The sequence below is a fragment of the Stutzerimonas stutzeri genome (assembly GCF_051028275.1).
Lineage (GTDB): Bacteria > Pseudomonadota > Gammaproteobacteria > Pseudomonadales > Pseudomonadaceae > Stutzerimonas > Stutzerimonas stutzeri_AS.
In genome coordinates this window covers 3353636-3468978 of record NZ_CP069269.1, presented here as the reverse complement: position 1 = coordinate 3468978, position 115343 = coordinate 3353636, and the positions used below count along the sequence as shown (strand labels likewise).

At 60.4% G+C, this 115343-nt stretch carries 105 protein-coding genes, 1 other RNA gene and 1 pseudogene (2 of these 107 running past the window's edge); 66 read left to right on the top strand and 41 right to left on the bottom strand.

The window, feature by feature from the left end; all coding sequences use genetic code 11:
• The 6 genes from JQR87_RS16095 to JQR87_RS16070 form a co-directional block, all read left to right on the top strand.
• Positions 1-129 carry the final stretch of a Glu/Leu/Phe/Val dehydrogenase dimerization domain-containing protein gene (locus JQR87_RS16095; protein ID WP_407295207.1) on the top strand. It extends 957 nt beyond the left edge of the window, so the window shows 129 of its 1086 coding nt (coding positions 958-1086); its start codon lies off the left edge, out of view; the stop codon is at positions 127-129.
• A gap of 104 nt (positions 130-233) precedes the next feature.
• The gene (locus JQR87_RS16090; RefSeq protein ID WP_407295209.1) at positions 234-1643 is read left to right on the top strand and encodes a sodium-dependent transporter; all 1410 of its coding nucleotides are present in this window, start codon (positions 234-236) and stop codon (positions 1641-1643) included.
• A gap of 313 nt (positions 1644-1956) precedes the next feature.
• A complete protein-coding gene (gene maiA / locus JQR87_RS16085; RefSeq protein ID WP_407295210.1) occupies positions 1957-2637 on the top strand; it encodes a maleylacetoacetate isomerase in 681 nt (226 codons plus the stop codon).
• Positions 2638-2721: 84 nt separating this feature from the next.
• Entirely contained in the window at positions 2722-4182 is a 1461-nt protein-coding gene (locus tag JQR87_RS16080; RefSeq protein ID WP_407295212.1) for a sodium-dependent transporter, read from the top strand.
• Positions 4183-4687: 505 nt separating this feature from the next.
• Positions 4688-6577, top strand: a complete 1890-nt coding sequence (locus JQR87_RS16075) for a methyl-accepting chemotaxis protein (RefSeq protein ID WP_407295214.1) — start codon at positions 4688-4690, stop codon at positions 6575-6577.
• Positions 6578-6835: 258 nt separating this feature from the next.
• On the top strand, positions 6836-7519 hold the full coding sequence (locus JQR87_RS16070) for a type 1 glutamine amidotransferase domain-containing protein (protein WP_407295215.1): 684 nt from the start codon (positions 6836-6838) through the stop codon (positions 7517-7519).
• 19 nt (positions 7520-7538) lie between these two features.
• Here the strand turns inward: JQR87_RS16070 and JQR87_RS16065 are convergent, their stop codons facing one another.
• The 4 genes from JQR87_RS16065 to phhA form a co-directional block, all read right to left on the bottom strand.
• Positions 7539-8351, bottom strand: a complete 813-nt coding sequence (locus JQR87_RS16065) for an EAL domain-containing protein (protein ID WP_407295216.1) — start codon at positions 8349-8351, stop codon at positions 7539-7541.
• A gap of 422 nt (positions 8352-8773) precedes the next feature.
• On the bottom strand, positions 8774-9970 hold the full coding sequence (locus JQR87_RS16060) for an amino acid aminotransferase (RefSeq protein ID WP_407295219.1): 1197 nt from the start codon (positions 9968-9970) through the stop codon (positions 8774-8776).
• The gene (locus JQR87_RS16055; protein ID WP_045430164.1) at positions 9967-10323 is read right to left on the bottom strand and encodes a 4a-hydroxytetrahydrobiopterin dehydratase; all 357 of its coding nucleotides are present in this window, start codon (positions 10321-10323) and stop codon (positions 9967-9969) included. The genes JQR87_RS16060 and JQR87_RS16055 overlap by 4 nt, the downstream gene beginning before the upstream one ends.
• Positions 10324-10543: 220 nt before the next feature.
• Positions 10544-11329, bottom strand: coding sequence for a phenylalanine 4-monooxygenase (gene phhA, locus JQR87_RS16050; protein WP_407295221.1), 786 nt, complete (start codon positions 11327-11329; stop codon positions 10544-10546).
• A gap of 275 nt (positions 11330-11604) precedes the next feature.
• Here phhA and JQR87_RS16045 point away from each other — a divergent pair, with 275 nt between their 5' ends.
• Entirely contained in the window at positions 11605-13161 is a 1557-nt protein-coding gene (locus JQR87_RS16045) for a sigma-54-dependent transcriptional regulator (RefSeq protein WP_407295224.1), read from the top strand.
• Between the two features lie 1210 nt (positions 13162-14371).
• Here the strand turns inward: JQR87_RS16045 and JQR87_RS16040 are convergent.
• The 3 genes from JQR87_RS16040 to JQR87_RS16030 all read right to left on the bottom strand — a co-directional run bounded on the left by JQR87_RS16040 (position 14372) and on the right by JQR87_RS16030 (position 21123).
• Entirely contained in the window at positions 14372-18544 is a 4173-nt protein-coding gene (locus tag JQR87_RS16040) for a CheR family methyltransferase (protein WP_407295226.1), read from the bottom strand.
• A gap of 162 nt (positions 18545-18706) precedes the next feature.
• Entirely contained in the window at positions 18707-20083 is a 1377-nt protein-coding gene (locus JQR87_RS16035; protein WP_407295228.1) for an L-serine ammonia-lyase, read from the bottom strand.
• Between the two features lie 89 nt (positions 20084-20172).
• On the bottom strand, positions 20173-21123 hold the full coding sequence (locus tag JQR87_RS16030) for an NAD(P)/FAD-dependent oxidoreductase (RefSeq protein ID WP_407295230.1): 951 nt from the start codon (positions 21121-21123) through the stop codon (positions 20173-20175).
• A gap of 357 nt (positions 21124-21480) precedes the next feature.
• Between JQR87_RS16030 and JQR87_RS16025 the strand changes: the two genes are divergently transcribed.
• From JQR87_RS16025 to JQR87_RS16010, 4 genes are all read left to right on the top strand, one after another.
• Positions 21481-22476: a TRAP transporter substrate-binding protein gene (locus JQR87_RS16025; protein ID WP_407295233.1), complete on the top strand. Its 996-nt coding sequence runs from the start codon at positions 21481-21483 to the stop codon at positions 22474-22476.
• Between the two features lie 344 nt (positions 22477-22820).
• A complete protein-coding gene (locus JQR87_RS16020; RefSeq protein ID WP_407295235.1) occupies positions 22821-23819 on the top strand; it encodes a TRAP transporter substrate-binding protein in 999 nt (332 codons plus the stop codon).
• 398 nt (positions 23820-24217) lie between these two features.
• Entirely contained in the window at positions 24218-24658 is a 441-nt protein-coding gene (locus JQR87_RS16015; protein ID WP_407295237.1) for a CopD family copper resistance protein, read from the top strand.
• Positions 24659-24844: 186 nt separating this feature from the next.
• Positions 24845-26107: an acyl-CoA dehydrogenase family protein gene (locus tag JQR87_RS16010; RefSeq protein WP_407295238.1), complete on the top strand. Its 1263-nt coding sequence runs from the start codon at positions 24845-24847 to the stop codon at positions 26105-26107.
• 148 nt (positions 26108-26255) lie between these two features.
• Here the strand turns inward: JQR87_RS16010 and JQR87_RS16005 are convergent, their stop codons facing one another.
• Entirely contained in the window at positions 26256-26444 is a 189-nt protein-coding gene (locus tag JQR87_RS16005) for a hypothetical protein (RefSeq protein ID WP_407295239.1), read from the bottom strand.
• A 147-nt stretch (positions 26445-26591) separates the two neighbouring features.
• On the opposite strand from JQR87_RS16005, the gene nosR reads away from it, so the two are divergent.
• From nosR to JQR87_RS15955, 10 genes are all read left to right on the top strand, one after another.
• A complete protein-coding gene (gene nosR, locus JQR87_RS16000; RefSeq protein ID WP_407295241.1) occupies positions 26592-28808 on the top strand; it encodes a transcriptional regulator NosR in 2217 nt (738 codons plus the stop codon).
• A gap of 30 nt (positions 28809-28838) precedes the next feature.
• Positions 28839-30752 (top strand): TAT-dependent nitrous-oxide reductase, encoded by a 1914-nt coding sequence (nosZ, locus tag JQR87_RS15995; protein ID WP_407295244.1) that lies wholly within the window; start codon positions 28839-28841, stop codon positions 30750-30752.
• Between the two features lie 71 nt (positions 30753-30823).
• Positions 30824-32134 carry a nitrous oxide reductase family maturation protein NosD gene (locus JQR87_RS15990; protein WP_407295247.1) on the top strand — a complete coding sequence of 437 codons (1311 nt, stop codon included), beginning with the start codon at positions 30824-30826 and terminating at the stop codon, positions 32132-32134.
• On the top strand, positions 32131-33057 hold the full coding sequence (locus JQR87_RS15985; protein ID WP_407295250.1) for an ABC transporter ATP-binding protein: 927 nt from the start codon (positions 32131-32133) through the stop codon (positions 33055-33057). Before JQR87_RS15990 ends, JQR87_RS15985 begins: the two co-directional genes overlap by 4 nt.
• Entirely contained in the window at positions 33054-33881 is an 828-nt protein-coding gene (locus JQR87_RS15980) for an ABC transporter permease (protein ID WP_407295253.1), read from the top strand. Before JQR87_RS15985 ends, JQR87_RS15980 begins: the two co-directional genes overlap by 4 nt.
• 24 nt (positions 33882-33905) lie before the next feature.
• Positions 33906-34460, top strand: coding sequence for a nitrous oxide reductase accessory protein NosL (locus JQR87_RS15975; RefSeq protein WP_407295255.1), 555 nt, complete (start codon positions 33906-33908; stop codon positions 34458-34460).
• Between the two features lie 33 nt (positions 34461-34493).
• Positions 34494-34676, top strand: a complete 183-nt coding sequence (gene tatA, locus JQR87_RS15970; protein ID WP_407295257.1) for a twin-arginine translocase TatA/TatE family subunit — start codon at positions 34494-34496, stop codon at positions 34674-34676.
• A 516-nt stretch (positions 34677-35192) separates the two neighbouring features.
• Entirely contained in the window at positions 35193-36383 is a 1191-nt protein-coding gene (locus tag JQR87_RS15965; RefSeq protein WP_407295258.1) for an NnrS family protein, read from the top strand.
• A gap of 324 nt (positions 36384-36707) precedes the next feature.
• Entirely contained in the window at positions 36708-37847 is a 1140-nt protein-coding gene (locus JQR87_RS15960) for an HPP family protein (RefSeq protein WP_407295260.1), read from the top strand.
• Positions 37848-37973: 126 nt separating this feature from the next.
• Positions 37974-39107, top strand: a complete 1134-nt coding sequence (locus JQR87_RS15955) for an HPP family protein (RefSeq protein ID WP_407295262.1) — start codon at positions 37974-37976, stop codon at positions 39105-39107.
• Positions 39108-39141: 34 nt separating this feature from the next.
• On the opposite strand, the gene JQR87_RS15950 is transcribed toward JQR87_RS15955, so the two are convergent.
• From JQR87_RS15950 to nirJ, 4 genes are all read right to left on the bottom strand, one after another.
• Positions 39142-40002 carry a LysR family transcriptional regulator gene (locus tag JQR87_RS15950; RefSeq protein ID WP_407295264.1) on the bottom strand — a complete coding sequence of 287 codons (861 nt, stop codon included), beginning with the start codon at positions 40000-40002 and terminating at the stop codon, positions 39142-39144.
• A 243-nt stretch (positions 40003-40245) separates the two neighbouring features.
• Positions 40246-41739, bottom strand: coding sequence for a cytochrome D1 domain-containing protein (locus tag JQR87_RS15945; protein WP_407295267.1), 1494 nt, complete (start codon positions 41737-41739; stop codon positions 40246-40248).
• On the bottom strand, positions 41730-42575 hold the full coding sequence (gene cobA / locus JQR87_RS15940; protein WP_407295269.1) for a uroporphyrinogen-III C-methyltransferase: 846 nt from the start codon (positions 42573-42575) through the stop codon (positions 41730-41732). Before cobA ends, JQR87_RS15945 begins: the two co-directional genes overlap by 10 nt.
• A gap of 63 nt (positions 42576-42638) precedes the next feature.
• Positions 42639-43820 carry a heme d1 biosynthesis radical SAM protein NirJ gene (nirJ, locus tag JQR87_RS15935; protein WP_407295272.1) on the bottom strand — a complete coding sequence of 394 codons (1182 nt, stop codon included), beginning with the start codon at positions 43818-43820 and terminating at the stop codon, positions 42639-42641.
• A gap of 341 nt (positions 43821-44161) precedes the next feature.
• Here nirJ and JQR87_RS15930 point away from each other — a divergent pair, with 341 nt between their 5' ends.
• Positions 44162-44392, top strand: a complete 231-nt coding sequence (locus JQR87_RS15930; RefSeq protein ID WP_407295275.1) for a hypothetical protein — start codon at positions 44162-44164, stop codon at positions 44390-44392.
• Here the strand turns inward: JQR87_RS15930 and ahbB (JQR87_RS15925) are convergent.
• From ahbB (JQR87_RS15925) to JQR87_RS15890, 8 genes are read right to left on the bottom strand one after another with little or no spacing between them, the layout of a single operon-like run.
• Positions 44370-44912 (bottom strand): siroheme decarboxylase subunit beta, encoded by a 543-nt coding sequence (gene ahbB, locus JQR87_RS15925; RefSeq protein WP_407295278.1) that lies wholly within the window; start codon positions 44910-44912, stop codon positions 44370-44372. The two genes, JQR87_RS15930 and ahbB (JQR87_RS15925), sit on opposite strands and share 23 nt — an antisense overlap.
• The gene (locus JQR87_RS15920; RefSeq protein WP_407295280.1) at positions 44887-45330 is read right to left on the bottom strand and encodes an Lrp/AsnC family transcriptional regulator; all 444 of its coding nucleotides are present in this window, start codon (positions 45328-45330) and stop codon (positions 44887-44889) included. The genes ahbB (JQR87_RS15925) and JQR87_RS15920 overlap by 26 nt, the downstream gene beginning before the upstream one ends.
• The gene (ahbB, locus tag JQR87_RS15915; protein ID WP_407295283.1) at positions 45323-45838 is read right to left on the bottom strand and encodes a siroheme decarboxylase subunit beta; all 516 of its coding nucleotides are present in this window, start codon (positions 45836-45838) and stop codon (positions 45323-45325) included. Before ahbB (JQR87_RS15915) ends, JQR87_RS15920 begins: the two co-directional genes overlap by 8 nt.
• On the bottom strand, positions 45835-46293 hold the full coding sequence (locus tag JQR87_RS15910; protein ID WP_407295286.1) for an Lrp/AsnC family transcriptional regulator: 459 nt from the start codon (positions 46291-46293) through the stop codon (positions 45835-45837). Before JQR87_RS15910 ends, ahbB (JQR87_RS15915) begins: the two co-directional genes overlap by 4 nt.
• Position 46294: 1 nt before the next feature.
• Positions 46295-47473, bottom strand: coding sequence for a cytochrome D1 domain-containing protein (locus tag JQR87_RS15905; RefSeq protein WP_407295288.1), 1179 nt, complete (start codon positions 47471-47473; stop codon positions 46295-46297).
• Positions 47470-47811: a c-type cytochrome gene (locus tag JQR87_RS15900; RefSeq protein WP_407295289.1), complete on the bottom strand. Its 342-nt coding sequence runs from the start codon at positions 47809-47811 to the stop codon at positions 47470-47472. The genes JQR87_RS15905 and JQR87_RS15900 overlap by 4 nt, the downstream gene beginning before the upstream one ends.
• A gap of 16 nt (positions 47812-47827) precedes the next feature.
• Positions 47828-48142, bottom strand: coding sequence for a c-type cytochrome (locus tag JQR87_RS15895; RefSeq protein WP_407295291.1), 315 nt, complete (start codon positions 48140-48142; stop codon positions 47828-47830).
• Between the two features lie 50 nt (positions 48143-48192).
• Complete coding sequence (locus JQR87_RS15890; protein WP_407295293.1) at positions 48193-49902, bottom strand: cytochrome D1 domain-containing protein; 1710 nt, start codon at positions 49900-49902, stop codon at positions 48193-48195.
• Between the two features lie 353 nt (positions 49903-50255).
• Between JQR87_RS15890 and JQR87_RS15885 the strand changes: the two genes are divergently transcribed.
• From JQR87_RS15885 to JQR87_RS15860, 6 genes are all read left to right on the top strand, one after another.
• On the top strand, positions 50256-51062 hold the full coding sequence (locus JQR87_RS15885) for a CbbQ/NirQ/NorQ/GpvN family protein (protein ID WP_407295296.1): 807 nt from the start codon (positions 50256-50258) through the stop codon (positions 51060-51062).
• The gene (locus tag JQR87_RS15880; protein ID WP_407295298.1) at positions 51046-51627 is read left to right on the top strand and encodes a cytochrome c oxidase subunit 3; all 582 of its coding nucleotides are present in this window, start codon (positions 51046-51048) and stop codon (positions 51625-51627) included. The genes JQR87_RS15885 and JQR87_RS15880 overlap by 17 nt, the downstream gene beginning before the upstream one ends.
• Before the next feature lie 10 nt (positions 51628-51637).
• Positions 51638-51889 (top strand): cytochrome C oxidase subunit IV family protein, encoded by a 252-nt coding sequence (locus tag JQR87_RS15875; protein WP_407295301.1) that lies wholly within the window; start codon positions 51638-51640, stop codon positions 51887-51889.
• Positions 51890-52436: 547 nt separating this feature from the next.
• On the top strand, positions 52437-52877 hold the full coding sequence (locus JQR87_RS15870) for a c-type cytochrome (protein WP_407295303.1): 441 nt from the start codon (positions 52437-52439) through the stop codon (positions 52875-52877).
• A gap of 3 nt (positions 52878-52880) precedes the next feature.
• Positions 52881-54308 (top strand): cbb3-type cytochrome c oxidase subunit I, encoded by a 1428-nt coding sequence (locus JQR87_RS15865; RefSeq protein WP_407295305.1) that lies wholly within the window; start codon positions 52881-52883, stop codon positions 54306-54308.
• A gap of 81 nt (positions 54309-54389) precedes the next feature.
• Positions 54390-56234: a nitric oxide reductase activation protein NorD gene (locus JQR87_RS15860; RefSeq protein ID WP_407295307.1), complete on the top strand. Its 1845-nt coding sequence runs from the start codon at positions 54390-54392 to the stop codon at positions 56232-56234.
• A gap of 198 nt (positions 56235-56432) precedes the next feature.
• Here the strand turns inward: JQR87_RS15860 and JQR87_RS15855 are convergent, their stop codons facing one another.
• Positions 56433-56615, bottom strand: a complete 183-nt coding sequence (locus JQR87_RS15855) for a DnrP protein (protein ID WP_407295309.1) — start codon at positions 56613-56615, stop codon at positions 56433-56435.
• Positions 56616-56745: 130 nt separating this feature from the next.
• Positions 56746-57429 carry a Crp/Fnr family transcriptional regulator gene (locus JQR87_RS15850; RefSeq protein WP_407295312.1) on the bottom strand — a complete coding sequence of 228 codons (684 nt, stop codon included), beginning with the start codon at positions 57427-57429 and terminating at the stop codon, positions 56746-56748.
• A gap of 491 nt (positions 57430-57920) precedes the next feature.
• On the opposite strand from JQR87_RS15850, the gene JQR87_RS15845 reads away from it, so the two are divergent.
• From JQR87_RS15845 to ubiT, 4 genes are all read left to right on the top strand, one after another.
• Entirely contained in the window at positions 57921-58130 is a 210-nt protein-coding gene (locus JQR87_RS15845; protein ID WP_407295314.1) for a hypothetical protein, read from the top strand.
• A 280-nt stretch (positions 58131-58410) separates the two neighbouring features.
• Complete coding sequence (gene ubiU, locus JQR87_RS15840) at positions 58411-59406, top strand: ubiquinone anaerobic biosynthesis protein UbiU (protein WP_407295317.1); 996 nt, start codon at positions 58411-58413, stop codon at positions 59404-59406.
• A gap of 22 nt (positions 59407-59428) precedes the next feature.
• Positions 59429-60319: a U32 family peptidase gene (locus tag JQR87_RS15835; RefSeq protein WP_407295319.1), complete on the top strand. Its 891-nt coding sequence runs from the start codon at positions 59429-59431 to the stop codon at positions 60317-60319.
• Positions 60313-60810: a ubiquinone anaerobic biosynthesis accessory factor UbiT gene (ubiT, locus tag JQR87_RS15830; protein WP_407295322.1), complete on the top strand. Its 498-nt coding sequence runs from the start codon at positions 60313-60315 to the stop codon at positions 60808-60810. The genes JQR87_RS15835 and ubiT overlap by 7 nt, the downstream gene beginning before the upstream one ends.
• A gap of 41 nt (positions 60811-60851) precedes the next feature.
• Here ubiT and JQR87_RS15825 read toward each other — a convergent pair whose 3' ends face one another.
• Positions 60852-61253, bottom strand: a complete 402-nt coding sequence (locus JQR87_RS15825) for a putative zinc-binding protein (RefSeq protein WP_407295325.1) — start codon at positions 61251-61253, stop codon at positions 60852-60854.
• 97 nt (positions 61254-61350) lie between these two features.
• Positions 61351-62028: a Crp/Fnr family transcriptional regulator gene (locus JQR87_RS15820; RefSeq protein WP_407295328.1), complete on the bottom strand. Its 678-nt coding sequence runs from the start codon at positions 62026-62028 to the stop codon at positions 61351-61353.
• Between the two features lie 236 nt (positions 62029-62264).
• Here JQR87_RS15820 and JQR87_RS15815 point away from each other — a divergent pair, with 236 nt between their 5' ends.
• From JQR87_RS15815 to JQR87_RS15805, 3 genes are all read left to right on the top strand, one after another.
• Positions 62265-64271 (top strand): ribonucleoside triphosphate reductase, encoded by a 2007-nt coding sequence (locus tag JQR87_RS15815; protein WP_407297673.1) that lies wholly within the window; start codon positions 62265-62267, stop codon positions 64269-64271.
• Positions 64272-64374: 103 nt separating this feature from the next.
• Complete coding sequence (gene nrdD, locus JQR87_RS15810; RefSeq protein WP_407295329.1) at positions 64375-64539, top strand: anaerobic ribonucleoside-triphosphate reductase; 165 nt, start codon at positions 64375-64377, stop codon at positions 64537-64539.
• Positions 64540-64541: 2 nt separating this feature from the next.
• The gene (locus tag JQR87_RS15805) at positions 64542-65237 is read left to right on the top strand and encodes an anaerobic ribonucleoside-triphosphate reductase activating protein (protein ID WP_407295332.1); all 696 of its coding nucleotides are present in this window, start codon (positions 64542-64544) and stop codon (positions 65235-65237) included.
• Between the two features lie 159 nt (positions 65238-65396).
• Here JQR87_RS15805 and JQR87_RS15800 read toward each other — a convergent pair whose 3' ends face one another.
• The 5 genes from JQR87_RS15800 to JQR87_RS15780 form a co-directional block, all read right to left on the bottom strand.
• Positions 65397-65855, bottom strand: coding sequence for a GNAT family N-acetyltransferase (locus tag JQR87_RS15800; RefSeq protein ID WP_407295335.1), 459 nt, complete (start codon positions 65853-65855; stop codon positions 65397-65399).
• 223 nt (positions 65856-66078) lie between these two features.
• A complete protein-coding gene (locus tag JQR87_RS15795) occupies positions 66079-67455 on the bottom strand; it encodes a 4Fe-4S binding protein (protein WP_407295338.1) in 1377 nt (458 codons plus the stop codon).
• On the bottom strand, positions 67452-68309 hold the full coding sequence (locus tag JQR87_RS15790; RefSeq protein ID WP_407295340.1) for an FTR1 family iron permease: 858 nt from the start codon (positions 68307-68309) through the stop codon (positions 67452-67454). The genes JQR87_RS15795 and JQR87_RS15790 overlap by 4 nt, the downstream gene beginning before the upstream one ends.
• 21 nt (positions 68310-68330) lie before the next feature.
• Positions 68331-68663, bottom strand: a complete 333-nt coding sequence (locus tag JQR87_RS15785) for a cupredoxin domain-containing protein (protein ID WP_407295343.1) — start codon at positions 68661-68663, stop codon at positions 68331-68333.
• 14 nt (positions 68664-68677) lie between these two features.
• Entirely contained in the window at positions 68678-69208 is a 531-nt protein-coding gene (locus JQR87_RS15780) for an iron transporter (RefSeq protein WP_407295345.1), read from the bottom strand.
• A gap of 312 nt (positions 69209-69520) precedes the next feature.
• Between JQR87_RS15780 and mdtD the strand changes: the two genes are divergently transcribed.
• Positions 69521-70930, top strand: coding sequence for a multidrug transporter subunit MdtD (mdtD, locus tag JQR87_RS15775; protein ID WP_407295348.1), 1410 nt, complete (start codon positions 69521-69523; stop codon positions 70928-70930).
• Between the two features lie 37 nt (positions 70931-70967).
• On the opposite strand, the gene JQR87_RS15770 is transcribed toward mdtD, so the two are convergent.
• Positions 70968-71186, bottom strand: a complete 219-nt coding sequence (locus JQR87_RS15770; RefSeq protein WP_407295351.1) for a hypothetical protein — start codon at positions 71184-71186, stop codon at positions 70968-70970.
• Positions 71187-71608: 422 nt separating this feature from the next.
• Between JQR87_RS15770 and JQR87_RS15765 the strand changes: the two genes are divergently transcribed.
• Both JQR87_RS15765 and JQR87_RS15760 read left to right on the top strand, forming a co-directional pair.
• Positions 71609-71866, top strand: coding sequence for a hypothetical protein (locus tag JQR87_RS15765; protein ID WP_407295354.1), 258 nt, complete (start codon positions 71609-71611; stop codon positions 71864-71866).
• A gap of 225 nt (positions 71867-72091) precedes the next feature.
• The gene (locus tag JQR87_RS15760) at positions 72092-72859 is read left to right on the top strand and encodes a hypothetical protein (protein WP_407295357.1); all 768 of its coding nucleotides are present in this window, start codon (positions 72092-72094) and stop codon (positions 72857-72859) included.
• A 329-nt stretch (positions 72860-73188) separates the two neighbouring features.
• On the opposite strand, the gene JQR87_RS15755 is transcribed toward JQR87_RS15760, so the two are convergent.
• On the bottom strand, positions 73189-73338 hold the full coding sequence (locus JQR87_RS15755) for a hypothetical protein (protein ID WP_407295360.1): 150 nt from the start codon (positions 73336-73338) through the stop codon (positions 73189-73191).
• A gap of 655 nt (positions 73339-73993) precedes the next feature.
• On the opposite strand from JQR87_RS15755, the pseudogene JQR87_RS15750 reads away from it, so the two are divergent.
• From JQR87_RS15750 to JQR87_RS15680, 15 genes and pseudogenes are all read left to right on the top strand, one after another.
• Positions 73994-74254, top strand: a pseudogene (locus tag JQR87_RS15750) (PAS domain-containing protein); the annotation flags it as partial.
• 354 nt (positions 74255-74608) lie between these two features.
• Positions 74609-75886 carry a PAS domain-containing sensor histidine kinase gene (locus tag JQR87_RS15745; protein ID WP_407297674.1) on the top strand — a complete coding sequence of 426 codons (1278 nt, stop codon included), beginning with the start codon at positions 74609-74611 and terminating at the stop codon, positions 75884-75886.
• Positions 75883-76533, top strand: a complete 651-nt coding sequence (locus JQR87_RS15740; RefSeq protein WP_407295362.1) for a response regulator — start codon at positions 75883-75885, stop codon at positions 76531-76533. Before JQR87_RS15745 ends, JQR87_RS15740 begins: the two co-directional genes overlap by 4 nt.
• 81 nt (positions 76534-76614) lie before the next feature.
• Positions 76615-80631, top strand: coding sequence for an EAL domain-containing protein (locus JQR87_RS15735; protein WP_407295365.1), 4017 nt, complete (start codon positions 76615-76617; stop codon positions 80629-80631).
• Between the two features lie 275 nt (positions 80632-80906).
• Entirely contained in the window at positions 80907-82817 is a 1911-nt protein-coding gene (locus JQR87_RS15730) for a methyl-accepting chemotaxis protein (RefSeq protein WP_407295369.1), read from the top strand.
• Positions 82818-82841: 24 nt separating this feature from the next.
• Positions 82842-84383, top strand: a complete 1542-nt coding sequence (locus JQR87_RS15725; RefSeq protein WP_407295372.1) for a chemotaxis protein CheW — start codon at positions 82842-82844, stop codon at positions 84381-84383.
• Between the two features lie 13 nt (positions 84384-84396).
• The gene (gene cheB, locus JQR87_RS15720) at positions 84397-85497 is read left to right on the top strand and encodes a chemotaxis-specific protein-glutamate methyltransferase CheB (RefSeq protein WP_407295375.1); all 1101 of its coding nucleotides are present in this window, start codon (positions 84397-84399) and stop codon (positions 85495-85497) included.
• Positions 85488-86111, top strand: a complete 624-nt coding sequence (locus tag JQR87_RS15715) for a HEAT repeat domain-containing protein (RefSeq protein WP_407295376.1) — start codon at positions 85488-85490, stop codon at positions 86109-86111. Before cheB ends, JQR87_RS15715 begins: the two co-directional genes overlap by 10 nt.
• Complete coding sequence (locus JQR87_RS15710) at positions 86108-86956, top strand: CheR family methyltransferase (protein WP_407295378.1); 849 nt, start codon at positions 86108-86110, stop codon at positions 86954-86956. Before JQR87_RS15715 ends, JQR87_RS15710 begins: the two co-directional genes overlap by 4 nt.
• Positions 86953-87321, top strand: a complete 369-nt coding sequence (locus JQR87_RS15705) for a response regulator (protein WP_407295381.1) — start codon at positions 86953-86955, stop codon at positions 87319-87321. Before JQR87_RS15710 ends, JQR87_RS15705 begins: the two co-directional genes overlap by 4 nt.
• Positions 87318-89726 (top strand): chemotaxis protein CheA, encoded by a 2409-nt coding sequence (locus JQR87_RS15700; RefSeq protein ID WP_407295384.1) that lies wholly within the window; start codon positions 87318-87320, stop codon positions 89724-89726. The genes JQR87_RS15705 and JQR87_RS15700 overlap by 4 nt, the downstream gene beginning before the upstream one ends.
• Positions 89723-89959 (top strand): hypothetical protein, encoded by a 237-nt coding sequence (locus tag JQR87_RS15695; RefSeq protein ID WP_407295386.1) that lies wholly within the window; start codon positions 89723-89725, stop codon positions 89957-89959. The genes JQR87_RS15700 and JQR87_RS15695 overlap by 4 nt, the downstream gene beginning before the upstream one ends.
• Before the next feature lie 10 nt (positions 89960-89969).
• Entirely contained in the window at positions 89970-90344 is a 375-nt protein-coding gene (locus JQR87_RS15690) for a response regulator (RefSeq protein ID WP_407295388.1), read from the top strand.
• An 11-nt stretch (positions 90345-90355) separates the two neighbouring features.
• A complete protein-coding gene (locus JQR87_RS15685) occupies positions 90356-91564 on the top strand; it encodes a methyl-accepting chemotaxis protein (RefSeq protein ID WP_407295391.1) in 1209 nt (402 codons plus the stop codon).
• Between the two features lie 97 nt (positions 91565-91661).
• Positions 91662-93245 carry a GAF domain-containing protein gene (locus tag JQR87_RS15680; RefSeq protein ID WP_407295395.1) on the top strand — a complete coding sequence of 528 codons (1584 nt, stop codon included), beginning with the start codon at positions 91662-91664 and terminating at the stop codon, positions 93243-93245.
• A 1101-nt stretch (positions 93246-94346) separates the two neighbouring features.
• Here the strand turns inward: JQR87_RS15680 and JQR87_RS15675 are convergent.
• Positions 94347-94889 (bottom strand): hypothetical protein, encoded by a 543-nt coding sequence (locus JQR87_RS15675; RefSeq protein ID WP_407295398.1) that lies wholly within the window; start codon positions 94887-94889, stop codon positions 94347-94349.
• Between the two features lie 500 nt (positions 94890-95389).
• Here JQR87_RS15675 and JQR87_RS15670 point away from each other — a divergent pair, with 500 nt between their 5' ends.
• From JQR87_RS15670 to JQR87_RS15645, 6 genes are all read left to right on the top strand, one after another.
• The gene (locus JQR87_RS15670) at positions 95390-95608 is read left to right on the top strand and encodes a DNA-binding protein (RefSeq protein ID WP_407295399.1); all 219 of its coding nucleotides are present in this window, start codon (positions 95390-95392) and stop codon (positions 95606-95608) included.
• Complete coding sequence (locus tag JQR87_RS15665; RefSeq protein ID WP_045666264.1) at positions 95605-95820, top strand: hypothetical protein; 216 nt, start codon at positions 95605-95607, stop codon at positions 95818-95820. The genes JQR87_RS15670 and JQR87_RS15665 overlap by 4 nt, the downstream gene beginning before the upstream one ends.
• The gene (locus JQR87_RS15660; RefSeq protein WP_407295402.1) at positions 95813-96202 is read left to right on the top strand and encodes a hypothetical protein; all 390 of its coding nucleotides are present in this window, start codon (positions 95813-95815) and stop codon (positions 96200-96202) included. Before JQR87_RS15665 ends, JQR87_RS15660 begins: the two co-directional genes overlap by 8 nt.
• A gap of 12 nt (positions 96203-96214) precedes the next feature.
• The gene (locus tag JQR87_RS15655; RefSeq protein ID WP_407295405.1) at positions 96215-96565 is read left to right on the top strand and encodes a hypothetical protein; all 351 of its coding nucleotides are present in this window, start codon (positions 96215-96217) and stop codon (positions 96563-96565) included.
• 68 nt (positions 96566-96633) lie between these two features.
• Positions 96634-97914 (top strand): hypothetical protein, encoded by a 1281-nt coding sequence (locus JQR87_RS15650; RefSeq protein WP_407295406.1) that lies wholly within the window; start codon positions 96634-96636, stop codon positions 97912-97914.
• Positions 97911-98939, top strand: a complete 1029-nt coding sequence (locus JQR87_RS15645; RefSeq protein ID WP_407295407.1) for a phage integrase — start codon at positions 97911-97913, stop codon at positions 98937-98939. The genes JQR87_RS15650 and JQR87_RS15645 overlap by 4 nt, the downstream gene beginning before the upstream one ends.
• Here the strand turns inward: JQR87_RS15645 and JQR87_RS15640 are convergent.
• The 6 genes from JQR87_RS15640 to JQR87_RS15615 all read right to left on the bottom strand — a co-directional run bounded on the left by JQR87_RS15640 (position 98887) and on the right by JQR87_RS15615 (position 106364).
• Complete coding sequence (locus JQR87_RS15640) at positions 98887-99306, bottom strand: hypothetical protein (RefSeq protein ID WP_407295409.1); 420 nt, start codon at positions 99304-99306, stop codon at positions 98887-98889. The two genes, JQR87_RS15645 and JQR87_RS15640, sit on opposite strands and share 53 nt — an antisense overlap.
• Positions 99307-99413: 107 nt before the next feature.
• Positions 99414-99792: a transfer-messenger RNA gene (ssrA, locus tag JQR87_RS15635) on the bottom strand.
• 159 nt (positions 99793-99951) lie between these two features.
• Positions 99952-100260 carry a hypothetical protein gene (locus tag JQR87_RS15630; RefSeq protein WP_407295411.1) on the bottom strand — a complete coding sequence of 103 codons (309 nt, stop codon included), beginning with the start codon at positions 100258-100260 and terminating at the stop codon, positions 99952-99954.
• 162 nt (positions 100261-100422) lie between these two features.
• Positions 100423-103260: an FAD-binding and (Fe-S)-binding domain-containing protein gene (locus JQR87_RS15625; RefSeq protein ID WP_407295412.1), complete on the bottom strand. Its 2838-nt coding sequence runs from the start codon at positions 103258-103260 to the stop codon at positions 100423-100425.
• 72 nt (positions 103261-103332) lie between these two features.
• Entirely contained in the window at positions 103333-104502 is a 1170-nt protein-coding gene (gene lldD / locus JQR87_RS15620; protein WP_407295415.1) for an FMN-dependent L-lactate dehydrogenase LldD, read from the bottom strand.
• Between the two features lie 167 nt (positions 104503-104669).
• Positions 104670-106364: an L-lactate permease gene (locus JQR87_RS15615; protein ID WP_407295417.1), complete on the bottom strand. Its 1695-nt coding sequence runs from the start codon at positions 106362-106364 to the stop codon at positions 104670-104672.
• 276 nt (positions 106365-106640) lie between these two features.
• Between JQR87_RS15615 and JQR87_RS15610 the strand changes: the two genes are divergently transcribed.
• Positions 106641-107429, top strand: a complete 789-nt coding sequence (locus JQR87_RS15610; RefSeq protein ID WP_407295419.1) for a GntR family transcriptional regulator — start codon at positions 106641-106643, stop codon at positions 107427-107429.
• Between the two features lie 71 nt (positions 107430-107500).
• Here the strand turns inward: JQR87_RS15610 and smpB are convergent, their stop codons facing one another.
• Entirely contained in the window at positions 107501-107983 is a 483-nt protein-coding gene (gene smpB, locus JQR87_RS15605; protein WP_313085113.1) for an SsrA-binding protein SmpB, read from the bottom strand.
• A 224-nt stretch (positions 107984-108207) separates the two neighbouring features.
• Between smpB and JQR87_RS15600 the strand changes: the two genes are divergently transcribed.
• Entirely contained in the window at positions 108208-108642 is a 435-nt protein-coding gene (locus JQR87_RS15600) for a type II toxin-antitoxin system RatA family toxin (protein WP_407295421.1), read from the top strand.
• Positions 108635-108964, top strand: coding sequence for an RnfH family protein (locus JQR87_RS15595; protein ID WP_407295424.1), 330 nt, complete (start codon positions 108635-108637; stop codon positions 108962-108964). Before JQR87_RS15600 ends, JQR87_RS15595 begins: the two co-directional genes overlap by 8 nt.
• Before the next feature lie 59 nt (positions 108965-109023).
• On the opposite strand, the gene JQR87_RS15590 is transcribed toward JQR87_RS15595, so the two are convergent.
• Positions 109024-109530: an outer membrane protein assembly factor BamE gene (locus JQR87_RS15590; protein WP_407295426.1), complete on the bottom strand. Its 507-nt coding sequence runs from the start codon at positions 109528-109530 to the stop codon at positions 109024-109026.
• Between the two features lie 93 nt (positions 109531-109623).
• On the opposite strand from JQR87_RS15590, the gene fur reads away from it, so the two are divergent.
• Complete coding sequence (gene fur, locus JQR87_RS15585; RefSeq protein WP_407295428.1) at positions 109624-110031, top strand: ferric iron uptake transcriptional regulator; 408 nt, start codon at positions 109624-109626, stop codon at positions 110029-110031.
• 159 nt (positions 110032-110190) lie between these two features.
• On the opposite strand, the gene recN is transcribed toward fur, so the two are convergent.
• Positions 110191-111864, bottom strand: a complete 1674-nt coding sequence (gene recN, locus JQR87_RS15580; protein WP_407295431.1) for a DNA repair protein RecN — start codon at positions 111862-111864, stop codon at positions 110191-110193.
• 236 nt (positions 111865-112100) lie between these two features.
• Between recN and grpE the strand changes: the two genes are divergently transcribed.
• The 3 genes from grpE to dnaJ all read left to right on the top strand — a co-directional run.
• Positions 112101-112670, top strand: coding sequence for a nucleotide exchange factor GrpE (grpE, locus tag JQR87_RS15575; protein WP_046162839.1), 570 nt, complete (start codon positions 112101-112103; stop codon positions 112668-112670).
• A 95-nt stretch (positions 112671-112765) separates the two neighbouring features.
• Positions 112766-114679: a molecular chaperone DnaK gene (gene dnaK / locus JQR87_RS15570; protein WP_407295434.1), complete on the top strand. Its 1914-nt coding sequence runs from the start codon at positions 112766-112768 to the stop codon at positions 114677-114679.
• 170 nt (positions 114680-114849) lie between these two features.
• Positions 114850-115343, top strand: the beginning of a protein-coding gene (dnaJ, locus tag JQR87_RS15565) for a molecular chaperone DnaJ (RefSeq protein ID WP_407295437.1). Its footprint extends 634 nt past the window's final position; 494 of the gene's 1128 nt are visible here — the first part of the coding sequence; the start codon lies at positions 114850-114852; its stop codon lies off the right edge, out of view.

Genomic DNA, 115343 nt, shown 5'->3' with positions numbered 1-115343 from the left:
GACACCTTGCGTGAGATCTTCGAGCGCGCCGCCAGCAGTGGCGAGTCCACTTCGATCGTCGCCGACCGGCTGGCCCAGGAGCGCCTCGGCGGCCAGCACGCCGTCCAGCCAGAGCGACTGCAGGCGTAACGAGCATAGGGGCGGTCGGGTGCCGCCCTTTTTGTTTTCGGCAGCCCAGTCGTTCTGCCGAGCATGTGTACATCCCTGACAAAAACAACAAGCAGGAATCCGCAATGACTGACAAAAGCAGTATTGCCGCCGGTTCTCTCGGTGGCGCTTCCGTTCGTACTCAGCACAGCGCGGCACGCGGGCTTTGGTCCTCGCGCTGGGTGTTCTTCCTGGCCGCCACCGGCTCGGCGGTCGGCCTGGGCAATATCTGGAAATTCCCTTACATCACGGGCGAGAACGGCGGCGGTGCCTTCGTACTGGTGTATCTCGGCTGCATTCTGGTGATCGGTATTCCCTTACTGATGGCCGAGGTGATGATTGGTCGCCGTGGTCGACAGAACCCCGATGGCGCGGTGGCTCGTCTGGCTCGTGAGGCAGGTGCCAGTACCAAATGGCGTGCGGCAGGTTGGCTCGGCGGGCTGACGGGATTTCTTATTCTCAGCTTCTATCTGGTGGTGGCCGGCTGGGCGTTGTCCTATGTGCCAACCACGCTCAGCGGGGCATTCAACGGCGTGGCCGGCGAGGCCAGTGGTGAGGTGTTCAATGGTTTGCTGGCCAGCCCGATTCGGCTGATCGTCTGCGGCACGCTGGTGCTGTTGGCGACCATGCTGATTGTCGGCTTCGGTGTACGCGGCGGGCTGGAGCGGTCGCTGCGTTTCCTGATGCCCGGCCTGTTCGTGCTGCTGGTGGGCCTGGTCGGTTATGCCGCGGTGACAGGTGAGTTCATGCGGGCGGTGAAATTCCTGTTCGTTCCGGACTTTTCCGCGCTGACCGCCACCAGCGTGCTGATCGCGCTGGGCCACGCCTTTTTCACGCTCAGCCTTGGGGCCGGGGCGATGATGGTCTATGGCTCTTACCTGCCGGAGGGCACCTCGATTGCCAAGACCTCCGTGCTGGTGGCGCTGGCCGATACGGCCGTTGCGCTGCTGGCCGGAATGGCGATCTTCCCGCTGGTGTTCGGCAATGGCCTGGAGCCGGGCGCGGGGCCTGGGCTGATCTTCGTTACGCTGCCGATTGCCTTCGGCCAGATGCCGCTGGGCCAGGTAGTCGGTGGGCTGTTCTTCATCATGCTGGTTATCGCCGCTCTGACCTCCGCCATTTCTCTGAGCGAGCCCAGCATTGCCTGGATGACCGAGCGCTTCCGCATCAGCCGTCTCAAGGCCGTGCTGGTCAGCGGTGCCGTGCTCTGGTTGTTGAGCCTGGGCAGCGTGTTCTCGTTCAACCTGTGGGCGGACTATCAGCTGTTCGGCAAAACCTTCTTCGACAGCCTCGACTACCTGACCACCAACTGGCTGATGCCGCTGGGAGGGCTCTGCACAGTGCTGTTCACCGGCTGGGTGATGAAGGAGCAAACAGTTCGTGACGCCATCGGCATCCAGCAGGGGGGCATGTTCCGAGCATGGTGGTTGCTGCTGCGTTTTGGTACGCCGTTGGCAATCGTGCTGGTGTTCCTCAACCTGAGCGGGCTGATCTAGCCATGCGTCTCGCGGGTGGGCTGAGAGGACTGCCTTCGGCCCGTCCGAGCGCTACGGCAACAGAACGTCGGGCGCTATAGCCCGGATGTGGCACGCTGTCGCATCTTGCTGTCAGCTTTTCGTTACGAGCGAAGCGGTGCGAGCTGGGAATTCTGCGTTTCCGGTGTGCTGTAAATATTTCTTTCCGGTAAGTTCGTGGCTGGCTAGCGAGTGGGTTTGCTGCTGGGGTTGTGTGCCTCGACAAGCTGCTTTGTGATGGGCGCAGCCTAGCCGTGCAGCGGCCCCTAACAACAAGAATCAGGAGGCGACCGCTATGAACGATACCCAGACGAATCAGGCATCCGCGTCACCCACGCTCAAGCTTTACGGCTACTGGCGCTCCAGTGCGGCCTACCGGGTTCGCATCGCGCTGAATCTCAAAGGCCTGGCGTATGAAAACCTGCCCGTACACCTGGTCAAGGACGGCGGTGAGCAGCATTCGACCGAGTACCGGGCACTCAACCCGCAAGGGCTGGTGCCGTTGCTGGTCGACGGGGAACATCGCATCGGTCAGTCGTTGGCGATCTTTGAATACCTGGACGAAATATTCCCTCTGCCGCCGCTGCTGCCCGACGATCCGGTCGACCGCGCGCGGGTGCGATCGATGGCCCTGCATATCGCCTGCGACATTCATCCGCTGAACGTCACACGCGTGCTGCAGTACCTCAGCGTCCCGCTTGGTGTAGCCGATGAGTCGAAGAACGAGTGGGTCCGTCACTGGATCACAACCGGCTTCGCCAGCTTTGAACAGGGGCTGTCGGCATTCGACGGCAAGCTCTCACTCGGCAAGCGGCCGGGCTATCTGGAAGCGTGCCTGGTTCCACAGGTATACAATGCGCGCCGTTTTGCCTGTGACCTCACTGCGTACCCACGCATTCTCGAGATGGTCGCGCGCTGTGAGGATCTGGAGGCGTTTCGCAACGCCGCCCCGGAGGTGCAGCCCGACGCTCAGTAAAGGTGTATCCGCCTTGCCACTCCGCCGCGCCACGAGTGCGGCGGGTTCGATCCCCGTCACAGATAACAACAAAGCAGGTGACGCATGACCCGTGAAACACCCAAGAACCTCTGGCTTTCCCGCTGGGGCTTCATCCTCGCCGCGACCGGCTCCGCAGTGGGCCTCGGCAACATATGGAAATTTCCCTACATCACCGGGCAGTACGGCGGCGGCGCCTTCGTGGTGATGTACCTCGCATGCATCCTCGCCATCGGCATTCCAGTGATGATGACCGAGATTGCCATCGGTCGCCGTGGCCGTGGCAGCCCCATAGACGCGATTGGCCGAGCGGCGCGTGAGAACGGCAGCAGCCCCCTCTGGAAGGGCGTTGGCGGAATGGCCATGGCAGCGGGATTCCTGATTCTCTGTTTTTATGTCGTCGTGGCCGGCTGGGCGTTCGCCTATACCCTGAAGATGCTGGATGGCTCTCTCGCGGCCAGTTCCGTCGACGGCCTCGCTCAAGTCTTCGAGGCGCATAACGCCAACGCGTTGCAGCTTGGCGGCTGGAGCCTGTTGGTTGCGCTGTTGACGCTGTGGATCGTCGCCAAGGGCGTGCAAGCGGGTATCGAGCGTGCGGTGCGCTGGATGATGCCGGGCCTCGCCGTGATGCTGCTGATCCTGGTTGGCTATGCGTTCACCAGTGGCGGCTTCGATCAGGGCTTCGCCTTCCTGTTCAGTTTCGATACCTCCAAGCTCACCGGCGAAGCGCTATTGACGGCGCTCGGCCATGCCTTCTTCACCCTGAGCCTGGCGTCTGGCGCAATCCTGACCTACGGCTCCTATATCCCGGACGGCCAGTCCATCGCCCGCACCACCTTCATGGTCGCAATTGCCGATACCTGCGTTGCGCTGCTGGCTGGGCTGGCGATTTTCCCGATCATCTTCGCCAACGGTATGGACCCGACCGCCGGGCCAGGGCTGATCTTCATGAGCCTTCCGCTGGCCTTCCAGCAGATGCCGTTCGGCACGCTGTTCGGGGTGCTGTTCTTTGCGATGGTGTCGATTGCCGCACTGACCTCTGCCATCTCGATGATCGAGGCCACAGTGGCCTACCTCAACGAGAAACATGGCATCAGCCGCCTCAAGGCGGCCACGGGCGCGGGTGCGGTGCTGCTGGTGATCAGCCTGCTGGCCATGCTCTCGTTCAACCTGATGGCCGGCTGGACACCGCTGGGCAAGAACTTCTTCGATTGGCTCGACTACCTGACCTCGCGCTGGATGATGCCGCTGGGCGGAATTTTCATCGTGCTGTTTGCAGGCTATGCGCTGCGCAGCGAGATCATGCGTGAAGAGCTGGATCTGCCACCGCTGGGTTATGCGCTTTGGCTGTTCATGGTGCGCTACGTCTGCCCGGTGCTGATCACCATGGTCTTCCTGCACGCCCTCGGCTGGCTGGGCTTCGACCCGCTGGTGCGCTGGTACTGGATTGCCGGTGCGGTCGGGGTGCTGACCATTCTTGGCGAGGGTCTGCATCCTCGCGTGTGGCCGGCGCTAGCCGGGCGCTGAGTCCTTCAAGCGCGCTGCTTGGAAACGACCCGCCTGGCCTGTCGCTGCCACTGAACGCTCCTGGTTCCCAGGAGCGTTCCGAGTCGCTCTCGGCCGAGACGTTGCTGGCCGAGTCTGTCGCCTCTAGCGTCTGAGCGTCTGCTCACGTTCACGCCCCCCTCCCTGTACAGGGCTTCGCATTGCATCTGGCATGGCATGGTCGCCGTGACGGCGATATTGCCGTTCAGCATGTGGCGCGTTTGATCGAGTCGGTGCTGAGGCCTGCTTGATCAGCCGGTCAGCGGCTTTCTTTTTTCCGCTGCGCTGAGTCCGCTACACGATGAGCCGGGCTAGACCTCAATGCGGGTGATCCTGGTGCCCGAAGCCTTCGCCTCCCTGTGCTGGCTTTACGACATACGGTACCTCAAGGTCTCGTAAGTAGTGCCGATAGTCCGATTAGCTCAAGGACGCTTAGCCAGAAACGGATTCTTCGTATTGACCCTGATCAATGTTTGGAATCGCGCCTATGCCCAGTCGTCTTAAATTCAGCCACAAGATCTTGTTGGCCGCGTCACTGGTCGTGATCGCGACCTTCGCCCTGTTTACCCTGTTCAACGATTACCTGCAGCGCAACGCCATACAGGCCAAGCTGGAAAGCTACCTGAACGAGATGGGCGACGTGACCGCGCATAACATTCACAATTGGCTTTCGGGCCGTCTCGTGTTACTGGAAAACACAGCGCAGACCATCGCCCGCGACAGTTCCGGCACGGCCGTCGAGGCGCTGGTCCAGCAGCCGGCGCTCAGCTCTACCTTCGCCTTCACCTATCTCGGTCGTAACGATGGTGAGTTCATCGTTTATCCCCGCTTCGAGCTGCCAGCCGGTTACGATCCGCGCCAGCGCCCCTGGTACACGGACGCCATCAATGCCGGCAGGACCACGCTGACCGAGCCCTATCAGGACGCGGCCACCAACGATCTGGTCATCACCGCAGCGACGCCGGCCAAGGCCGGCGGCCAAAATCTGGGCGTTGTGGGTGGCGACCTCAGCCTGAAGGTGCTGGTGGATATCATCAATGCGCTTAACTTCGACGGTATGGGGTATGCATTTCTCGTCAGCGGTGACGGGAAGGTGCTGGTCCACCCAGACAAGGCCAAGGTCATGAAAACCCTGGCTGAAATCTACCCGCAAAACACCCCATCGCTGACCAATGGCTTGAGCGAAGCGGAAATGGACGGCCAGCAACGTATCCTCAGTTTCAGCCCGGTGCCCGGCTTGCCGTCGGTGACCTGGTACGTCGGTATTTCCGTAGACAAGGAAAAGGCCTACGCGGCGCTGACCAGCTTCCGCACCTCGGCCCTGGTTGCTGCTGTGATCGCCGTAGTGTTCATCATGATGCTGCTGGGCATGCTGATTCGTGTGCTGATGCGTCCACTGACCGACATGGGCCGGGCGATGGCCAACATCGCCGAAGGCGAGGGCGATCTGACACGCCGTCTGACCGTACAATCGCAGGACGAGTTTGGTGAGCTGGCGATGGCCTTCAACCGCTTCGTCGAACGTATCCACGGCTCGATTCGGGAAGTGTCCTCCGCGACTCAGCAGGTCAACGAAGTGGCGCAACGCGTACTGGCCGCCTCCAATTCGTCCATGGTCAACTCAGACGAGCAGGCCACCCGCACCAACAGCGTCGCCGCGGCCATCAACCAGCTCGGCGCGGCTGCGCAGGAGATCGCCCGCAACGCGGCCGATGCCTCGCAACAGGCCAGCGGTGCTAGCCACCAGGCCGAAGACGGCCGCAAGGTGGTCGAGCAAAACATTGAGGCGATGAAGCAGCTGTCCAGCAATATCAGCGCGTCCTGCGCGCAGATCGAGGCGCTGAACAACCAGACTGTTGGCATCGGCCAGATTCTCGATGTGATCAAGGGTATCTCCGAACAAACCAACCTGCTGGCACTCAACGCGGCCATCGAAGCAGCGCGTGCCGGTGAAGCGGGACGTGGATTCGCGGTGGTGGCCGATGAGGTCCGCAGCCTGGCCCATCGGACCCAGACGTCCGCGCAGGAAATTCACGGCATGATCGAAAAGCTGCAAGTCGGTGCGCGTGACTCGGTGAGCACCATGACCGAAAGCCAGAAGCGCAGCGAGGCCAGCGTCGGTATCGCCAACCAGGCCGGTGAGCGACTGGGCAGCGTGACCCGCAGCATCGGCGAGATCGACGCGATGAATCAGTCTGTGGCGACAGCCACCGAGGAGCAAACGTCGGTTATCGAGTCGCTGAACATGGACATCACCGAGATCAACACGCTTAATCAGGAAGGCGTCGAGAACCTCCATTCCACCTTGCGTGCCTGTGGGGACCTGGAGCAGCAGGCTGCGCGATTGAAGCAGCTGGTAGGGAGTTTCCGGATCTGATTTCGGAGCTGACGAAAGGGGCGCTTCGGCGCCCTTTTTTGTGGGCGGCTGCACCGGCCGGTTCAAGCAGGAGCGAGCTTGCTCGCGATCAGGTGACTGCCGCTTACTCTATACGGCACTGCTCTGCCGTTGACTCCACCTGGGTCGATCGCGAGCGAACCTGCTCCTACGAAGACCGTGATTGACCCATTCCCCGCTCAGATGGTCGAGATGAACCAAGGCTCGGGTCCGCTGGGCCGTCTGCATACAGGAGATCTCATGAAAGTCCTCATCGTGCTCACATCCCATGACAAGCTTGGCGACACCGGGAAACCCACCGGTTTTTGGCTCGAGGAATTCGCCGCGCCTTACTACGTGTTCAAGGACGCCGGGGCCGAGATCGTGCTGGCGTCACCCAAGGGCGGGAAGCCGCCGTTGGACCCGAAAAGCGACGCGCCCGATGCGCAGACCGCGTTGACCAAACGCTTCAAGGATGATGCTGAGGGCCAATCGCTGTTGGCGAATACCCACAAGCTGGACGAAGTGTCGGCGGAAGACTTCGACACGGTGTTCTACCCCGGCGGCCATGGCCCGCTGTGGGACCTGACCGGTAACGCGACGTCCATCGCCCTGATCGAATCTTTCATCAAGGCGCGCAAGCCGGTCGCGGCGGTCTGCCATGCGCCTGCCGCTCTGGTGCAGGTGCGCGGGGTGGACGGCGAGTTGCTGGTCAAGGGCAAGCGCGTGACAGGCTTTACCAATACTGAAGAGGAGGGGGTGCAGCTCACTGAGGTGGTGCCATTCCTGCTGGAAGACAAGCTCAAGGAAATCGGCGGCGACTACAGTAAAGGACCGGACTGGGCGTCTTATGTGCTGGTCGATGGCCTGCTGGTGACAGGCCAGAACCCGGCGTCTTCGGAGGAAGCAGCCCGTGAGTTGCTGAAATTGCTCAAGCCCAGTTAAGCCTCGGTCAGCTGGCTAGTCAGTTCGGCCAGGTCAGGGCATCGGCCTTGGTGCAGGTTTCGAACAGCGGTTTGCCGAACAGATAACCTTGCATCAGTGTGATCCCCAGGTCTTGCAGCGCGCTGCATTCACTTGGGGTTTCCACGCCTTCGCCGATGATCTTGATATCCAGCTCATCGCATATGCCAACCGTCGCCCTCACGATCGCCTGACGTGCACGGCTCTTGTCAATGTCTCGGATCAGCGCCATGTCCAGCTTGATAATATCCGGCTGGAAATCAGCGAGCAGGTTGAGCCCTGCATACCCAGCGCCGAAATCATCGATAGCCGTGAGGAAGCCGATGCGCTGGTATTCGCGGAAAATCTCTGCGAGCCACTTGGCGTCACTTATTCGTTCGCTTTCGACCGTTTCGAAGATGATTCGCTCGATAGGAAAGTCATGCACGCGCGCCGCTTCTAGCGTCGAGCGTATGCACAGCTCAGGACGATAGATGGCGTTGGGCAGGAAGTTGATCGACAGCATGGATTGCATGTCGAGCTTGGCTGCGGTTTTGATGGCTTTGACCCGGCAGGCCTGGTCAAAGCGGAAACGATTGTCTTCGGTCACGCGCGACAGGACGCTGGGCGCGGGTTCGCCATCAGGGCCCCGTACCAGTGCCTCGTGTGCAAAAATCTCTCGCGAGCCTATATCCACAATCGGCTGGTAGGCATAGGCGAAGCGGAAACCGAGACGCTCTCCGCTGGCACAACTAGGGCAAGCCCCGTGCTCCTTAGCGGAATGGCAGGAATAGCTGTTTGGGGCAGGGTTACCGTCGTTGTTGCTGTCTGTCATGGCGGCGCTCGTATGGAAAACCTTAGCTGGATTTAACGGCCGCTCCACTCGGCGCTGTAGTCCTTTCGTCACTGAACTTACCAGTTACGTCGAGCGAGATGTACAGCATCGAAGTAGACCCGAGCCACCAAGAGCAGATGGCGTTATGCTATCTTATATTCTGAGCGTTCGGAACGACACGTATGCTGCTTGTCTGATACCCGTAGTGCCAGACTGTTACCGAAGTAGCGATTCAACTTTGGGTGTCGGTGCACAGAAGAAGGTAATCGAAGGATAGCCCGGCTTCCGGACTGTGCAGGTATCGCTGGTCGGGCCGGCTGTCGGCTCGACCAATGGATTCGGCAGGCGGTAGGGTCGTCTGCGGCCGGCCTCTAGTGCCCAACGCTAGGCCGGTGCGATACATCAGAGCGGGTCGGAACAAGTCATTCCACGATTCGCGCAATCGCAGCGGCAAGCTGGTCGAGCCGTTCGGCGTCTAGCCCGGCGATATTGGCGCGACCGCTCTCAACCAGATACACCGAGTCCTCAGCACGCAGGCGCAGCACCTGCTCGCCCGTGAGCCCCGTGTAGGAAAACATCCCGCGTTGCTGCGCAATATGAGCAAATCGCTCGGCCAAACCATGAGGTGCAAGCGCCTCCACCAGGCCTTGGCGCAAACCGGAGATGCGCTCGCGTTTGGCGGCGACTTCCTGCTGCCAGAGCTGACGCAGCTCGGGGTTGGCGAGGATCGTCGCCACCACGGCAGCACCGTGAGAGGGCGGATTGGACCAAAGGTTGCGCGCCACCGAGGCAAACTGGCTGCGCACGTCGACCAGCGAATCGACAGTCGCGGCTACGGCGATCAACGCCCCGGTGCGCTCACGATACAGGCCGAAATTCTTCGAGCAAGAACTGGTGATGAGTACTTCCGGCAAGGCTTCGACAAACAGGCGGACGGCCCAGGCATCTTCGTCCAAGCCATCTCCGAAGCCCTGATAGGCGAAATCGAACAGCGGCAACAGTTCGCGGCGACGGACGATATCCAGCACCTGACGCCAGTCGTCCCGGCTCAGGTCATACCCGGTGGGGTTGTGGCAACAGGCATGCAGCAGCACCACGTCGCCGCTGGGTATCTGCTCCAGCGCATCGAGCATCGCCGGCACGTCCAGCCTGTTCTGCGCGTCGACATATGGGTAATGCTCGACCTTCAAACGGGCCGCGGCGAACAAGGTCTCGTGTATCGGCCAGGTCGGGTCGCTGAGCCAGAGGCTACGACCCGGCAGGCATTTGGCGATGAAGTCGCCCACCAGCCGCAGCGCGCCGGTGCCGCCCGGTGTCTGTGTGCAGCCGGCGCGGTTGTCGACCAGCGCGGGCGAGTCCTCGCCAAGGACCAGCCGCAACAGCTGCTCACCAAACAGCGGATCGCCATGACCACCGATGTAGCTCTTGGTCTTTTCGCTTTCGATCAACCGTTGTTCGGCCAGCTTCACCGCTTTGGGTATTGGCGTCAGGCCCAGCGCATCCTTGTAGACGCCGACGCCCAGGTCCAGCTTGGCCGGGTTTGGGTCGGCCCGATAGGCGTCGAGCAGGCCGAGAATCGGGTCTCCCGGCACCCGCGCTACATCGCTGAAGTGTTTCACTTGCGGCCCTCGGCGGTTTTTGCGACCTCGTCGGTGCGGGCGGCCATGATGAAGTCGTTGCGGTGCAGGCCTTTGATCGAATGGCTCCACCAGGTCACGGTGACCTTGCCCCACTCGGTGAGCAAGCCCGGATGATGACCCTCGGCTTCAGCGATCTCACCGACCGCATTGGTAAAGGCCAGGGCGTGGCGGAAGTTCTTGAACAGGAACACCTTCTCCAGCTCCATGTGGCCGTCGCGGGTTTCGATATTCCAGTCCGGAATCTGCTTGATCAGCTCCGCCAGTTCATCATCGGAAACCTTGGGTGCGTCGGCTCGGCAGGCTTCGCAGTGGGCTTGGGTCAAAGCGGTCATGGCTTGGTCCTTGTAGTGAGGTTGATAAGAGCTAAGCAGCGTAGGGTGGACACCGCCGCAGGTTTGTCCACGCGTCGGTTCGGTCCCCGGTGTTGTCCGAGCACTCCAGGGTGATGACGCCAGAGGCTCATCCACCAATTTGGTCGGAGCGATCGGCGCCGCTGCAAGACGTCGTGGTGGGCGAAACGGACACGTGGAAAATGCTTCGCAGTGTTCCACCCTACGCCGCTTTCGGCGGGAATTTCGGCGGGTGCAGGCCCAGCTGCATGGCGGCGCGCACGTGGGCCATGATGTCTTCATGGGCCACCTCGAACAGACGCTTGAGCTCGGGCAGGACGAAATACACCGGCTGCAGGATGTCGATGCGATACGGCGTCCGCATCGCTTCGACCACGTCGAACAGCTGGTGCTCGGGCTCGTCGGACAGGCTGTAGCGCGTCTCTTTGGGTGAGGAGAGGATGCCGCCACCGTAGATGCGACGCCCGGCTGGCGTGTCGACCAGGCCGAACTCGATGGTCATCCAATATAGCCGCGCCAGGTAGACGCGCTCTTCCTTGGTTGCCTTGAGGCCGAGCTGGCCGTACGTGTGGGTGAACTCGGCGAACCAGGGATTAGTCAGTAGCGGGCAGTGGCCGAAGATCTCGTGGAAAATGTCCGGCTCCTGCAGGTAGTCCAGCTCTTCAGGCGTACGGATGAAGGTGGCCACCGGGAAACGCTTGCTCGCCAGCAGCTCGAAGAACGTCTGGAAGGGAATCAGTGCTGGAACTCGCGCGACCTGCCACCCTGTGGTCGCGCCCAGCACCCGGTTGATTTCGCTGAGCTGGGGGATGCGGTCGTTTGGGAGCGCGAGCTGCTCGATGCCATCCAGATATTCCTGACAGGCCCGGCCGTCGAGCAGTTTCAGCTGGCGTTCGATCAAGGTCTGCCAGACCGCATGTTCTGCGTCCGTGTAGTGAATGTGACCATTCGCATCCGGCTCGCGGGCAACGTATTTCGTGGCTTTCATCTGACCTCCTGAGCGGGGCGGCCGCCTGAGTCTTTGTTGTTATGAGATACCTCATCTGATCGTGCGAACGGCCAGCTGCCTAGCGTCTCGGTCGCCTGGATACCCTGATACGGATGGCCGGGGTGTAACGAAAAACTTACTCATTTCACATCCGTCGGGTTTTTCGCCTTGATCGGCCATCGCTGCGTCAAATAATCTTTACGAAAATCCTCGTCCAAGTGCTGAAACCTGTTCAGGGCGTTGATGACAAGAACAACAGGCCTGAAGGCACCGTCATGCGTATCAAGATTCTCTGCCAGAACCGTGTTGGCATCCTCCGCGACATGCTTGAACTGCTCGTCGACTACGGCATCAACGTGGCCCGTGGCGAAGTCGGCGGCGAACACGGCAATGCCGTCTACCTCCATTGCCCCAACCTCATGAACCTGCAACTGCAGGCACTGCGACCGAAGATCGAGGCGCTGCAAGGCGTGTTCGAGGTGCGCAAGGTCGGGTTGATGCCCAGCGAACGGCACTCGCTGGAGCTCAATGCATTGCTCGGCGCGCTGGAGTTTCCTGTGCTGTCCATCGACATGGCGGGGGCCATCGTTGCGGCCAACCGCGCCGCAGCACAGTTGCTCGGGGTGCGTGTGGATGAGGTGCCGGGGATGAGCCTGTCGCGTTACGCCGAGGATTTCGATCTGCCGGAACTGGTGCGTGCGAACAAGGCGCGCATCAACGGTCTACGCGTCACCATCAAGGGCGACGTCTTTCTCGCCGATATCGCGCCGCTGCAATCGGAGCATGACGACAGCGAAGCCCTGGCCGGGGCGGTATTGACGCTGCATCGCGCTGACCGTGTCGGTGAGCGCATCTATAACGTGCGCAAGCAGGAGCTGCGTGGCTTCGACAGCATCTTTCAGAGCTCGAAGGTCATGGCTGCGGTTGTCCGAGAAGCGCGACGTATGGCGCCGCTTGATGCGCCCTTATTGATCGAAGGCGAGACGGGCACCGGCAAGGAGTTGCTGGCGCGTGCTTGTCACCTGTCCAGCCCGCGCGGGCAGTCGCCCTTCATGGCGCTCAATTGCGCTGGCCTGCCGGAATCCATGGCCGAAACCGAGCTGTTCGGCTACGGGCCTGGTGCGTTCGAAGGCGCACGTCCGGAAGGTAAACTCGGCCTGCTGGAGCTGACCACTGGCGGCACGCTGTTCCTCGATGGGGTGGGCGAGATGAGTACTCGCTTGCAGGCCAAGCTTGTGCGCTTCCTGCAGGACGGCTGCTTTCGCCGGGTGGGCAGTGACGAGGAGGTGTATCTGGATGTGCGGGTGATCTGCGCCACGCAGCTGGACCTGTCCGAACTCAGTGCCAAGGGCGAGTTCCGGCAGGACCTGTATCACCGGCTCAATGTCCTGTCGCTGCATATCCCGCCGCTGCGCGAATGCCTGGATGGCCTGGAGCCGCTGGTGCAGCACTTTCTCGACCAGGCCAGCCGGCAAATCGGCTGCGCCTTGCCAAGCCTGTCGCCCAAGGCGCTGGAGCGGCTGGCGGGGTATCACTGGCCGGGCAACGTGCGGCAGCTGGAAAACACCCTGTTCCAGGCGGTTTCGCTGTGCGAGGGCGGTGTGATCAAACCCGAACACATCCGCCTACCGGACTATGGCTCACCGCAGCCACTGGGTGATTTCTCGCTGGACGGCGATCTGGACAGTATCGTCGGTCGCTTCGAAAAGGCCGTGTTGCAAGAGTTGTTTCAGCGCCATCCCAGCAGCCGGTTGCTGGGCAAACGACTCGGCGTCTCACACACAACCGTGGCGAACAAACTGAGGGCGCACGGCATCGGCAAGGATGTCTGAATCCAGTCTTGAGCAGCGTAGCTAGCGATCACAGAGTACGGCCCGCGGCAAACCTGTATGAGCCAGCTTGCTGGCGATCAGTGCTGAACACAGGCGCTGTGTTGCGTTTGATGCCAGGATCGCGAGCAAGCTCGCTCCTACAATGCAAATGAACGAGCCGAGCTCATGTGGCGGGCTCGGCTGCTGCGTCAGTCAACAATGCGAAGTCGCACCGGCCCACGGCAAGCCTGTAGGAGCCAGCTTGCTGGCGATCAGCGCTGAACACAGCCGCTGTGTTGCGTTTGATGCCAGGATCGCGAGCAAGCTCGCTCCTATAATAAAAAATGAACGAGCCGAGCCCACGTGGCGGGCTCGGCTGTTGCGTCAGTCAACAATGCGAAGTCGCACCGGCCCACGGCAAGCCTGCAGGAGCCAGCTTGCTGGCGATCAGCACAACACAGCCGCTGTGTTGCGCTTGATGCCAGGATCGCGAGCAAGCTCGCTCCTACAATGGAAATGAACGAGTCGAGCCCACGTAGCGGGCTCGACTGCCGCGTCAGTCAACAATGCGCAGTCGCACCGGCCCGCGGCAAATCTGTAGGAGCCAGCCTGCTGGCGATCATTGCTGAACACAGCCGCTGTGTCGCGTTTGATGCCAGGATCGCGAGCAAGCTCGCTCCTACAATGGAAATGAACGAGCCGAGCCCACGTAGCGAGCTCGGCTGCTGCGTCAGTCAACAATGCGGAGTCGCACCGGCCACGGCAAGCCTGTAGGAGCCAGCTTGCTGGCGATCAGCGCTGCACACAGCCGCTGTGTTGCGCTTGATGCCAGGATCGCGAGCAAGCTCGCTCCTACAATGGAAATGAACGAGCCGAGCTCATGTGGCGGGCTCCGCTGCCGCGTCAGTCATCAAAGCGCAGTCGCATCGGTCACGGCAAGCCTGTAGGAGCCAGCTTGCTGGCGATCGGTGCTGCACACAGCCGCTGTGTTGCGCTTGATGCCAGGATCGCGAGCAAGCTCGCTCCTACGATAAAAATGAATGAGCCGAGCTCATGTGGCGGGCTCGGCTGCCGCGTCAGTCAACAATGCGCAGTCGCACCGGCCGCGGCAAGCCTGTAGGAGCCAGCTTGCTGGCGATCAGTGCTGAACACAGCCGCTGTGTTGCGTTTGATACCAGAATCGCGAAAAAGCTCGCTCCTGCGAAGAGGAGCGAGCCGTTGCAGGCCGGATCTAGACCACCGCCTGGGTCACGGCATCGATGAGGGCTTGTAGGTCGATGGGTTTGCGCAAGTGCAGAGTGAAACCGGCGTCCTTGGCTTTCTCAACGTCGAGCAGGGTGCCGTAGCCGGTCAGCGCGATACTGGGCGTTTGAGCATTGGTGCGGCCGTTGCGGATTGCCGTCATCATCCTGTGGCCGTCAATCTCCGGCATGCCGATGTCGGAAACAATAACGTCAAATGATTTCTGTTCGGCCAGCTCGATGCCTTTTGCGCCGCCATCGGCTGTGGTGACGTCCGCGCCTTCGCTTTCCAGCAGCTCGCACATGGTTTCGAGGATGTCCGGTGAATCATCGACCAGCAAGATACTGATCCCCGCCAAGCCGCCTACCTCCTCAGCGCTGGCGAGCTCGCTGAGTTGCAGTTCGGTCTGCAAGTGAATGGGCAGCCAGAAGCTGAACTTGGCACCGCGTCCGATGCCTTCCGAGTAGGCTTCGATGCGGCCGCCGTGGGCCTCGACCAGCTGCTTGACCAGCGCCAGGCCGATCCCCAGGCCATGCTTGGAACGCTGGGCATGGTGCATCTCGGCCTGACCGAACATATCGAATACCTTCGGTAGAAATTCCGCCGAGATCCCTTCGCCGGTATCGATCACGTCCAGCCTGGCATGTTCACCGTCGCGCTCGAGTTGAAGGCAGATGCGCTCACCGCCCTTGGTGAATTTCCAGGCGTTATTGAGCAGGTTCCAGATGATCTGGTCCAGCCGGGTCGGGTCGGCGTGGATGTAAATCGGGTGCTCGGGTTTGAAGGTCTCAAACGTCACGTTTTCCGCGTGCGCCAGCGGTGTGAACACCGCTTCGATGCCACGCAGTAGGTCTTGGTAGTTCAAGGTCGTGAATTGCAACTTGAGCTTGCCAGTACGAATCCGCGAGACGTCCATCAAATCGTCGATGATCCGGGACTGGCTACGGACCGCGTTCTGGATCGCCTGGGTCGCCTTGCGCAGACTCGGGAAATTTTTTGCTGCCTGCGAGCGCGCCAACAGATCGGTGTTGAGCTGGATCAGGTTCAGCGGATGCTTGAGCTCATGGGAGAGCACGGCAAAGAACTGGTCCTTCTGCTGGTTGGCCGCCTGGATCGTTGCGAGCTGATTCTGCTGGTCCGAGCTCTGTTTGCGTTCATCGGTAAGGTCGCGGGCGATTTTCGCCAGGCCGATCACCTTGCCGTCGTTATCCACCAGCGGGTTGACCAGCCCGCTGAAGAATCGACGAACGCCGTCGCGTCGGACATGCCAGCGCTCGTCTGCAGCCTGGCCCTGTTCCAGCGCCCGCTTGCGCTCGGCTTCCGGCACGCCGATTTGGCGGTCGCTGTCGAGGTAGAGCATGTTTATGCTCTGGCCGATGGCTTCGTCGGGGCTATAGCCGAACAGGCTCACCGCGCCGCGGTTCCAGGTGGTGATCGTGCCGTCCAGATCCAGCGTGATGATGGCGTAGCCCTTGGTACTCTGGGCCAGCTGCCGCATGTGCGCTTCGCCAGCCTGGAGTTGTTCTTCAGCGCGGCGCCGATCGGTGATGTCGATAAAGGTCAGCACTGCGCCCTGGATGCGATCGTCCAATGTCCTGTAGGGCAGGAAGCGCGCCAGGTACCAGCGATTGTCGTCGCGGCTCTTGATCTCGCGTTCGACCAGGTGAAGTTCCTCGAAGGCTTTCGCAGCGTCCGTATGCAGCTGCGGATAGTCGAGGCGATGAGTGATGTCCAGTAACGAGCGGCCTGCATCATTGCCGATGACGTTAAAGATATCCTGAGCGCGCGGTGTAAACCATTTGATGCGCATCGTGCGGTCAACGAACAGCGTGGCGATATCGGTCGATGAGATCAGGTTTTGCAGGTCGTCGTTGATCTTGCTGGTTTCGTCGACCTTGGTCTTCAGTTCGAAGTTGACGGTGGTCAGCTCTTCGTTGATCGATTGCAGCTCTTCCTTGCTGGTTTCCAGTTCCTCAGTGGCCGAACGCAGCTCCTCGTTGATGGCCTGCAGCTCCTCATTGGAGGCTCGCAGCTCCTCGGTGGAGGTTTCCGAGTACTCCATGGTGATTTGCAGCTGCTCTTTGGTCTGCTGCAGCTCGGCTTCCAGCCGGGTCAGGACGCTGTCCTTCGTCTTGGGATCTTCCAGCGTGCTGGGGTCCATGCAGGCTTCCACTTCGTCGAAGATCACCAGCATGAAATCGCCGGCAGCCTCGTTGTCACGGAATGGTCGCACCACCATGTTGACAAAGAAGCTGCGCCCGTCTCGCTCAAGGCGTACGCGGCGGGCTTCGACGCTCTTGCCGGTGTGGGTGGCCTGATAAAGCGCCGTGCGCAGTTCCAGGCGCAGTTGCGGGTGAACGAGTGTGGTGAGGTTCAACGAGGGCTCGCCGCCGACATAGCGCAGGAAATTCCCTGCGCGGTCGGACATATGCACGATTTCGGCGTCGTGGTTGATGATGACGCTAGGCGGCGCGTACTGCTCAAGCGCGCGCTGATGCACATCGGCAAATGAAAACTTCTTGTTGCGCCTGGAGGGTTCGCTGAACGGTGGCCGGCTCGGGGTGGTCAGGGTGAGTCCGTGATACGGCCCGGTAGGTGCCCGACGAACTGCAGAGCCTACTTCCTTGGCACGGTAGATGCGGTTTTTTTTGTCCACTGGTGCGAACAGCTGACTACAGGCATCGGCTGTTTCCGAACTGCCGAGGAACAGATAGCCGCCGGGGTTGAGGGCGAAGTGGAACATGCGCAGCACTTCGATCTGGATGTCCCGGTCCAGATAGATCATCAGGTTGCGGCAGGAGATCAGATCCAGCCGCGAGAACGGCGGATCGCGCAGGATGTTGTGGCGCGCAAAAAGAATCCGCTCGCGCAGCTCCTTTTGCATGCGGAAATGGTTCTGTTCCTTGTAAAAATACTGTCGTAGCCGCGGGGGGGCCACGTCGGTGATGATGGCTTCTGGGTAAACGCCGGTGCGAGCGGTCTCCAGTGCGCGATCATCGATGTCGGTCGCAAAGATCTGCAACTGAACGTCGCTGCGGGCGCCGCTGATTGCCGCCTGGTCGACCAATAGCATGCCCAGCGAGTAAGCCTCTTCGCCAGTAGAACAGGCGGCTGACCAGACACGCAGCGCCTTGTCTTCGGAGTTCAGCTTCTGCTGGAACATTGCCGGGATGACGTCCCGCTCCAGCGCTTCGAATGCTTCGCGGTCACGAAAGAAGTTGGTTACGCCGATCAGCATGTCGGCTAAAAGTGCCGGCGTTTCTTCCGGATGGCTTTGCAGATGGCGGGCGTAGCTGGGCATGTCGCGCAACGCGTTGACCTGCATGCGTCGCTCGATGCGGCGCAACACCGTTGCTTGCTTGTAGTGACGGAAATCGTGACCGGTGCGGGCGCGCAGCGCCGCGAGAATCTCGCGCAGCGCCAGTTCATTCGGTTTGGATTGGGCGTGCGCCTGCGTGTGTTCCAGCTCACCATCGGCAGCGTCTCGCTGTTCGATCTCACTCAGCGGCGCCAGCGGATCCTTTCTGACGAGCAACTCCTTCAGGTTCTGCGACAGCTCGACCAGTCGCTGCGGCATCTCAACCACAGGAAGTACGATGTCGACCATCCCGGTTTCGATTGCGCTGGCAGGCATCGAATCGTATTCGGCATCTTCTGGTGTTTGCGCCAGTGTGACGCCACCCTGTTCCTTGATACGCGCCAGACCCACCGAGCCGTCCGCACCGGTGCCGGACAGCACGATCCCTACAGCATGGTTGTGATGGACATCCGCCAGCGTACGGAAGAACAGATCGATCGCCACGTGCGGGCCACGTTCCCGCTCAGGTTTCTGCAGCCGCAGGTAGCCGTCGCTCATGGACAGGTCCAGTGCGGGTGGGATCACGTAAATATGGTTGCGCTCGATGGGTACGGGCTGGGTGACCTGTAGCACCGGGATCTTGGTGACGTTCTGGAGGATCTTGTCGATATTGCTTTCGTGCTTAGGCGACAAATGCATGATCACTACGAACGCCATGCCGCAGTCGTTCGGCATGTGCTCAAACAACGTAAGCAGGGCCTGAATCCCACCCGCCGAAGCGCCAATGCCGACCACAGGAAACTCCAGCGTGCTTCGGGTCAGTTGCATGTTCTTGGGCGTGGACGGCTCAGGGCTGTTGCTCATCGATTCCTCGGCATTTTTTGGGACGTTCCCGGTCATCAACAGGGAGACAGCAACCCGGGCGACGAAATCCATCCGTCAAACGTGGCACCGCTTACTGGATGATAAGGGTTTGTGATGGCGATTACTGCCAGCACGAAACGATAGCCGCAGCGCGGAGGGTGGTCAGCATTCAATAATGTTCACTGCCAGCCCGCCGCGAGCAGTTTCCTTGTACTTGCTCTTCATGTCGGCGCCAGTCTGGCGCATGGTACGGATCACCTTGTCCAGGGAGATGAAATGGTGGCCGTCACCGCGAAGGGCCATGCGTGCCGCGTTTATCGCCTTGACCGCGCCCATGGCGTTGCGCTCGATGCAGGGCACCTGGACCAGCCCGCCGACCGGGTCGCACGTCAGTCCGAGGTTATGCTCCATGCCGATCTCGGCAGCATTCTCGACCTGCTGCGGCGTGCCGCCTAACACTTCGCAGAGGGCACCGGCACCCATTGAGCAGGCAACGCCCACTTCACCCTGGCAGCCGACCTCGGCCCCCGAAATCGAAGCGTTCTCCTTATAGAGAATGCCGATGGCTGCGGCCGTCAGGAGAAAACGCACTACACCCTCTTCGTTGGCGCCACGAATGAAGCGCATGTAGTAGTGCAGCAACGCCGGGACGATCCCCGCCGCGCCGTTGGTGGGTGCGGTTACCACCCGGCCGCCGGCGGCGTTCTCCTCGTTCACCGCCAGGGCGTAGAGGTCGACCCAGTCGAGCACCGTGAGTGCGTCACTGAGGTTGGCCTCGGGGTGTTCGCTGAGCTGACGGTAAAGTCCGGCGGCACGGCGCTGGACCTTCAAGCCTCCCGGCATCACGCCTTCGGTGCGGCAGCCTGCGGTCACACATTCCTGCATCACTTGCCAGATGTTCAGCAGGCCGGCCCGTGTTTCGGCTTCTGGACGCCAGGCGGCCTCGTTAGCCAGCATCAGCTGGCTGATCGACAGCTCATGTTCGCTGCACAGTGCCAATAGCTCCGCAGCGCTGCGGAACGGGTAGGGCAGGGCGGTGCGGTCTTCGACAATCCGGTCGTCGCCAGCGGCCTGCTCGTCGACCACGAAGCCACCGCCCACCGAGTAGTATTCACGGCTGCGCAGCTGCAGCCCGGCTGCGTCGAACGCGCGAAAAATCATGCCGTTGGGGTGGAACGCCAGCGGTTTGCGGATCAGCTGCAGGTCGTTACCTACATCGAAAGGGATGAGCTTTTCGCCCAGCAGGCGCAGCTCACCTGATTCGCGCATCGATGCCATGCGTTGAGGAATGCTCGCCGTGTCGACGGTTTCCGGCAGGTCGCCTTCGAGCCCCAGCAGCACGGCCTTGTCACTGCCGTGCCCCTTACCCGTGGCGCCCAACGAGCCATACAGCTCCACCCGCATATGGTCGGTGCCAGCCAGAAGCCCGTCACGCTTGAGCCCCTCGGCAAAGCGCAACGCAGCTCGCATCGGGCCTACGGTGTGTGAGCTGGACGGGCCGATACCGATCTTGAACAGGTCGAACACGCTGAGTGACATGCGGTTGCTCCGAAGCGAACAGGCTTTTTATCTAGCCTAGACTGCCGAGACCGTTCAGCTGTTGCAAAGCACTGTTTCGTTTCCTGTCGTCAGCGAGTCGCTTCCGTTCCGCCCCAGGGGTTGGCTTCGAGGCTATTGTGCACCGCAGTCGCCGCCTGCGCCGCTTGCCCGATGGCGACGCTCATCTGCTTGAGGCCCATGGTCACGTCGCCGATGGCATAAAAGCCGCGCAGGGTGGTTTGCTGGTGGTCATCTACCCGGACGCCGCCGCACTCGTCGCAGTCGAGGCCGAGTTGCAGCGCCAAGTCCGAGCGGTACCGTGCGCCGAGGCTGGGATAGATAATGTCGAAGTGGTGCCGCTCGCCGCTGCAAGTAAGCAGCTCAATGCCCGTTTCACAGGGATGCAGTGACTCGACGCGGTCACTGATCAGGCGGATGTCGTAGTGCTCGGCCAGTGCGATGGCCTGGTCGCATGCATTGGGCTCGCCGTTTACCACAACCGTCACGCGGTCGGTAAAGGTGCGCAGGAATACGGCATGGCTGATGGCGTTTTCAGCCTCGCCGTAGACCGCAACGTTGTGACCGTCCACTTCGTAGCCGTCGCAGATCGCGCAGAGCCTGACCTTGCCTTCGCCGATGGCCTGGTCCACGTCGGGCATGTCCGGCAGCGTATCCTCAATGCCGGTGGCGAGGATGATCCGTCGGGTCACGCAGGTCTTGTCGCCGTAGCGCACGCTGAAGCCGTCGGCGTGGGGTTCGATATGTTCCACCCGGCCATGCTCGAGCTCTGCGCCATAGCTGCGGGCCTGATCGCGCAGGCGAGCCAGCAGGTCGTTACCGTTGATGCCCGGTGGGAATCCGGGATAGTTATGCGACCGTGGTATCCATGAAGCGCGACTGGAGCCCGCATCGACCACCCGGCAGCTGCGGCGAAAACGCGCCAGATAGAGCGCGGCGGTCAGTCCACCCGGCCCACCGCCAACGATGAGGCAGTCGATCAGGTCGGGGGTCGGTGCTGGTTGGGTCGAAACGTCGTTCATGGCAAATCGGGATGGCTGGGTTGTAGCCTGTAGAAATAGCGCGCCGCTTGAAAGTTCGGGTTCTCCGATGAGCGCAATGTCTGGTTTTGAGAGCTGGTTGGCCCTTGAACCCTTGTGCTAGAGCCTCAGATAGCCAACACTGCGGCGCTCGATGACTCGGCGGATTCAATTCGTACTGACTGGTCATCGCCATTCCAATAAAGGTCAGCCTGCGATTCGTTGCGGTGCTCTGATCACCTCGCTGTACCCATTCGGCGTGCCTTACCAGGTATCGGCTGAACACACATCGAACTGCAATACACCACTCGAACGATGCTCAACAGGCGTCGCATCGAGCTTATTTCCCGTGGGGGTCAGATGTTCAAGTCATTCTTAGTTGCGCCATGTGCGGCGCTGTATCTGTTGATTGCACCGGCAATAGCCAGTGCTGCGGAGCCCATCGTGATCAAGTTCGCCCATGTAGTGGCGGACGACACGCCGAAGGGTAAGGGCGCCTTGATGTTCCAGCGGCTGGTTCGAGAGCGACTCGCCGGCGCAGTGGAGGTCGAGGTCTACCCGAACTCGACGCTGGTTGGTGACGCCGATGAGATGCAGGCGCTGCTGGACAACAAGGTGCAGATGCTGGCGCCCTCGCTGTCGAAATTCACCGAATACTCACCGAAGCTCGAAGTCTTTGACCTGCCGTTCCTGTTCGACGATGAAGCGGCTGTAGCGCGCTTTCAGAAGCGGGAGATGAGCCGCGAGCTGCTGCGCTCGATGGCCAACCGTGGGATTTACGGGCTGGCCTACTGGAATAACGGGCTCAAGCAGCTATCCGCCAGCCAGCCCTTGCGCAGCCCAACGGATGCGGCGGGTCTGGCGTTCCGTATTCAGCCATCGCCGGTGCTCGAAGCGCAGTTCGCCGCAGTGGATGCCAAGGCCGTCCGGCTGCCGTTCGCCGATGTGGCGAAAGCCATGCGAAGCGGCACGGTGCAAGGCACCGAAGGCCCCTGGTCGAACATGCGCGGGCAGCATGCGGGCGTTAAAAAGAGCTATGTCACCGAAACCAACCATGGCGTGCTCAATTACATGTTGGTGACCAACTCCAGATTCTGGTCCAGCATTCCGTTCGCGGTACGCTCCGAACTGGAGAACATCCTGCTCGAAGTGACACAGACGGTGAATGCCGAAGCTGCGGCGATCAACCAGCGCGAGCGTGAGCGCATCCTGGCCAGCGGCGACAGCACGCTCGTTACGCTTACACCCGAGCAGCGCCAGGCCTGGCGCGACAAGATGCAGCCGGTGTGGCAATCCTTCGAGTCGCAGATCGGCGCCGATGTCATGCGTGCAGCGCTGACTGTCAACCGGCGCTAATGCCTTCGGGCAGGGGCCGGTTTCGGCTGACTGCCATCGAGCGCGCTTCACCGCGCGCTCAACCAATGTCTCATTTTGAGATCTGGTTGGACTTTCCGGCCTTGTGCCACGTCCGGTGTTCGCGAAGACTTCCGCCCGGTGGGCATAGGCTCTAGCGCCCTGCTTTTGGCCGACCGCATACCCTATAAGGCCAGCTGCCGACCGCAACAGTCGAAGTGATCTGGCCAGTTCTAACTAAAAAACGGACCGACCACACCGTTACGTGAGTCAGGCTTATCGTTGTCGATTAACCACTCGAACGGTGCCCGCAAGGCGTCGATTCGGGCTTTCCCGTTGGGGGGCAGATGTTCAAGTCTTGTGTCGCTGCGCTGGTCGCAGTCGTGTGTGGGTTGGGTGCCTCGGTCATGGCGGCCGAAGGTGAGCCTTACGTCATCAAGTTTGCCCACGTGGTGGCCGACGATACGCCCAAGGGCAAGGGAGCCCTGCTGTTCCAGAAGCTGGTACATGAACGTCTGGCGGGCAAAGTGAAGGTCGAGGTTTACCCCAACTCTACGTTGGTCGGGGATGCCGACGAGATGCAGGCACTGCTGAACAACGAGGTGCAGATCCTCGCACCGTCGCTGTCGAAGTTCGGCAAGTACACGAAAAAGTTGCAGGTGTTCGACCTGCCGTTCCTGTTCGATGACGAGGCTGCCGTCGAGCGCTTCCAGTCCCGCGAAATGAGCCGCGAGCTCCTACGCTCCATGGCCGACTCGGGCATCTATGGTCTGGCTTATTGGAACAACGGTCTGAAGCAGCTATCGGCCACGCAGCCGCTTCGTCTGCCCGGCGACGCCGCCGGGCTGGCGTTCCGCATACAGCCCTCGGCGGTCCTGGACGCACAGTTCAGCGCAGTGGGTGCCAAGCCGGTCGTGCTGCCGTTCGCCGATGTGTACAAGTCGCTGCAGTCGGGTGTCGTTCAGGGCGCGGAAAACCCCTGGTCCAACATCGTTAGCCAGAACATGCACAAGGTTCAGCCGTTCATCACCGAGAGTAATCACGGGGTGCTCAACTACATGCTGATCACCAGCTCGAAGTTCTGGATGAGCATGCCTTTCGCGGTGCGTTCAGAGCTCGATAACATCATTCTCGAAGTCACCCAGGCGGTGAATCGCGAAGCCGCCGCATTGAACCAGCGCGACCGTGCCGCGATTATCGCCAGCGGCAGCAGCAAGCTGATTGCGCTTACCCCCGAGCAGCGTCAAGCCTGGCGAGAAAAGATGATGCCGGTCTGGCAGGCCTACGAGGCGGAAATCGGTGCCGACGTCATCCGCGCCGCACTGACAGTCAACCGCAAGCGTTAATCCGTACATCCGCTCGCCGGCCTGACAGGTCGGCGAGCTGGACACACCCCTTCGCTCCGCGCTTCCTCCAGCCATTCAGCCAGCACCCCGCGCGTTGTTCCGCTGCTCGTCGCGAGCGGCATAGACAAGCGCCAGCGGCCGCGGTGATGCTCGATCTCCGGCAGTGGCGAATGGCCAGCCAGCTCCCTTCGATACGTAAACCGGTACGCTAACAGGGGCCGATGAGATAGTTATGCTCGTCACGACTGGGTTGTAGGTTCGGTGGGTTCAGCGGCTTGATACCGCTAAGCGCCAGACCACCGTGACGACGTCGGCCTGAGCGCGCCGGAATCGTTAGGCCTGTTCGGCTGATGCCGACTGTTTGCTAGGCTGGCTGCGCTTACTTCAGAGGAGCCGTGATGACCTATTCCCTGTTGCATGTCGTCCACCTGTTGGCGGCGATTTTTTTCATTGGCACCTTGTTCGTCGAAGTTTCGCTGCTTGGCCGGGTTCGCCAGAAGATTCAGCCGGAGCTGATGCAGCCCGTGGACAAGGCCATCGGTGCGCAGTCGCGGGTGGTACTGCACTGGGTCGTGCTGTTCGTCTACGGCGCGGGGATTGGTCTGGCCTGGCACCATCGCCATGCGCTGGAGGACCCGTTTGGCAGCAGCTTCGCGACCTTGCTGATACTCAAGATCCTGCTGGCGGTCGGTGTCTTCTTCACCTTTGGCATGGTCGCCATGCTGCTGCGCAGCGGGCGCATGACGCCGGCACGCTATCGGCGCATCCACTGGGTCATCTTTGCTCAGATGGTCGGCATCGTGTTGCTGGCCAAGGGGATGTTCTACCTGCACTGGTAAGGACCGGCCTCGTTCACCCAGTTTCCATACTGCATCGGCGCGTGGCGGACGATGACGTCAGTCAATCCCAACGCGCTATCGGCGAGCGTGATTGGCGGCAGATTCAGCCGCTTTAGGCTCGTTCATATTCGGCTGAACCGCGCCTATGGTGCATGCATTACACCCGTCAGATTGCCGAGGTATCCGATGCATTTCGCCTACAGCCCACGAGTCGAAGCGCTGCGCCAGCAACTGCGCACGTTCATGGATGAGTACATCGTGCCGCGAGTAGGTGCCTGGCATATGGAGGTTGCCGCTGGCGCTTATCCCGTATCCTTCATGGAGGATCTGAAAGCGCTGGCGCGCTTGGAAGGGTTGTGGAACCTGTTCCTGCCCTCGCTCGGTGAGGACGAACCCGGCATGGGCCTGAGTAATCAGGAATATGCGCCGCTGGCCGAGATCATGGGCCGTGTGCATTGGGCATCCGAGGTGTTCAACTGCAACGCGCCAGATACCGGAAACATGGAGCTGTTGCACATGTTCGCCACGTCGGAGCAGCGCCAGCGCTGGTTGTCTCCGCTGCTGGAAGGCGAGATCCGTTCGGCCTTCGCCATGACCGAGCCGGACGTGCCTTCCTCGGATGCCACCAATATCCAGACGTTGATACGCCGTGACGGCGACAGCTATGTGATTAACGGACGCAAATGGTTCATCACCAACGCCTCGCATCCCAATTGCAAGCTCCTCATCGTGATGGGAAAAACCGACCCGGCTGCGGAGACCCATCAGCAGCAGAGCATGGTTCTCGTACCGTTCGATACGCCCGGCGTCGAGCTGGTGCGCAATATCCCGATCATGAATCATCTGGCGCCGGAAGGGCACAGCGAGTTGCTGTTGCGCAATGTCCGGGTGCCGGCGAGCAACCTGTTGGGCAGGGAGGGAGACGGCTTCATGATGGCGCAGGCGCGGTTGGGGCCGGGGCGCATCCATCATTGCATGCGATCGATCGGCATGGCCGAGCTGGCCCTGGAGTTGATGGTCGAGCGTTGCCAGGAGCGCAAAGCGTTCGGCAAGTACCTGCAGCAGTACGCGAACCTTGGCGACTGGATCGCCGAGTCGCGCATCGAGATCGAACAGGCGCGGCTGCTGGTGCTGAAAGCTGCGTGGATGATCGATGAGGTCGGTGCCCAGGCCGCGCGCAAGGAAATATCCATGATCAAGGCGCTGGTACCGCGCATGCTGACCAATGTTGCCGATCGCGCCATGCAGGCCTACGGCGGCATGGGGCTAACGCCTGACACGCCACTGGCCGACATCTGGACCGCTGGTCGCGCCTTGCGCTTCGCGGACGGTCCGGACCAGGTCCACCTGCGCAGCATTGCCAAGATGGAAATCAAGGCCAGCGAGGCCACGCGCGGGGCAACAGCGGCTTACCTGACGCCGCCAGGCCGCCATCGGTCAAGGGCTTGATGTTCCAAGCAAGGTTTCGTGGAAATCAGGTTCCAATGGTCCGTGCTCGCGATCATGAACACCGAGCGGCTGCGGATCGCCCGCAAGCTGGCTCCTACGGCCGGGGCATGGCGGCGCTTTGAGCAAGCCTCACCGGCGAGCGGGTTTGCTATTTGTAGGAGCGAGCGTGCTCGCGATCATGGGCACCGAGCGGCTGCGGATCGCCCGCAAGTTGGCTCCTACGGTCGGGGGCATGGCGGTGCTTGGAGCGAGCTTCGCCGGCGAGCGGGTTTGCTTTTTTTGTAGGAGCGAGCTTGCTCGCGATCATGAACACCGAGCGGCTGCGGATCGCCAGCAAGCTGGCTCCTACGGTCGGGGCATGGCGGCGCTTTGAGCAAAGGCTGCGTTATCAGGCCAGAGCGAAGCAAGCTTGATATTCATCAAGGAGAGCGGCCGGTAGCGCTTCCTACCATGGCACCACATTCAGCCTTGAAGTGGGCCGCACATGAAGCCGCATTGCTCTTTTCTCACCGGCGCCGCACGCGCCCGGGGGCGTGGCTTCGCGCTGTTGCTGGTGCTGCTTGTGTTGATCGTCCCGGCGCAGGCCAAGGACTACGAAGTCGAGCAGCAGCGCATCGAGCGGTTTTTTCCCAGTGCAAGCGTCTCGGCTGCCGAAGGTGAGTACCTGGTTCGCACGATCACCAATGGCGAACAGGTTCTGGGCTACGCCTTCCAGTCGATTAATGTTGTGGACATTCCGGCCTATTCCGGCAAGCCCATCAACATGCACGTGTTGCTTGATCCTAAGGGGATGATCGTCGATGCCTACGTGCTCGAGCACCACGAACCCATTCTGCTGATCGGCATTCCCGAAGAACAACTGCACGCTTTCACCGCCAAGTACCAAGGCATCGGGGTGGATCAGCGGGTCGTGGTTGGCCGCTCTCGGGACGAGAAAGCCGTCACCATCGATGCCGTTACGGGAGCCACCGTCACGGTGATGGTGGTTAACGAGATCGTCATGCGCGCCGCCCGTGATGTTGCGCTGTCTCTGGGGCTGGTTGATGACAAAGCCGGCATTGCGCAGAAGCCGGCTACCATTCGTAACGATTACTACGAGCGCGCCAGCTGGAGCGAGCTGACCGGCAATGGTGCCATTCGCCGCTTGCACCTCACCAAGGGCGACATTGATCAGGCATTCAAAGGCACCGAGGCCGAAGGCATCGATGAGGCTGCGGCCGACGAGGTGCGAGACACCTTCATTGATCTGTACGCCACCCACCTGAATCCGCCAACCATAGGCCGAGCCCTGCTGGGCGACAGCGACTACGCCAGCCTGATGGATCAGCTCAAGCCAGGCGAACATGCCATCGCCGTGATGGGCAGTGGCGAATACTCGTTCAAGGGCTCGGGCTATGTGCGCGGCGGCATCTTCGATCGAGTGCAGCTGCGCCAGTTCGGCAACGTCATCAGTTTCCGCGACATGGACTTCCAACGCCTGGATGACGTGTACGCCGAGGGCATGCCCGAATTTAGGGAAATGGCGGTGTTCATCGTTCGTGAGCACGCGACGTTCGATCCCGGTTCGCCCTGGTCGCTGGAACTGCTGGTGCGCCGTCAGACGGGGCCGGTCAGCGGCATGTTCAGCAGTTTCGAACTGCCGTATCAGATGCCTGAGCAGTACCTCGATCGCCCGCAGCCGACAGCTGAAGAACTGGCCGCCATCGAGGAAGCCAATCGGCCGATGTGGGTCAATATCTGGTACCAGCAGAGCTTTCAGATTGGCGTGATCCTGGCCGCGCTGGCGCTGTTGACTGTCATCCTGTTCATGCAGGACACGCTCACCCAGCACCCCAACCTCCTGAAGAAACTGCGCCACGGCTACCTGATCTTCACCGTGGTGTTCATCGGCTGGTATGCCCTGGGCCAGCTGTCAGTGGTCAATGTGCTGACCTTCGTTCATGCGCTGGTGCAGGATTTCCGCTGGGAGCTGTTCCTCACTGATCCGGTGATTTTCATCCTCTGGGTGTTCACCGCCGCGAGCATCCTGCTCTGGGGCCGCGGGGTCTTCTGCGGCTGGCTGTGTCCCTTCGGTGCGCTGCAGGAGCTGATCAACGAGGCCGCTCGCAAGCTCAAGATTCGTCAGTACGAGGTGCCCTTCGCAGTGCATGAGCGCCTCTGGGCGATCAAGTACATCGTGCTACTGGTGCTGTTCGGCATCTCGCTGGAATCCATGACGATGGCCGAGAAGGCCGCCGAGGTGGAACCGTTCAAAACGGCCATCACGCTCAAATTCGACCGCCAGTGGTGGTTCGTCGCCTACGCCGTGTTTCTGCTGGCGATCAATATCTTCACCCGCAAGGTTTATTGCCGCTACGTCTGCCCATTGGGGGCAGGCCTGGCAATCACTGGCCGCTTCCGCCTGTTCGACTGGCTCAAGCGGCGCAAGGAGTGCGGCAATCCTTGTCAGGCCTGCGCCAACGAATGCGAAGTCCAGGCGATTCACCCAGATGGGCACATCAATCACAACGAGTGCCACTACTGCCTGGATTGCCAAATGACCTACCACAACGAAAACAAATGCCCGCCGCTGATCGTGAAGAACAAGCGCGCCAAGCGCGGCAAGAAGGCGCCGGGCGAGCCGACGCTGATCCCTGTCGTGCAAGTGGTGGGCCCGCAGAGCGATGCGCCAGACCGCGAACGCCCACAACCGATCGTTTGACCTGTCCGTACACGATAAGGAGCAATACCCATGAGCGAGAAGAGCATGCACACACCCGAAGCCCTGGAAAAGAGCGGCTTAAGCCGCCGTGGCTTCCTTGGCGCCAGCGCGCTGACCGGTGCCGCAGTGGCAGCGACCGCATTTGGTGGTGCGGTGATGAGCCGCGAAACCTGGGCGGCAGCGGTCAAGGACGCGCAGCAAAAGATCCACGTCGCACCAGGCGAGCTGGATGATTACTACGGTTTCTGGAGCGGCGGCCATCAGGGCGAAGTGCGGGTAATGGGCGTTCCGTCGATGCGCGAACTGATGCGTATTCCCGTGTTCAACGTCGATTCAGCCACCGGCTGGGGGCTGACCAACGAAAGCCGGCACATCATGGGGGAGAGCGCCAAGTACCAGAACGGCGACTGCCATCACCCGCACATTTCCATGACCGATGGCAAATACGACGGCAAATACCTGTTCATCAATGACAAGGCCAACACCCGCGTCGCGCGTATCCGCCTGGATATCATGAAGTGCGACAAGATGATCACCATCCCCAATGTCCAGGCCATTCACGGTCTGCGTCTGCAGAAGGTGCCGCACACCAAGTATGTGTTCGCCAACGCCGAGTTCATCATTCCGCACCCGAACGACGGCAAGGTCTTCGATCTGCAGCATGAAAACAGCTACACCATGTACAACGTCATCGACGCCGAAAAGATGGAGATGGCCTTCCAGATCATCGTCGACGGCAACCTCGACAACACCGACGCGGACTACACCGGCCGCTTTACCGCCGCCACCTGTTACAACTCGGAGAAGGCCTTCGACCTGGGCGGCATGATGCGCAATGAGCGCGACTGGGTTGTGGTATTCGACATCGAGGCAGCCGAAAAAGCAGTCAAGGCGGGCAAGTTCATCACTCTCGGCGACTCCAATGTGCCGGTGCTCGATGGGCGCAAGCAAAACGAGAAAGACAGCCAGTTCACGCGTTACATTCCGGTGCCGAAAAACCCGCACGGCCTGAACACCTCCAGCGATGGCAAATACTTCATTGCCAACGGCAAGCTTTCGCCGACCGTTTCGATGATCGAGATCGCCAAGCTGCCAGATCTGTTCGCCGACAAGCTACAAGACCCGCGCGACACCATCGTCGCCGAAGTGGAGCTGGGGCTCGGCCCGCTGCACACCACCTTCGACGGCCGCGGCAACGCCTACACCACGCTGTTCATCGACAGCCAGGTGGTGAAGTGGAACATGGCCGATGCGGTACGCGCCTACAACGGCGAGAAGGTCAACTACATCAAGCAGAAGCTGGACGTGCAGTATCAGCCAGGGCACCTGCATGCCTCGCTGACCGAAACCAACGAAGCTGATGGCAAATGGCTGGTGGCGCTGTGCAAGTTCTCCAAGGACCGCTTCCTGCCGACCGGCCCGCTGCACCCGGAGAACGACCAGCTGATCGATATATCCGGTGATGAGATGAAGCTGGTGCACGATGGCCCGACCTACGCCGAGCCGCACGACTGCATCCTGGCCCGCCGCGATCAGATCAAGCCGAAGAAGATCTGGGACCGCAACGATCCGTTCTTTGCGCCGACCGTGGAGATGGCCAAGAAGGACGGCATCAATCTAGAAACCGACAACAAGGTCATCCGCGACGGCAAGAAGGTGCGCGTTTACATGACTTCCATGGCGCCGACCTATGGCTTGACCGAGTTCACCGTCAAACAGGGCGATGAGGTGACGGTGGTCATCACCAACATCGACCAGATTGAGGACGTGTCTCATGGGTTCGTGATGACCAACCACGGGGCGAGCATGGAAATCAGCCCGCAGCAGACCTCGTCCATTACCTTCACCGCCGACAAGCCAGGCCTGCATTGGTACTACTGCAGCTGGTTCTGCCACGCGCTGCATATGGAGATGGTTGGCCGAATGATGGTCGAGCCGGCGTAACGCAACCGGGCGGGAACGGAGCCTCCGGTCCCGCCTTTTCATCTGCCTGGAAGCTGAAGAGGAAAAACGCAGTGCTCAGAGCTCAGGCGATAGGCAGGTTACAACCGCTGGCAGCGCTGCTGCTGGCCTTTTCCTGCGGGGTCGCCCTGGCTGCCCCGCAACCCATCACCCGCCTGCCGTTGCAGGCGGAAGGGGAAAACCGCTGGCGCCTGCCGGCGGGCGATTACCCAGGCCAGTTCAGCCTCGATCAACCGATGGAACTGATCTGCGATTCCGGCGCTGTCTTTCAGGCAGGTGGCGAGGGCAACGGTCTGCTGATCGAGGCCTCTGACGTAACGGTCGATGGCTGTACCGTCGTCGACTGGGGTCGCGACCTCACAGCCATGAACGCGGGCATCTTCATTCAGCCCAAGGCGCAGCGTGTAGTGATCCGCAACAACCGGTTGCGTGGCCCGGGATTCGGCGTGTGGGTCGATAGTTCGCGGGATGTCAGCCTGATCGGCAACCGGATCGAAGGCGACACGAGCATCCGTTCCCAGGACCGTGGCAACGGCATTCATCTCTACGCGGTAAGCGGCGCGCGGATCATCGACAACCAGGTGCGCCATACCCGCGACGGCATTTACATCGACACCTCCAACGGCAACCACATCGAAGGCAACGTGCTGGAGGATCTGCGCTACGGCGTGCACTACATGTTCGCCAACGACAACAGTGTGATCGGCAATATCACTCGCCGTACCCGTACAGGCTACGCCCTAATGCAAAGCCGCAAGCTGACTGTGATCGGCAACCGTTCCGAGCAGGATCAGAACTACGGCATCCTGATGAACTACATCACTTACTCGACCCTCAAGGACAACGTCATCACCGACGTCGAACGGGGCGATACCGGTGGTGACGCCATGATCAGTGGAGGTGAGGGCAAGGCGCTTTTCATCTACAACTCGCTGTTCAACACCATCGAGAACAACCACTTCCGGCGCAGCGACATGGGCATCCATCTCACCGCTGGCTCGGAAGACAACCGCATTTCGGGCAACGCCTTCGTCGGAAATCAACAGCAGGTCAAGTACGTCGCGACCCGCCCCCAGGAATGGTCGCAGGACGGACGTGGCAACTACTGGAGTGACTATCTCGGCTGGGACCGCAACGGTGACGGCCTGGGCGACGTCCCTTACGAGCCCAACGACAACGTGGACCGCCTGCTCTGGATGTACCCGCAGGTGCGGCTGCTGTTGAACAGCCCGAGCATCGAGGTGCTGCGCTGGGTCCAGCGTGCCTTTCCGGTGGTCAAGTCGCCAGGTGTGCAGGACAGCCATCCGCTGATGAAGCCGTCAACCGAACCCTTGATAAGCAAGACGCAGGAGCCAACGCCATGAGCGCTGTAGAAATCCAGGGCGTGAATCAGCGTTACGGCAACATGTCCGTGCTGCATGGTCTGAACCTGGCCCTCGCCGAGGGCGAAGTGCTGGGCCTGTTCGGCCATAACGGCGCGGGCAAGACCACCTGCATGAAGTTGATTCTCGGCCTGCTGACACCAAGCGAAGGGCGGGTGTGGGTACTGGGCCGCGCGCCGAATGATCCGGAGGTCCGACGCCAGCTCGGCTACCTGCCCGAGAACGTGACGTTCTATCCGCAACTCAGTGGCCGCGAGACGTTGCGGCATTTCGCTCGGCTGAAAGATGCACCGCTAAAGCAGGTGGACCAGTTGCTGGAACAGGTCGATCTGGCCCACGCCGCTGAGCGTCGGGTGGAGACCTATTCCAAGGGCATGCGCCAGCGTCTCGGCTTGGCCCAAGCGCTGCTCGGCGAGCCGCGCCTGCTGTTGCTCGACGAGCCCACCGTGGGGCTCGACCCCATCGCTACAAGCGATCTCTATCAACTGATCGACCGGATGCGCCAACGCGGCACCAGCGTTATTCTCTGCTCGCATGTGCTGCCCGGCGTCGAGACGCATATCAATCGCGCGGCGATTCTTGCCAAGGGCCGCCTGCAGGCGGTGGGCACTCTGGCGCAACTGCGCGTCGAGGCTGGGCTGCCCACGCGCATTCGCGCCAGTGGTGTCGGCGACAGTGCCGGCTGGTTGCAGCGTTGGGCGCGCGCGGGCCATAGCGCTCGTTCGCTGGGTGAGCGCAGCGTCGAGGTGTCAGCCATCAACGGCCACAAACTACCGCTGCTGCGCGAGTTGCTCGGCGAAGGGCAGCCGGATGACATCGAGATCTACCAACCATCGCTCGAAGACCTGTATCGCTACTACATGCAGCGCACCGGTGACGTCCGCGCTGCGGAGGGCGCGCTATGAACCCGATCTGGAACATCGCCCGCAAGGAGTTCAGCGATGGGTTGCGCAACCGCTGGTTGCTTGCCATCAGCCTGTTGTTCGCGGTGCTGGCGGTGGGTATCGCCTGGCTCGGCGCTGCCGCGTCCGGGCAGCTGGGCTTCACCTCGATTCCGGCTACCGTTGCCAGTCTGGCGAGTCTGGCGACCTTCCTGATGCCGCTAATTGCGCTGCTGCTGGCTTACGATGCCGTTGTCGGAGAGGACGAGGGCGGCACCCTGATGTTGCTGCTGACCTATCCCTTGGGGCGCGGCCAGATTTTGCTAGGCAAATTTTTGGGCCATGGGCTGATCCTGGCGCTGGCGGTGGTGATTGGCTTTGGCTGCGCCATGCTGGCCATCGCGCTGCTGGTCGAGAATGTTGATATAGGTCTGCTGCTCTGGGCCTTCGGTCGCTTCATGTTGTCCTCGACCCTGCTCGGCTGGGTATTTCTGGCCATGGCCTATGTGCTGAGTAGCAAGGTCAGCGAGAAGTCCAGCGCGGCCGGGTTGGCGCTCGGTGTGTGGTTTCTCTTCGTGCTGGTGTTCGATCTGGTGCTGCTGGCTTTGCTGGTGCTCAGCGAAGGCACCTTCAACCCCGAATTGCTGCCCTGGTTGCTGCTACTCAACCCGGCCGATATCTACCGTTTGATCAATCTGTCTGGCTTCGAGGGCGGCAACGCCATGGGTGTGCTGTCGCTGGGTAGCGAGTTGCCGATGCCGGCCGCCGCGCTCTGGATGTGCCTCGTGCTCTGGGTGGGCGCTGCTCTTTTGTTGGCCTACGGCGTGTTCCGTCGTCGTCTTGTCTGATCAACGAGAAGGAAAACTGTAACCATGAATGCGTTATATAGCCATGCTTCGCGTGTATTGATTGCCGCTGCACTGCTGTTGGGGTTGGCCGGTTGCGGTGAGGCGGAACGGGATGAACAGCCGCTCGAGCCGGTCGCCTTTCACAACAGCGATGAGTGCCACGTTTGCGGCATGTTGATCAGCGACTTCGCCGGGCCTAAGGGTCAGGCAGTGGAAAAGGGCGGGGTGCGGAAATTCTGCTCCGCCGCGGAAATGCTCGGCTGGTGGTTGCAGCCTGAAAATCGCATGCTCAACGCCAAACTCTATGTGCACGACATGGGCCGCAGCACCTGGGAACAACCGGACGATGAATACTTGATCGATGCCACCAGTGCCTACTATGTCACCGGCACCCAGCTGAAGGGTGCAATGGGTGCGGTGCTGGCGACCTTCGCAGAAGAGTCCGCCGCCAAGGGTCTGGCCGCGTTGCACGGCGGCCAGGTGTTGCGCTTCGAGGATATCGACCAATCGGTACTGCAACAGGCGTCCGGCATATCGCACGGTATGTCAGACCAGCAACGGGCTCACGCCGGTCATTAGGCCGCTAACCAACAACTCGATGAGGTATTTGAAATGATGGGCATCAGCATCTGGCAACTTCTGATCGTTCTGCTGATCGTGGTCATGCTGTTCGGCACCAAGCGCCTGCGCGGTCTGGGCTCGGATCTGGGCAGCGCGATCAATGGCTTTCGCAAATCCATGAGCGATGGCGAGGGCGCAGCACAGGGCGAAACGGTGAAGCAGGAGTTGAAGTAAGCGCTTCACTGAAGCCCTCAGCCTGCGGGCCAGGAGCTCAGGCAATCGGTTCGCTTGCCTCAAGACTTGTAGTTCACGTAGCTACTCAAATCGGCTCGCTTGTTGTAGAAGCGAGCGTGCTCGCGATCGTCGTTCAGCATCCGCCTGGTGCCGGTTACCTGTGTGAGCCCGGATCGCCAGCAAGCTGGCTCCTACCGGAAGCGGCGCGTCTTCGCCCGGTGTTCACTAAGCTGACTCAGCATCGGCTCGCTTGTCGTAGAGCGAGCGTGCTCGCGATCATTGTTTGGCATCTGCGTGATGCCGGTTACCTGGGCGAGCCGTTGGCGGAGGCGGGCGCTGGCCTGGGACCGGCCATCACCCAGACTCCCTCTCCTGAGAAAAGCTGATCGCAATCAAGTCTGCGAATGGCTCCTAACCTGTAGAAAGTAACCCTGGCTCTGATAATTTCCGAGCCGCAGTTATTCGGCCTGCAACTATGTATGGCAAGCCGACGCAGAAACTAGTCAGGAGGCCCGCGTGCAAGTCATCGATCGGCGAAAAGCCTTGAGTATCCCGCCGCTGTGGCGGCTTGCATTTCGTCCGTTTTTCTTAGCCGGCAGTCTATTCGCGCTGTTCGCGGTTCCGCTCTGGGTTGCGGTCTGGACAGGCACCTGGCCCGGCTTTCAGCCAACCGGCGGATGGTTGTCCTGGCATCGTCACGAAATGTTGTTCGGCTTCGCCATGGCCATCGTTGCAGGCTTTCTACTGACGGCAGGGCAGACCTGGACGGGCCAGCCAGGTATCTCCGGCAACAGGCTGATGGTGCTTGCGGTGGTCTGGCTGCTGGCGCGGCTCGGCTGGTTGTTCGGTCTGCCGCTGGCGGTGCTGATTCCGCTGGAGCTACTGTTCATGCTTGGTGTGACTGGCCTTATGGCGCGCATGCTCTGGGTGGTCAGGCAGAAGCGAAACTACCCGATCATCGCCGTGCTCAGCCTCATGACGGGTGCCGACGTGCTGGTGCTTTGCGGTGTTGCGCTGGCCGATGACGGTTTGCAGCGCCAGGGTGTACTCGCCGGGCTATGGCTGGTGGCGGCGCTGATGGCAATCATTGGTGGGCGCGTGATTCCGTTCTTCACGCAGCGCGGCCTCGGTCACACCGCAGCGGTCAAGCCTTGGCTCTGGTTGGACGTCGCGCTGCTGGTCGGCACGGGTCTGATCGCTGTACTCCACGCGGCCGGCTTGGCGCTGCAACAGAACCTCTGGCTCGGTGTGTTGTTTTCTGCCATTGCCGCAGGGCATCTGCTGCGGTTGGTGCGCTGGTATGACAGCGGTATCTGGCGCGTGCCGCTGCTGTGGTCGCTGCACCTGGCCATGCTCTGGCTGGTGGTCGCGGCAACCGGCCTGGCAATGTGGAATTTTGGTTTGCTAGCCAGCTCTAGTTCGTCACTGCACGCGCTGTCGGTCGGCTCCATGAGCGGTTTGATCCTTGCGATGATCGCGCGCGTTACGCTTGGCCATACCGGACGACCGCTGCAGCTGCCGTCCGGCATTGGGGGGGCCTTCGTGCTGTTCAACTTCGGCGCGGCGTCGCGGGTATTTCTCGTCAGCGAGTGGACAATGTTGGGGCTATGGTTGGCGGCGATCTGCTGGGCGTTGGCCTTCGCGCTCTATGCTTGGCGTTACGCACCGATGCTGGTCACTGCGCGAGTCGATGGTCACCCAGGCTAAGCGCCGAACACTTTCCTCTTAAAAAGCCGCCGTCTGTCTGTCTGTTTCGGTGCGGTCAGCTGCGGCTCGGCGATCGCGGGCATCGGAGATGACGAAAAAGACTTCAAGTGTCCACTACCGGTCGCACTGCGTTTATCAACAAAAATACTGCTGCAGAGCATCAATACTATTCATTGGAACTGCGTTTGTGCCGCACCGACAATGGGCACGCAAAATGACGAATGCATCAATTCGACGCATTCGCCACCTCAATTTGCCGAAGCGGCGTCCGTCAGCGGAGCCCTGTCGCTGAGGCAATCGATTTAGCTCGAACAAGTAGGAACCATGCACGAACGCCTTATCGACTGGTGCCGATCCTTTGTGCCTGATCCTTTTACGGCGCGTCCTGTCGAATGGCTGCGCGTCGCTACGGGCATCGGCCTGGCTTTGTTATTGGTCATTCCACTCAGCGCCTGGGTATTCGGCGTCTCGGTCACGCTGCCGCTGGCTGCGCCAGCAGCTGCGTCCGCGGTGCTGCTGTTCGCTGCCTCATCGAGTCCCTTTGCCCAGCCGTGGTCGGTGATCGCAGGCAACCTGCTCGCAGCGGCGATCGGCGTTGCGTTGGGCGCCAGCGCGCTTCCGGTGGCGATGGCCGCTGGCCTGGCCGGGGCGATGGCAATTGTCTGTCTGTTCGGTTTTCGCTGCCTTCACCCGCCAGGTGCTGCGCTGGCGTTGGTGGCGGTGGTTGGTAGCCCGGAGCTGCATGCCTACGGTTTTCAGTTGCTCTATCCTGTGGCGTTCAATTCGTTGCTGCTGGTGTCGATTGCGCTGATCTATAACAACCTTAGCGGGCATCCGTATCCCAAGGCGCGGGCACCAAAGACCAACGCGCATCACACCTACGACCCGCTGCCCAGCGAACGCATGAGCTTCAGCGAAGACGATATCGAACGGGCCTTGGCCGAGTTCGGTGAATACGTGGACGTCACCCGCGATGACCTCGCTCAGCTGATCAAACAGACCGAGAAGCATGCGCTGCGGCGAAGCATGGGCGAAATCAGCGCCGCGGACATCATGTCGCGCGATCTCTACTGGGCGACGGCTGACTGCTCCATACAGCGAGCGTGGCAAAGTCTGCGTGAGCACCGGCTGCATTCCCTGCCGGTGGTTGAAGCCGATAGTCGGGAGCTGCTGGGCATTGTCACGCTCGTCGACCTGCTGAAGCATCTGCGCTCCGCGCCGGCACGCTTGCGTCTAGGTCAACTGAAACGTTCAGAGGGCGGCCGTCTGCGTTCGATCATGACTACACCTGTGGTCTCGGTTAACGAGGATACGCACATGGTTGATCTGGTATTCCTGCTCTCCGACCGCGGTCTGCACTGCCTGCCGGTGGTTGATGCCAAGCAGCGCCTGGTGGGCATGATCACCCAGACCGATCTGATCGCGGCCCTCTATCGAAACTGGTTGAAGCACTTGCCCGACTGAGCCGCTGTTGCGCTGGCCGGGTCGGGTCGTGCTATGCACCGCATCACGGCAGCATTCGGTAGCGGCTGTCGGAACCTGTGGCCGGGTCGCAGTGCCTGAACGGTATACCCGCCTAAGCCGAGCCCCATGCAAGAGCGCCGCAACGACTGGCTGCGATCCTTTATTCCGGTGCCATTGAGCGTGGGGCCGAAGGAGTGGCTGCGCGCGGTATTTGGTGTCGGGCTGGTGGTGCTGCCGATGGTCGCGCTCGGGCTCTGGCTGTTCGGCGGTCCGGTCACGCTGCATATCGTTGCGCCAGCGGGTGCCTCGGCAGTCATTCTGTTTACTGCTTCATCCAGTCCCTTCGCCCAGCCCTGGTCGGTCCTTGGCGGCAATCTTATCGCCGCAACGATAGGCGTTGCCCTGGGTGCAAGCGGTTTGCCGACCGTTGCGGCAGCGGTGCTGGCTGTGTGCTCGGCCATTGCCTGTCTGTTTCTGCTTCGCTGCATGCACCCGCCCAGTTGTGCGCTAGCGATGGTCGCCGCCATTGGCGGGCCCGGGATCAGCGAACTGGGCTACGGCCTGTTGTTGCCGGTCGGCTTTAATTCGCTGTTATTGATCGTCGCTGCCCTGATCTACAACAACCTCACGCGCCATCCCTATCCCAAGCCGCGTGCATCGGCTGCCGGCACGCAGAGCGTCCCGCTGGGCGAAGAACACAGGAGCTTCACCAGCGATGACGTGGACCGCGCTCTGCAGGATTTCGGCGAGTACGTCGACGTAACCCGCGACGATCTGATCGAGCTGATCAAGCGCACCGAAACCCATGCGATCCGGCGGAGCATGGGCACAGTCGCCGCAGCGGACATCATGTGCCGTCAGTTGCACTGGATCGAGCCGGGCGCTCCGATTCGTCAGGCCTGGGCGATAGTGCGTCGCCATCGATTGCACTCGCTGGCGGTCATCGAGCCCAACAGCCATAAGCTTGTAGGCATCGTCACCCTGACCGATCTGCTACAGCACTTCGAGCCCAGCCCGTCGCGACTCAATCTTCGGCGGCTGACGTTCGGCCGCGAGGTCCGTGTAGAGAAAGTCATGAGCGCGCCGGTGGTCTCGGTACATGAGGACGCGCAGCTTGCCGATCTGGTGCATTTGCTGGCGGATCGGCGCATGTCCTGTCTTCCTGTGGTGGATGCCGAGCAGCGCCTGGTGGGCATGATCACCCAGACCGACCTGGTTGCCGGGCTGTATCAGAACTGGATGAAACGGTTGAGCGAGTGACGGTGAGCTGGTCGGCCTCAGCGGGATCTACCGTCTAGATCTCATAGTTCCAGCGCGACCAGTCGTATTCCTCGTCTGCCGCCTCGCGCAGCAGGGCGATTGCGGTGGAGAGGGCTGCGGACTCGGCTGCCCGTGAGTACACCACATAGATCGGGTAGCTGAACTCGGGCGCGTGGTCGACTCGCTTGAGCGCACCTTCGTCGAGGTAGCGCTGGACAACCCGGGTGCGGAAATAACCGCGGCCACCATGCTGCAGCAGATATTGCAGAGCCAGTGGGCCGAGGTTGAAGGACAATGCAGCACGAATGTGTTCCGGCAGGGCGCGGTCGTGCTGGTTCTGAAACGCCTGACCCCAGTCGACGTACAGATAAGGTTCGGGGATCGCGCTATGAACCACCTGAATCAGCTTTTCCTCGAGCAGTTGCTCGACTTGCAAGCCAGGCCGGTATTCGGGCTGGTGCACCAGCGCAGCGTCCAGCACGCCGAGGCTTAACTGCTCTTGCAGTTCATCGCCGCTGGCCACTTCGTTGCGAAAGGCATGGTCAAGCATGCTCTGGCGCAGCCGTCGCACCCAGGCAAGCATCAGTGGATTGCACAGGCTCACTTCGGAACCCAGCGACAGCAGGTTGTCGTAGCCACGAGGCAACGGCAGATCACGTCGAGCGGTTTCCCAGGTCTGCACCAGCTGGTTAGCGTAGGCGACGAAGCGCTCGCCATCGCTCGTCAGCCGCGCCCCGGCGCGGTTGCGCACGAACAGCCTGCAGCCAAGCTGCGTTTCCAGGCTACGAACCCGAGCGGTGACGGCGGTCTGGGTGATGTGCAAGCGCTCGGCAGTGGCAATGAAACTGCCGCACCGGATGATCTCGAGAAAGGTGCGGGCGAGATCGATGTCCATTGAGGGCTCACTTGAAAAGCCCGTATGAAAGCAGGTCGAACGGATAGATGAAAGCGGCTTCCGGTCTATCGGTGCTTAAATGCCCGGCCGTTCCGGCAGGGCGAGAAACATGCTCGCTCGGGTTGCCACGGATCGGGCGGAAATCCGGTTATCTGTAAGGCCAGCTTACTGGCGATCCGAGCTACCAAGGTTGGTCTCGCCAGCTCGCCGCTACGAAACGCCGTCTTGCTTCAAACCCGGCCTTCAATGAGAAGTTCCTTCGGCGAACTCGATCTTGTTGCCGACGTTGTATTTGCCGGACGGCTTGTTCATCGGGATGCGCTTGATCTCTTTCAACGTCTTCGCGTCGTAGACCAGCAAGGCGCCATCGGTGTCCCAAACGCTGAGCAGGGCATAGCGTCCGTCGTTTGTGAACTCCACGTGCGCGGCGTTCTTGCCGGGCATTGGGCGCAGTGTGTGGGCAATTTCCAGTGTCTGCTTGTCGATCAGGTGCACGGCGTCGTTATTGGGGCCGAAGAACACGTCGGTCCAGGCGTAGGGTGAATGCTGGTGACTTCGCATGAAGAAGCCCGGTCCTTCGGTGGGAATCTCCTTGATCAGCTTCCAGCTCTGCATATCCAGTACTGAAATCAGCCCTTTGCTGACGTTGGGCGTGGCAAACACCCAGTTGCCGCCGCGCTTCCAGTAGATCCCCGAACCGAGGTGCGGCATGCCTGGGAGGGGAATGTCCGTGACGGCATCGCCGGTGTCCAGGTCGATCACTTGCCCACCGAGGGCTTTGCGGGAAGTGGCCAGCAGGTAGCGGTAGTTTGGGGTAAAGGAGAAGTCGTCGAGGAAGTCGGCAGCCTCGATGCGGCGCGGCTGGAAGTCCGGCTCGCCTGCATAGGAAATCTCCCAGGCTTCCTTTACGTCTTTCAGTGCCACGACGAAGCTGTCGCGCGGCGGGGCGGTGTAGACGGCGCTGACCCGAGACTGGGTGCCGTCGGCGGCGACCGCGGGGATGTGCTTGACCAGCGACAGGTCGCGCGCGTCCAGCAGCACCAGGTTGCCCGGCAGGTAGTTGCCCACCAGCACCCAGCGCCCATCGTTGCTGACGGCGAGATTGCGGGTGTTCAGGCCGGCGCGGACCTCGGCGATCATGGTCAGGTTGTGCAGGTCGTAGACACTGATCCAGCCATCGCGCGACGCGAAGTAGACGAAGCGGCCATTTGGCGAGAACTTCGGCCCACCATGCAGCGCAAAATGCGAAGGGAAATTAGCCAGCTCCTCGAAACGATCCCCGTCCAGCACGCGCACATGATGGTTGCCGGCTTCCACCACGACGAACAAATTGAGCGGGTCGGCGCCGTGCTGCGGTGTGCCCGGCAGGGTGTTCACGTCAGCCAGGATGCGGTGGCTGGCGCGAATGTCAGCGTCGCTCCAGGTCGGCGGCGTTGCGGCAGGCTGATAAAGGTAGCTGACCAGCCCGTCGATCTGCGCGGTGCTCAATTGATCACCGAACGCGGACATCTGGCTGGCCGGGCGGCCATTGCGGATGACCTCGCGGGCTTCGTCGGGCTTGAGCCGGCTGAGGCTTTCGGGCAACAGCGCCGGGCCGGCACCACCGAGACGGTTAACACCGTGACAGCTCTGGCAATGTTGTTGGTAAAGCGTGCCCGCCTGGTCCAGCGACACGGCCACGGGTGCGGCGTGTACCGCACCGCAGAGCAGTAGCAGGACGAAGGGAATCAGTTGCATAGCGCCTCCAGGGCGGCCGGCTGTGAATGGGTCTCGGCGCGCAGACGAGCCGGAAACTCCAGAGCATGGTTGGCAAACAGACCGACCACCTCACCTATGACCGTCAATGTCGGAGGCTTCAATTGTTTTTCCTGCGCCATCACTGGCAGCTGTGCCAGGGTGCAACGCACCACGCGCTGATCGGTTCGAGTGCCGTTGACGATAAGCGCCGCCGGTGTGTCCACTGGCAGGCCGGCGGCGATCAGGTTGCATGAGATCTCGCCAAGGCTGGCCAGCCCCATGTAGAACACCAGCGTTTGCTTGCCCTCGACCAGACTGCGCCAGGGTAGTTGCAAAGCGCCGTCTTCCTGCAAGTGGCCGGTGATGAACTGGCAGGAATGCGCCAGGTCGCGGTGGGTCAATGGGATGCCGGCGTACGCACTGCAACCAGCAGCCGCAGTAATGCCTGGAACCACCTGACCGTTAATTCCATGCGCCAGCAGGTATTCAAGTTCTTCGGCGCCGCGGCCGAAGATGAAAGGATCGCCGCCCTTGAGCCGCACCACCCGCAGGTGCTGCTTGGCCAGATCGATCAGCAGCTGGTTGATCTGCGGCTGCGGCAGGCTGTGGTAGCCGCTGGTTTTACCGACATAGTGTCGGGCGCAGCGCTCGGGTAGGAGCTTCATCAGATCGTCGCTGACCAGGCGGTCGTAGACCACCGCGTCGGCCTGTTGCAGCAGGCTCCAGGCGCGTAGGGTTAGCAATCCGGGATCGCCGGGTCCGGCACCGACCAAGGCGACCTCGCCAGCGGCCAGCGTCGCGCCAAGGGAAGCGGGGAGAAAGTTTGGCTGATCCATGCGAACTCCTGCGGTCTCATCGGGCCGGCGGTATCTATGGGCGGCTCCTGGCCGCTCTCGGTGTCAAAGGGTGACGCTGGGAATGCGCTGCGTTTGCGGCAGGCCAATCTCCTGGTCACTGAGGTAGCAACCGGGGTCTTCGCCCCACAGGTCGCCTACGGCCCAGGCACGGGTGCGGGTATTGCCGTTGCAGATCGGCAGCCAGCGGCATTCGGCACAGCGCCCCGTTACGGCGCGTGGGTGCTGTCGCAGCGCCTTGAGCAGAGGCTCGGGCCGGTCCAGCCAGAGTTCGCGAAATGGTTGCTTGCGAACGTTGCCGACGCTGTGCTGCCACCAGTAGGTGTCCGGGTGCACGTTGCCAATGTTGTCGATATTGGCGATGCCGCCACCGGATGCATTGCCGCCCCAGGCACGGAGCATCCGCTCCAGACGATCACGGTACTCGGGTAGTTTGGCTTCGACCCACTGCAACAGCAGAACAGCGTCAGCGTCATTGTTGCCGCTGACGAAGTCGGTGTCGCGGCCGTTCTGCACGTCGTCCCAGGCCTGTTCGAAGAGCTGGTGCATGGCGTCGCGGGTCATCTGATGATGGGCATCGGCCTTGCGGCTGTGCTTGCCGCGGCCGCTGTAATTGAGGTGCGAGAGATAGAACTTCTGCACGTCGTGCTCACGCATCAGCGCCAGCAGGGCGGGGAGCTGCGGGTAATTGTTCTGCGTCAGGGTGGTGCGCAGACCGACACGAATGGCATGTTGGCGGCACAGGTCGATGGCATGCATCGAGGCGGCAAAGCTGCCCTTGAGCTGGCGCCAGTCGTCGTGCACCGCTTCCAGACCGTCGATGCTGATGCCCACGTAGTCATACTTCGCTGCGGCGATATGATCGATGTTTTGCTCGTCGATCAGCGTGCCGTTGGTTGACAGCGCGACGAAGAAGCCGCGTAGTCGCGCGTACTCGGACAGCTCGAAGATGTCGTCGCGCAGCAGCGGCTCGCCACCGGAGAGAATCAGCACGCGTACGCCGGCATCATGCAGATCGTCGATCACTTTGAGGGCTTCGCCCGTGTCCAGCTCGTCGCGAAAGACGCTGTCCGCTGAGGTCGCATAGCAGTGCTTGCAGGTCAGGTTACAGCGTCGCAGCAGGTTCCAGATCACCACTGGCGGCCGGCTCGCGCTCGGGCTGCGTGCCCCCAGCACCGGCATCGCTGGCCGGGCGAGGGCACGCAGATAATGGCTGATTCTCAACATGGGCGTTTCCTCCCCGCTCACGCGCATTGCGTGGTTCGTTGAGTGCAGCATCCCCGAGCAGAGCCAGGCCATCCTTGACCGGAAACAACAAAACCATGGTTAGGGCAAGGCACCACCCGATTGGGTCAGGTTGCCTTCCAGCCAGAGGGCTGTCACAGAATCGAGGACTGGTGTTGGCATCTCATGGATACAACCGAGCCGGATGGATACCATCGCGAACGCACCGCTCAGCGCGGAAAAGTGGGTCGGGCGGCCGATAGAATGAACCGGTTGGGAATTCAAATGCGAAAGACGTGGCCAGTGGTTAAGCACCACATTTCCTACTGCAGCGGAGCAGTCTAATGGGCACTGTCGAATTCGTCGGGCTCTATGTGCTTAACAGTCTGTTCTGGAAATGGATCCTCAGCTGGGGTGGTGCCCAGTGGATTGAGGGCTGGAAGAGCATGATTTTTCTGGACTGGTTTACCTGGCATTGGAATGCTGAGCAAATCCGTCTTTATGCGCTCGTTATCTGGTGCTTCTCTACGGTTTTCTTTCTAGTCGGCCTGTTCAAGCCTGAGTGGCGTTTTTGATGCCAGCCGTGCCTATCCTCAAGCCGGTCTTTTTCAGGATGCGGCTGCTGACCAGCATCTCATCGGCGTGACAAGCATTGCCGAGTAGCTGGCGAATCTGGGCACGATAAGCGTCGATCTCCTCCGCGCTGCGTCCATGCACCATGGCGAACAGGTTGTAATGCCAGCTCTCCCTGCGCGGGCGGCGATAGCAGTGGCTGACGAAGGGTTGCGCGCCGATCAACGGACCGAGGCGGGCGATGTCCGCGTCGTCCACGTCCCACACGGTCATGCCATTGTAGCGATAGCCGAGACGGTAATGATTGGGCACCGCAGCGATGCGACGAATCGCGCCTTCGGCTTGCAGTCGCTGTAGCAGCGCGAGGGTGTCGTCGACCCTGATTTTCAACCGCTCGGCCAGCCAGGCCCATGGGTCGTCTACCAAGGGCAGACCTGCTTCGGTAAGTTCGACCAGGCGTTTCGCCAGCGGTGCTGTGTCAGACCGGGCAGCCGATTCAGACAGCGAAATGCAGTCCGACATGGTAGGTCTCCTCCTTGGGCAGGTTGAGCACCGGCAGGCCGGTCAGCGTCTCGATACGCTCAATGCTTTCGGCAATGCCCTCAGGCGTGGCGCAGCCGAGCACGAACCACATGTTCCAAATGTGTTCGCGGCGGTAGTTGTGCGCGACTTCAGGCATCGCTGCCAGCAGTTCGGCTACTGCATCGAAACGTGACTCAGGCACTGATAGCGCGGCGAGGGTGAAAGCGCCGCCCAGCCGCTCGATGTCGAACATCGGCCCGAAGCGGGTCAGGGTGCCGTCGTCGAGCAGCGCTTGCAGCCGTTCGCGAAGCAGTTGCGGCTCCGCGTCCAGTTCTTCGGCCAGAGCCTGCCAGGGGTGACGTACTAGCGGCAGGCCATGCTGAAGACGGTTGATCAGGCGGCGGTCGAACTCATCCATGGGCGTGCTCCAGCGCAGCGGGCGGTGCGTAACGGCCGCCACACTGCTTGAAGGCGCGGATGCTGAACAGCAGCTGATGGGGTACATCCCGCAGTCCGTGCTCAGCGAGCATGTCTTCGATCAGGCGGCACACCTGCTCGCGTTCTCGACCATGAACCATGCAAAACAGGTTGTAGGGCCAGTCCGGCATCCGCCGTCGACGCTGGTAGCAAAGGTTCACACCCGCGGCCTGGCCAAGCTTGCGTCCGACCTCATCGACCTGTCCGTCAGGTACATCCATCACCAGCATCGCATTGGCGCGAAAACCCAGGGCGCGGTGCTTGAGCACCAAGCCAACGCGCCGAAACAGTCCGCTCTCGCTCCAGTCGCGCACCTGTTCGAGCACCGCATCCTCGCTGGCGCCAATGCGTTCGGCCAGCACCTTATACGGCCGCGCGGCCAGCGGCAGCCCGGCCTCGAGCAAGCGTCGCAGCTCTAATGCCTGGAGGTCGGTCAGGCGTAACGTCATGGCGCCTCTCCAATGGGGAAACCGAGGTCGATGCGGTAGGCCGCCTGCATGGCCAAATCGAGCGGGGCGAGCCCCGTTTGCGCTTCGATCGCGGCCAGAAGCGCGTCTATATGGGCACGATTCGGCCCGGTGAGCACGAACCAGAGGTTATAGCGATGCTCGCGGAGGTAGTTGTGATTGACCTCGGGGTAACGGTTGATCATTGCCGCAACCTGTTCCAGCTGTTCTTCCGGCACGGCGAGGGCCACCAGGGTGCTGGCACCGGCGCGACTGTGCTCGAACACAGGGCCGATGCGTGACAGACCGCCGCTGCTTTCCAGCTGTTCGAGGCAAACCAGTAGGTCGTCTTCGCTGCATTCCAGCGCTTCGGCCATGGCTCGATAGGGTTCGGCACACAGCGGCATCCCGTGTTGGAAGCGGTCGATCAGGCGGCGGCTGAGGAGGTCGATAGGCATGTCACAACCCCGTCTCGTGCGCGCGGCTGGTAAAGAAGATGCCGCTCGGGCTGTCTGCCGGCAGGCGCTTGATCAGCTTCAGTGAGTACGGGTCCCAGACCTGAACCTCGTTACCGTCGCGTACCGACAGCCAGAGCTGGTCGCCGCGGGCCGTGAATTCCATGTGCAGCACAGCCGGCCCGGGCTCGAGCGTTTTGATGATCTGGTGGGTCTCGCTATCGATGATCTGGACCTTGCCGTTGTCGGGGTGGGCAAAATTCACCCAGATCTGCCGGGCATCCGGCCGCGCCATGACGAATACCGGCTGGCCCGCGACGTCGATGGCGTCGGTCTGCTTCCAGCTTTGCGAGTCCATTACCAGCACTCGGTGTTGGCCGATGGCGGGGACGAACGTCTGGTTGCCCGCGACGGTCCAGCCTTCCAGGTGAGGCATCTTGTAGACGGGCAGCTTTGCCTGGCCGCGACCGTAGCCGTCGATGATGCGCTCGACGCCGCGGTCAGGGTGCCAAAGGTCAATCTTGCCCATGCCATCCTCGCCGAACAGTCCAGCGATGTAATAGCGGCCGTCAGGCGTGAGCAGCGCGTCGTAGGGCTGTTTGCCGATGTCTTCGAAGCGGGTAATTTCAGGCGTGTTGCCTTGGCTGAAATCCAGCAGCCAGGTTTCGTGGGTGTCGAACAGGCTGTAAATGAAGCGTCGGCCTGGCGCGTCGATGACACCGACCACGCGGGAGTTACGGCTGCCATCGGCCAGTGGCGTGGCAGGAATGTCCGCGACCAGTTCCAGCGACGTTGCGTCGAAGACGTTCACACCGCCCGGTTCGTAGTTGCCGACAGCGATCAGCTTCCCGTCCTGGCTGATGGCGCCGCCGATGCTGTTGCCAGCTTGCACCACGCGCTTATCGATGCGCTGGCGCAGCAGGTCGACCTTGGTCAAACCGCCGTCACGGCCGAAGACATAGGCGAAGCGCTCGTCGCGGGAAAATACCACCGAGGCGTGAGATAGATCGCCAAGCCCTTCGATACGCGCCAGGCGGCTCTTGCCACTGGTTTCGATGATCTGCAGGGAGCCGGTGGCCCGCTCCACCACTACGCCCATATCACCGGTGCCGCGCAGCGGTTGCTGAGCACAGGCACCGAGCAGCAGGCCGGCAAGGGCCAGCAACAGGGGTAGACGCTTCATGGCTTTGGGTATCCTTCGAGCAGTAAGTCAACCAGCCAGGCGATGTCCCCATCGTCGAGCAGGGCATTCCAGCCGGGCATGGCAGTGCCGGCCCGTCCGTGAGTCACGGTGGCGATCAGGTAGTCGCGGGGTTTACCATTGATGGCGTCTCGGGTCAGTGCGGGGCCAAGGCCGCCGGTCATGCGCAGGCCGTGGCAGGAGCCGCAGTCCTGCACCAGAAGGTGTTCGAGCTGAGCCTGGCGTTCGGCTGTAGGACCGTCGGCCAGGGCAGCGGAAAAGGGGAGGAGGGACACCAAGGTGAGCCCCAAACCGAATATTGCATGTCGGGACCTGATCATGATGTCCTCCAAGGTGTTACTTGAGGCTAAGAACCCACTCGGCTAGGGTCTTGGCTTCTTCTTCGGTGACTGGGTTTGGCGGCATTGGGATAGGACCCCAGTTACCCTGAGTGCCGTTCTTGATGTGGCCGGCGAGCATATCGACAGCGCCTTCCTGGCCCGCGTACTTGGCAGCGACTTCCTTCAGCGCCGGGCCAACCAGCTTGGCGTCGATGCTGTGGCAGGCCGCGCAAGGCTTGCTCTTGAACAGCGCTTCACCGTCCTGAGCCACGGCAGGCTGCAGAGCCATCGCGCCGCCTAAAGCGAGCAGGGGGATGAGAATCTTCTTCATGAGTGACTTCCTCAAGGCTAAAGGGGGATCTTCGTCCCCCCGGTTTTTACTCAGTACACGTCGTGCTGAGTGTTATGGACGTTAAATTTACCGGTTGGGGTGATCAACCTTTTGTCCTTGATCACTTTTTTCAGCTTTAACGTCTTGTCATCGACCACGACGATAGCCGATTGCTCCTCCTGGCCGCTCCAGACCGAGAACCAGACTTCGTCGCCCGCTTCGTTGAACTCCGGTTGCACGACGCGCTTGGCGCCGTCTGTCAGACCGGACCACTCGCCGATTGGTAGCACGGTATAGCCCGCTCCCAGATCGTCAATGTTGAACACCGCAGCGGACTGGCTGATCTTGGCGTCAGGGTTGAAGGTGGTGTCGAGGTACATGTGCTTGGACTTCGGATGGGTCTTGATGAACAGCGAGCCGCCGCCTTGTCCCTTGAGCGTTTCGACGACCTTCCAGGCCTGATCCGGATGTTTTTCCGGGTCGGTGCCGATCAGTGAAATGCTTTCATCGCCCAGGTGGCTGGTCGCCCAGACAGGGCCGAACTTGGGATGGACGAAGTTGGCGCCGCGGCCCGGATGCGGGATCTTGCCGACATCGACCAGCGCAGCGAGCCTGCGGTCCTTGGAGTCGATCACTGCAACCTTGTTCGAGTTGTTGGCCGCCGTCATGAAGTAGCGGTGAGTCACGTCCCAGCCGCCGTCATGCAGGAAAGGTGCGGTCCCTATGGTGGTAGTGGACAGGTTGTCGATGTCTTCGTAGTTAACCAGCATTACCTTGCCGGTTTCCTTGACGTTGACGATAAACTCCGGATGCTCGTGGGAGGCGATGATCGCCGCTACGCGAGGCTCCGGATGGTATTCCTGAGTGCCGACAGTCATGCCGCGAGTGGAGACGATCTGCAACGGCTCCAGGGTTTCGCCGTCCATGATGGTGTATTGCGGCGGCCAGTAGTCACCGGCGATCACGTACTTGTCTTCGTAGCCCTTGAATTTGGAGGTTTCCACCGAGCGGGCTTCAATGCCCACCTTGATCTCGGCGACCTTGGTTGGTTCCTTGGCCCAGAGGTCAATCATGTCGATCTTGGCGTCGCGGCCGATCACAAACAGGTAGCGGCCGGAGGCGGACATGCGCGAGATATGCACTGCGTAGCCGGTGTCGATGGTCTTGACGATCTCCTTGGTGTTACCGTCGATCAGCGCGATCTTGCCGTCGTCACGCAACGTGACCGAGAACAGGTTCGGCAGGTCCAGCTTGTTCATCTGCCTGGTCGGCCTGTCTTCGGGCTTGACCAGCACGTGCCAGGTGTCTTTCATCTGGGCCATGCCCCACTCCGGCGGGGTAGGCGGGGTGTGCTGGATGAATTTCGCCATGAGCGTGATTTCATCTTTGGTCAGTGCGTTGGAAGTGCCCCAGTTCGGCATGCCGGCGGGCGAGCCGTAAGTGATCAGTGCCTCCAGGAACTGCTGACCGCGCGCCTGGGTAATGTCGGGGGTCAGCGGTTTGCCGGTCGCACCCTTGCGCAACACACCGTGGCAGCCAGCGCAGCGCTGAAAATAGATTTCCTTGGCATGTTCGAACTCGCCGGCGTCCAGATCTGGTGCGCCGGGCGTATGGACGACCTGGGCGCTGGCCGGGTCAATGGTCGATGCCTCGCCCTTGAGCGCAGCGTTGGCGTTCTCGGCATTCACGGCGGCCTGGGCAACTGCCAGGCCGAGCAGTGAAAAGCCGGCAAACACGCCCGCCAATATTTTCTTGCTCATACGGTTTCTCCTCTGACCGCTTCGTGCGGTTCCTGCTTGATGGCGACGGTGTGGCAGTTCCTGAGTCTTGCTATGTGCGGTTGCATCCTAGGGCGGGGCCCTGGTTCGAGCGCTTGATGGCAATCAAGAGTCGATTCGGGATGCGCCAGGCGTGACGTCGTGTCGCGGGGCGGCCAATGGCAATTGAGAAACGGTATGGGGACGGTACGGATGGTCGTTCTGGCGGGCCTGTTGGTATTCATTTCGACCTGGGCTTGACCGCAATCAAGCTTCGCCGGCAGACGCCTTGAGAGGGGAGCCGGGGCGAATTAGCTTGGCGGCAGACAAATCAGCTGCTGCATGAGGTATCGCTAATGAACGCGCCCGAGAACCTGGTCGACATCGCACCTGCTCCGTTCTACCAATCCCTGGGCAACGAAGAGGTGCTCTTCGAGCAGGCCTGGCGGCACGGCATGCCGGTGCTGATCAAGGGCCCGACCGGCTGTGGCAAGACCCGTTTCGTGCAATACATGGCGCACCGGCTGAACCTGCCGCTTTACACGGTGGCCTGCCATGACGACCTCTCCGCTGCGGATCTGGTCGGCCGACACCTGATCGGCGCGCAAGGCACCTGGTGGCAGGACGGACCGCTGACCCGCGCCGTTCGCGAAGGTGGCATCTGTTATCTGGACGAAGTGGTGGAGGCGCGGCAGGACACCGCCGTGGTGCTGCATCCATTGGCGGACGATCGTCGAGAGCTGTTCATCGAACGCACCGGTGAGACGCTGAGGGCACCGCCTGGCTTCATGCTGGTGGTCAGCTACAACCCCGGCTATCAGAACCTGCTCAAGGGCATGAAGCCGAGTACGCGGCAACGCTTCGTGGCCATGCGTTTCGACTACCCGCCGGCCGAGGAGGAGGTGCGTATCGTCGCCAACGAGGCCGGGGTCGAGACCCCGCTTGCGGCGCAGGTGGTCAAGCTCGGCCAGGCGCTGCGCCGCCTCGAACAGCATGATCTGGAGGAAGTCGCCTCGACCCGCCTGCTGATCTTTACCGCCCGGATGATGCGTTCCGGCATGAGCGCTCGTGAGGCCTGTATGGCCTGTCTCGCCGAGCCGCTGTCGGATGACCCGCAAACCGTTGCGGCGCTAATGGATGTGGTCGATGTCCACTTCGCCTGAGGGCGTGGTCGTTCGGCGGCTGCCGGGTGATCTGGCGATGTGGTTCTTCATCCTCGCCGAGCTGACCGTGTTCGCCATTCTGATCCTGGCGTTCGCCGTGGCGCAGAAGCTCAACCCGGAGCTGTTCGGCGAAAGCCGCAAGGCACTCGACAGCTCGACGGGTCTTGCACTGACGCTCAGCCTGCTGACGGCCGGGCTGTTGGCCGCACTGGCAGTCGAGCAGGTGCGTGCTGATCGGGGGCGGCGGGCTGCGCTGCTGCTGACGGCGGCGCTGGGGTCGTCCTGCCTCTACGTGGTGCTCAAGCTCGGCGAGTATGCGCACCTGGTGTCGCTCGGGCTGGGGTTGGAGCACGACATCTTCTTCACCCTTTACTGGATTCTGACCGGCTTCCACTTCCTGCACGTGCTGCTCGGGATGGTCATCCTCGGCTGGATGGCGCTGCGCAGCTATCATGGCCAGTACCGACCGGATGACTGCGCCGGCCTTGAATCCGGGGTGCTCTACTGGCACATGGTGGACCTGGTCTGGGTGCTGCTCTTTCCGCTGGTCTACCTACTCGACTGACGAGGTCGCGATGTCCGCTTCCAAGATGCTGATCGGTTGCTGGCTGGCGTTGGCATTGCTGTCGACCGCCACCGTCCGGCTGGGCAGCGCCGGCTCGACCCTGCTGCTCGCCGGCGCCGTGTTCGCCGTTGCGGCAGCCAAGGCCTGGCTGATCACCGATGGGTTCATGGAGCTGCGCCATGCACCCCTGATGTGGCGCCTGCTGCTGCTCGGCTGGCCGATGGCGATGGCGGGCGGGATTCTGCTTGTGATGAGCCTGTGAAGGCGCTGCGGCGATCCTGCTGAACTGCACGGCTTTTTGTAGGAGCCAGCTTGCTGGCGATCAGCGGCGGCGGTTTTACCCGCTCGACATCATGAGCGCTGCCGGACGTCTGTCCCAATGAGTCCCCGCCACCCAGCGTTGGATCGCGAGCAAGCTCGCTCCTACGGTTCTTCGGAAGCGTGACCGCGCCAGACATCAGCGCTGAGGCCTGCTGAACCGCACGGCTTTTATAGGAGCCAGCTTTCTGGCTATCGGCGGCGGTTTTTCCCGCTCGACATCATGAGCGCTGCCGGACGTCTCATCCCCATGAGCTCCCCGCCACCCAGCGTCTAATCGCGAGCAAGCTCGCTCCCACAAAGGCAGCCGGTTCGGGGAGTGGAAGCGCACTCCACGCCCGTAGCAGCCAAGGGGACGCCCGGCCCTTGCTGGCGATCAGCGGCCATCCTGAAAACCCGACCTCCACGTTCAGGTTTTTCTTGATTGCCATCAAGCAGGTTTCGATAGCTCGCTTCTTAAACTGGCCACGCCAAGCCATGAGGAGACGACCATGTCAGACACCTTTACCAAGGGAATGGCCAGAAATATCTACTTTGGAGGGAGCGTGTTTTTCCTCCTGGTATTTGTGGGCCTGACCTATCACACCGAGCAGACCTTTCCCGGACGATCCAACGAGTCGGGTATTTCCGAAGCTGTCGTCCGCGGCAAAGCGATCTGGGAAAACAACAACTGCATCGGATGCCACAGTCTGCTCGGAGAGGGCGCGTACTTTGCGCCGGAACTGGGCAACGTCTTCTTTCGGCGCGGTGAGGACGCGGCCTTCAAGCCCTTCCTGCAGGCGTGGATGAAAGCTCAGCCGCTTGGCGTGCCCGGGCGCAGGTCGATGCCCCAGTTCAATCTGAGCGAGCAGGAAGTCGATGACATGGCCGAGTTTCTCAAGTGGACCTCGAAGATCAACACCAACAATTGGCCGCCAAACAGGGAGGGCTGAGAGATGAGCATCATGAATCCACATCTCAAATTTCAATCGCAGGCCGTGGCCAAACCCTACTTCGTGTTCGCCCTGATGCTATTCGTCGGGCAGATCCTGTTTGGTTTGATCATGGGTTTGCAGTATGTGGTGGGTGATTTCCTGTTCCCGCTGATTCCCTTCAACGTGGCACGTATGGTTCATACGAACCTGCTCATCGTCTGGCTGTTGTTCGGCTTCATGGGGGCGGCCTACTACCTTATTCCTGAAGAGGCGGACCGCGAACTGCATAGCCCGAAGCTGGCGATCATTCTGTTCTGGGTGTTTGCCGTTGCCGGCGTGCTGACGATCCTGGGCTATCTGCTTGTGCCTTATGCGGCATTGGCCGAACTGACTAGAAACGAACTTCTGCCTACCATGGGACGCGAATTCCTCGAGCAGCCCACGGTCACCAAGATCGGCATTGTGGTGGTCGCCCTCGGGTTCCTCTACAACGTCGGTATGACCATGCTCAAAGGCCGCAAGACGGTGATTAGCGTGGTCATGATGACCGGCCTGATTGGCCTCGCAGTGTTCTTTCTGTTCTCCTTCTACAACCCGGAAAACCTGGTGCGTGACAAGTACTACTGGTGGTTCGTGGTGCACCTGTGGGTGGAAGGTGTATGGGAACTGATCATGGGTGCGATGCTGGCATTCGTCCTGATCAAGATCACCGGCGTGGACCGCGAAGTGATCGAGAAGTGGCTCTACGTGATTATCGCCATGGCGCTGATCACCGGCATCATCGGTACCGGGCACCACTTCTTCTGGATCGGCGCGCCTGAGGTCTGGCTGTGGCTGGGCTCGATCTTCTCCGCCCTGGAGCCGCTACCGTTCTTTGCGATGGTGCTGTTCTCGCTGACCATGGTGAAGCGTCGCCGCCGCGAGCATCCAAACAAGGCTGCTACCTACTGGGCCGTTGGCACCACCGTGACCGCCTTCTTCGGCGCTGGCGTGTGGGGCTTCCTGCACACCCTGGCGCCTGTGAACTACTACACACACGGTTCTCAGCTCACTGCAGCCCATGGCCACCTGGCGTTCTACGGCGCTTACGCGATGATCGTCATGACCTTGATCAGCTACGCCATGCCGCGCCTTCGCGGTCTGGGTGAGGCACCCGATGCCCGTGCGCAGCGCGTCGAGATCTGGGGCTTCTGGATGATGACCCTGTCGATGGTGGCTATCACGCTGCTGCTCACCATGGCGGGTGTGGTGCAGGTCTGGCTGCAGCGAATTCCGGCAGATGGCGCGGCGATGTCCTTCATGAATACGGCGGATCAACTGGCGGTGTTCTTCTGGTTGCGGTTAATCGCCGGCGTCTTCTTCCTGATCGGGCTGATGTTCTACCTGTTCAGCTTTAGGCAGCGTGGTCGCGCAACGGCTGATGTTTCTGCGGCTGTTGCTGCGGCCTGAAACAGGTGCAGATGTGACCGACGGCCCGGCTGACTCAGCGGGCCGTTTCATTTTAAGAGCCGCGCCAGCGGAGTGATCACTATGGCCTTTGTCATTGAAGTCGAAGAATGGGTGGGCAGTGTCTGGCACCGCTTCATCACCCGCCGCGCCAGTCCTGATTTTCCCGACGCGAGCGTTTCGCTGGAAAACATGCAACGACCGTTGTCGGTTCTGTTTCGTGCCATGGGGGGCGACAGCGGCGTCGACGTTGGCGCCGCCAATGCTCGCGATCTGATCTTACGTCGTAATCTGCTCCAGCAGGTGGCCGGCACCTGCAAACAGCTGCCGGTGGCCTGGTGTAACGAGAGCAATCTGCGTTTGCCCCAGTCACTGGCAGTGTACCCAGAGCCGTTGCTCAATCAGGACCTTTATCGCTGGCTGGCGCTGCTCGCCGCACAGGCCGGTGTGATGCGGCATTGGGCGCGGGACAATCAGCGCTGGACGCTGGCCATACTCGATCGATTCCCGGCCATGCGGCCCCGCTATCAGCGGTTGGTCGAGGCGCACCTGCAGCTTCGTCCTGATCCCGCTACGCTGCCGCGCGCCGAAGCCGCGCTGGAACGGACGCTGCGCCAGGCGCTGCGCGTTCCGGGTAGCGTTACGCAATTCCCGCGTAGCGAAGTCGCGCCCTGGCCACTGCCGATGTGGTTGTATCCGGCCGAAAACCTTGGCGCTCCGCAGGCGACGGATTTCGGTGAAGAGGACCAGAGAGACCATCTGAAAGCACCTTCTGCCGAGCAGCAGTGCGTGCGCAAACGGGCCAGGCGCGTCGAAGAGAACGCAAGCAAAAGCGGGCTGATGATCTTTCGTCTGGAAAACCTCTTTAGCTGGTCGGAACACATCGAATTGGACCGCCAGGGCGACGACAGCGAAGACCTGGATGCGGCGCGCGTCGCCGAAGACCTGGACGAGATCGCCTTGTCACGTCAGCGGATGCGCAAGGGGGGCGGACTCAAACTGCATCTTGATCTGCCGTCCAGCGAGGTCGACGACATTCCCTTGGGCAACGGCATCAAACTGCCTGAGTGGGACTATCGCAAGCAGCGCTTGCAGGACGATTTCGTCAACCTGCAGATGATGCTGCCACGCGGATCGGAACCCGCGGCGCTGCCCTTGCGGCTCAGCGCGCTGGCGCGCAAGCTGCGGCGGCAATTCGAGCATCTGCGCACCGATCACCAGTGGCTACGGGCCCAGCCCCAGGGGTCGGAGCTCGACATGCAGGCCTGGCTTGACTTTCATGTGGAGCGCCAGCACGGCCAGTGCGTCGAGCGCGGGTTGTTCATGGAGCAGCGGCGGAACCGCCGCGACCTGGCTTGTCTCCTGCTGGCCGACCTGTCCATGTCAACCGACGCGCACCTGGACAATGAGCACAAGGTGATTGACGTAATCACCGACAGCCTGCTGCTGTTCGGCGAAGCGCTGTCTGCTGTAGGCGACGATTTCGCCCTGTATGGCTTTTCATCGCTGCGTCGACAGCAGGTCCGCATGCAGGAGCTCAAGCGTTTCGACCAACGTTACGGTGACGACACCCGTGGACGTATCCAGGCGTTGGTACCTGGCTATTACACTCGTATGGGCGCGGCTATCCGCCAGGCCACCGATCTGCTGGGCAAGTGCAAGCAGCGGCGCAAGTTGCTGTTACTGGTTACCGACGGCAAGCCCAACGATCTGGACCTTTACGAGGGCCGCTATGGGGTCGAAGACACCCGTCAGGCGGTGCTCGAGGCCAGGCGCAAGGGCTTGCTGCCATTCTGCATCACCATCGACCAGGAAGCCGGCGACTATCTGCCATATATGTTTGGTGCTAACGGCTTCACCTTGATCAAAGAGCCGCAACAGCTACCGCTCCGCCTGCCCCAGCTGTATCGGCAATTGACGAAGGACTAAGGGAAAGGCAGCACGCTACCAGCTAACATCAGGGTCGCTTTGGATGTAGGAGCCAGAATGCTGGCGATCAGGGACAAGCCGTAGGGTGGATGTGGTTTTACATCCATCGAGGCTCCGCCTGGTGGATCGGTGAGGCGTGATCCACCCTACGTGGCGCCGTAGGATCGATATCGCTTAGCGATACCCATTTGCGCTGGCTCAACGTGGCAGCCAGACGATCATCGTTGCGCAAAATAGCGTCAGCCCGACACAAAACCAAAAGAACCTACGCTGGCGTCGCTCCCCGGTCGTATCGGCCAGTGCGGGGAGGGGCATGCCACAATGGCTGCATTCGGCTTCCTGAGGTGGGTTGGGTTGCTGGCAGTACAGGCACTTGGGCATGACGATGTCCTCTCCTATCGCCTCCAGCTTGCCATGTGCTGCCAGGGTTCGAGATTGACCGCAATCAATCGCAAGCGAGTACGCTTGCAGCGTTACACGGCGCGCCTTCCCGTGGTGACAGTCCGCTCGGTCACTCGAAGGATTCGAGGCGCTGGCGATCGAGGATAGTGATTTGCCGGCCTTCCTGAGTGATGATTTCCTCATCGATCAAACGGCGGATGATGCGCGAGAACGTCTCAGGCTGGATCGAAAGGTGGCCCGCGATCAACTGCTTGGCCATCGGCAGCTCGAAGCTATTGTTCTCGTCTTTAAGGCGCGACAGCTGGGTCATCAGGTAGCGCACCACCCGGTGAGTGGCGTTCTTGAGCGAGAGTGTTTCGATCTCGTTGATGCGCTGGTGCAGGCGCACGCTAAGCTTGCCCAGCAGGGCGAAGGACAGCTTCTGGTTCGCCTCCAGCAGGCGCATGTACGCCGCGTTGGAGAAGCGATAGACCTGCGTCGGACACACGGCCTGGGCTGAGGCCACATAATTGGGCGTGTCCATCAGCATCATCGCTTCGGCGAACGTCTGGCGATTACCAATGACTTCGAAGACCTTCTCCTGGCCGTCCGGTGTCAATCGGTAAATCTTGATCGCGCCGGAAATGACGAAATAAAAGGCGTGCGCCGCTTCGCCCTGGTGGAACAAGGTGTCGCCCTTGTCTAGGTTGAGCAGTTGGCTCGCGCTCATCAGCTCATCCATCTGTTCGTCGTTGAGCGGTTCGAACAGGTGATGGCTGCGGAGAATCTGGTTGTGTACGCGGTGAAGCACCATGCAAAGCATCCTGTCTGTAATGATTGGTCGCCACCAGCCAGCTTGGCGCTGCGCAGAGTCTGCCACGCCTGGCCAGCGGAGCGAGCAGTCCAGCACGCGGCGAAGCGTCCTTACACAGCCTAGCCCACCCACAAAATTCGAATATTGATGCAGGTCGGGTCAGGACCCTGGCTAGCGCTCAAGTCCCTGAGTCGTCAACTTCCCGTTGCTGCTCGACGCCAAGCGCCGAAATCGTATTGCTACGCGGGGCGGTCGATAGCGCCCAGCGGCAGGCCACCGTTCCCGCGTTGGAGGCCAGCGGCGAAAACCGGGCGCAGGCGGGGCGGTTGCTGAGTGTCGACTGCGACAACTTGCACAAGCTGGCGCGCAGGCCTAGATCGAAATGAGGCTGAGCCCAGGCTGAATGCCGCTGAGGCTGTTCCGCCAGTCGGCGTGAGTCGTCTTAGAGGCGTGGCGGTCTAAGCTGCAACCATCACCATAAGGAGACTTCCATGGCTCTGGACCATGACCAGTTCCACCAGCTGCTGACCGAGGCCCAGGCCCACGCCGACCGAGCCGCGAGCGAGAACAATCCGCAGCACTATCAACAGGCTTTCGAGGCCAGCCTGAAGGCGATGCGCCTACTCGCTGACGAGTCCGGTAACTGGCGGGACGCAGTTGTTCGCGCGACTGAGGAGTTTCAGGGCGACGAGGGCATCTAACGCTGTATCAGGCCGGACGGCCATCTCAACGATCGGGCCGTTCAGATTGCCAGCAGCGCTCTGTAGCGTGCTCACGATCCGGCCTATCAAACGGCCCTCTGCCTGACTCCCAACGTCAACGTTGCGGGCTTGGCCTTCGTTGCCACGTCAGCTTCGGCTCCTTGACGCTCATCAATGCCCATTGTGGGCGTCCTACCTAGACTGCCGGCTTTCCGTTCACCCGGACGGGCACCGCTGCCATTGATGCGGTGCGCTTGATTTCGCATGTCTAGGAGTTGCCATGCACTTGGTCTGTCCAGCAGGTAGCCTGCCCGCGCTAAAGGCTGCCCTCCAGCAGGGCGCTGATGCCGTCTATGTCGGCTTTCGGGACGACACCAATGCCCGTCATTTCGCCGGTCTCAACATGGACGCCAAGCAGCTCGACAAGGGCCTGCAGCTGGTGCGCGAGAAGCGACGCCAGCTCTATATCGCCGTCAATACCTACGCACAGCCACATGGCTGGTCCCGCTGGCAGCGAGCCGTTGACCAGGCCGCTGATCTTGGTGTCGACGCGCTGATAGCCGCCGATCCCGGTGTGTTGGGGTATGCCGCGAAGCGCCACCCGCAGCTGAACCTGCATTTGTCCGTTCAAGGATCGGCGACCAATGCGGCCGCGCTGGCATTTTATCAGCAGCGTTACAACATCAAGCGCGCCGTACTGCCACGCGTGCTGTCGCTCAAACAGGTCAAGCAGGTGGCTGCCGAAAGCCCGGTGCCCATCGAGGTGTTCGCCTTCGGCAGCCTCTGCATCATGGCTGAAGGGCGCTGTCACTTGTCGTCCTACCTCACCGGCGAATCGCCGAATCTTTGTGGCGTCTGTTCACCAGCCAAAGCGGTGCGTTGGAGCGAGGAACCAGAAGGGCTGACCTCGCGGCTGAACAACGTGCTCATTGATCGCTACGCCGAGGGCGAATCGGCCGGCTATCCCACCTTGTGCAAGGGCCGCTTTATGGTCAATGGCAAGCGCTTCCACGCCCTGGAGGAGCCCACCAGCCTGAACACGCTCGACCTGATCCCGGAGCTCGCCAACATCGGGGTCACGGCAATGAAGATCGAGGGCCGGCAGCGCAGCCCTGCCTATGTCGAACAGGTCACCCGCGTTTGGCGGTCTGCGCTGGACGCATACCTGCAGGCGCCGCAGCGGTACGCCGTTCAACAAGGCTGGCGCGAGGTACTCAATAGCCTGTCTGAAGGCTCACAAACCACACTAGGCGCCTATCACCGGGCATGGCAGTGACTCTTTCTGCAAGGAACCAAGCATGAAACTCAGCCTAGGCCCCGTGCTGTTCTATTGGGATCGTCAGCAGACGCTGGATTTCTATGCCGACATGGTCGGCATGCCGCTGGATGTCATCTATCTGGGCGAAACCGTCTGTTCCAAGCGACGCGACATGCGGCTGGACGACTGGATCGGTCTGGCGCGTGAGCTGAGACAGCAATCGACTGCAGAGCTGGTGCTGTCCGGTTTGACGCTGGTCGAGGCCGCTTCGGAGCTGTCCAGCCTGCGCCGCCTTTGCGATAACGGCGAGATGCTGGTTGAAGCCAACGACGTGGGCGCCGTCCAGTATCTGTCCGAGAAGGGCGTGCCCTTTGTTGGCGGGCCTGCGCTCAACCTTTACAACGGTTATGCACTGGCCGAACTGGTCACAAGCGGTATGCAGCGCTGGGTGCCGCCGGTGGAAATCTCCGGAGCGATGATCAGGAGCGCGCGTGAGCAACTGTCGCAGCTGGACGTTGCCATGCCGGAAATCGAAGTCTTCGCGTACGGCCACCTGCCCCTGGCGTACTCGGCGCGCTGCTTTACGGCTCGCGCAGAGAACCGGCCAAAGGATGATTGCCAGTTCTGCTGCCAGCACTACCCCGAAGGCATTCCGCTGCTGAGCCAGGAAGGCGAGGCGTTGTTCACCATCAACGGCATCCAGACCCTATCCGCTTCGGTCAGCAACCTGCTGGCCGACTACCCGGCGCTGGTCGAAAACGGCGCCGATCTGCTGCGGCTGAGCCCGCGCACATCAGGCATGACCGACGTCGTTCTGGCGTTTGATGCGGTGCGCAAAGGCGGCCTGCCGCCTCTGGCTGTCGAGGGCTGCAACGGTTACTGGCATGGTCAGCCCGGCATGCTGCGAGCCGAGGAGGCAGGTTTATGCTGAAGCCGCGAACACACCTGCTGAAACTGGGCGAGCGTCTGGTGCCGCTGGTAGCCGCGCGAACCCCTTTTACACTGCAACGTATCGCGCTGGAGCGTAGCCTGAATCAGGTTTTCGCTGCGCCATTGTCTGACGATGCCTTCGAAGCATTGGAAGGCAAATGGATGCGGCTGGAAGTCGTCGACCTCAAGCTGGCCTGGTGTATGAGTTGCGACCGAAAGAGGCTGCGCATCGCCGAGCAGGCCCCGGTGCAGGTGACTATCCGCGGAAACTGGCGGGAATTCCTGTTGCTCGCCAGCCGTCGGGAAGACCCCGATACCCTGTTCTTCCGCCGCCGCCTGGTGATCGAGGGTGACACCGAGCTTGGCCTGGCAATCAAGAATCTGATCGACAGTTTGGACCCTGACCTGCTGCCGCCGTGGTTGTGGAAAATGCTACAAGGTGCCGGAGAGGACGTTGCGCTAGCCAGCCGGGCGCAGCCTAGGGGAGTCTGAGGCTGCTTTCGGCTGTTTTGATGGCCGCGCTCGTCGGCGGGTTAGACCACGTGCAGCTTGTGCCGCGGTTTCATGCGATCGCTGGCGATGATGTTGCACATATCCTCGAACAGCGCATCGGCTTCGGCTTCGGCTTCGGAGCAGTCTTCGCGGTAACGCTTGCGCAGGCCATAGCTGCTGAGGGTGATGTGAACGTTGGCGACAACGCCGTGCTGCGCCAGACAGGCGCGTGCGCAATGCAGCGGGCAGCCGTCGATGGCCAGGATCGCCCTGCCGGAGTTGGCCTTGTTGACCAGCGAATTGACCCGACCGCCGACGCCGGCGATGCAGGACATCTCTGCCAGACCGGCGCGGTCCAGGCGTACCGCAAGCGTGTTGGCCAGTTGCGCCACGTTGGAGCAGCCCGAGCAGGCGTACACCAGGGGCAGGCGAGGTGCTGACATGCTGTTCTCCTGATCCGAAATGTCAGGTGGCAGTATCCGGGCCGATACGGCATGCGCCCATGACGGTCATCAAGAAGCCGGGTCAGTCTGCCGCAGCTCAGTCCAGGTAAGCAGCCAGGCCTTGGCTGTCGAGGATCTCGATACGCCGGCGCTGCACGCTGATCATCCCCGACTCGACCAGCCGGTGCAGGATGCGCGAGAAGGTCTCCGGTTGAATGCCCAATCTGGAGGCGATCAGGCGTTTGGGCACGTCGAGGGTGACCACCCCGCTGCCGTCCTGCTGCGATTGGTAAAGAAAGCGCACCACGCGGTGGCTGGCATTGGCCAGGGTCAGCGTATCGATCTCGTTCAGGCGCTGATGCAAGCGGATGCTCAGCGTGCCGAGTATGTCCAGACAGATGCGGGGATGTTCCTCGAGAATCCGCCGGTATAGCGCGCCATGCAGGCTGACAGCCAGGCTGGCCTTAAGCGCCGTGGCGCTGACCGGGTAGTTCGGCGCTCTGGTGAACAGCAGGGCTTCGGCGAAGGATTCACCCGGTCGGATGACCTCCACCAATTTCTCCTGCCCATCGCAGACCACGCGATGCAATTTCATCTGGCCGCTGAACAGAAAGTAGAACCGCTCGGCCTTTTCGCCCTGGTGAAACAGTGAAGCGCCAGCAGGGAGGCGCTTGAGATTGGCCGAGGCGCATACCTCCTGCAGCGCCTCCTCAGGCAGCCGGCTGAACAGGTGGTGCCGGCGGAGGTCCGCGACGAGCGATATTTCAGTCAGCATGATTCCTCCGCCGGACCGCGTCCGGGACTGTTCGACGCCGCATCCTAGGTGTACGCGCCGCGACGTTTCCTTGATCGTGGGCAAGATTTCAGGCCCCAACCGCTACCCGTCTCTTTTCGCAAATTCACTGCGGTGAGTTGACGATGGTCAATTCGCTCAGCAGCACAATTGCCTACCTTACACAGCATCTAGTGTTCCTGGTTGTTCGAATCACTACATGTAGTTTTGGAGGCGTGATGCTGGGGCTTGAGGAAGTGAATCGACCGGTCTCACTGCGCAAGCGGGACGGGCGGCTGGTGGCATTCGAGCTAGCCAAGATTGCTGCTGCAATCGAAGCCGCTGGGTTGGCTACCGGTGAGTTCGAGCAGGCCACTGCCCAGGCGCTGACTGCTCAGGTGCTGGCGCGGCTGACGCAGCGGGTCGTGGAGGTCGAACAGGCCCAGGATGCGGTCGAACGCGTGTTGATGGAGGCGGGTTATTACGACACGGCGCGCGCGTACATCGTGTATCGCGAGCGTCATGGACGGCTGCGGCGCGATCGAAAATCATTGGTCGATGTCGCCTCCTCGATGAACGAATACCTGTCGCGGGAAGACTGGCGTGTACGCGCCAACGCCAATCAGGGCTATTCGCTGGGTGGGTTGATCCTCAACGTGTCGGGCAAGGTCACCGCTAACTACTGGCTGGACGAGGTTTACAGCCCGGAGATCGGCATCGCCCATCGCGAGGGCGATCTGCATATCCATGACCTGGACATGCTGGCCGGCTACTGCGCTGGCTGGTCGCTGCGCACCTTGCTGAACGAAGGCTTCAACGGCATTCCTGGTCGCGTCGAAGCGGGCCCGCCGAAACACCTCTCCAGCGCGCTGGGGCAGATGGTCAACTTTCTTGGCACCCTGCAAAACGAGTGGGCCGGTGCCCAGGCGTTCAGCAGTTTCGATACCTACCTTGCCCCCTTCGTGCGCAAGGACGGACTTGGCTACGAGAACGTGCGGCAGGCGCTTCAGGAATTCATATACAACCTCAACGTGCCGTCGCGGTGGGGCACCCAGACGCCCTTTACCAACCTGACCTTCGACTGGGTATGCCCGGAAGACTTGCGCGAGCAGATCCCCTATATCGGCGGCGAGGAGATGCCCTTCACCTACGGTGATCTCCAGGTGGAGATGGACTTGATCAACCGCGCCTACATTGAAGTGATGCAGGCCGGTGATGGAGTCGGGCGCGTGTTCACCTTTCCGATCCCGACCTACAACATCACTCATGATTTTCCCTGGGACAGTGAAAACACTGAGCGGCTGTTCGAGATGACCGCGCGCTACGGCCTGCCGTACTTCCAGAACTTCCTCAACTCGGACATGAAGCCCAATCAGGTGCGCTCGATGTGTTGCCGTCTGCAACTGGACGTGCGCGAGCTGCTCAAGCGCGGCGGCGGCCTGTTCGGTTCGGCGGAGCAGACCGGGTCGCTGGGCGTCGTGACGGTCAACTGTGCACGGCTGGGTTACCTGCACGCCGGCGACTGGAGGGGGCTGATCGAGCATCTCGATGCGCTGCTTGAGCTGGCGCGGCAGAGCCTGGAGGTCAAGCGCAAGGTGATCCAACACCACATGAATGCCGGGCTGTATCCCTATACGAAGCGGTACCTGGGCACGCTGCGCAATCACTTCTCAACCATCGGTGTGAATGGCTTGCATGAGATGGTCCGCAATTACACCGAGGACTGCGACGGGCTGCATACCAAGGCCGGCCAGCGTTTGGCGGTCGATCTGCTGGATCATGTCCGGGCGCGGCTGGTGCAATTCCAGGAGCAGACCGGGCATCTATACAACCTCGAGGCGACCCCGGCCGAAGGCACGACGTACCGCTTCGCCAAGGAAGACCGCAAGCGCTTCCCGGACATTCTCCAGGCCGGCTCCGCCGATGCGCCTTACTACACCAACTCTTCGCAGCTGCCGGTGGGCTTCACGGACGACCCGTTTGAAGCACTGATGCTGCAGGACGAGCTGCAATGCAAGTACACCGGCGGCACCGTGCTGCACCTGTACATGGCTGAGCAGATTTCCTCGGCGCAGGCCTGCAAGAACCTGGTGCGCACCGCACTCGGTCGGTTCCGCCTGCCTTACCTGACCATTACCCCGACGTTCTCGATCTGTCCGGTGCACGGCTATCTGGCCGGCGAGCACGAGTTCTGCCCCAAATGCGATGAGGCGCTGCTGGCCAAGCAACAGCCTTGCTGCGCCTGACCTAGCAATGTAGGAGCGAGCTTGCTCGCGAAAAACGGCTCGTCTGGCATTCGCGAGCAAGCTCGCTCCTACAGCAAACCATTCACCCTCAGAGGAGCGACACATGACCCAAGCCACTCAATTGCCCGAAGCCCAACGCCAGCGCTGTGAAGTCTGGACCCGAGTGATGGGCTATCACCGCCCGGTATCGGCGTTCAATCCCGGCAAACAATCCGAGCACCGTGAGCGCACCCACTTCACCGAGCAAGCGGCCGGGCTGGCGCGGTAGTCATGGGCGCTGCGCTACGGGTCGGGGGCATGGTGCCCCTGACCACGCTCGACTTTCCTGATAACCTGGCCTGCGTGCTGTTCTGCCAGGGTTGTGGCTGGCGCTGTCGCTATTGCCACAACCCGCAACTGATCCCGACCTGTGGCGCTGAAGAATGCGGCTGGGATGAGGTCCTCGGCTTTCTCGACGAACGCGTCGGCTTGCTCGAAGCGGTCGTGTTCAGCGGTGGCGAGCCAACCCTGCAGCTGGCGCTCCCCGACGCCATTGCCGAGGTGCGCGCCAAGGGCTTCAAGATCGGCCTGCACAGCGCCGGCATCAAGCCGAAGCTGTTCCGTCAGGTGCTGCCGCTGGTGGACTGGGTGGGGTTTGATGTCAAAGCCTTGCCTGAGCACGGTCGGCTGATCACGGGCGTCGAGGGCAGCGGTGAAGCCAACTGGAAAAGTCTGGAAGCGTTGGTTGCCAGTGGCGTTGCGTATGAATGCCGCACGACCCTCCATTGGGAGCTGATCGATGCCGAGCGCCTCTGGGATATGGCGCAGCGTATGCGCAAACTGGGCGTTGAACGGTTCGCCGTGCAATGCGTGCGTACCGCCCGGATGCTGGACGAATCGCTCTCCGACAGCCGCGCGCCGTATGATCAACAGAAGCTCTGGGATCGCATGGGGCAACTGTTTCCCTCGTTCGTGCTGCGAGGGTGACGCCAAACCCGCCGAGAACCAAGCCGGCTGTCTACCAATGCGTTGAAGCTGGCACGCGCTCTTGTAGGAGCGAGCTTGCTCGCGATCATGGGAAGCCTCAGGGTGTCATCCTTGTACTTAGACGGTACTCGGTTACGCCTGAGCTACGCTTCGACCCGGTTACCCAATATCCCGACGCATGCCAATGTGCGGTATCCCGTCTTCGAGGTATTCCTCGCCCACCGGCTCGAAGCCATAACGACCGTAGTAACCTTGCAGGTGCGCCTGCGCGGACAGATAAATCGGCTGGCCCGGCCATTTTTTCTCGGCATGGCCAAGAGCTTGTACCATCATTTCACGACCGATGCCCTGACCGCGTACTGAGGGTGCGGTCACGACGCGCCCAATGACCACGTCGCCGCCTTGCTGAATAGGGTCGAGCAAGCGCAGGTAGGCCACCAACTGTTGGTCAAGCCAGGCCATCAAATGGCAGGTGTCGCCCAGCAGATCCTGGCCGTCGACATCCAGGTATACGCATTGTTGTTCGACCACGAAGACCTCCGCGCGAAGGCGCAGGATCGCGTAGAGCTCTTGCGTGCTCAGTTGGGCGTGGGGTTTGCAAATCCAATCGATAGACATGGCGCAGGCTCGCAGAGGAAACAGCAGCGAATACTAAACGTATCCCTCGCATATGGCCCGATCGCCACTGCCGGGCCGCCTACAGCCGCTTCGACGCTGGCACTCGCTCTTATGGGAGCAGCTTTCACGCGAACGAGGGGACATTGGCTGGGTAGTCGGGGCCTCGCCCGCCGCTGGAGCCCGGCTAAAACAGAGCCTGATGAGACGGAGGAGGCTCGCGCGGTCAGCTCCAGCCCCAGAACTGCAGATACCAGCCATAACCGATCACCGCAGTCGAGAGCCCCACGCAACTAACCGCCGCCAGCCGACGCAGTCCATTGGCGCCATGGCGGCTGATCACGCCCCACGCCAGGTACAAGCTCCAGCCAACGGCACCGGCCAGCAGCAGGGCACGTGTCGGCTGCGCCCAAGCAAGGATGAAGCCTTCATAGCGCAGCAGTTTGATCGTCGTGGCAGAGAGCCCGAGAAACAGGCCGGCACCACCCAGCGGGATCAGCGTCAGGGCCAGGTGATGAAAGACGCTGTCGCCGCGCTTCATCAGCCGCACCGCAGCTTGCAACAGCAGCCAAAGCGCGCTGCCGATCAATAGCGAAGTTGTACCGATGTAGGTGAGTATCGCTGCGCCGTCCAGCCAGGTGAAGGCGTCGTTGTTTTGCGGGTAATGGGTCAGCAGCCACCAGGGCGCGTTGGCCTCCAGCGGCCAGAAGATATCGCGGTCGACGAGCCACTCCGCCGCGGTCTGCTTGAGGGTGATGAACCAGGGGCTGACCGTCCATTGGAAGGCACCCATCGCCAGCCCGATCATGCCGAAGAGGAGCAAGGTGCTGTCCCAGTGGCCGTGCTGCGACTGGTTGCCGACAATGAGGATTTCCCGATTGGGTGAGCGAGGGGCGAGGGCGACGGCACCGCGCTGGCCGCTACAGCGTCCGCAGGCATGGCATTCGCTGTTGCCCTGCATGCGGCGGATGTCGATCAATGGGGCGCAGTTGGGCGTGGCGAGTTTGGGTCCCTGATTGGCCTGCCAGCGTTCTTCGTCCACCTTGTAATGCATCGGCGCCAGCCGCGCCAGCAGGCCGAACACCCCGCTGACCGGGCACAGGTGCCGGCACCAGACGCGCTTGCCGCGACCATAGAGAAAACCGACGATCATCGCGGCCACTGTCGAGCCGCCGAGGATCAGCGCGGCGGCACGGCCATAGTCATAAACGCTGACGAGCTGGCCGTAGACGGTCGTCAGCACGAAGGCGACCGTCGGCCAGCCACTCCAGCGCATCCATTGAGGGGTTCGTTTGTTCAGTCCGCGCCAGCTGATCCATTCACTGAGCGAGCCTTCTGGGCAGAGCACGCCGCACCAGAGCCGGCCGAACACGACCATCGACAGCAAGACGAATGGCCACCAGAGCCCCCAGAACAGAAACTGAGCGAACACCGTGATGTTGTCGAGCATGCGCGCTTCGGACGGCGGCAGCGAAAGAAACGCCGGCACCAGCAACGGCACCAGGTAGAAAGCCACCACCAGCCACTGAACCAGGCGAATGGTCTTGGCATGCTGGCGCAACAGATCACCGATGCGCGCAAGCCAGGGGGCGGTACTGATCATGCGGGGCGGGCCTCCAGGCGAGCCTCTGGCTTCGGGCGCAACCAGGCCCAGACGGTCAGCCAATAAAGGCCCATCAGCACCACGGCAGCCGGCGATGGCATGGCGCGGTAGCCGGTCAGCCCGGCAATGGTGCTGCCCAGCGTGCTGCCATCATCGAGCAGCGCGGAGGTGTCCCACAGCGGATCGCCAAAGAATGAGTAGAACGTCTCTGGCACGTCCATGCCCATCAGCTGACCGCTGAAACGGTCGAGCCCGGCCATCAGTAAGGCCCCGCCCAGTAGCAGCAGTACCGTTTCGCTGACATTGAAAAACCGTTTCCATGAGAAAAAACGGCTACCAGCCTGCAGTACCGCGTAGCTCAGCAGTGCCAGGGCGAAGCCAAGCACACCGCCAATCATGAAGCTGGTCAGGTCCGAACCATTCTGCTGATGGCCAATTCCGTAGAGAAACACCACCGTTTCGCTACCTTCACGCGCGACGGCGAGCATTGCCAGCACCAGCAGGCCGATGCCGCTGCCCTGGCCCAAATGCGCCGCGGCGCTGTCCGCCAGATTTCGCTTGAGGTCCCGACCGTGGTGGTGCATCCAGCCGACCATCTGCAGGATCAGCAGGGCTGCGATTACGAGCATGGCGCACTGGAACCACTCGCCGGTCGGGCCAGCCAGCCAGTCACCAGCACTGAGAATGCCCCAGCCCAGCAGCGAGGCCAGGCCGAGCCCGGCAACCACGCCGCCCCATAACATGCACAACGCGCGTCGATTGTTCGGCTGCTGGCTCAGCCACGCATGCAGGATCCCGATGACCAACAGCGCCTCTACGCTTTCGCGCCAGACGATGAACATTGATTGGCCCATGTCGCTGCTCCTGTGAAGAGGCTACTTGGCGATGATTTCGCCTTTCGGGAGGTCCATGTGGAACTCGTCGAAGAAGGGGTAGCGGCCCGGTTTGAGCGGATGAATGACGACGAACGAGGTAACGCCGGACGAAAGGACCTTCTCCACCCGTAGGGGCGTGCTTTCGAACTCGGTCGGGCCGCTGCCGGCGTTGATGATGATGATCTTGAAGCGCTGGCGAGCCGGAACCTCGATGGACGCCGGCTCGAAGTGGCCGTCACGGATGGTCAGCTCATAGGTAGGCAACCCGGCCTGGGCGCCGCCGACAAAGCCGGCAGCGAGCAGGGCGAGAATGGAGAGCAGAGCGCGTCGCATGGCTGCCCCCCGGCTCAGTAGCCGCCTTTCTTGCCGATACCGGCGTAGGTGAACTCATAGTTCAACGTGCACTGTTCGAACCAGGGCGCGACGCCGGTTTCCTTGTCCACGTGACGGCCGAACATGGCGTGATCACCACCCGGCGGCGAGACGGTGAAGGTCAGTTGGTACTTGCCTGGCCCTATCAGCTTGACGTTGTCGCCGTAGTGCGGACCGTCGTTGGCGACCATCGGGTGAAACTCGCCTTCAATCTTCTCGTCCGAGCCTTTCTTGCTCAGGCCGTAGTGAATGTTCAGGTAGGAGACGAAGCTGCCTTCTTGCCAGCCGTTGCGGTTGTCTTCGGTCGCAGCAATATCGGCTTCCAGATGCACGTCGGACTGAGCGGCGTCGAGCATCATGCCGGCCGGTTCCATCTCGACCGGCTGCAGATACACCGCGCCGACTTCCATGCCACCGCACTGTTGCGGTTCACCGATGGGGTATTCCTTGGCTTGGGCGAGGGGAGCGAGCAGCAGCGAAGCGATTGCGAAGGTAGCGATGCGCATGAAGCCTCCGGAGAGAAGAGATGGATGATGAAAGAGGGTGGCAGTTGTTGCGCTTAACGATAATGATTCGCGTCAATGTTGAATGAAATAATTTGTTACGCATAGCCTGTCGAGGCTGTCTTCATTTCGTCGGGAAACCCTGCGAACCACGTCTCCTGTCGCCTCGGAGCCTGTTGGTGCGATGAGTTGTCACACCGTTTCAAGCCCGCCTCTTCCCCGTTACGTCCTGGCACCGAAACCGAACGCCTCGACTAAAAGCTGCCGCACCATCGATAGCGGCCTAACATATGCACTTTTGGAGCCTGGGAATTCATGCCTCAAGCTGTACTGGACGCTCGAACCGCTCGCGTACTGCCTTGGCTCGTTGCCATCGCGTTTTTCATGCAAACCCTCGACGGCACCATTCTCAATACCGCCCTGCCTGCCATGGCACGCGATCTGTCCGAGGACCCGTTGCGCATGCAAGGCGTGGTGATTGCTTACATGCTGACGGTGGCGTTACTCATCCCTGCGTCCGGGTGGGTAGCAGATCGTTTCGGAACCCGACGCGTCTTCTTTTCAGCGATTGCACTGTTCACGCTTGGCTCGTTGCTGTGTGCGATGAGCGCGAGCTTCAACCAACTGGTGATGTCGCGCGTGGTTCAGGCGGTGGGCGGCGCGCTGATGCTTCCAGTAGGACGTTTGGTTGTATTGCGTGCCTATCCTCGCAGCGAGTTCGTGCGGGTCATGACATTCATCGCACTGCCGGGAATGGTGGGGCCGTTGCTGGGCCCGACGCTGGGTGGCTGGTTGGTTCAATACGCCTCATGGCATTGGATATTTCTCATCAACCTGCCCGTCGGCCTGGTCGGTTGCCTTGCAGCCCTGCGTTTCATGCCCGATCTGAAAAGCGCCGTGCGGATGCGCTTCGATACCGTCGGCTTTGTACTGTTTGGCGGCGCCATGGTGTTGATCACGATCGCCTTGGAAGGTCTCGGCGAAATGCAGATGCCGCACGCCCGCGTCCTGCTCCTGATGGTGATCGGCAGTGCCTGCCTGGCCGCCTACTGGCTGCGCGCCGGACATGTCGAGACGCCACTGTTCAGCCCGACGCTATTTCACACCCGCAGTTTCGCAGTCGGCATCTTCGGCAACCTGTTTGCGCGTCTGGGTAGTGGTGCGTTGCCGTTTCTGCTTCCGTTGCTCCTCCAGGTCGCGCTGGGCTATTCACCCGCGCAGGCAGGGATGAGCATGATTCCCCTAGCGGTGGGCGCGATGCTGATCAAGCCGCTGGCCAAGCCGCTGATAGACCGCCTGGGCTACCGGCGCATCCTTGTGGCTAACACCTTGGTGCTGGGCAGTCTGATCGCCAGCCTTGCCACCATTGATGCTCAAACCCCAACTGCCATGCTCTTGGTGCATCTTGGATTGATCGGCGTGGTCAACTCGATGCAGTTCACAGCGATGAACACGGTGACACTGGTGGGCTTGAGCAACCAGAACGCGAGCAGCGGCAACAGCCTGCTGTCGGTTGTCGTGCAGCTGTCCATGAGCCTGGGTGTGGCGTCTGCAGGAGCGCTGCTTGGCGGCTTTACAGTACCCGGCGCAGATGGCGAGGCGGTTCTTAGCGCCTTTCACATGACGTTCATTTGCATCGGCGTGATGTCGATGCTGGCAGCGACGCTGTTCTTCCAACTGGACAGCAAACAAGCCATGGCCGCCAGACTGATCGACGACGAATGAGTGCGATGGGCTGAATCTCACCCATCTGCGCTAGCGATCAGTCGGCGCAGAGCTCGGCTTCTTCGGCTTCTTCTTCAGGCATCTCATCCGTGACGATCACGCGCGCGTGATGAGCATTCTCCTCCTCCATGCGGAGCCCAAAATACTGGGTGTCATACGCGTCCCAGAACGCCTCGACCTGCTCCATCGTGGCGGCCTCCAGGAGAACCTCCAGGCTGTGCTCCAGAACAATGGTGTAGAGTTTTTTGGAAAACATGATTAGCAGGCTCGTGCATGATTCGATAGGTCAGCCGCACCTCCGCAGCTGTGATGTCATTCTGACAGCCGAGACCGATTCTTGAGCGTCCGCTCATCGCCTCGTGGCAGGTTCCCGCTGAACGGTTCGAGCCGAATGTGGTCGCCCTCCGCTATGCCTGAGAACGGACGACACCTTTCCAGTCTCGGTTGTGCGTCAAGTTTGATGACATATCGCCTCGCTTGTTGATGCTGCCTCCTACGTCCGAAGCACACGAACGCCGGCGATCACGCAGCTGCGCGTTCCCAGGGTCAGCTCAGGACGCCTGAATATCCCGTTGCTTTTGTTTACCTGTACAAGTCGACAATCTGGACCTGTCGTCAAAGAAGACATAAGTTCTGTTGCCTGTCGGATCGACCTTTAACACTGGAAGGAAGTGGGCAATGGATGCGACAAGTGCTTTCTTGATCGTCACGGGATCTCTGTTTTGCGTATCACTGGCGTTGCTGATAGTGCTCTGGATGCAGTGGCTGCGGGCCGCGCAGTACAAGGCGGAATTGGCCGTGCTGCGTGATCTGCTAGAAGGTTTGGGCGCCATCATTTGGCGCCTCGAAACGGAAAATACCGAGTTGGCTGCAGGCTTGCGGGCAGAGACCGGCCAGGTCGAATTGCTCAAGCGGCAACTTGGGCAACTGCGTTGAGACCGATCTCGTCTCGTATCGCCCGTTCCTTCGTGTTTAGAGCCCCAGTCGGTGCTCGCGAGGCGTAAGCCATAAATGGCTATGTGTGAGCGGCTGCGCGATGGCGGCAGCTATTGGCTGTGCGTAACGACAACGTTCTGAGGAACTGTCGCGCCGATCACGCCCCCAACCTGTATGCGCCGCGCATTCGTGCGGTCCTTGAAGCGCAGAGCGGAGGAGATACTGATGAAAATCATGCGATCGGCATCCCTATCGGCAGCAGTTATTGCTGCATCGCTGGTTATGGGAACGCCCGCTGCGGCTGTCGCGCAGCAGAACCAGACGAATCAGTCAGGGCAGCAAGCTGCCACGGGGACGCGATCCATTACCGTTAGCCACAATGTGGTGGACGCGGTGGATGACGCGCGCGGGGCCACCATGCAATTCATCGACGCGCTGCTCGAGGCCGAGGAGGGGTTGGGCCTGGGTAATTGGAAGCAGCAGGAGAAGCGGCTCAGGCAAATCCGAAATCAGCTAGAGCAGATGGAAACCGTCCTGAACAAGAAGGCAGAAGCGACTGATCAGGAATGGCTTGACTGGTTGGGCAGCCCGGATTACGGCGTGACGATCATTGATCAGACCAAGAGCATCGGCTCCCAACTGGACCAGGTCTCGGAGATCCTCGCCGAGAACTGGCAGACCAAGGGCATCCAGGTCCTGGTTGGCAGCAATGTTCTCGAGCAGCTGCGGGACCTGCGCCGGAGAACCGGTGACCTGCTCTATGCCATGGAAATGGCGGGCAACAACTATGGCTGGACCGTTGAGACCAATCATTTCCAGCAAGCCCGTGAGCGGCTAGCGAAGCTGTCAGAGGACATCGACCAGCCCTTGGTCATGACCGAGGCCGATTGGCGCGCCTACCTGGAGTCCGACCGGTTCCATATCGTCATCCATGACAACGTGTCGACCCTGGCTGACATTTTTCAAAACCTGGCCAAGCCGAACCAGGGCTGACCGATTACCCCCGTCTCGGACGGAGCGACATACCGCTGGGTTGTCGTTCCTGTCTTTGCGGATCGACCGCGCATGTGCATTCGGCTAAGGCAATACGCACGAGACGGTAAACGCTTCGATCAGCACGTCGTGGTCGGGTAGCAAGACCCATTCTCCAGCCGCCTTGACTGGAAATCGAAGCTCGACCACACCTAGATGTGAACGTGACGCGCGTTGGGGCAGTACTTATCGTTGGCCGGCGCGCAGTACAGCGGGATCAGTGGCGCATAGTCATCCGCGACGGTGGGGCGGATGGGGAGGGGCGGGAGACTGCCTGAGCGGGCTTGTCGCTACGCAGCGATAACGATCGCCAACACCAGGCCAAGGCCAATGATGCAATCTGCGCAGATCGACATCGCCATCAATTTGGTGCGCTCAATAGTGGGGAAGGGGAAGCGTTCAGTGGCCGTGATAACCAAGCCGAATCCGATAGTGACCATAGGTAGGAACTCCTTTTCGCTAAGGGTAAGACCAAATTCGTTTGACGTATGTGATTGCCCTCAAAATTGGCCGACTGGTTAGCGCAATGAGTCTCGCGCTTGAGCGAGAGGGATCGGTGCGCTTGTTTTAAAGGCGGCGCGGGTATTTTCCCCGCGGCTCGGCTGTCTAGGCGATCTTAACCGCATTCCACTGAGCCCTAACGGATTACCGGGTTGCAGTAGACGCGCACGGTGCCCGCTTCCACCCGGCTGCAGTTGATCTGGAAGCGAACCGGCACGTTACTGCCGGATTTGATTGCCCAAGCGATGTCGTCGGTTCGCGGATGCCTTAGCGCTTGGCATGTGGGCAAAATCGCTTCGCTCGCCGTCGAACTCAACGCCAACGAGCGGTGCCATAAGTCAGTGTACGTGTGCTTTTTGATGAAGCTGGTGCCGCCACTGCCTGGCGCGTTGGCCTGCGAAGTGACCATCCTATCGAGGCGACCATTTGCTAAACCGTTCCGATCAAAGCGTTGAGAACCAAGCGGAGCCACATCATTTTCTAACTAACGTTCGAACAGTCTGGCCCGTGTTGAGTTACAGCGTAGTGGCGTTACTTTGGGTTGCCGGCAGCGCCCTGGGCATTCGTGCGCTTGGATATCCCTGGTGGGCCTTGATGTTGGCGGCTGCGATCCTCGTGTTTTTTTCCGCCTCCATCATGCTCGTACTGCTCCGCCGCTCTGGCCGACACTTTGCAGCGAATCAGCAATTGCTTAGCGATGCGGAGAAAGGGTTCCTGATGTTACTTGAGGCGTCTCCGGCCTCTATCTGGCTTTATGATTTGCGCAGCCTGGCGTTAGTGCAGGCGAACCCGACCGCAGAGAGTAACTACGGATATACGGTAGACGACCTGCGAACAATGTCCCTAAGAGACCTATTTGATAACCGTACGCCAGATGATCAATCGCAAGTTGCAGCCGTAGAACGGTGGTTGCAGGGCGAGCATTCACTGCAAACGAGGTGTGGGACGCGGCGGATATCGAACATAACCGCAGGCGTATGTAGTGTAGGAAAGCAGAGCTTTGGGGTTCTGGTCGCGAACGATTGCTATGGCTCGTCAAGCTCAGCGACCGAACGAGCGAAGCGTTGCGCGCAGCTGGCTCAGCAAGTAGCGGGGCTTGGATACTGGTTATACGAGCTGGATACCGGAAATGGTGAATGCTCGGAGGAGGTGCGCCAACTCTTCGGTTTGGCGGAAGGTCAACTCTTTGATCGTAGGCGCTACGAGGCTGTGATCATTGAGTCGGAGCGGGAGGCAGTTAGACAGGTACACGCGACTGCAGCCGAGGCTGGGCAAGCGATACATCAATACCAGGTCCAGAGGGCGGGCACTGACGCACGTTGCCTGTATGAACGTATTCAGCTCAAGTTCGATCCCCAAAGTGGCCAGCGAACACTTTTTGGCGCTGTGCTTGATGTAAGCGAGCTGCGTTCTATCGATACGCGGCTTGCACGCCAGCGAACGCGGTACCAACGCATCATCAACGGCTTCGCCGAGGGTGTGGTGGTGCTCCGCGGTGACAGCATTCAATTTGCCAACGAGGCTGCTCGAAAGATGCTTCTGGCGGAACGTCCTGAGAGCAAACTGTTCGCTCAGTACATCCACCCGGACGACCGAGCCCGGGAAGTTGATCGTATTCGCGCTCTGCAAAGGGGGCTGATTGGTGAGTCTCCGCTGCGTCAGGTGCGGCTTGTCAGAACTGACGCAACCGAGCTCGAAGCCGAGGTCATCGAAATCAGGTTGGGCGATTCCGACCCATCAGACATTCAGCTACTCATTCGGGACGTTACCCAAACCCGCCGAATGCAAATGGATCTCGAGGACGCCAATCGGCGCCTGCAGGCCTTGTCGCAGCGGCTCATGGAGGTACAGGAGACGGAACGACGACAGCTGGCCCGAGACCTTCACGATGACATAGGCCAGCAGCTCACAGGGCTCAAGCTTCATCTCCAGCGAATGGCTAGGCAAATGGAGCGCGACGACGCGCTACGAGACCTGGCCGCTAGCCTCATCGACACGATCGACACGCTGCTGGCCACTGTGCGGCGCCTTTCGCTCGCGTTGCATCCGCTTCAGTTGGAAAGTCTTGGGCTGGAGTCGGCGATGCGATCGCACCTGAGCCGATTCCTGGTCGGTACGGGCTTACGATATACGTTCAAGGTGGAGGGCTCGCTGAATGGGCTCCCCTCATACCCCAGCCTGGTTGCTTTTCGCGTCTTTCAAGAAGCGGTCAATAACCTTGTCCGACATGCCCGAGCCAAGTCTGTGCAGATCAACCTGTCACGGCTGGCTGAAGGCTTGCGCCTGGAGATCGTCGATGACGGCTTGGGCTTCGATGTGGCTGCAGCGCACCAGAGCGCTCAAAGCTTGGGCTTAACAAGCATGCAGGAACGAGTCGCTTCTCTCAGTGGCGATTTGAAAATCTCCAGTTTGATCGGTGTCGGCACGCGTATCGCCGTTTGGCTGCCGACTGCCGGCTGGGAGTTCAGTCCAGAGGAGGATAAGTGAAGCGTGTCGCGCTGATAGATGATCACGGTCTTGTAAGGGCAGGTTTGAAGGCCCTCGTCCAGGACCAACCCGGGTATGAAGTAGTGGCCGAAGGAGATGATGGTTCTGATGTCGAGGCCATCCTCAAACAGGCTCGTCCCGACATTTTGCTCCTTGATATCAGCATGAAACAAATGGGTGGGCTCGATGTATTGCGGCGCTGGCGGCTGCTCTACCCGGATGTTCAGGTACTCATGCTGTCAATGCATACGAACGCTGAATACGTGCTTGAGGCGCTGCGATTGGGCGCGCGCGGCTACCTGTTGAAGGACGCAGCCGCTCAGGAACTCGAGCTGGCGCTGAGAGCATTGTCCAGAAACGAGTCCTATCTCAGTCCCGGCATAGCGCAAACGGTTATTCAGTCAGCTGTCCTTGATGGCCGAGACGCGAGTGTCGCTACGCCTTCTGTTCTGACGCCCCGACAGACTGAAATCCTTCGGCTGATCGCCAGAGGTTGTTCGACCCGTGAGATCGCAGAAGGGCTGGGGTTGAGTGTCAAAACGATTGAAACGCACCGATCCCAAATCATGGACCGGTTAAATGTCCACGACGTGCCTTCACTGGTCCTCTACGCAGTCCGTACAGGTCTGGTGAACCCGGATGACTAGATGCCTCTAAGGGTTTCCCTGATATCAAAGTGATCGCGCGGGGTGCACGCTCCACATTCGGAACACACTGCGAGTTGCCCCATGACCACCTCTCAACGCGATAGCTTCGTCGAACTGTACCTATCGCGACATAGCGAGGCTCAGCAGCCTCGACCGGCGCTTCCTGCATGGTTGTCATGGCTATTGGCGACAATTCTTACAGGCGGAGGCTTGCTGACTCTGTATGTTGGCCACCCGTCAGCGTTGCTGCCTACCTGGGCCATCGCGCTGGTGCTCGCGGGCGGTGGCGTGTTCGCATGGTCGACGCTTGCCTGCAGTGCGCTGCTGACCTGTCTCGGTTATTTGCTGATGTTTTGGTTCGCTCCGGAGCAAGTGCCGTTGGCAGCGGAGCTGTTGGCAATTGGCGCGATGGTTGGGGTGATTGGGCTTCTGGCTGGTCGGGCGGTTCACCTGCAACAACGGCTGCGCCGCGAGCAGTCCCAGGGCGACCTGCTTCGTCAGCTTTGTGACGTGTGGGGAAAGACCGACGGCAGCTGCCTCAAGGAGGTCGACCTCGAAGGACGCTTGCAGGCCATGAACGAGCGAGGCATGGCGGTCATGGAGGTCTGCGACTTCGACTTGTTACGAGGCTCCGACTGGCTCGGTTTCTGGCAAGGGGAATGGGAGGCTCCAGCGCGACGTGCCTTCGAACAAGCGCTGTCGGGTGAATTCAGCCAGTTTTCAGGGTTCTGTCCAACTGCCGCAGGAACACCTAAATGGTGGGATGTGCTACTGCTTCCCGTTAGGGGCGTGGATGGCAACGTGCGATCCATCCTCTCGCTTTCGTGGGACGTGACACAGCTCAGGACTGGCACGGAGGCGTTGCGGATCGCCAATGCAGACTACGAGGACTTGCTGAACGTCATTGACGACGGGTTCTATCGACTCGATAGAATCTGGCGCTTCGTTCAAGCCAATCCACGCGCCGAGTCATTACTGGGGCAGGGTGAAAGCCTCGTAGGCAAGACCTTGCCTGAGCTCTTCCCAGACCTTCCAACCAGCGAATTCGGCGATGCCTTGCGCGATGCCATGGAGCACGGTTTTGCTCGACATTTTGAATGGCATTCGTTGCGATTCGGTGGTTGGTTTCGCATCAGCGCCTATCCCCGAGCGGATGGCGTGAGCGTTTTCTTTACCGACATAACGTCGACTGTGGACGCGGTCCGCAATCTGCAGACCACCGAGGCGCGCCTGCGCCTGACGCAGACTATCGGTAGGTTTGCCGACTGGACCTATGACTTACACCTCCAGGAACTCGAACTTTCAGATCAGGCGAAGCAACTGCTTGAGCTGAACAGGGACCAGGCGACAGGGAGCCAGCAGGCGGTCCTGCTGTCGAGAATCCACCCCGATGACCGTCTCGCCTTTGTTACTGCCCTGCTTGATGTCACAGACGGTGCGAGAGTGCTGGATATCAAGCTGCGGGTCCCGCAACCGGCCTCTGAAAAGCTGCGCTATTTCCACTTTGCGGGTGCGGTTATTCGCCCCCATGGCCAGATCACGGAGCTGCTCGTGGGGTCCGTGCAAGACATCACTGCGCAGGAAATTCGTGCAAGAGCGCTAGTGGAGACCGAGGCCTTCACGCGAGGCGTGATCGATGCGCTCCCGCAATGCATTGCCGTACTGGATGAAAACGGACGCGTCATGACGGGTAACCACGCGTGGGTTAAGGCGACGCCTGCCGCGACCGGTGCGCCGTTTGGTCTGGCGGAGGGCGAAGACTACTTGCAGTTTTGCCGCAGCCTCGCGGCAACCGGTAGCGCCATCGCGCAGGAGCTTCTCGAGGGTGTTGAGGCGTTACTCGAGGACATCGGCGGGTCGTTGCGCCTTGAGTATTCCCTGGTCACCCAGAGCGAAACGAAGAACTATCAGGCCTTCGCCATGCTGATGGGGGGTACGCCTGCACGGGTAGTGCTTGTCCACGAGGACATCACCGAGGCAGTGCGGCTCAAGGCAGCCCTTGCCGAACAGACCCAGCGTTTGAACCTCGTACATGAGGGAAGCAACGACGGAATTTGGGAGTGGCGGCCAGCCGATAACCACCTATACGCGTCTGACCGCTTCGTCGAGCTGACAGGTTATTCCCCTGACGGTCACGAGGACTTCCCCCATTGGATACTGGCAAACGCCCACCCGGAGGATGTCGAGGCGCTGTCAACCAGTTGGAGCGGGCATCTTGAGGGTCGTCAGCCGCTCGACCTAGAGGTACGCCTGCGTACCGGACAGGGATGGCGCTGGTTCCGGATTCGCGGCAAGGCTCAATGGATCGGCGCAACGCTGCACAGGGTTGCCGGCGCGCTGATGGATATCACCATGCAGCGCGACCTGTTCGAGCGTGTACAGGCAAGCGAAGCCCGTTTCCGCGACATGGTTGAGCACTTGCCGCATGTATTCTGGGAATATGATGTGGCTACGTCCCGCCTGACCTACCTTAGTCCTGCACTGGAACGTGTCCTGGGGTTGTCTCCAGAGGCGGTATACGAGCAGCAGGACGCTTGGTTGCGCTTGGTTCACCCAGAAGACCGAGGCATTGCCGAGCAATTCAAACACCAGTCCCTCGTTGAAAACCAGGCTGCTCTGGCAGAGTTTCGTGCTGTGACGCCCGGCGGGGATGAAATATGGATACGGGATCGTGCGTTTCCGTTTTCCGATGCTGAAGGCAACGTCGTTCGGATGGTGGGCATCGCTGAAAACATCACCGAGGCGCGTACGTTCGAGAAGAAACTGTTCGAGACGGCCTATTTTGACCGTGTGACCGGCTTACCAAATCGCGATTTGTTTCTGCAGCGGCTGGAACAGCAATGTCAGCTGGCCCGCACCGAGGAGTCATCGTTTCTCATCCTCTCAATAGTGGTCAGCCGGATCAAATGGGTTCAGAAAGTCCTCGGTCAGGATGCGAAGAACGATCTTATGCAACGGTTGAGCGTTTGCTTCGGAAAGGCCCTGCAGGGACGGGGATACCTGGCGCGGCTTGGTAGCGATCAGTATGGCGTGCTGTTGTGCCGCCGTGATGAGCTGGCCGAAACCGATGCTGTTATCGAGGGGCTGCTGGCGTCCCTCTGCGATCCGTTTGAACTCGCGGGCGAAGCGTTGACGATAAATGCCTTTATCGGCGTTGCGCGCTATCAGGATGACGGCCGAGAAGCGGATGCGTTGCTCAAGCACGGGCAAGCTGCCGCGTACTCCATCGCTCAATCAGGGCGCAGCGGCCATGCCTACTTTCACCCTTCGTTACTCGAACAGGATCTCGACACGCTCCGGCTCGAAAGCGGTCTGGAAAGGGCGCTCGATCGCTCGGAGTTCACCTTGTACTTCCAGCCGAAAATCGGTCTGCACGACAAGCGGGTCTGTGGCGCGGAGGCGCTCATTCGCTGGAACCATCCGACCTATGGCCTGATCAGTCCGTTACGCTTCGTCCCGTTGCTGGAGGAGACCGGGCTGATCGTGCCGGTTGGCCTATGGTGCATCGAGCAGGCGGTGGCGCAACTGGCGCAATGGCAGGCGCGAGGGCTCGTAGACTTTGTGGTCGCGGTGAATGTCTCGGTCCGTCAGCTTCGTCCGGAGTTTGTCGGCCAGGTTAAACAAGCCATCGCACTGCATGAAATTCGACCGCACTGTCTTGAGCTGGAGCTGACCGAGTCGATCATGCATGCCGACGAAACCGCCGTTGAGGTGGTCAATCAGCTTAAAAAGCTGGGCGTCCGGATCGCGGTCGATGACTTCGGCACTGGCTATGCCACGTTAGGCAGCTTGCGCTCTTTCGTTCCTGATGTGGTGAAGATTGACAAGTCATTTCTTCAGAACCTGGTCGGTGAGCCTGCCGACCAAGCCATCGTACGCAGCGTTATCGACATGGGACATGCACTTGGCATGACTGTGGTAGCCGAGGGGGTCGAGACGCAGGAGCAGTGCGCGTTTCTCGAGCAGCTTCGGTGCGACCAGATACAGGGGTATCTGATTGCCCCTCCCATCGAGGCTCAGAGCTTCAGCGAACGTTTCGTAGATAACTATGAAGGAGCCGTTAGCTGGTGGTTAGACAGCGACCAACCGGTCCGCTAAAACGCCTATGAACGTTAGAGGCACTCGCGGGCCCGTCCTACCCCGACAGCGGATAATAAATCTTTAGCCCAAACCGCTCAGGGATTCCCCTAGGGCTCGCTCCACTACATCTAAGGGAGCGCCCGATATTCTGATTCGCGCCCCGACGCTTAAATCTCCCTGCCGTGGTTGGTAGCTGATTCAAGCCTCTCCAGTCCTTCCCCGGGCGCATGCTTTTGCGGCAATCGCCGGCCAGCTGCGTATGACCCTTTCCATTCGTAGTTGAGGAACACTCCATGGCCCTGGTGAAAAAGACCGCCGCGCCTGTCGCATCATCCGAACCCGTCGTATCGCGCAATGTGGCGCGTGATGCTGAAGCCCAGCGCAAGCGCGCTCGCACACTGGCCAAGCAGCAGCAGGCCGCTGAGCGTGTAGCTGCCGCCACCGCACAGTTGTCTACCGGCGTTAACGAAGCCGCGTCCGCCGCTGAAGAGCTCAAGCGCGCAGCGGACCAGATCGCCAGCGGTGCTGAAGAAGCCTCCGGTGCCGCCCAGCAGTCGCTCAAAGCGTTCGAGATCGTTGGTCGCTCCATTGAACTGCAGCAGCAGGCTGCCAGTGTCGCTCAGGAAAAGTCCGACGCGATGCAGACGCTCGCAGCCGTCATCAACACAGACGTAGCAGCGCTAATCGGCAACGTCAGCGTCGCCGCTCAGCGTCAGGCCGGTTCGGTCGATCGCGTCGCCGAGCTCAAGCAGCAGGCCGCCAACATCGGCGAAATCGTCAAGGCCGTGGGCCGCATCGCTGATCAGACAAACCTGCTGGCGCTCAACGCTGCCATCGAAGCCGCCCGCGCCGGCAAGCATGGCAAGGGTTTCGCGGTTGTCGCCGACGAAGTCCGTACCCTAGCCGAAACCTCCGAAAAGAGCGCCAAGCAGATCTCCGACATGGTCGGCAAGATCCAGCATGACGTAGAGAACATCGCCCAGGGCATCAACCAGTCAGCCGAAACCATTCAGAGCGAAGTGGAGAAGGGCTCCGTCATCACGGCTCAGCTCGAACAGATCCGCCTCGATTGCATCGAGATCGTCAAAGGCGCTCAGGACATCGCTGCGGGGGCCGTGCAGAGCAGCACCGCCGCACAGCAGGCCCTGCGTGGCGCGGATGCCATCGCATCGGCCGCGGAACAGCAGTCCGCCGCCGCCGAAGAATCGGCCAAGACCGTCGAAGAACAGGCACAGGCGCTGGCCGAGTGCGAGCAGGCCGCACAGAACCTGTCCGAGCTGGCCGAAGAACTGAAGTCCTCCAGTGACGTCGCCAAGAGCGCAGAAGAGGTGGCTTCCGCTGCTGAAGAGCTGTCCTCAGCCGTTCAGGAGATCAACCGCGCCTCGTCGCAGATCACCACCGTGATCGACCAGATCCGCCAGGGCGCCCAGACCCAGGCTGCCGCCACCGAAGAATCGGCTGCCGCCGTCAATCAGATCGAGAAAGGCCTGGAAGTTGCCCAGGGCCGTGCTACGTCGAGCCTGGAGAAAGCCAATGCGATCAAGGGGCTGATGGATACCAACAAGGGCAACATCGACGCGCTGGTCCGGGGTGTCACCACCTCGATCGAGGCGACCCGTGCCAGCCTCGTACAGATCAAGGAACTGGAACTGGTCAGCCGCCGCATCGACAAGATCGTCGATGCCATCACCACCGTTTCCATCCAGACGAACATGCTGGCCGTGAACGGCTCGATCGAAGCAGCGCGCGCCGGCGAGTTCGGCAAGGGCTTCGTGGTCGTAGCCACCGATATCCGCAACCTGGCCCACGATTCGGCTGAGAACGCGGATCGCATCAAGGACCTGGTCAAGGCCGTACAGGATCAGATCGGAGTGGTCGGGCGCGACCTGGAAGAGATCATTAACGCCGCCCTGGCTGAAGCCCAGAAGGCCACCGTCATCACCCGCAACCTCGACAGCATGGCGGGCGACGTGCAGAGCGTGGAAACCGGTTCGGCCGACATCCTTAAATCCGCCGAGGAAATTGGCGCCGCCATCGCCCAGGTAAAAGCTGGCATCGACCAGATTTCGTCTGCCGCGCAGGAAGCGGAGAACGCTGCCCAGGAAGCCGCCGCCGCTGCCAAGCAGCAGTCGCAGGGCGCCGAGGAACTGTCGGCTGCCATCGAAGAAATTGCCTCCCTGGCAGACGAGCTGCAAAGCGCCTGAATCCCTGAAGAGAGGGGATAACCCATGAGCCTAAGCAACCTGAAAACTGCTCTCGCCGCTACTGGCGAGGGCGAAGACGACGGCCTGGCGAGCAGCCGGCAGTTCGTGACCTTCACGGTCGGCTCGGACGTGTTCGCGGTCGAGATGCAGCCGGTGCAGGAAATCATCCGCGTACCGGAAGTGGTCCGCGTGCCGCTTACGCCGCCGTCGCTCAATGGCCTGGCCAATTTGCGCGGCAACGTGCTGCCGATCATCTGCCTGCGCACGCTGTTCAACCTTGAACAGCGTGAGGCCGACGACGCCACACGCGCGCTGGTGCTGAATCTCGGCCAACCGCTGGGCTTCGTCGTCGATCGCGTGGCCAGCGTGATCATGGTCGAGGAAGAGCAGATCGAGCCGGTCAGCAACGTCCAGGCAACCATCAACACCAGCCTGCTCACCGGCCTGCTCAAGCAGGTCGGCGGTCATGAACTGGTGATGATCATCGACTTCGCCGCGCTGATCCAAGGCAGCTTCAGCGAGAACAGCCTGTTGCAGCGCGTCGCAAGCAATGCGGGCGCCCTGACGCTGGGCGACGAAGAAGCTGACGACGAAACGAGTGATGAGCTGCAACTGGTCAGCTTTACCGTCGCTGAACAGGAGTACGGCATCGCCATCGATGATGTGCAGGAGATCGTGCAAATCCCCGAGCACATCGTCTCGGTGCCCAAGTCAGCCTCCCATGTGCGCGGTGTGATGACGTTGCGTCAGCGTCTGCTGCCGCTGGTGTCGCTGCGCGAGATGTTCTGCCTGCCGGGCCAGGCCACCGATGAACGCAGCCGCATTCTCGTGGTGAGCCTGGCCGGGATGTCGGTCGGCATCATTCTCGATTCTGTTAACGAAGTGCTGCGCGTGCCGGCTGCTCAAGTCGAGCCGATGCCGCCGATGCTGGCGCGTGACCAGGCGATGGCCGAACTCACCGGCCTGTGCCGGCTCAACGACGGCAAACGGCTGGTATCGGTGGTTTCCGCCGAACGTTTACTGCAGCACCAGTCGGTGCAGCGCGTCCTCAACGAAACCGACAAGGAACCTTCCGTGGACGAAGACCTGATGAACTCGGCCGAAACCGACGACGAAGAGCAACTGGTGGTGTTCCGCCTCGGCAACGAGGAGTTCGGCGTGCCGATCGACAGCGTGCAGGAAATCGTCCGTGTACCGGAGAACCTGACCCATGTGCCTAAAGCCCCGGAGTTCGTCGAGGGGGTGATGAACCTGCGCGGCGTGGTGCTGCCGGTGATCGACCAGCGCCGTCGTTTCGGCCTGCCGAGCATCGAGAGCAACGACCGTCAGCGGATCATGGTGTTCGTCATCAACGAGATGCGCACCGGGTTCATCGTCGATTCGGTCGCCGAGGTGCTGAAGATCTCGCGCAGCCTGATCGAGCCGGCGCCGAGCCTCTCATCCGAGCAGCAGCGGCTGTTCGGGCGGGTCGCCAATCTGCCCAAGCACAAGCGCATGATCCAGCTCGTCGAGCCGCGCCAGCTGCTCGCCGATGGCGAGCTCGATGCGCTGGCACGCGTGGCTTAAGAGAGACACGGTCATGATTCGTCTACTCATCGTTGACGACTCCGCGCTGATGCGCCGCCACCTGCAGCAGCTGTTCGAGGCCGAAGGCGACTTCGTCCTCGACACGGCTCGCAACGGGGTGGAGGCCATAGAGCGCGCGCGTCAGTTCGATCCGGACGTGATCACGCTGGACATCAACATGCCGGAAATGGACGGGCTTACCTGCCTGTCCATGCTCATGGCAGAACACCCGCGCCCGGTGGTGATGTTTTCCTCGCTGACAGAGCAGGGCGCCATGGCTTCGCTTGAAGCCCTGGCGCTCGGCGCGGTGGATTTCTTTGCCAAACCGGGCGGCACGATTTCGCTAAACATCGACCAGGTCCGCGAGTGCCTGGTAGACAAGGTTCGCGCTGCCGCTGGTGCGCGGATGAAGCGGAGCCGCCGACCGCAGCTTCGCAATGCAACAGCGGTTCAAGCCGAAGCCGCGCCGAAACAGGCGCCGGCTGCTGACTTGGCCCCGGTCGGCAATGGACTGGTCGTGGTCGGTTCATCCACTGGCGGTCCGCGGACGCTGGAGGAGATCTTCGCTCAGCTGCCCGCCAGCTATCCCTGGCCGATCGTGGTCGCCCAGCACATGCCTGCCAATTTCACCCGTGCCTTCGCCGAGCGCATGGACCGTGTCGCCCAGTTGACGGTAGTGGAGGCCAACCGGCCGATGCCGTTGGAGGCGGGCAAGATCTATATCGGCATGGGCAACAGTGACGTGGTAATCGGCACTCGTGTCGGCAAGCCCTACGTCATGCCCAAACCGGAGAACGCCGGCTACCTCTGGCATCCGTCGGTGAGCCTGCTGGTCTCGACGGCCATGCAGCACTTCGCGCCTGACCAGTTGATCGGCGTGATGCTGACCGGCATGGGCCACGACGGCGCCGACGAGATGGCCGAACTCAAGCGTCGTGGCGGCCGCACTATCGCCGAATCGAAGGACACCGCTGTGGTGTTCGGCATGCCTGCCGAGCTGATCCGCCGCGACGGCGCCAGCGAAATTCAATCCTGTCACGCCATCGCCGCCACGCTTATTCAGTGGTGTGCGCGCCAATCAACCAGTAGCAAAGGGGTGTCCTCGTGGCGCTGATTCGTTCCACCGGCATCGCAACGACCGCTGCCGCGCAACCGTTAGACCTGCAGTCGCTTACCACCCAGCTGCAGCAGGGCACCCCCGCCGAGCGACGTGATGCCGCGCGCGCCATGGCGACGCTCGCCGATGCGGGTGCGCTATTGATCAGCCAGCTGGAAGAAGAAAGCGATCGCTCGGTTATCGAGGCGCTCATCACCAGCCTGGCCGAGCGTGCCGATGAAGGCGCCGTCACTGCGCTACTTGACTGCCTGCGTAGCGAGGACGCTGCCCTGCGCAACGATGCTATCGAGGCGCTGAAGACCGCCGGCGGCCAACACCCACACCTGATTCAGGAGGCGCTGGCCGATAGCGATTCGGACATGCGCATCCTGACCATCGGCATCCTCGAATCGCTTCGCCACCCGGACGTCGAGCTGTGGCTGATCGAGCTCATCGAGCACGATCCGCACCTGAACGTTTGCGCCTGCGCTGTCGATCTGCTTTGCGAAGTTGGTACCGAACGTGCAGTGCCAGGGCTGGAGCTATGCCGCAGCCGGTTTCCGGGCGAGGCGTACCTGGACTTCGCCATTGGCCTGGCACTCAGTCGCCTGCAAGGAGCGGATGGCCTGTGAACGCCCGCACCGTCATCAGCCAGGACGATTTCGCCAAGTTCCGCGAATTCTTCTATCGCAAGACCGGCATCCAGTTCGAGGATTCCAAGCGCTATTTCGTCGACAAGCGTCTGGTCGAGCGCATCGAGGTCACCGGCTCCGAGACGTTTCGCAACTACTTCGTGAACCTGCGTTTTCAGGCGTCAGGCGACGAGCTGCAGCAGCTGGTCAACGCGATGACGGTCAACGAGACCTACTTTTTTCGCGAGGAGTATCAGCTCAAGTGCCTGGTCACCCATATGCTGGATGACCTGGTAAAGCGCAAGGCCGATCGCTCGCCGATTCGCATCTGGTCGATGCCCTCGTCGTCGGGCGAGGAGCCGTATTCGATCGCCCTCTACCTGCTGGAATATTGGAAAGGCATCCACGAGTGGGACGTCGAGCTGATCGCGTCGGACATTGACACGGCAATCCTCAAGCGCGCCGAGCGGGGCGTCTATAGCCCACGCTCGGTGCATAACCTGCCGGCCAAACTGCTGGAGGAGTATTTCAACCGGCGCAGCGACGGCGATTACCAGATCAGCGACGACCTGCGCCAGAGCGTCGAATTCACCCGGGTAAACCTGATGAACCCCGCAGACCTGCGTGGCTACCGGGACTTCGACGTCATCTTCTGCCGCAACCTGTTGATTTACTTCGACGACCTGTCACGCCGCCAGGCGGCGGACACCTTCTTCGACGCGCTCAAACCCGGCGGGATGATCTGCCTCGGCCACTCGGAATCGATGAGCCGTATTTCCTCGCTGTTCAACGTACGCAAGTTCCCTGACGCAATCGTTTACCAAAAGCCGCTGGAGGCCCGATGAAACGCATTTTGATCGTCGATGATGCGGCCACCGTGCGGCTGTTCAATCGGCAAATATTGGAGTCCGCCGGCTACACCGTGGATGAGGCCGTCAATGGCATCGAGGCGCTGGAAAAGGCGTTGCAAGCCACCTACGACCTCTACTTGGTGGATGTGAACATGCCTATGCAGGACGGCTTCAGCTTCCTGCGTCAGCTTCGTGCCCAGCCTATTGCCCAGGCTCCGGCGGTGATGATTACCACCGAGGCTGGCGACCATGACCGGCAGCAAGCCTACGAGGCCGGCGCCAATTATTACCTGACCAAACCCATCAAGCCCGATGCGCTGTTGCATCTGGTGCGCCTGCTCGCTGGAGACGCCGCGTGAACGCTCTGCTGCAACAATTTCTCCAGGAGAGCCGCGAGGCGCTGGAAAGCATCGGCAGTACGCTGCTGGCCATGGAACGCGAGCCGGGCGACCGCTCGCGCCTGGGCGAGCTGTTTCGCCTGGTGCATACGCTCAAAGGCAATTCGGGCCTGTTCGATTTTCCGGCACTGACTGCCGTGCTGCATGCCGCCGAAGACGTGATGGACGCGGTGCGCAACGAAGCCCTGGGTTTCAGCCAACCACTGGCCGACCAACTGCTCGATGCAGCTGATTATGTAGGGGCTTTTCTCGACGCCATTGGAAGCCAGGGCGCTGCGGGTGCTGACTTTCAGGTTCCGCCGCGCGCCCTGGTCGATGGGCTACGCGGCTGGCTCGTTGTACCGGCGGTAAAAGTAGACGAAGCGGTTACCGCCGAAGCATCTGTGTGTCCAGCGTCGAGCTCCGTCTTGCCAGCGGATCTGCCTGATGACATCCGTGAGGCGCTGGCCCAGTCGCTGGAAGCCGGACGCGAAGCGTTCCTGCTCGACTACCGGCCGGCTGCCGACTGCTTCTTCCAGGGTACCGATCCGCTGCATCTGGCGCGCCAGTTGCCGGACGTGCTCTGGCGCCGCATCACTCCGTTGGCAGCCTGGGGTCCGGTTGCCGAGATGGATGCCTACGCCTGCAACATACGGCTCGAACTGCTGCTGTTGGGCAGTGATGCCGCGTTGGCCGAGCACTTTCGCTACGTCTCCGACCAGGCGAGTTGGCTGCCGGTCACTGGTGCGGACTTGCAAGCGCGCCTCGAAACAAACGAGCTCCCGGCTGGTGCGACCTTTGTCGGTTTCGATCCGGTGGCGATGGATATCCTGCGCACGCAGCACATGGCGCTATCGGCCTGCCGCCAGCAACAGTGGCCGAGTGGACAACATGAGGCTATTGTCGCAACGCTGCAACGCATAATCGCCAGCCAGGCCGGTACCGGTGCGCTTGCTAGCCTGGACGATTGCCGTCAGCAGGCCGATCGCCAGGGCAGCGTTGAGCCGTTGCTGACTTGGCTATCCAGCGAATTGGAGGAAGCCATTCTCAGCGGCACGCCAGCGACCAGTCCTACCGCGACGCCGATGCATGACTGGCTCAACGCACAGCTGAGCGAAAGCCCACAGACCGCTCCGGTCATGACGCCGCAAGCGCCGACCCAGGCGGATGCCGCCTCCCGCAAGTCTGAAGAACCCGCCGGGCAAGCAACCGCCAAAATTCTCAAGGTCGAGCAGGAGAAAATCGACCGGCTGATGAACCTCATCGGCGAGATCGTCGTGGCGAAAAACGGCCTGCCGTATCTCGCCGAGCGCGCCGAAGAACAGTATGGCCAGCGCGAACTCGCACGCGAGATCAAGGCGCAATACGCGGTCGTCAACCGCATTGCCGAGGATTTGCAGGACGCGATCATGCAGGTGCGCATGATGCCGGTGTCCTTCGTGCTGCAGCGCTTCCCAAGGCTGGTGCGCGATATTGCGCGCAAGCTCGACAAGAAGGTCAACCTGGTCCTCGAAGGCGAGGAGACCGAAGCCGACAAGGCGATGATCGAGGCGCTTGCCGATCCGCTGGTGCATATCGTGCGCAACTCGCTGGATCACGGTTTGGAGTCGCCTGCTGAACGTCTCGCCGCGGGCAAGCCCGAGACCGGCACTCTGCGGATTCGCGCCAGCCAGAATGCCGATCACGTAGTGATTGCCATCGAGGACGACGGGCGCGGCATCGACCCACAAAAGATCAAGGCCAAGGTGGCCGCCAAAGGGCTGGTCGAGCCGGCAGCACTCGATGCGATGAGCGATCAGGAGCTGATCAATCTGGTCTTCCTGCCGGGCTTTTCCACCGCTGAGCAAGTTTCCGACCTGTCCGGCCGTGGCGTAGGCATGGACGTGGTGCGTTCGGGTATCGAGAAGGTTGGCGGCAGTCTGCGACTGGCCAGCCAGGTAGGGCAGGGCACCCAGCTGAGTCTCAGTTTGCCGCTGTCAATGGCGGTCACGCAGGTCATGGTCATCGAGTCGGGCAATCAACGCTTCGGCATCCCGATGGATCAGGTGATGGAAACCGTCCGGCTTTCAGCGAACGCCATCCACACCATCAAGCATCAGCCAACCGCTCAGCTGCGAGGCCGCACCATTCCGCTGAAAGGCCTCAATCAGCTGCTGGCGGTGCCGACTGAGCAAGTACAAAACGAAGATGGTGAGTACGCGCTGATGGTGCTGCGCAGCCGGGGCGAACTGGTCGGCCTGCTGATCGATGATTTCCACGGCTCGGTCGACATCATCCTCAAGCCGATGATCGGGATCCTGGGTGAGTTGTCCGGCTATTCCGGCACCGCGGTAATGGGTGACGGCTCCATCCTGATGATCCTCAACCCCACGGAGCTGTTCGCATGAGCCTCACATTCAAGCGCGATGTGGCGCATCTGGCCGAGCAGGTCACCGTCGAAGACGCCGAGACGCTGCTCGAATGGCTGGTCCGTCACCCGGCCGGCAAGATCAACATGAAAAACCTGGAGCACCTGCATGCCGCCAATTTGCAGGTGCTGATGGCGACCCGTCCCAAGGTGACGGTGTGGCCTGCCGATTCTGATATCCGCACGTGGCTCGAAGCCGCGCTGCAACCCTAAGGAGATTGCTGTGAGCAAGAAAATCATGATCGTCGACGACTCAGCCACCATGCTGATGAGTCTGCGCAGCAGCCTGGAAATGTCTGGCTTCAAGGTCGAGGCTGCCAATGACGGTGTACAAGCCATGGGCAAACTGCAGGGCGGTTACAAGCCGGACCTGATCATTACCGACATCAACATGCCGAACATGGGCGGGCTCGAGTTGATTGGCAAAGCGCGCGCCCTGCCGGGCATGCGCTTCACCCCGATCCTGGCGCTGACCACGGAAAGCCAGCAATCCAAGCGCGACGAAGCGAAGAAAAATGGAGCTACTGGCTGGCTGGTAAAGCCAATCGGGCCGGCCGATCTTCTTAAAGTCATCAAGCAAGTGCTGCCTGGCGCTTGAGGTAACAAGCCATGAGACGGGTCAATTTATCGACCGCCAGCCTACCGGTGCTGATCATCGGGCTTGGCGTCAGCTCTCCTGCCTGGGGCGCATGGTTAAGCGGAGTGCCGACGATCGGCGCTTTCGGGATCGCCGCGCTGGTCAGCGTGCCGATGGCATTCGCTGTGCGCACTGCATGCCACAAGGCGAAGGTCGATGAGCCGTCACCGAGTGGAGCCTATACCGAACCGTTGTTAAAAAAGGCTGGTGCAGCGGCCGCCGCCGTGCCTGCTTTTTCGCGGATACTCCAGCGCAACCTGAACGAGGTGACGGACGACACGGAGCGGCAGGTATTGTCTGCCATCGAACGTCTCAACAACATTCACGGGACGACCCGCCAGCTCTGCGATGCAATCGAAAGCGAGGCCAAATGCGCAACCGAGCTATCCGCCGAAGCGGATGCACAGGTCAAGCGAAACGCACAAATGCTGGCGACCCTGGCTGCCTTCGAAAAGGAACGGCGCGACAGCTTTTCAGCCGATATCCAACGCATGAATGCGCTGTATCAGGACGTGAAAGCGACGGCTCCGTTGATTGCCCTGATCGGTGATATCGCCAAGCAAACCAACCTGCTCGCGCTCAACGCTGCGATCGAAGCGGCTCGGGCAGGCGAATCGGGGCGAGGCTTCGCCGTTGTCGCCTCGGAAGTCCGCAATCTGTCAGCTAGAACAGCCGAAGCCGCGGACTCCATAGCCAGCACGATTCAGGCGCTGGCCGGGCGTTTCGAGTCCGAGTCGGCTGCGGCGCAGAATCGCCAGGATGATTTTCTCTCACGAAGCGGCCTGGATCAGGTTGGCGAACAGCTCAACTGTATGGTCAAGCATCTGGGTACCGCCTCGGAGTGTCTGGACGCAATGGTCGGCAACGCCCTCAGTCTCAGTGATCAGGTCAATCAGGACGTGCTGGGTGTTCTGGGTAGCCTGCAGTTTCAGGACTCGCTGCGCCAGAGATTGGCCCAGAGTGGCGAAACCCTGGATACCCTGAGCGAGGTAATGAATGCCTATAGTGTTGCGTTAGCCGCTCCGGAGTCTGCCAACGCGGCTGACCTGCCGGATCTCGACGAGCATATGCAGGCGCACCTGAGCCGGTACGTGACTCATTCGCAGCTGCGCGGCCACCTGGAGGAAACCGGTCGTGGCGGAAAATTGCCGGTCGATGGCGCTGCGATCGAACTGTTCTGATCAATTAATGGCTGGCTCGATCGCAGCCGCGCATCAACTGAGACCGAACTAATCAGTCCGTGCTCAATCGCAGTTCAATAAATAAGGTGGTGCGCGAATGAATTCTCAGGCCGGTACCCTTGATCTAACGGACTGTGACAAGGAGCCAATTCATATTCCGGGATCTATCCAGCCACATGGGCTGCTGGTGGTTTTGAAAGCCGATACGTTGCGCGTCACTCAAATGGCCGGCGATACCGAAAATCTCTTAGGTAAAGAAATGGCCGAACTGCTCGGCAAGCCTGTAGAGGCAGTGGTAGGCGCGGAACTGAGGGACGCGCTTGTGTCCCTGGAAGCAGACAGTCCCGAGCCTCTTTATGTCGGGTCTTTACACCTTCCCGGACGCCAAGTGACTAGCCTGGACGTCACAAGGCATTACCGTAAAGGCTTGCTGATTCTAGAGTTGGAACCTTCCGCAACGTCTAACCTGAGCGCTACCGAAGCGATAGGCCATATACGGCGGATCCTGGTTAGCTGGGAAGAGGCGGGGACGTTGCAAGAACTTTATGACGCGTCGTGCAAATCGCTGCGGATATTGACTGGCTTCGATCGAGTGATGATCTACCGGTTTCTGGAGGACGATACCGGGGTCGTGATCGCAGAACATAAGGCCGACGACCTTGACGCGCTTGTCAATCATCACTATCCGGCCTCTGACATCCCTAAACAGGCTCGCGCGTTATATCTCAAGAACCCGATACGTTTGATAGCCGATGCGGACTACAAACCCGCACAACTGTTCCCTATTGTCGATCCGGTTTCGGGATCGCAGCTGGATATGAGTGAGTGCAGCCTGCGTAGTGTTTCGCCTATCCATGTTCAGTATCTTAAAAATCTGAACGTGGCTGCTTCGATGTCCATATCGATCATCGTGGATGGGCGGTTGTGGGGGCTTGTTTCGTGCCATCACACCTCTGCCCGGTTCGTTCCATACGAGTTGCGTGAGACATGTAGGCTTCTCGGCCGAATCTTAAGCCAGATGATCAAAGCCCTTCAGGATGCGGCGAGAAGTGCGCAGTCCGAGCGGCTTACGGCGGCGCGTGAACGGCTGCTTCGGAATCTGGCGAATGTAGATTCCGTAGAAAACGGAGTGGCCGAGTATCTCAAGGACATGCAACAGCTCGTGCAGGCTGATGGAGCAGCGCTGATCCGTCATGGAAAACTAAGCCAGACAGGAAGCACCCCGTCGGAGGATCAGACCCGAGAACTGGTCCAGTGGCTGTTGGATAACACCCGATCCCCAATCTTCGCTACGTCCAGCCTTTCAAACGATCACGAGCCGGCCAAGGCTTATTCCATCCAGGCCAGTGGTCTGCTTGCTGCGGTCATAGCGCACAGCGGCCCATTCGTATTGCTTTGGTTTCGCGCCGAGCACGTCGAAACCATCAATTGGGCGGGTAACCCGCACAAGCCGATCGAACCAGGCAGCGAACCAGGCCAGCTCACACCGCGGAAATCATTCGAAGACTGGAAAGAAACGGTCCGCAACAAAGCAAACCCTTGGAGCGAGTCTGAAATTGATTGTGCGCGGCTATTTGGCCGTGCGATTCATGACATGCGGACGCAGCACATCCTCACGGAAATGAATCTGCAGCTACAAAAGACACTTGCAGTCAAGCAGGCTCTTGCAGAGAGGAAGTAGCCCAATGCTCGGTCAGCCTTTCGGCTTTGGCCCTTGCGTAGTGTTCCTGCTTCTCGGCACGAGGTCATAGGCTCCATCGATACAGTTCTCCAGCGGGACGGCTGTATGGTCATTTCAGCGAAGTAATCGACGCATTGGGGCCGTAGCCCTGCCCCTCGTTATGGAAAATGCCCATGGCGCGATGCGATGCTGACGAATCGAAGACGTCGACTGGCAGCGCCAGCATCCGGAATATCTTATCGACGCGCTCGGTAAACTGTCGCTGCGCTTCGCCGAACAGTGCAGAAGCGCGACGTTACGTGCGAGTGTATTTATAGGGGAAACGTTAAGAGACAAGAAAGCCCGCACTGGGCGGGCTTTTCAGGGTGTTTCCGATCATGTGGGAACATGTGAAAACTTGCATTTGGTGGAGCCGGGGGGATTTGAACCCATGTCGAAGGTTCCGCATTGCTCCGCTTTCGTCCGCTTTTCCATGGAAATCAACCTGTATCTACCTGCGCGCTGTCGCGTTGACCGGCTATTCCTTGCTGTGCTCGTGACAGTTTTGGGGCACTGGCTAGGCATCTACCCTGTAGCTATGGCACATTGGCATCGCTGTACTGTGCTAATTTCCGACTGTTAGAGTCGGGCATGAAAGGAGCTTTTTCATGGGAAGAGGTAGGCCGTTTAATTTCCCTGACCCCAGAAACGTCACTGTAGGCAATCCGACATTTCTTGCATCGAAAGAGTTGGTTCTGTCTCTATACAACCAAGAGAATCCAGAGTCAGCCGCCGTAAATTACTGCCAGCGTGTTAAAGAGTGGTTTATTGCAGAGGCTATAGATATCGGTTGGACTAATGCCTTGGAAGCCGGGAATAATCTCGGGATCCTATTGCATTTCCATATTGCTCCGCCTCCGGGGTCTAAACTGCTCCCGTTAAATTAAAGGATCAATTCTTTAGGGAGGGGGGGTTTACTGGCTGGCGTGTGTTGGCCTGTAATAAACTAAGCCACCGACTTCAGTCGGTGGCTCTTAAGTAGTGGCTTCGACAGTTTTTCGAAACTATTCAATCGCAACGTTTTCGTGTGGTTAACGCGAATAGCTAATGGTCTTACATTTTTTAAGTCTGCGCCTCGGAATACTGTCCACCGTAATGGACTATATCTCTTTGCGGGCCTAATGACTTTGCAATGTTGTTTTCAATTATCCGTCTTAATGCTTTATTTTCGCTTTCAAGAGCAGTATTTGTTGCTTTAATTCTTTTGATCTCTTGGAGGGCTTTGATCAGTAAATTCTGGCTATCTTTGCTGAGATTGGCATATTGCAAAGATGATATTTTTTTTCTTAGCTCGTGATTCATTTTGCTAAGTGATGAAATCTCATTGCGAAGGCGCTCTACATCCGAAATTCTAGGCTTTAATGGTTTTTTACTGCTTGCTTTCGCTCGCCTTTTTTCAAGCTTTTCTTTTTTTATCGTTTCCTCTTTAAGCGCTTCCTTGAGAAGCTCGTCGACCTGTGAAGAAGCTCGCAATGCCGCCTGAATTTCCGAGATTTTGCCGGAATCAATAGCCGACGTATTTCCCTTTCCCTTATTTAAGGCATCTAGCAATGCACATCCAAAAACCGTACTTGTCTTTTGAATTGCCAACTTAGAATCATCCATTTTCTAAAGCTCCTACTGCCGACAGGTAATCATCGTTTCTAGCGCCTTTACCGCAACTGCGTCCGTTCTCGGGCATACCATCGCCTAGCTACTTTCCGTGTGATTGCTATCCCGCGCTGGGTTGGCTCAAGTTTCGGTCGGCCTCGTCGTAGGCTGGGCTGGTTTGTCCAGATTCTGGCATGACCTCGCCAGTGGCTAGCCACCATCTATACCGAGGAAACATCGCGTTCAGCTGCTCGATTTCCTCGGCACCCAGCCTCGCTTTTCCTCGTTTGATGTTCGACCAGCGGTAGTACTCCTTCGAGCGCACCGGCGCGAAGGCGTCTAGTCCTGCGAGATCGATCAATAGTACCGCTCTATCAGTAATGCTCACGTCGTTCGGCAATATTCATTGTTGGTACTGTTTACAAACGAAGCAGCGATGGTACTATCTACCCACCAGTGGTACATAGTACGAACGAGCTCGTTCAAATATTGCCGAACATAGTGGAGTAAAGCCGATGGATACGGAAGGTCTTGACCCGCAAAAGCTGCACGGCGCCCCGCCCCTGATGCCGTGGCCGAAGTTCGCCGAGTGGATCGGCATGGGCGATGAACCCATCGTGGTGCGCACCTGGTTGGACCGTGGCTACCTGCCTTCGAAGAAGGTAGGCAAGCGCACGATGGTCAACGTGGCCCTGCTGCATCAGCAGCTTCTCGAGCAGGAGTGGACGCTATGAGCAAGGCAGACGACAGCCTCGACCTGTGCAGCCTCAAGACCTTCGCCGAAATGAGCGGTGTATCCGTCGAAGAAGCCGCCGACTGGGCCGCCACCGGCACGATTCCGACGATGCGCCTCGCCGACTTCCGCATGGTCAACCTCGCGCGCCTGCGGGCTGATCTGAAGAAAGGCAAAAAGGAGTTCAAGGAAGGAGATTACAGCCATGCGTAAGCCCGGCATCACCCTGGATACAGAAGCCGCCATGGCCTACATCGGCCAGTCCGTGTTGATGGAGCTGTACATGGATGAAGACGAACCGCCTTACTGGTGCTGCGTGCACGTCGTTGGCGTGGTGCTGGAGAAGGAAGGCGTCTGGGATTATCCCTACTTCATGACCATGAGCTTCACCAGTGACGGGCGCACGCCAAGTGAAATCCCGTTCATGGACATTCTCACCATCAGGGTGATGCGGCACCGCGACCGGCATGGTTCCGGCAACGTACTGGACCGTATCGCCCTCCCTAATGCTGGGAGGTCAAGGGCCGCGCTCCCGGCTCGTCGGGACAGCTTCACCGTCCCGTCGAACGGAAGCACGGGCGCAGCGCACCCTTGACCCTGCACGAACATGAAAAGCCTATCGCTGGGAGTGTGGGGTAGCTTCTCCACCCCACGCTCCCGAGCCCTCGGCGGCAAGAGCGGGATGACAAGGGCGGCGCCCTTGGTGTTATTCGTCCTCGCGCGCCGCGCCGATCTCAAACTTCCTCACCTGCTCGCGCTGGCCAGCCTCGCGCTCTACCTCGCCTGGGTCAGCATGCCGCCGCCTGATCGTTCCCTGATGACCTTCATCCAGGAACAAACCTGTCCTGAAGATCCGACCCGTATCGATAGCCCTTGCTGCGCGCTGGCCGAGCACTCTCATACGTGCCGAGGGACGAGGCGCGTGAGCGTGCGCAGCCAGCGCGCGCCTCCGCGCTGACGTCCCTGTAGCACGTCAGATAGATCCAGATTAACTACCGCATTAGTCAGCATTAGGAAGTAAACCAAATGAGCAAACCAAAGAATTTTCTTCGCCTAGACATGCTTGCCCGTGAAGATCGCAACGGACGCTTGTTCGTCGATCCAGGTACGGCTGCATTCGTGGATCTGTCCAAGGTCCGGTTGCTGCGTTGCGGCGTGGATACGGTCCGCCAGCTGTACCGCGGGCTGATTCGCCCCGAGATCATGGCGCTGTTCGAGAAACCGGGCGCGATGGTCGAGTTTGCCGGTGAGATCTGGCACGCCGGGCATGTAGGCCGGGACTCGGGCTACCAGTACAAGCTCCAGAACGCTGACCTTGGGTTCATCCTGCTCATCAAGAACTTCAACGCCAAGCTGGAGCAGATCGGGCCGCACCTGAAAATCGAGGTGTCACCGCACGCCATCGACGCGCTGTCGCCGGAACGGCTCCAGGAACGCATGGATTACTACGCAGCCGCCGTGATGACCCACCGGGAGCGCAACCAGTGCGCCGTCCACCTCGCCCTGGATCTGCAAGGCTGGACGCCTCCCGCCGACCTGACGGCCCGCATGCACTGTCGTGCACGTGCCAACCGCGATATCTCGGGCATCAAGGAGATCCAGTGGACTATGGAAGCGGCGACCTATGGCAAGGGCCAATCCTTCCTGTTTGGTTCAGCCGGTGGCGTTCAGCTCGGGATCTACAACAAGACGCTGCAGGCCCGCGCCCATGACAAGCTGGACTACTGGGAAAGCGTCTGGCGTCGCCGGGACTCGTTCGATGCCAAAGACCCGGAGAACTACGATCCGACCCAGGATGTATGGCGCGTCGAGCTGCGTTATCACCACTCGGTCATCCAGCAGTTCGCCAGCGGCTCGACCGACGTGAAGACCGGCCAAGCCATCGACACGGACTCCTTTGCCGCCTTCTCGGCCCATCTGGAAGGTCTCTGGCGCTACGGCATGAGTCAATTCAAGCTGCTCGCCCGCCCTGGCTATTTCGAACCCATCTGGACGCTGCTGCGTGAAGACGCGCGGGTTGATCTGCCGGTCGATTCCCTGGTCGATGAGACGGAATACAAGCGCTACTACAAAACCTCTCGAGGCTTCTCGGGCAAGAACGTGGAACTGTTCCTGGGAAACTTCGTAAGCCTGCTGGCAAGGGAGCGAGTGGGCGCTAAGAAGGCATTCGAGACCCTAAAGCAATGGGATTGCTGGCCGGTCATCCGTGATCACTACGCCGCCAAGGAAATGAGCGAGCGGGATCTCTACAAGCACATCAAGAACCTGCTCGAGGAACGGCATGTGAGGTGGGGTAGGGCGGTATGACGGTCAAGAAGCGCCCTGATGGTCGTTGGCTGGCAGATGTTCAACCTATCCGTGGCCAGCGATACCGCAAAATTTTTCAGACCAAGGCTGAAGCACTCCGCTATGAAGCTTTCATTATCGCCAGCAAGACCAAGAGCCCGGCATGGAATCCCAAGCCGCCCGATCGGAGAAAACTGAGCGAGCTGATCGGCCTGTGGTTCGACCTCCACGGCCACATGCTCAAAGATGGTGAACGCCGCAGGGCCAAGCTTGACGCCCTCTGCGCACGCCTGCGCAATCCGGTTGCTGCCCTTATCGACGCCTCAGCTTATGCTCATGATCGTCGGGTGCGTTCCCAGACTGGAACCAGCCCGAAGACCCTCAACAACGAGCTGGGTTATCTGCGAGCGGTGTACAACGAGCTGCGCGGCCTGGGCCAAATTGACTACACCAATCCGTTGGAACTGGTGAAGCCGTTCCGCATCGAAGAACGGGAACTGTCCTGGCTCACCTCGGAACAGATCACTGTGCTTTTGGGAGCGATTCGGGTCGGCTGCGATAACCCGCACGTGGAGCCAATCACTCTGATCTGTTTGGCTACTGGAGCGCGTTGGTCAGAGGCTGAGGGGATGGTCCCGGCAAGGCTGCGGAACAGTGCTGTGACCTTTAGCAAGACCAAGTCCAGCAAGGTGCGCACCGTACCGATTGACCCCGCGCTAGAGCAGCTGATCCGCGCTCATTGGAAGCGCTACGGCCAGTTCACCTCCGGCAGTATCAACGCCTTCCGGCGTGCCCTGGATCGCTCCGGCATCGAGCTGCCCCAAGGCCAAGCAACCCATGCACTCCGCCACACTTTCGCGAGCCACTTCATGCAGAAGGGCGGGAACATCCTCACCTTGCAGAAGATCCTAGGCCACTCCAGCCTGGCCATGACTATGCGTTATGCGCACTTGGCTCCGGAGCATCTGGCGGAGGCGGTGAGGCTCAATCCTGTTACGGGCTGGGATTGGTCCGAATGGTCGACCGCTTCGCCACATGATAGTTGATCAGCCACATCGCACCTTTGGCCGCAAAATACAGAACCAGTGCTGCGATTACAGAGTTCATTCCTAGAGTGCTTTTTAGCATCGCGCCAAAAGACATAATCTGTTCGGCATATTGCTGACACTCTTTCTGATCTGCCTCGATGCCGGGAAATACCTCGAACGCTTCTGGCGGAAGCAAGCATTGCATCCTCACGGTTGTGCCCGTCATTTCAAAGGCGGTGCCAGCAATCACCATCATCATGGCGGCGATTAGGTCGGTGGTTAAGCCCTTTTTTCCGATACCCAGGCCCACGGCAATGCTCAAGGAGAGCAGCCATTCCATTGCGGCCAGCCCTATGGTCACAACAATGAAGGCAAGAAAGCTCATTCGATTCCTTAGCAGAGGCTGTGACACTTTTGGGGCATTCGGTAGGTGTGAAAAGCAAAAGCCCCTGATCTTCGTTAGAAAAATCAAGGGCTTATGCTGTTCTTAATTGGTGGAGCCGGGGGGATTTGAACCCCCGTCCGCCAGCTCTCCACTGTCGGTACTACATGCTTAGCCAAATCTATTAAGTTAACTCCGCGCCGCCCGATTGGCAGGGTGCTTGGAGCGAGCTGCATGAGTTTTAGCCGTTACGTCTGCAGCGAACTTGGCGGCGATCCTGTTCTATCTGACAGTCATTTCGGGTTTACAGGCATCCCCTAGTGACCGCTGGCGCCGAAGCGACCAGATGAAGGTTAGGCGGCTAGCGCGTACCCTTCGTAGTTGTCGTCGTTGGCAACTATAAGTTTGCAACAGTGGATTTACGAGTTCTGTTACCAACTCGGCATGCACCTAGAGTTTTGTTACCGGCGTCGAATCCTAATCGGCCCCATGAAGCATATTGCAGCCCCATGTGTTGCGTAGTGTACGCCATTAGGTCTGGCTGCGTCGAACGCTTGATGCGCATAGTAAGGGCGGTTCGTCGTAATTCAAGGCTGAGCTTTGGATCGGCAAGGCCAACTACCGGGCGGCCTTGCCTCATCGGGCGTATCAGTTGCCTGTACCCGAGCCAGTGCCGCTGGTGCCTGTGCTGCCGGAGCTACCTGGACCTTCCAGTCGGCGCAGTGCCTGTGTGGTATGGACGATGCAGTTTTCGGTATCGCCAGCTTGCTTCGCTTGACGGGCTTGCTTGACCAGCTCTTGGATCTCGCTGCGAGCCGGCTCGCCGAGCGTGGCACGGTTGGTAGCCAAGTTATCCTCGATTTCCTGCATGTTCAGTTCACACAGGTTCTTGTCGTCTGCAAACACGGCGGGGCTGGCGATCAGGGCTGCGGCGGCAAGTAGGGCAAATTTTTTCATAAAGTCCTCCAGGGAGTTAACTTCCCGGCGGGCCTGCCTGTTTCTGCAATTGCGCGGCGGCGCCGAGGCGGATGAGCCTATATTTCAACCGGCTCTTATCTTCCGACTGCGGTTGCGCTGAAGCGTTTCATTTACGTGAGCTGGTGCTGCAGCGCCCAAAGATCATAGAAAAGCTGCGGCCGCTCTGGCTCGGCTGTTTCGGTTAACGAGGTAAACCAGGCCGTGATAGTCGATGCCTCCGTGTTGTGACAAGCCAATCTCGCAGGTGCGGCTGGTGGATATGCCTTCCTCACAGATCTGTACGGCGTCTTTCAGGCTCCGCAAGGCGTGGGCGTTGAGCTCGGGCGTGGTGAAGCCCTTGTCACCAGCAAAGCCGCAACAATGTATGCCCTCTGGCACGATCACTTTCTTGGCGCAACGTCGGGCAATATCGATCAAGGCCTGAGCCTCGCCGAGGTGCTGGGTGCTGCAGGTCACATGAACGGCAATCGGGCCTTCTTGCGGTTCGAAATCAAGCTTATCGAGTAGATGCGTGCGGATGAAGCGCACCGGGTCGTACACCTGCAGGCGATCATCCTCTAGGCCTTGCACCAGGCGTAGTGTGCAGGGGCTGGTATCGCAGTAGATCGGGTCGAGGCCGCCGCGACTGGCCTTGAGCAGTGCACCCAGCATTTCCTGGCGCTTTTGATCGGCCTGCTCCGCGTAGCCTTTAGAGGCGAACGGCTGACCGCAGCACAGGTTATTCAGCGCATCAGGGAATACGATCTGATAGCCGGCTTTCTCCAGCAGGGCTTGTGTGGTGTCCAGCAGCGGTTCCTGTTCCTGGTCATGTGCCGCCGGGCCCATGGCGCGCGAAACGCAGGCAGCAAGGTAGACGACGCGCGGGCGTTGATCCCGTGCTGAGGGTTTGGGTAGATGAAGCCGCTGCAAGGGCTGTGGTGTGGCTGTTGTCCACTGCGGTATGCGGCCTTTGCTGGCGCTGGTGAACGCAGCGGAAGTCTTGCTCAGCAGACGGGTGCCCATAATCAGGTGCGCGCCATTGGCGACGTGCAGCATGAATCGCGCACCCTGCACGGCAGTGCTGAAGTGCTTGGCCAGCCAGGTGGCGGCGTGGGCATTGTCTGCGTTGCGCCCACGAAGCTTGCGTATCAGATCCCCAGTGTTGATGCCGACCGGGCATCGCTGCGCACATAACCCGGTCGCAGCGCAGGTATCGACACCATGATAGTTGTAGAGTCGTTCGAGTTCGCTTGTATCGATACCGGCGTGCTTCTTGAATTGTATGTCCCGCCAAACCACGATGCGCTGGCGCGGCGTCAGTGTCAGTCCATTGGATGGGCAGACCGGCTCGCAGAAACCGCACTCGATGCATTTGTCGACGATTTCATCGGCGGCCGGCATCGGTTTGAGGTGCTTGAGGTGAATCCTCGGGTCGTCACTGAGCACCACGTCCGGATTGAGAATGCCATGCGGGTCGAGTAGGCGCTTGATCCGCCACATCAGTTGGTAGGCGTCTTTGCCCCATTCCAGCTCGACAAATGGCGCCATGTTGCGGCCTGTACCATGCTCGGCTTTCAGCGCGCCGCCGAATTCCACTGTTACTAGCTGTGTCACGTCTTGCATGAAGGCTTCGTAGCGAGCGACCTGCAGCGGGTCGTCGAAACCCTGGGTGAAGACGAAGTGCAGGTTGCCTTCCAACGCATGGCCGAACAAGATCGCTTCGCTGTAAGCATGCTTGTCGAAGAGCTGTATCAGGCGGTTGACCCCCTCGGCGAGGCGCTCGATAGGGAAGGTCACGTCCTCGATGATGACCGTGGTGCCTGTTAGCCGCACCGCACCGACGGCTGGGAAGGTGTCCTTGCGGATTTTCCAGAGCTGGTTGTAGATGGCGGGATCTTCGCTGAAATCGACCTGCTTTTCCACCGGGAAACATGCAATCGAGCCCAGGATCTGGTCGATCTGTTCTTGCAGCAAGGACTGGCTGGCGGCGCGCGATTCGATCAGCAGCGCGCAGGCGCCAGCCGACAACTCCCTGACCCAGTTCGGCATGCCCGCTTTGTTCTCTACCGAGCGCAGGCTGCGGCGGTCGAGCAGCTCCACTGCCGAGACAGGCTGTTGCTTGAGCACCGGCACGGCGAGGCAGCACGTTTCGACATCCGGGAAGACGACGAGCGCGCTGGCCTTGTGGGGATGGTCTGGCACGGTGTTGTAGGTCACTGCGCTGATGAAGCCGAGCGTGCCTTCAGACCCGACCATGAGGTGGGTGAGGATGTCGAGCGGCTCGTCATAGTCGACCAGTGCGTTGAGCGAAAAACCGGTGCTGTTCTTCAGCCGGTACTTGTGACGAATCTTCGCGGCCAGGTCAGTGTTGGCGCGTGTCGTTCGACCAAGCTCGGCGATCTGGTCAAGCAATGCGCTGTGGCTTTGGCGAAAGGATTCGACGCTTGCCTGATCTTCGCTATCGACGATGGTGCCGTCGGCCATCACCAGGCGCAGGCCTGCCAGCGTCTTGTAGCTGTTTTGCGCCGTACCGCAGCACATCCCACTCGAGTTATTGGCGACGATACCACCAATCTTGGCGGCGTTGATCGAGGCTGGGTCGGGGCCGATTTTACGGTGCATCGATGCCAGGGCGGCGTTGGCACTGGCACCGATGACGCCTGGTTGAAGGCGGATCTGCTCGCCACCGTTGCGGACTTCGCGACCGTTCCAGCTGTCGCCCAGTACGATCAGCACCGAGTCGGAGAGTGCCTGGCCGGAAAGGCTTGTACCCGCTGCGCGAAAAGTCACCGGCACGCGAGTGCGATGCGCAAGCCTGAGCAATCCCACCACTTCTTCTTCAGACTCGACCCTGACCACCAGTTTTGGGATCAGCCGGTAGAAGCTGGCGTCCGTACCGAAGGCTAGCGTGGAAAGCGGGTCATCGAAGCGCCGTTCGGCCGGGATCAGCCTTTCGACGGCCGCGACAAAATCAGACGGTAGGGCGGCTGGCGCGTTCATTTCAAGCTCCGGTGAAAAAGGCGGGCAGCCGTGTCGATGAGCCGCGCCGCCTTCTCGATGACGTCAGCCAGGTCAGTCGACGTGGCGGCTGGTCTGATAGTGATCCACTTCACGCACCAGTGAGTCCTTGCTGATCTCACTGATGGATTTGGCCCCGGTGAGCACCATCGCCACGCGCATTTCTTTTTCGATCAGATTGAGCAGGTTGGTGACGCCTGCTTCACCGTCCACGGCGAGCGCATAGGCAAAGGCGCGGCCGAGCAGCACGGTGTCGGCACCGAGGGCGATCATGCGCACGACGTCGAGACCGCTACGGATACCCGAGTCGGCAAGGATTCTGAGGTCGCCTTTCACCGCGTCGGCAATCGCTGGCATCGCGCGAGCACTGGACAGTACGCCGTCGAGCTGACGGCCGCCGTGGTTGGAAACAATGATGCCGTCGGCGCCAAAGGTCACCGCGTCGCGGGCGTCTTCGGCATCGAGGATGCCTTTGATTACCATCGGGCCATCCCAGAATTCGCGGATCCATTCCAGATCCTTCCAGGAGATTGACGGGTCAAAGTTGGCAGCGAGCCAGCCTATGTAGTCTTCAAGCCCCGTGGGATGGCCTCGGTACGTTGAGATATTACCCAGGTCGTGTGGCTTGCCATGCAGACCGACGTCCCAGGCCCAGAGCGGATGGGTCATGGCCTGCAGCATGCGGCGCACATTGGCATTCGGGCCGCTCATGCCTGAATGCGCGTCGCGATAGCGGGCACCGGGTGTCGGCATGTCCACGGTGAACACCAGCGTCGTGACGCCCGCAGCTTTGGCGCGCTCGAGCGCGTTTTTCATGAAGCCGCGGTCTTTCAGGACGTATAGCTGGAACCACATCGGCCGCTTGATCGCTGGTGCCACTTCTTCGATCGGACAGACCGATACGGTGGACAGTGTGAAGGGAATGCCCTTCTTGTCAGCCGCACGGGCCGCCTGGACCTCCCCCCGGCGGGCAAGCATGCCCGTCAGGCCGACCGGTGCCAGGGCCACGGGCATCGACAGTTTCTCGCCGAACAGCTGCGTTTCCAGGCTGAGTTCGGACATGTTGCGCAGCACGCGCTGGCGCAGGGCAAGGCTGGCCAGATCTTCGACGTTACGGCGCAGCGTGTATTCGGCGTAGGCGCCACCGTCGACGTAGTGGAACAGGAAGGGTGGGAGTTTGCGTTTAGCGGCGGCTCGGTAATCTGTAGAGGCAGAGATGATCATCGTATGTTCTCACCGATTGAGACGGGTAAATCTCGTGGTGCGCTCGTCTTCAACGAGGGCAGTGTTCGATCCAACGTCGTTTGACCATCTCCCGTAGCAGAGCACGGTCAAGCGGGCTAACAAGTGCTGTTACCCCGAACGGCTCGGGGCAACAGTTGCGCTTCACATCAGACGCCGACCAGCGGGTCCGTAACGCCGAGCACGTTGATCGCCAGCAGGCCGATCAGGCCGGTGGCCAGCACGTAGTACAGGGTAGGCCAAACGGTCTTGCGCAGGGTGACGCCTTCACGACCCAGCAGGCCGACCGTGGCGGAGGCAGCGACCACGTTGTGAATCGCGACCATGTTGCCTGCAGCTGCCCCGACCGCCTGGATTGCGACAATCATCGCGCCGGAGATGCCCAGCGATTGCGCAACGCCAAACTGGAACTGGCTGAACATCATGTTGCTGACAGTGTTCGATCCTGCGAGGAACGCACCCAGTGCTCCAACAGACGGCGCCAACAATGGGTAGATACTGCCTACGCTGTCCGCGACATAGCGCGCCATGGCAATCGGCATACTCGGCAGGTCACCCGCGTTGACGCCGGAATTGATAAGGATGCGCACCATCGGCACAGTGAACAACAGTACGAAGCCGGCACTTAGCAGCACGCTGCTCGACTCCTTTACGGCTGCCTTGAGTTCGGCGGCGCGCATACGGTGCAGGAAGAATGTGATCAGCACCACGGCGATCAAAATTCCGCCGGGCAGGTACAGCGGCTCGATGCTGGCGCTGACGCCGGTCTCGCCGAGGATATTGGCGAAGGCGATGGAAACGGATTTCAGAGCAGCCGTTACCTGCGGGAAAACGCGACTGATCACCAGTATCGCACCGACAAGTACGTAGGGCAGCCAGGCACGGAACGCACTCATCGGGCGCGCCGCCAGGTCATCGAGCTTCATTTCGATGGTGCCGATCCACTCTGACGGCCAGTCTTTCGCATCGGCAAAATCCCAGACTCTCTTCGGCGTCAGGAACTTGAAGCGAGCCGCCGTGGTGACGATCGCCAGACCAACCAGTCCGCCCAACAGCGACGGAAATTCAGGACCGAGGAAGACGCCGGTAGCCGCGTAAGGCAGGGTGAACGCCAGGCCTGCAAAAAGGGCGAACGGCAGCACCTCGAATCCGGCTTTCCAGCTTTTTTCTTTACCGAAGAAACGGGTCAGCATCATCACCATGATGACGGGCATGATCGTTCCGACGACGGCATGGGTGATCGCGACGCTACTGGTGATCTGCTGCAGGAAGATAGGCCAGCTGGAGCCCTGAGCGGCTAGCTGCTCACCGAGGGCGGCAGTATCCAACCCGCTGTTCACGCCAACGACGATGGGCGTGCCCACGGCGCCGAACGAAACCGGCGTGCTCTGCACCAGCATACCCATCAGCACAGCAGCCATGGCTGGGAAGCCCACCGCCACCAGCAATGGTGCAGCGATTGCCGCAGGTGTTCCAAAGCCGGACGCACCCTCGATAAAGCAGCCAAACAACCAGGCAATGATGATCGCCTGGACTCGACGATCTGGGCTCACTGTGGTGAAACCCGCACGAATGGCTGTGATACCGCCGGAATGCTTAAGGGTATTGAGCAGCAGGATCGCGCCGAAAATGATCCAGAGCAGCCCAAGGGTGATAACCAGACCTTGCAGCGTGGACGCGATGATCCGGGTGAAACTCATGTCCCATACGAACAAGCCGATGGCGGCGGTAAACAGAAAAACCACCGGCATGGCTCTGCTGGCCGGCCAGCGCAGCCCGATGAGCAGAACGGCGGCAAGCAGGATGGGAGTAAATGCAAACAGGGCGAGCAGTCCGTTCGACATGTCAGGCCCCCAAGGTCAGGTTGTGCGACTGGGTGGCCGGCTGGACCGGTTTCGAGCAGATAAGCGGAGACCGCATTACTAGTCCTCTTATTGTTGGGTGCTGCACCTTAAGTGGTAATACCAATTTACAGGCGAGTCCGATCAGCGTAAGAGTTCAGTCCCCGCTGCGTCAATTGAACGGCTATAGACTTTGGTCGTGGCATAGTTTGTTGCGATGGCTCGAGTGGCTGGCTACGCTGCAACCTGTCGATAGTGGTCAAACCAATTCGAGGGATTATGGAAGTAGGGCAGGTGCGTCAGCGGAGGCTGGCCGATAACATCGTCGAGCAACTCGAAACCATGATCCTCGAAGGGACGCTCAAGGCGGGTGAGCGGCTACCTGCCGAGCGTCTGCTGGCTGAGCAGTTCGGGGTATCGCGTCCATCCCTGCGTGAGGCGATCCAGAAACTGGCCGCCAAAGGGCTGCTGGTCAGTCGTCACGGCGGCGGGAATTTTGTCGCCGAGTCGTTAGGCTCTACATTCAGCGATCCGTTGCTGCATCTGCTGGAAAACAACATCGATGCGCAGCGCGACTTGCTGGAATTTCGCCACACGCTTGAAGGGAGCTGCGCGTATTACGCCGCGCTGCGTGCTACAGAGGTCGATCAGCAGCGTCTCGGCGAGGCATTTGCCGTGCTACAGGACTGTTATGCGCGGGAAGGAACGGTTACCCGTATCGAGGAGGGGGCTGCCGATGCGCGTTTTCACTTGGCGATTGCCGAAGCCAGCCACAATGCTGTTCTGCTACACACCATTCGTGGTCTCTTTGATCTGCTCAAGCGTAACGTGGTAACCAATATCGGCGGCATGTACGCGTTGCGCAACGAAACCCGCGACATGCTGATGCGTCAGCATCAAGAGCTATACGACGCGATCATCGAGCGCAGGGCGAATGACGCGCGCGAGGTCACTCACCGACATATCAGTTATGTGCAGGAAGTGTTGGCAGAAGGGCAGCAGGAGGCACAGCGCTTGGCACGGGCCCAGCGCCGTCAGGGGCGGACGGAAAAGCATCTGGATGGCTGATGCGGCTGTCGGCGTCAGTAGTTAGCCAAGATGTCTTGGAGCGGGTGGGGCCCGCTCATGACGTGTACGGCTTAGTCTTCCTTGCCTTTGGTGCGCATGGCTCGCTGGATCTCACGATCCGAATCGCGCTCTTTCTCCGTGTGGCGCTTGTCGAACTCCTTCTTGCCCTTGCCAAGTGCTATGTCGCATTTGATCAGGTGCTTCTTCCAGTAGAGCGACAGGGCTACGCAGGCGTAACCCTTCTGCTGCACGGCACCGAACAGCTTGCCCAGCTCTCGCTTGTTGAGCAGCAATTTGCGGGTGCGAGTAGGGTCAGCAATGACGTGAGTGCTGGCGGTGGTGAGCGGGGTGATGTGGCAGCCCATCAGCCAGGCTTCACCGTCCTTGAGTAGCACGTAGCTATCCACCAACTGCGCTTTACCGGCTCGCAGGCTTTTCACTTCCCAGCCGGCCAGCACGAGGCCCGCCTCGAATTTCTGTTCGATGAAATAGTCGTGTAGCGCTTTTTTGTTCAGCGCGATGGTCCCGGGGGACTGCTTCTTCTGTTTGGCCATAGGGTGCGCATTATAGGGAGTCGCATTGCGGCTGGCGATAACCTACGTGCTGCGACGGTACGAAACTTGAGAGGGGTGCGCTTATCCCCGACAATAAGCATCTTTACGCCTGCTCACGCTCAAGTAGCTGCTCTGCAGCCGGCCTGAGTTTCACGCTTGCTCACGGCGAGCAGCTGCCGCCCCGGCTACAGCTGTAGATTGCTGACTGACGAAGAAGGAACTGAATGACGACGCATATACAACGTTCGGCGCTGCTGCCCTATCCAGCACATGCGCTGTTCGACATGGTCAACGATGTGGCCAGCTATCCCCAGTTTCTGCCGTGGTGTTCGGCTACCGAGGTTCTGTCCAGCAGCGAAACTCAGATGCACGCCAGCATGACCGTAGCGAAAGCTGGCATGAGTCAGCGCTTCCTCACGCGCAATGAGCTGCAGGCGGGTAAACGCATAGAGATGTCGCTTGAAGAGGGGCCGTTCAGTCATCTGCACGGGGTGTGGGAGTTTAAGGCGCTGGGCGAAAAGGCCTGCAAGATCAGCCTTGATCTAACCTTTGACTACGCTGGGCCGCTCGTCAGGGCTACCTTGGGGCCTTTGTTCAATCAGGCGGCCAACACGCTGGTCGACGCGTTTTGCGACAGGGCAAAGCAGCTGTATGGATAAGCCGATGATCACGGTCGAGGTCGTCTATGCATTGGCTGACAAGCAGAAGTTGTTGTGCCTGGCTTTACCGCAAGGCACCACGGTGCGTGAGGCAGCGCTGCGCTCGCAAATGGATCGCTATTTTCCAGGGCTGGACCTGGCGGGTTCGCCGTTGGGTATTTTCGGAAAGGCAGTGCCCAAGCCGGACGAACGGGCGCTTCTGGATGGCGAGCGCGTGGAAATTTACCGGCCATTGATTGCTGATCCGAAAGAAGTTCGCAAACAGCGTGCGGCCCGGGCGGCACTGAACAAGGCTGGGGCGAGCAGTGACTCGACGGCATAGCGACGTCTTGAACTGAAAAAGCCCGGCACGCCGGGCTTTTATGTGAGTCGACCAGGGGTTTAGTCTGTTTCCAAGCGACCCGGTGTTGGCACCGGAATCGGCTCGGCCGCGTCCACGTCGCGCTGGATCTGGTCGAGCAGCGAGCCAGGCTTGGTCGCTTCCGGTTCGGTACGTACAGGGTCGTTTGTGCCTGCTGGGAGGTCAGTCCCCAGAATGGCTTCGTCACGGCTCACGCCGGGCTTGAAGTCGCCTGACAAGCCAGCAAGCTGATCATTGTTATTGAAAACCAAGCTGACGCGTTCTTGCCGACGCTGACTCCCGCCCGGCTGGATGCTGTACAGATAATCCCAGCGATTCGCGTGGAACGTATCGGTAATCAGCGGGTTGCCCATGATAAACCGTACTTGTGACCGGGTCATTCCGGGGCGCAACTGGTCTATCATGTCTTGTGTAACGACATTGCCCTGTTGAATGTCCACCTTGTAAACCCCGGGGAATGAACAACCGGCGAGTGCGAACAGACCCACTAGCGTGAGGCTGGACAGCATGAGCTTGGTGTTTTGCATCGGTAGGTGACTTCCACTATCTTGGCTGGGCAAAGCTAGGATCATACCCGCATTGAAGGAGGCTGCGAAACAGCAGCAGCGAGAAAGCCGACCATGGTTGAAAATAGCGAACTACGCAAAGCTGGCCTCAAAGTAACCCTGCCACGGGTCAAGATCCTGCAGATGCTGGATACCGCCGATCGGCGTCATATGAGTGCCGAAGATGTCTATAAGGCCTTGATGGAAGCCGGCGAAGACGTCGGTCTGGCAACTGTCTACCGTGTGTTGACCCAGTTCGAGGCGGCTGGTCTCGTGGTTCGACATAACTTCGATGGCGGCCATGCCGTATTCGAACTGGCAGATGGGGGCCACCACGACCATATGGTGTGTGTCGATAGTGGCGATGTCATCGAGTTCTTCGATCCCGAGATCGAAAAGCTGCAGAAGGAAATCGTCAAGCGCCACGGTTACGATCTGGTTGACCACAACCTGGTGCTATACGTCCGAAAGAAGGCTGAGTAACGAGTCGCTCAGCCAGCCCAGGCGATATCGGATCGCCATGCTGACGTAACAACCCCCGCCCATCAGCGGGGTTTTTTGTTTTTGCGAGGTTTCTAGCCTACGGTTCCGTTGTGATAGCCAGGGTTCGCGTATCAGGCTGCAACTTCGGCCGGGCGATCACTAGGCCTGAGCGGAGCCGATCATTTGCCTGGCATGGGCTAGTGCTTGCTCGGTCAGGTCGACCCCGCCCAGCATGCGGGCAATTTCTTCAATTCGCTCGCTCTTGCCCAGCGCAGCAACCGCCGTGTGGGTCTCGTCAGTGCCGCGTGCCTTGTGTACGAATAGATGGTGGTGGCCCTGCGCCGCGACCTGTGGCAGGTGCGTCACGGTCAGCACTTGGCCGCGCTCACCAAGCTTGCGCAGCAGTTGGCCGACAACTTCCGCTGTCGGCCCGCCGATGCCGACGTCGACCTCGTCGAATACCAGTGTGGGGATGCGGGATGTCTGCGCGGTTATCACCTGGATCGCCAAACTGATGCGCGACAGCTCGCCGCCCGAGGCGACCTTGGCTAACGGGCGTAGGGGCTGACCCGGGTTGGCACTTACCAAAAACTCAACCTGCTCCAGTCCATGCGGCATGAGTTCCCCGTCAGCGCTTGGCTTAAGCACAACGCTAAACTTACCACCCGGCATGCCCAGTCGCTGGATTTCGCTTGCGACCGCCATTCCTAGGGTTTCGGCTGCTTGATGTCGAGCAGCACTCAACTCTTCGGCTTTCTCGCGGTAGTGCCGTTCGAATGCGGCCAGTTCCTCGCCCAGTTGCTCCAGCGCCGTGTCGTCGGCATTCAAGCTTTCCATCTCTTCGAACAAGCGTTGCTGCAGCGCCGACAGCTCTGGCGGTTGTACGCGATGTTTCCGAGCTAGGGTGTAGATGCTGTCGAGGCGTTCCTCGAGCGCCTGCTGGCGCTGAGGATCGGAGTCGAAGTGATCTAGGAAACGATTGAGTTCGCCGACTGCTTCTTCCACTTGTATCTGTGCGCTGGACAGTAGATTAATGGCTTCGCCAAGCGCGCCGGGCTGGTTCTGAAACCCCGTGAGTCGCTGCAGGCTTGAGGTCAGGGCTGAAAGCACATTGCCAGCATCGCTCTCGCTGCACAGCTCGATCACTTGGCGGCAGGCTCCAAGGAGCTGCTCGGCATTGGTGAGATTCTTGTGCTCTTGCTCAAGCTGTTCCAGCTCATCTTCGCCAAGGGCCAGAGCTTCCAATTCCTCGAGTTGATAGCTCAGGAGTTGATGGCGAGCGCGTTGTTCATCGCTGCTATCGCTAAGGCGTTCCAGGCTCTGCCGGGTTTGCCGCCAGCGCTGAGCTGCCAATTGAACCTGGCGCGCAAGCTCTTGGTTGCCGCTGTACTCGTCAAGCAGGCGCCGATGCGTGTCGAGCTTCAGCAGGGACTGATGTTCGTGCTGGCTGTGGATATCGATCAGTAATTCACCGAGCGCTTTCAGGTCTCCTTGCGGACACGGCGTTCCATTTATGTATCCACGCGAACGCCCTTCGGCGGTAATTACGCGCCGCAGTATGCAGGGGCCGTCATTGTCCAGGTCTCGCTCGGCAAGCCATGCTTTCGCATCGGGAATGTCATCCAGGTCGAAGCTGGCCAGGATGTCTGCCTTGTCCGCGCCGATACGAACCACGCTGCTGTCTGCGCGATCACCAAGCGTAAGGCCTAGCGCATCGAGCATGATCGATTTGCCTGCGCCGGTCTCGCCGCTGATCACGCTCATGCCGCGTTTCAGCTCGAGGTCGAGGTGTTCGACGATTGCGTAATTGTGGACGGACAGATGAACCAGCATGGCAGGGCTCCTGCGAAGGTGACTGGCTATTTATACAGTGCTTTGGCAAGGGGCTACAAGGTGCCTTGTACCAATGGTATGTAAACAAAGCAGGCGCTTCCGCCATGGGCGTTGGCCGACGCCTCGCGAATGCGTATTCCGATATGCCGAATTGGCCCTTGAAGCAGATTTTGTCGCCCCCATATAGCGGCACAAGCGCGGGTAAGTCCCGCTGACGCATCGATGAGGAGGACCGCATGGCCGACGAGCAAAACCTGGACAACCAGACCCCCGAAGAGAACGAGACCGCGCAAGCCGAGGTGGCCGAGGACCTGGCTGGCCGCGTGCACTCCCTGGAAGAGCAGTTGGCCGCGGCCCAGGATCAATCGTTGCGTGTGGCAGCCGAGCTGCAGAACATCCGCCGTAGAGCCGAGCAGGATGTTGAAAAGGCGCACAAGTTTGCGCTTGAAAAATTCGCCGGCGACCTCCTTGCAGTGGCGGATAGCCTGGAGCGCGGGCTCGAACTGTCCAACCCCGACGATGAAGCCGTCAAGCCGATGCGCGAAGGCGTCGAGCTGACATTCAAGCTGTTGCTCGACACCCTGGCGCGTCATCAGCTGGTGCAGCTGGACCCGCAGGGAGAGCCTTTCAACCCTGAGCATCACCAGGCCATGGCCATGGAAGAGAGTACCCATGCCGAGCCTGGCAGCGTGCTCAAGGTGTTCCAGAAGGGGTATCTGCTCAATGGACGTCTGCTGCGGCCAGCGATGGTCGTCGTTAGCAAGGCGCCGGCGGAAACTCCGCCTTCGATTGATGAGAAGGCTTGAATTTCGGCTATCGACCCCAATCTCGTAGCCAAGCGTTTTACGTGACCCGCAGCCGGTGAACAGGCGCGGATTAATCAAAGTTCGGAGAGAAGCACATGGGCAAAATTATCGGTATCGACCTGGGAACGACCAACTCCTGCGTCTCCATTCTGGAAAACGGCAAGGCCAAGGTCATCGAGAACGCCGAAGGCGGTCGCACCACCCCGTCGATCATCGCCTACGCGAATGATGGTGAGATTCTAGTGGGTCAGTCTGCCAAGCGTCAGGCTGTAACGAACCCGCACAACACCCTGTACGCAGTGAAGCGACTGATTGGTCGTCGTTTTGACGAAGAGGTCGTGCAGAAAGACATCCAGATGGTCCCTTACAAGATCGTCAAGGCCGACAACAGCGACGCATGGGTTGAAGTGAGCGGCCAGAAGATGGCGCCACCGCAGATTTCTGCGGAAATCCTGAAGAAAATGAAGAAAACCGCCGAAGATTATCTCGGTGAGCCGGTGACCGAAGCGGTGATCACCGTTCCGGCCTACTTCAACGACAGCCAGCGTCAGGCCACGAAAGATGCTGGTCGTATCGCGGGTCTGGACGTCAAGCGCATCATCAACGAGCCCACTGCCGCCGCGCTGGCTTATGGCATGGACAAGGCCAAGGGCGACCACACTGTGATCGTCTATGACCTGGGTGGCGGCACCTTCGACGTGTCGGTGATCGAGATCGCCGAGGTCGATGGTGAGCATCAGTTTGAAGTACTGGCCACCAACGGCGACACCTTCCTGGGTGGTGAAGACTTCGACATTCGCCTGATCGACTACCTCGTCGACGAGTTCAAGAAAGAAACCGGCATGAACCTCAAAGGCGACCCGCTGGCCATGCAGCGCCTGAAAGAGGCTGCCGAAAAGGCGAAGATTGAGCTGTCCTCCAGTCAGCAGACTGACGTCAATCTGCCTTATATCACCGCAGACTCGACCGGTCCCAAGCACCTGAACGTCAAGATCTCGCGTGCCAAGCTGGAAGCACTGGTCGAGGATCTGGTGCAGCGCACCATCGAACCGTGCCGTATGGCGATGAAAGATGCCGGTATTGATGTATCCAAGATCGACGACGTGATCCTGGTCGGTGGTCAGACTCGTATGCCGCTGGTGCAGCAAAAGGTTGCAGAGTTCTTCGGTAAGGAAGCGCGCAAGGACGTTAACCCTGACGAAGCTGTTGCCATGGGAGCCGCGATTCAGGGCGCCGTTCTGGCGGGCGACGTGAAGGACGTATTGCTGCTGGACGTTTCTCCGCTGACCCTGGGTATCGAAACGATGGGCGGCGTGATGACTGCGCTGATTGAGAAAAACACCACCATTCCGACTAAAAAGTCGCAGGTGTTCTCCACAGCTGATGACAACCAGAGCGCGGTGACTATCCATGTTCTGCAGGGTGAGCGTAAGCAAGCCGCGCAGAACAAGTCGCTGGGTCGTTTCGATCTAGCAGAGATTCCGCCGGCTCCGCGTGGCGTGCCTCAGATCGAGGTGACTTTCGACATCGACGCAAACGGCATTCTGCATGTCTCTGCGAAGGACAAGGCCACTGGCAAGCATCAGTCGATCGTAATCAAGGCCAACTCAGGTCTCTCCGAAGAAGAGATCGAGCAGATGGTGCGTGACGCTGAGGCCAATGCCGAGGAAGACCGCAAGTTCGAGGAGCTGGTCACCGTCCGCAATCAGGGCGACCAACTGGTTCATGCTACTCGCAAGATGCTGACTGAAGCTGGCGATAAAGCCACTGAAGAAGACAAAGTGAGCATCGAGAAAGCCATCGGCGAGTTGGAAGTGGCGATCAAAGGTGACGACAAGGCCGAGATCGAAGCCAAGATCGCAGCCGTCTCCCAGGCCTCTACGCCGCTGGCTCAGAAGATGTATGCCGAGCAGCCTCAGGGCAGCGAAGGTGGGCAGGCTGGCGACAACGATCAGTCCGGTGACGACGTCGTCGACGCTGAGTTCGAAGAGGTCAAGGACAACAAGTAAGCCGCGGCTTATGACCTCCAATAGTGGAGCGAATGGGTGCTTGCCTTTCGGGGTGCTGCCTTTCGCTCCGGCCCGATGCGGTGATGCCGCGAAGGGGCTGATCGCCGCGCGGGGGCTTGCTCCCGCGTCGGTGTGTCTGGAGGGTACGAATTTGAAGGTTCAGGAAATTTATGGCCAAACGTGACTATTACGAAGTGCTGGGTGTCGAGCGCGGCGCCAGTGAGGCGGAGCTGAAAAAGGCTTATCGACGCCTCGCGATGAAGCACCATCCGGATCGTAATCCCGGGGACAAGGCAGCAGAGGAGGCATTCAAGGAAGCCAACGAGGCTTACGAAGTGCTTTCTGATGCGAGCAAGCGTCAGGCCTATGACCAATACGGTCACGCCGGTGTAGATCCGCAGATGGGTGCGGGCGCTGGGGCGGCGTACGGCGGTGCCAATTTCTCCGATATCTTTGGCGATGTATTCAGCGACTTCTTCGCTGGCGGGCGTGGCGGTTCGCGTGGCGGTGCCCAGCGCGGCAGTGATCTGCGTTATACGTTGGAACTGGATCTGGAAGAGGCCGTGCGCGGCACGACAGTGACCATTCGCGTCCCGACGCTGGTCGAGTGCAAAACGTGCGATGGCTCTGGCGCTAAGAAGGGCACCAGTCCGGTGACCTGTAC

Coding starts and splice junctions, on each gene's coding strand:
- JQR87_RS16090 (WP_407295209.1), top strand. CDS start 234: ATGACTGACAAAAGCAGTATTGCCGCCGGTTCTCTCGGTGGCGCTTCC.
- maiA (WP_407295210.1), top strand. CDS start 1,957: ATGAACGATACCCAGACGAATCAGGCATCCGCGTCACCCACGCTCAAG.
- JQR87_RS16080 (WP_407295212.1), top strand. CDS start 2,722: ATGACCCGTGAAACACCCAAGAACCTCTGGCTTTCCCGCTGGGGCTTC.
- JQR87_RS16075 (WP_407295214.1), top strand. CDS start 4,688: ATGCCCAGTCGTCTTAAATTCAGCCACAAGATCTTGTTGGCCGCGTCA.
- JQR87_RS16070 (WP_407295215.1), top strand. CDS start 6,836: ATGAAAGTCCTCATCGTGCTCACATCCCATGACAAGCTTGGCGACACC.
- JQR87_RS16065 (WP_407295216.1), bottom strand. CDS start 8,351: ATGACAGACAGCAACAACGACGGTAACCCTGCCCCAAACAGCTATTCC.
- JQR87_RS16055 (WP_045430164.1), bottom strand. CDS start 10,323: ATGACCGCTTTGACCCAAGCCCACTGCGAAGCCTGCCGAGCCGACGCA.
- phhA (WP_407295221.1), bottom strand. CDS start 11,329: ATGAAAGCCACGAAATACGTTGCCCGCGAGCCGGATGCGAATGGTCAC.
- JQR87_RS16045 (WP_407295224.1), top strand. CDS start 11,605: ATGCGTATCAAGATTCTCTGCCAGAACCGTGTTGGCATCCTCCGCGAC.
- JQR87_RS16040 (WP_407295226.1), bottom strand. CDS start 18,544: ATGAGCAACAGCCCTGAGCCGTCCACGCCCAAGAACATGCAACTGACC.
- JQR87_RS16035 (WP_407295228.1), bottom strand. CDS start 20,083: ATGTCACTCAGCGTGTTCGACCTGTTCAAGATCGGTATCGGCCCGTCC.
- JQR87_RS16030 (WP_407295230.1), bottom strand. CDS start 21,123: ATGAACGACGTTTCGACCCAACCAGCACCGACCCCCGACCTGATCGAC.
- JQR87_RS16025 (WP_407295233.1), top strand. CDS start 21,481: ATGTTCAAGTCATTCTTAGTTGCGCCATGTGCGGCGCTGTATCTGTTG.
- JQR87_RS16020 (WP_407295235.1), top strand. CDS start 22,821: ATGTTCAAGTCTTGTGTCGCTGCGCTGGTCGCAGTCGTGTGTGGGTTG.
- JQR87_RS16015 (WP_407295237.1), top strand. CDS start 24,218: ATGACCTATTCCCTGTTGCATGTCGTCCACCTGTTGGCGGCGATTTTT.
- JQR87_RS16010 (WP_407295238.1), top strand. CDS start 24,845: ATGCATTTCGCCTACAGCCCACGAGTCGAAGCGCTGCGCCAGCAACTG.
- nosR (WP_407295241.1), top strand. CDS start 26,592: ATGAAGCCGCATTGCTCTTTTCTCACCGGCGCCGCACGCGCCCGGGGG.
- nosZ (WP_407295244.1), top strand. CDS start 28,839: ATGAGCGAGAAGAGCATGCACACACCCGAAGCCCTGGAAAAGAGCGGC.
- JQR87_RS15985 (WP_407295250.1), top strand. CDS start 32,131: ATGAGCGCTGTAGAAATCCAGGGCGTGAATCAGCGTTACGGCAACATG.
- JQR87_RS15980 (WP_407295253.1), top strand. CDS start 33,054: ATGAACCCGATCTGGAACATCGCCCGCAAGGAGTTCAGCGATGGGTTG.
- JQR87_RS15975 (WP_407295255.1), top strand. CDS start 33,906: ATGAATGCGTTATATAGCCATGCTTCGCGTGTATTGATTGCCGCTGCA.
- tatA (WP_407295257.1), top strand. CDS start 34,494: ATGATGGGCATCAGCATCTGGCAACTTCTGATCGTTCTGCTGATCGTG.
- JQR87_RS15960 (WP_407295260.1), top strand. CDS start 36,708: ATGCACGAACGCCTTATCGACTGGTGCCGATCCTTTGTGCCTGATCCT.
- JQR87_RS15955 (WP_407295262.1), top strand. CDS start 37,974: ATGCAAGAGCGCCGCAACGACTGGCTGCGATCCTTTATTCCGGTGCCA.
- JQR87_RS15950 (WP_407295264.1), bottom strand. CDS start 40,002: ATGGACATCGATCTCGCCCGCACCTTTCTCGAGATCATCCGGTGCGGC.
- JQR87_RS15945 (WP_407295267.1), bottom strand. CDS start 41,739: ATGCAACTGATTCCCTTCGTCCTGCTACTGCTCTGCGGTGCGGTACAC.
- cobA (WP_407295269.1), bottom strand. CDS start 42,575: ATGGATCAGCCAAACTTTCTCCCCGCTTCCCTTGGCGCGACGCTGGCC.
- nirJ (WP_407295272.1), bottom strand. CDS start 43,820: ATGTTGAGAATCAGCCATTATCTGCGTGCCCTCGCCCGGCCAGCGATG.
- JQR87_RS15930 (WP_407295275.1), top strand. CDS start 44,162: ATGGGCACTGTCGAATTCGTCGGGCTCTATGTGCTTAACAGTCTGTTC.
- ahbB (WP_407295278.1), bottom strand. CDS start 44,912: ATGTCGGACTGCATTTCGCTGTCTGAATCGGCTGCCCGGTCTGACACA.
- JQR87_RS15920 (WP_407295280.1), bottom strand. CDS start 45,330: ATGGATGAGTTCGACCGCCGCCTGATCAACCGTCTTCAGCATGGCCTG.
- ahbB (WP_407295283.1), bottom strand. CDS start 45,838: ATGACGTTACGCCTGACCGACCTCCAGGCATTAGAGCTGCGACGCTTG.
- JQR87_RS15910 (WP_407295286.1), bottom strand. CDS start 46,293: ATGCCTATCGACCTCCTCAGCCGCCGCCTGATCGACCGCTTCCAACAC.
- JQR87_RS15905 (WP_407295288.1), bottom strand. CDS start 47,473: ATGAAGCGTCTACCCCTGTTGCTGGCCCTTGCCGGCCTGCTGCTCGGT.
- JQR87_RS15900 (WP_407295289.1), bottom strand. CDS start 47,811: ATGATCAGGTCCCGACATGCAATATTCGGTTTGGGGCTCACCTTGGTG.
- JQR87_RS15895 (WP_407295291.1), bottom strand. CDS start 48,142: ATGAAGAAGATTCTCATCCCCCTGCTCGCTTTAGGCGGCGCGATGGCT.
- JQR87_RS15890 (WP_407295293.1), bottom strand. CDS start 49,902: ATGAGCAAGAAAATATTGGCGGGCGTGTTTGCCGGCTTTTCACTGCTC.
- JQR87_RS15885 (WP_407295296.1), top strand. CDS start 50,256: ATGAACGCGCCCGAGAACCTGGTCGACATCGCACCTGCTCCGTTCTAC.
- JQR87_RS15880 (WP_407295298.1), top strand. CDS start 51,046: ATGTCCACTTCGCCTGAGGGCGTGGTCGTTCGGCGGCTGCCGGGTGAT.
- JQR87_RS15875 (WP_407295301.1), top strand. CDS start 51,638: ATGTCCGCTTCCAAGATGCTGATCGGTTGCTGGCTGGCGTTGGCATTG.
- JQR87_RS15870 (WP_407295303.1), top strand. CDS start 52,437: ATGTCAGACACCTTTACCAAGGGAATGGCCAGAAATATCTACTTTGGA.
- JQR87_RS15865 (WP_407295305.1), top strand. CDS start 52,881: ATGAGCATCATGAATCCACATCTCAAATTTCAATCGCAGGCCGTGGCC.
- JQR87_RS15860 (WP_407295307.1), top strand. CDS start 54,390: ATGGCCTTTGTCATTGAAGTCGAAGAATGGGTGGGCAGTGTCTGGCAC.
- JQR87_RS15855 (WP_407295309.1), bottom strand. CDS start 56,615: ATGCCCAAGTGCCTGTACTGCCAGCAACCCAACCCACCTCAGGAAGCC.
- JQR87_RS15850 (WP_407295312.1), bottom strand. CDS start 57,429: ATGGTGCTTCACCGCGTACACAACCAGATTCTCCGCAGCCATCACCTG.
- JQR87_RS15845 (WP_407295314.1), top strand. CDS start 57,921: ATGGCTCTGGACCATGACCAGTTCCACCAGCTGCTGACCGAGGCCCAG.
- ubiU (WP_407295317.1), top strand. CDS start 58,411: ATGCACTTGGTCTGTCCAGCAGGTAGCCTGCCCGCGCTAAAGGCTGCC.
- JQR87_RS15835 (WP_407295319.1), top strand. CDS start 59,429: ATGAAACTCAGCCTAGGCCCCGTGCTGTTCTATTGGGATCGTCAGCAG.
- ubiT (WP_407295322.1), top strand. CDS start 60,313: ATGCTGAAGCCGCGAACACACCTGCTGAAACTGGGCGAGCGTCTGGTG.
- JQR87_RS15825 (WP_407295325.1), bottom strand. CDS start 61,253: ATGTCAGCACCTCGCCTGCCCCTGGTGTACGCCTGCTCGGGCTGCTCC.
- JQR87_RS15820 (WP_407295328.1), bottom strand. CDS start 62,028: ATGCTGACTGAAATATCGCTCGTCGCGGACCTCCGCCGGCACCACCTG.
- JQR87_RS15815 (WP_407297673.1), top strand. CDS start 62,265: ATGCTGGGGCTTGAGGAAGTGAATCGACCGGTCTCACTGCGCAAGCGG.
- nrdD (WP_407295329.1), top strand. CDS start 64,375: ATGACCCAAGCCACTCAATTGCCCGAAGCCCAACGCCAGCGCTGTGAA.
- JQR87_RS15805 (WP_407295332.1), top strand. CDS start 64,542: ATGGGCGCTGCGCTACGGGTCGGGGGCATGGTGCCCCTGACCACGCTC.
- JQR87_RS15800 (WP_407295335.1), bottom strand. CDS start 65,855: ATGTCTATCGATTGGATTTGCAAACCCCACGCCCAACTGAGCACGCAA.
- JQR87_RS15795 (WP_407295338.1), bottom strand. CDS start 67,455: ATGATCAGTACCGCCCCCTGGCTTGCGCGCATCGGTGATCTGTTGCGC.
- JQR87_RS15790 (WP_407295340.1), bottom strand. CDS start 68,309: ATGGGCCAATCAATGTTCATCGTCTGGCGCGAAAGCGTAGAGGCGCTG.
- JQR87_RS15785 (WP_407295343.1), bottom strand. CDS start 68,663: ATGCGACGCGCTCTGCTCTCCATTCTCGCCCTGCTCGCTGCCGGCTTT.
- JQR87_RS15780 (WP_407295345.1), bottom strand. CDS start 69,208: ATGCGCATCGCTACCTTCGCAATCGCTTCGCTGCTGCTCGCTCCCCTC.
- mdtD (WP_407295348.1), top strand. CDS start 69,521: ATGCCTCAAGCTGTACTGGACGCTCGAACCGCTCGCGTACTGCCTTGG.
- JQR87_RS15770 (WP_407295351.1), bottom strand. CDS start 71,186: ATGTTTTCCAAAAAACTCTACACCATTGTTCTGGAGCACAGCCTGGAG.
- JQR87_RS15765 (WP_407295354.1), top strand. CDS start 71,609: ATGGATGCGACAAGTGCTTTCTTGATCGTCACGGGATCTCTGTTTTGC.
- JQR87_RS15760 (WP_407295357.1), top strand. CDS start 72,092: ATGAAAATCATGCGATCGGCATCCCTATCGGCAGCAGTTATTGCTGCA.
- JQR87_RS15755 (WP_407295360.1), bottom strand. CDS start 73,338: ATGGTCACTATCGGATTCGGCTTGGTTATCACGGCCACTGAACGCTTC.
- JQR87_RS15735 (WP_407295365.1), top strand. CDS start 76,615: ATGACCACCTCTCAACGCGATAGCTTCGTCGAACTGTACCTATCGCGA.
- JQR87_RS15730 (WP_407295369.1), top strand. CDS start 80,907: ATGGCCCTGGTGAAAAAGACCGCCGCGCCTGTCGCATCATCCGAACCC.
- JQR87_RS15725 (WP_407295372.1), top strand. CDS start 82,842: ATGAGCCTAAGCAACCTGAAAACTGCTCTCGCCGCTACTGGCGAGGGC.
- cheB (WP_407295375.1), top strand. CDS start 84,397: ATGATTCGTCTACTCATCGTTGACGACTCCGCGCTGATGCGCCGCCAC.
- JQR87_RS15705 (WP_407295381.1), top strand. CDS start 86,953: ATGAAACGCATTTTGATCGTCGATGATGCGGCCACCGTGCGGCTGTTC.
- JQR87_RS15695 (WP_407295386.1), top strand. CDS start 89,723: ATGAGCCTCACATTCAAGCGCGATGTGGCGCATCTGGCCGAGCAGGTC.
- JQR87_RS15685 (WP_407295391.1), top strand. CDS start 90,356: ATGAGACGGGTCAATTTATCGACCGCCAGCCTACCGGTGCTGATCATC.
- JQR87_RS15680 (WP_407295395.1), top strand. CDS start 91,662: ATGAATTCTCAGGCCGGTACCCTTGATCTAACGGACTGTGACAAGGAG.
- JQR87_RS15675 (WP_407295398.1), bottom strand. CDS start 94,889: ATGGATGATTCTAAGTTGGCAATTCAAAAGACAAGTACGGTTTTTGGA.
- JQR87_RS15670 (WP_407295399.1), top strand. CDS start 95,390: ATGGATACGGAAGGTCTTGACCCGCAAAAGCTGCACGGCGCCCCGCCC.
- JQR87_RS15665 (WP_045666264.1), top strand. CDS start 95,605: ATGAGCAAGGCAGACGACAGCCTCGACCTGTGCAGCCTCAAGACCTTC.
- JQR87_RS15660 (WP_407295402.1), top strand. CDS start 95,813: ATGCGTAAGCCCGGCATCACCCTGGATACAGAAGCCGCCATGGCCTAC.
- JQR87_RS15655 (WP_407295405.1), top strand. CDS start 96,215: ATGAAAAGCCTATCGCTGGGAGTGTGGGGTAGCTTCTCCACCCCACGC.
- JQR87_RS15650 (WP_407295406.1), top strand. CDS start 96,634: ATGAGCAAACCAAAGAATTTTCTTCGCCTAGACATGCTTGCCCGTGAA.
- JQR87_RS15645 (WP_407295407.1), top strand. CDS start 97,911: ATGACGGTCAAGAAGCGCCCTGATGGTCGTTGGCTGGCAGATGTTCAA.
- JQR87_RS15640 (WP_407295409.1), bottom strand. CDS start 99,306: ATGAGCTTTCTTGCCTTCATTGTTGTGACCATAGGGCTGGCCGCAATG.
- JQR87_RS15630 (WP_407295411.1), bottom strand. CDS start 100,260: ATGAAAAAATTTGCCCTACTTGCCGCCGCAGCCCTGATCGCCAGCCCC.
- JQR87_RS15625 (WP_407295412.1), bottom strand. CDS start 103,260: ATGAACGCGCCAGCCGCCCTACCGTCTGATTTTGTCGCGGCCGTCGAA.
- lldD (WP_407295415.1), bottom strand. CDS start 104,502: ATGATCATCTCTGCCTCTACAGATTACCGAGCCGCCGCTAAACGCAAA.
- JQR87_RS15615 (WP_407295417.1), bottom strand. CDS start 106,364: ATGTCGAACGGACTGCTCGCCCTGTTTGCATTTACTCCCATCCTGCTT.
- JQR87_RS15610 (WP_407295419.1), top strand. CDS start 106,641: ATGGAAGTAGGGCAGGTGCGTCAGCGGAGGCTGGCCGATAACATCGTC.
- smpB (WP_313085113.1), bottom strand. CDS start 107,983: ATGGCCAAACAGAAGAAGCAGTCCCCCGGGACCATCGCGCTGAACAAA.
- JQR87_RS15600 (WP_407295421.1), top strand. CDS start 108,208: ATGACGACGCATATACAACGTTCGGCGCTGCTGCCCTATCCAGCACAT.
- JQR87_RS15595 (WP_407295424.1), top strand. CDS start 108,635: ATGGATAAGCCGATGATCACGGTCGAGGTCGTCTATGCATTGGCTGAC.
- JQR87_RS15590 (WP_407295426.1), bottom strand. CDS start 109,530: ATGCAAAACACCAAGCTCATGCTGTCCAGCCTCACGCTAGTGGGTCTG.
- fur (WP_407295428.1), top strand. CDS start 109,624: ATGGTTGAAAATAGCGAACTACGCAAAGCTGGCCTCAAAGTAACCCTG.
- recN (WP_407295431.1), bottom strand. CDS start 111,864: ATGCTGGTTCATCTGTCCGTCCACAATTACGCAATCGTCGAACACCTC.
- grpE (WP_046162839.1), top strand. CDS start 112,101: ATGGCCGACGAGCAAAACCTGGACAACCAGACCCCCGAAGAGAACGAG.
- dnaK (WP_407295434.1), top strand. CDS start 112,766: ATGGGCAAAATTATCGGTATCGACCTGGGAACGACCAACTCCTGCGTC.